This is a genomic window from Streptomyces sp. NPDC016459, assembly GCF_040632845.1.
Classification (GTDB): domain Bacteria; phylum Actinomycetota; class Actinomycetes; order Streptomycetales; family Streptomycetaceae; genus Streptomyces.
The window spans coordinates 1-96,694 of the sequence record NZ_JBEYCR010000017.1; the positions used below are offsets into that span (position 1 = coordinate 1).

Annotated in this window: 66 protein-coding genes and 5 pseudogenes; 37 read left to right on the top strand and 34 right to left on the bottom strand. The window is 66.9% G+C overall.

The genetic code is table 11. The features are described from left to right. Positions 1 to 2,015: 2,015 nt before the first annotated feature. From ABZ567_RS28215 to ABZ567_RS28225, 3 genes are all read right to left on the bottom strand, one after another. Complete coding sequence (locus tag ABZ567_RS28215; RefSeq protein ID WP_360794882.1) at positions 2,016 to 4,439, bottom strand: Helicase associated domain protein; 2,424 nt, start codon at positions 4,437 to 4,439, stop codon at positions 2,016 to 2,018. 335 nt (positions 4,440 to 4,774) lie between these two features. Then, positions 4,775 to 5,965, bottom strand: coding sequence for a caspase family protein (locus tag ABZ567_RS28220; protein ID WP_360794885.1), 1,191 nt, complete (start codon positions 5,963 to 5,965; stop codon positions 4,775 to 4,777). Next, positions 5,962 to 6,495: a hypothetical protein gene (locus tag ABZ567_RS28225; RefSeq protein ID WP_360795061.1), complete on the bottom strand. Its 534-nt coding sequence runs from the start codon at positions 6,493 to 6,495 to the stop codon at positions 5,962 to 5,964. The genes ABZ567_RS28220 and ABZ567_RS28225 overlap by 4 nt, the downstream gene beginning before the upstream one ends. 329 nt (positions 6,496 to 6,824) lie before the next feature. Here ABZ567_RS28225 and ABZ567_RS28230 point away from each other — a divergent pair, with 329 nt between their 5' ends. The 3 genes from ABZ567_RS28230 to ABZ567_RS28240 are packed head-to-tail and all read left to right on the top strand — an operon-like array spanning position 6,825 to position 10,274. Further along, positions 6,825 to 7,952, top strand: a complete 1,128-nt coding sequence (locus tag ABZ567_RS28230; RefSeq protein ID WP_360794888.1) for an ABC-three component system protein — start codon at positions 6,825 to 6,827, stop codon at positions 7,950 to 7,952. Next, positions 7,949 to 8,425: an ABC-three component system middle component 2 gene (locus ABZ567_RS28235; RefSeq protein WP_360794891.1), complete on the top strand. Its 477-nt coding sequence runs from the start codon at positions 7,949 to 7,951 to the stop codon at positions 8,423 to 8,425. The genes ABZ567_RS28230 and ABZ567_RS28235 overlap by 4 nt, the downstream gene beginning before the upstream one ends. Beyond that, complete coding sequence (locus ABZ567_RS28240) at positions 8,418 to 10,274, top strand: hypothetical protein (protein WP_360794893.1); 1,857 nt, start codon at positions 8,418 to 8,420, stop codon at positions 10,272 to 10,274. The genes ABZ567_RS28235 and ABZ567_RS28240 overlap by 8 nt, the downstream gene beginning before the upstream one ends. A 179-nt stretch (positions 10,275 to 10,453) precedes the next feature. Here the strand turns inward: ABZ567_RS28240 and ABZ567_RS28245 are convergent. Further along, positions 10,454 to 10,774: pseudogene (locus ABZ567_RS28245) on the bottom strand (HNH endonuclease family protein); the annotation flags it as partial. A gap of 294 nt (positions 10,775 to 11,068) precedes the next feature. On the opposite strand from ABZ567_RS28245, the gene ABZ567_RS28250 reads away from it, so the two are divergent. Then, complete coding sequence (locus tag ABZ567_RS28250; RefSeq protein ID WP_360794896.1) at positions 11,069 to 12,010, top strand: SMI1/KNR4 family protein; 942 nt, start codon at positions 11,069 to 11,071, stop codon at positions 12,008 to 12,010. A 70-nt stretch (positions 12,011 to 12,080) separates the two neighbouring features. Here the strand turns inward: ABZ567_RS28250 and ABZ567_RS28255 are convergent, their stop codons facing one another. After that, complete coding sequence (locus ABZ567_RS28255) at positions 12,081 to 12,491, bottom strand: hypothetical protein (RefSeq protein WP_360794899.1); 411 nt, start codon at positions 12,489 to 12,491, stop codon at positions 12,081 to 12,083. A gap of 557 nt (positions 12,492 to 13,048) precedes the next feature. Here ABZ567_RS28255 and ABZ567_RS28260 point away from each other — a divergent pair. The 6 genes from ABZ567_RS28260 (at position 13,049) to ABZ567_RS28285 (ending at position 19,881) form a co-directional block, all read left to right on the top strand. Then, entirely contained in the window at positions 13,049 to 14,122 is a 1,074-nt protein-coding gene (locus ABZ567_RS28260; RefSeq protein ID WP_360794902.1) for a hypothetical protein, read from the top strand. 362 nt (positions 14,123 to 14,484) lie between these two features. Continuing rightward, on the top strand, positions 14,485 to 15,372 hold the full coding sequence (locus ABZ567_RS28265; protein WP_360794905.1) for an SUKH-4 family immunity protein: 888 nt from the start codon (positions 14,485 to 14,487) through the stop codon (positions 15,370 to 15,372). Between the two features lie 215 nt (positions 15,373 to 15,587). Then, positions 15,588 to 17,015: a hypothetical protein gene (locus tag ABZ567_RS28270; RefSeq protein WP_360794907.1), complete on the top strand. Its 1,428-nt coding sequence runs from the start codon at positions 15,588 to 15,590 to the stop codon at positions 17,013 to 17,015. 139 nt (positions 17,016 to 17,154) lie between these two features. Beyond that, the gene (locus ABZ567_RS28275; RefSeq protein ID WP_360794910.1) at positions 17,155 to 18,696 is read left to right on the top strand and encodes a nucleic acid/nucleotide deaminase domain-containing protein; all 1,542 of its coding nucleotides are present in this window, start codon (positions 17,155 to 17,157) and stop codon (positions 18,694 to 18,696) included. A gap of 13 nt (positions 18,697 to 18,709) precedes the next feature. Next, a complete protein-coding gene (locus ABZ567_RS28280) occupies positions 18,710 to 19,279 on the top strand; it encodes an SUKH-4 family immunity protein (RefSeq protein ID WP_360794913.1) in 570 nt (189 codons plus the stop codon). 329 nt (positions 19,280 to 19,608) lie between these two features. Then, complete coding sequence (locus tag ABZ567_RS28285; RefSeq protein ID WP_360794916.1) at positions 19,609 to 19,881, top strand: tyrosine-type recombinase/integrase; 273 nt, start codon at positions 19,609 to 19,611, stop codon at positions 19,879 to 19,881. A gap of 189 nt (positions 19,882 to 20,070) precedes the next feature. On the opposite strand, the gene ABZ567_RS28290 is transcribed toward ABZ567_RS28285, so the two are convergent. Next, complete coding sequence (locus tag ABZ567_RS28290; RefSeq protein ID WP_360794919.1) at positions 20,071 to 20,637, bottom strand: hypothetical protein; 567 nt, start codon at positions 20,635 to 20,637, stop codon at positions 20,071 to 20,073. A gap of 550 nt (positions 20,638 to 21,187) precedes the next feature. Further along, complete coding sequence (locus ABZ567_RS28295) at positions 21,188 to 21,523, bottom strand: hypothetical protein (RefSeq protein ID WP_360795064.1); 336 nt, start codon at positions 21,521 to 21,523, stop codon at positions 21,188 to 21,190. Between the two features lie 215 nt (positions 21,524 to 21,738). Between ABZ567_RS28295 and ABZ567_RS28300 the strand changes: the two are divergent. The 3 genes and pseudogenes from ABZ567_RS28300 to ABZ567_RS28310 all read left to right on the top strand — a co-directional run. After that, positions 21,739 to 22,371: pseudogene (locus ABZ567_RS28300) on the top strand (replication initiator); the annotation flags it as partial. After that, on the top strand, positions 22,371 to 22,595 hold the full coding sequence (locus ABZ567_RS28305) for a helix-turn-helix domain-containing protein (RefSeq protein WP_360794922.1): 225 nt from the start codon (positions 22,371 to 22,373) through the stop codon (positions 22,593 to 22,595). The pseudogene ABZ567_RS28300 and the gene ABZ567_RS28305, both read left to right, overlap by 1 nt. Beyond that, positions 22,595 to 23,907: pseudogene (locus ABZ567_RS28310) on the top strand (site-specific integrase). Before ABZ567_RS28305 ends, ABZ567_RS28310 begins: the two are co-directional and overlap by 1 nt. A gap of 334 nt (positions 23,908 to 24,241) precedes the next feature. On the opposite strand, the gene ABZ567_RS28315 reads toward ABZ567_RS28310, so the two are convergent. Continuing rightward, a complete protein-coding gene (locus ABZ567_RS28315; RefSeq protein ID WP_360794926.1) occupies positions 24,242 to 31,513 on the bottom strand; it encodes an RHS repeat-associated core domain-containing protein in 7,272 nt (2,423 codons plus the stop codon). Between the two features lie 635 nt (positions 31,514 to 32,148). On the opposite strand from ABZ567_RS28315, the gene ABZ567_RS28320 reads away from it, so the two are divergent. Beyond that, complete coding sequence (locus ABZ567_RS28320) at positions 32,149 to 35,604, top strand: DNRLRE domain-containing protein (RefSeq protein ID WP_360794929.1); 3,456 nt, start codon at positions 32,149 to 32,151, stop codon at positions 35,602 to 35,604. Positions 35,605 to 37,073: 1,469 nt separating this feature from the next. On the opposite strand, the gene ABZ567_RS28325 is transcribed toward ABZ567_RS28320, so the two are convergent. The 4 genes and pseudogenes from ABZ567_RS28325 to ABZ567_RS28340 form a co-directional block, all read right to left on the bottom strand. Further along, positions 37,074 to 38,489 (bottom strand): AAA family ATPase, encoded by a 1,416-nt coding sequence (locus ABZ567_RS28325; RefSeq protein ID WP_360795067.1) that lies wholly within the window; start codon positions 38,487 to 38,489, stop codon positions 37,074 to 37,076. A 643-nt stretch (positions 38,490 to 39,132) separates the two neighbouring features. After that, positions 39,133 to 39,342 (bottom strand): annotated as a pseudogene (locus tag ABZ567_RS28330) (hypothetical protein); the annotation flags it as partial. 102 nt (positions 39,343 to 39,444) lie between these two features. After that, entirely contained in the window at positions 39,445 to 39,708 is a 264-nt protein-coding gene (locus ABZ567_RS28335) for a helix-turn-helix transcriptional regulator (RefSeq protein WP_360794932.1), read from the bottom strand. Positions 39,709 to 41,037: 1,329 nt separating this feature from the next. Next, positions 41,038 to 41,571, bottom strand: a complete 534-nt coding sequence (locus tag ABZ567_RS28340) for an ATP-binding protein (protein WP_360794935.1) — start codon at positions 41,569 to 41,571, stop codon at positions 41,038 to 41,040. A 209-nt stretch (positions 41,572 to 41,780) separates the two neighbouring features. Between ABZ567_RS28340 and ABZ567_RS28345 the strand changes: the two genes are divergently transcribed. Together ABZ567_RS28345 and ABZ567_RS28350 are read left to right on the top strand one after the other, a co-directional pair. Then, the gene (locus ABZ567_RS28345; protein ID WP_360794938.1) at positions 41,781 to 42,017 is read left to right on the top strand and encodes a DUF397 domain-containing protein; all 237 of its coding nucleotides are present in this window, start codon (positions 41,781 to 41,783) and stop codon (positions 42,015 to 42,017) included. 157 nt (positions 42,018 to 42,174) lie between these two features. Then, positions 42,175 to 42,999, top strand: a complete 825-nt coding sequence (locus ABZ567_RS28350) for a helix-turn-helix transcriptional regulator (protein ID WP_360794941.1) — start codon at positions 42,175 to 42,177, stop codon at positions 42,997 to 42,999. On the opposite strand, the gene ABZ567_RS28355 is transcribed toward ABZ567_RS28350, so the two are convergent. The 8 genes and pseudogenes from ABZ567_RS28355 to ABZ567_RS28390 form a co-directional block, all read right to left on the bottom strand. Further along, complete coding sequence (locus tag ABZ567_RS28355; RefSeq protein WP_360794944.1) at positions 42,990 to 43,841, bottom strand: SAM-dependent methyltransferase; 852 nt, start codon at positions 43,839 to 43,841, stop codon at positions 42,990 to 42,992. The genes ABZ567_RS28350 and ABZ567_RS28355 overlap by 10 nt on opposite strands. Positions 43,842 to 43,990: 149 nt before the next feature. Continuing rightward, positions 43,991 to 44,398 (bottom strand): hypothetical protein, encoded by a 408-nt coding sequence (locus ABZ567_RS28360; RefSeq protein WP_360794947.1) that lies wholly within the window; start codon positions 44,396 to 44,398, stop codon positions 43,991 to 43,993. Positions 44,399 to 44,460: 62 nt separating this feature from the next. Next, a complete protein-coding gene (locus tag ABZ567_RS28365) occupies positions 44,461 to 45,372 on the bottom strand; it encodes a helix-turn-helix transcriptional regulator (RefSeq protein WP_360794950.1) in 912 nt (303 codons plus the stop codon). A 1,044-nt stretch (positions 45,373 to 46,416) separates the two neighbouring features. After that, positions 46,417 to 47,058: a hypothetical protein gene (locus ABZ567_RS28370; RefSeq protein ID WP_360794953.1), complete on the bottom strand. Its 642-nt coding sequence runs from the start codon at positions 47,056 to 47,058 to the stop codon at positions 46,417 to 46,419. Further along, complete coding sequence (locus tag ABZ567_RS28375; protein ID WP_360794956.1) at positions 47,055 to 48,317, bottom strand: hypothetical protein; 1,263 nt, start codon at positions 48,315 to 48,317, stop codon at positions 47,055 to 47,057. Before ABZ567_RS28375 ends, ABZ567_RS28370 begins: the two co-directional genes overlap by 4 nt. Continuing rightward, positions 48,314 to 48,814 carry an ATP-binding cassette domain-containing protein gene (locus ABZ567_RS28380; RefSeq protein WP_360795070.1) on the bottom strand — a complete coding sequence of 167 codons (501 nt, stop codon included), beginning with the start codon at positions 48,812 to 48,814 and terminating at the stop codon, positions 48,314 to 48,316. Before ABZ567_RS28380 ends, ABZ567_RS28375 begins: the two co-directional genes overlap by 4 nt. Then, positions 48,742 to 49,092: pseudogene (locus tag ABZ567_RS28385) on the bottom strand (ATP-binding cassette domain-containing protein); the annotation flags it as partial. The gene ABZ567_RS28380 and the pseudogene ABZ567_RS28385, both read right to left, overlap by 73 nt. 101 nt (positions 49,093 to 49,193) lie before the next feature. Next, the gene (locus tag ABZ567_RS28390) at positions 49,194 to 49,637 is read right to left on the bottom strand and encodes a hypothetical protein (RefSeq protein ID WP_360794959.1); all 444 of its coding nucleotides are present in this window, start codon (positions 49,635 to 49,637) and stop codon (positions 49,194 to 49,196) included. 852 nt (positions 49,638 to 50,489) lie between these two features. Between ABZ567_RS28390 and ABZ567_RS28395 the strand changes: the two genes are divergently transcribed. After that, positions 50,490 to 50,615 carry a hypothetical protein gene (locus tag ABZ567_RS28395; protein ID WP_360794962.1) on the top strand — a complete coding sequence of 42 codons (126 nt, stop codon included), beginning with the start codon at positions 50,490 to 50,492 and terminating at the stop codon, positions 50,613 to 50,615. Positions 50,616 to 50,676: 61 nt separating this feature from the next. Here the strand turns inward: ABZ567_RS28395 and ABZ567_RS28400 are convergent, their stop codons facing one another. From ABZ567_RS28400 to ABZ567_RS28415, 4 genes are read right to left on the bottom strand one after another with little or no spacing between them, the layout of a single operon-like run. Beyond that, a complete protein-coding gene (locus ABZ567_RS28400; RefSeq protein WP_360794965.1) occupies positions 50,677 to 52,038 on the bottom strand; it encodes an AAA domain-containing protein in 1,362 nt (453 codons plus the stop codon). Beyond that, entirely contained in the window at positions 52,035 to 53,528 is a 1,494-nt protein-coding gene (locus ABZ567_RS28405; RefSeq protein ID WP_360794967.1) for a hypothetical protein, read from the bottom strand. The genes ABZ567_RS28400 and ABZ567_RS28405 overlap by 4 nt, the downstream gene beginning before the upstream one ends. Further along, positions 53,525 to 54,667 carry a hypothetical protein gene (locus ABZ567_RS28410; RefSeq protein ID WP_360794970.1) on the bottom strand — a complete coding sequence of 381 codons (1,143 nt, stop codon included), beginning with the start codon at positions 54,665 to 54,667 and terminating at the stop codon, positions 53,525 to 53,527. The genes ABZ567_RS28405 and ABZ567_RS28410 overlap by 4 nt, the downstream gene beginning before the upstream one ends. 48 nt (positions 54,668 to 54,715) lie before the next feature. Further along, on the bottom strand, positions 54,716 to 55,537 hold the full coding sequence (locus tag ABZ567_RS28415; protein WP_360794973.1) for a hypothetical protein: 822 nt from the start codon (positions 55,535 to 55,537) through the stop codon (positions 54,716 to 54,718). A gap of 124 nt (positions 55,538 to 55,661) precedes the next feature. Between ABZ567_RS28415 and ABZ567_RS28420 the strand changes: the two genes are divergently transcribed. The 6 genes from ABZ567_RS28420 (at position 55,662) to ABZ567_RS28445 (ending at position 65,532) form a co-directional block, all read left to right on the top strand. Next, complete coding sequence (locus tag ABZ567_RS28420; protein WP_360794976.1) at positions 55,662 to 56,903, top strand: exonuclease SbcCD subunit D; 1,242 nt, start codon at positions 55,662 to 55,664, stop codon at positions 56,901 to 56,903. Further along, positions 56,900 to 60,118 (top strand): SMC family ATPase, encoded by a 3,219-nt coding sequence (locus ABZ567_RS28425; RefSeq protein WP_360794979.1) that lies wholly within the window; start codon positions 56,900 to 56,902, stop codon positions 60,116 to 60,118. The genes ABZ567_RS28420 and ABZ567_RS28425 overlap by 4 nt, the downstream gene beginning before the upstream one ends. 545 nt (positions 60,119 to 60,663) lie before the next feature. After that, positions 60,664 to 62,259, top strand: a complete 1,596-nt coding sequence (locus ABZ567_RS28430) for a Mu transposase C-terminal domain-containing protein (RefSeq protein ID WP_360794982.1) — start codon at positions 60,664 to 60,666, stop codon at positions 62,257 to 62,259. Continuing rightward, the gene (locus tag ABZ567_RS28435) at positions 62,256 to 63,032 is read left to right on the top strand and encodes an ATP-binding protein (RefSeq protein WP_360794985.1); all 777 of its coding nucleotides are present in this window, start codon (positions 62,256 to 62,258) and stop codon (positions 63,030 to 63,032) included. The genes ABZ567_RS28430 and ABZ567_RS28435 overlap by 4 nt, the downstream gene beginning before the upstream one ends. 80 nt (positions 63,033 to 63,112) lie before the next feature. Further along, positions 63,113 to 64,222, top strand: a complete 1,110-nt coding sequence (locus tag ABZ567_RS28440; protein ID WP_360794988.1) for a hypothetical protein — start codon at positions 63,113 to 63,115, stop codon at positions 64,220 to 64,222. 308 nt (positions 64,223 to 64,530) lie between these two features. Further along, positions 64,531 to 65,532 carry a hypothetical protein gene (locus ABZ567_RS28445; RefSeq protein WP_360794991.1) on the top strand — a complete coding sequence of 334 codons (1,002 nt, stop codon included), beginning with the start codon at positions 64,531 to 64,533 and terminating at the stop codon, positions 65,530 to 65,532. A gap of 46 nt (positions 65,533 to 65,578) precedes the next feature. Here the strand turns inward: ABZ567_RS28445 and ABZ567_RS28450 are convergent, their stop codons facing one another. Both ABZ567_RS28450 and ABZ567_RS28455 read right to left on the bottom strand, forming a co-directional pair. After that, positions 65,579 to 65,809 (bottom strand): hypothetical protein, encoded by a 231-nt coding sequence (locus tag ABZ567_RS28450; RefSeq protein ID WP_360794994.1) that lies wholly within the window; start codon positions 65,807 to 65,809, stop codon positions 65,579 to 65,581. 122 nt (positions 65,810 to 65,931) lie between these two features. Beyond that, positions 65,932 to 66,672, bottom strand: coding sequence for a hypothetical protein (locus ABZ567_RS28455; protein ID WP_360794997.1), 741 nt, complete (start codon positions 66,670 to 66,672; stop codon positions 65,932 to 65,934). A 514-nt stretch (positions 66,673 to 67,186) separates the two neighbouring features. Here ABZ567_RS28455 and ABZ567_RS28460 point away from each other — a divergent pair. Next, positions 67,187 to 68,212, top strand: a complete 1,026-nt coding sequence (locus tag ABZ567_RS28460; RefSeq protein ID WP_360795000.1) for a hypothetical protein — start codon at positions 67,187 to 67,189, stop codon at positions 68,210 to 68,212. A gap of 167 nt (positions 68,213 to 68,379) precedes the next feature. Then, complete coding sequence (locus tag ABZ567_RS28465) at positions 68,380 to 70,614, top strand: hypothetical protein (RefSeq protein ID WP_360795002.1); 2,235 nt, start codon at positions 68,380 to 68,382, stop codon at positions 70,612 to 70,614. A 261-nt stretch (positions 70,615 to 70,875) separates the two neighbouring features. Here ABZ567_RS28465 and ABZ567_RS28470 read toward each other — a convergent pair whose 3' ends face one another. Beyond that, on the bottom strand, positions 70,876 to 72,531 hold the full coding sequence (locus tag ABZ567_RS28470) for a hypothetical protein (protein WP_360795005.1): 1,656 nt from the start codon (positions 72,529 to 72,531) through the stop codon (positions 70,876 to 70,878). An 825-nt stretch (positions 72,532 to 73,356) separates the two neighbouring features. Here ABZ567_RS28470 and ABZ567_RS28475 point away from each other — a divergent pair. After that, positions 73,357 to 73,542 carry a hypothetical protein gene (locus ABZ567_RS28475; RefSeq protein WP_360795007.1) on the top strand — a complete coding sequence of 62 codons (186 nt, stop codon included), beginning with the start codon at positions 73,357 to 73,359 and terminating at the stop codon, positions 73,540 to 73,542. 167 nt (positions 73,543 to 73,709) lie between these two features. Next, complete coding sequence (locus ABZ567_RS28480; RefSeq protein ID WP_360795010.1) at positions 73,710 to 74,174, top strand: hypothetical protein; 465 nt, start codon at positions 73,710 to 73,712, stop codon at positions 74,172 to 74,174. 306 nt (positions 74,175 to 74,480) lie between these two features. Here ABZ567_RS28480 and ABZ567_RS28485 read toward each other — a convergent pair whose 3' ends face one another. Next, positions 74,481 to 75,215, bottom strand: coding sequence for a hypothetical protein (locus ABZ567_RS28485; RefSeq protein WP_360795013.1), 735 nt, complete (start codon positions 75,213 to 75,215; stop codon positions 74,481 to 74,483). A 10-nt stretch (positions 75,216 to 75,225) separates the two neighbouring features. Next, positions 75,226 to 75,579, bottom strand: a complete 354-nt coding sequence (locus ABZ567_RS28490) for a hypothetical protein (RefSeq protein WP_360795016.1) — start codon at positions 75,577 to 75,579, stop codon at positions 75,226 to 75,228. Positions 75,580 to 77,296: 1,717 nt separating this feature from the next. On the opposite strand from ABZ567_RS28490, the gene ABZ567_RS28495 reads away from it, so the two are divergent. Both ABZ567_RS28495 and ABZ567_RS28500 read left to right on the top strand, forming a co-directional pair. Then, complete coding sequence (locus tag ABZ567_RS28495; protein ID WP_360795019.1) at positions 77,297 to 78,025, top strand: hypothetical protein; 729 nt, start codon at positions 77,297 to 77,299, stop codon at positions 78,023 to 78,025. 3 nt (positions 78,026 to 78,028) lie between these two features. Continuing rightward, on the top strand, positions 78,029 to 79,255 hold the full coding sequence (locus tag ABZ567_RS28500; RefSeq protein WP_360795021.1) for a caspase family protein: 1,227 nt from the start codon (positions 78,029 to 78,031) through the stop codon (positions 79,253 to 79,255). Positions 79,256 to 79,634: 379 nt separating this feature from the next. On the opposite strand, the gene ABZ567_RS28505 is transcribed toward ABZ567_RS28500, so the two are convergent. After that, positions 79,635 to 79,826, bottom strand: coding sequence for a hypothetical protein (locus ABZ567_RS28505; protein WP_360795023.1), 192 nt, complete (start codon positions 79,824 to 79,826; stop codon positions 79,635 to 79,637). A 627-nt stretch (positions 79,827 to 80,453) separates the two neighbouring features. Here ABZ567_RS28505 and ABZ567_RS28510 point away from each other — a divergent pair. Together ABZ567_RS28510 and ABZ567_RS28515 are read left to right on the top strand one after the other, a co-directional pair. Further along, a complete protein-coding gene (locus tag ABZ567_RS28510; protein ID WP_360795025.1) occupies positions 80,454 to 82,973 on the top strand; it encodes a hypothetical protein in 2,520 nt (839 codons plus the stop codon). Positions 82,974 to 83,406: 433 nt separating this feature from the next. Then, positions 83,407 to 84,861: a DUF2971 domain-containing protein gene (locus ABZ567_RS28515; RefSeq protein WP_360795028.1), complete on the top strand. Its 1,455-nt coding sequence runs from the start codon at positions 83,407 to 83,409 to the stop codon at positions 84,859 to 84,861. Between the two features lie 119 nt (positions 84,862 to 84,980). Here the strand turns inward: ABZ567_RS28515 and ABZ567_RS28520 are convergent, their stop codons facing one another. After that, positions 84,981 to 86,534, bottom strand: coding sequence for a DUF4041 domain-containing protein (locus ABZ567_RS28520; protein WP_360795031.1), 1,554 nt, complete (start codon positions 86,532 to 86,534; stop codon positions 84,981 to 84,983). A gap of 411 nt (positions 86,535 to 86,945) precedes the next feature. Between ABZ567_RS28520 and ABZ567_RS28525 the strand changes: the two genes are divergently transcribed. The 6 genes from ABZ567_RS28525 to ABZ567_RS28550 all read left to right on the top strand — a co-directional run bounded on the left by ABZ567_RS28525 (position 86,946) and on the right by ABZ567_RS28550 (position 94,664). Continuing rightward, on the top strand, positions 86,946 to 87,623 hold the full coding sequence (locus tag ABZ567_RS28525) for a hypothetical protein (RefSeq protein ID WP_360795034.1): 678 nt from the start codon (positions 86,946 to 86,948) through the stop codon (positions 87,621 to 87,623). A gap of 528 nt (positions 87,624 to 88,151) precedes the next feature. Further along, positions 88,152 to 89,282 carry a hypothetical protein gene (locus ABZ567_RS28530; protein WP_360795037.1) on the top strand — a complete coding sequence of 377 codons (1,131 nt, stop codon included), beginning with the start codon at positions 88,152 to 88,154 and terminating at the stop codon, positions 89,280 to 89,282. 206 nt (positions 89,283 to 89,488) lie between these two features. Then, positions 89,489 to 90,292: a hypothetical protein gene (locus ABZ567_RS28535; protein WP_360795040.1), complete on the top strand. Its 804-nt coding sequence runs from the start codon at positions 89,489 to 89,491 to the stop codon at positions 90,290 to 90,292. 637 nt (positions 90,293 to 90,929) lie between these two features. Beyond that, complete coding sequence (locus ABZ567_RS28540) at positions 90,930 to 91,670, top strand: hypothetical protein (protein ID WP_360795043.1); 741 nt, start codon at positions 90,930 to 90,932, stop codon at positions 91,668 to 91,670. Positions 91,671 to 91,731: 61 nt separating this feature from the next. Beyond that, on the top strand, positions 91,732 to 92,145 hold the full coding sequence (locus tag ABZ567_RS28545) for a hypothetical protein (protein ID WP_360795046.1): 414 nt from the start codon (positions 91,732 to 91,734) through the stop codon (positions 92,143 to 92,145). A 269-nt stretch (positions 92,146 to 92,414) separates the two neighbouring features. After that, positions 92,415 to 94,664, top strand: a complete 2,250-nt coding sequence (locus tag ABZ567_RS28550) for a hypothetical protein (RefSeq protein WP_360795049.1) — start codon at positions 92,415 to 92,417, stop codon at positions 94,662 to 94,664. A gap of 34 nt (positions 94,665 to 94,698) precedes the next feature. On the opposite strand, the gene ABZ567_RS28555 is transcribed toward ABZ567_RS28550, so the two are convergent. From ABZ567_RS28555 to ABZ567_RS28565, 3 genes are all read right to left on the bottom strand, one after another. Continuing rightward, positions 94,699 to 95,337 (bottom strand): hypothetical protein, encoded by a 639-nt coding sequence (locus tag ABZ567_RS28555; RefSeq protein WP_360795052.1) that lies wholly within the window; start codon positions 95,335 to 95,337, stop codon positions 94,699 to 94,701. Further along, entirely contained in the window at positions 95,334 to 95,510 is a 177-nt protein-coding gene (locus tag ABZ567_RS28560) for a hypothetical protein (protein WP_360795055.1), read from the bottom strand. The genes ABZ567_RS28555 and ABZ567_RS28560 overlap by 4 nt, the downstream gene beginning before the upstream one ends. Before the next feature lie 571 nt (positions 95,511 to 96,081). Further along, complete coding sequence (locus ABZ567_RS28565) at positions 96,082 to 96,588, bottom strand: hypothetical protein (protein WP_360795058.1); 507 nt, start codon at positions 96,586 to 96,588, stop codon at positions 96,082 to 96,084. Between the last annotated feature and the right edge of the window lie 106 nt (positions 96,589 to 96,694).

Genomic DNA, 96,694 nt, shown 5'->3' on the forward strand with positions numbered 1-96,694 from the left:
ACTCTTTCCCTACCCCACGCTCTTCCTTTCTGCCCACGCCGCGTTGCGGCTTGCGCGAAAGCCAAGTCGCAAGCTTCGCTTGCGACTTGGGGGTTCCGCTGCGCTTCACCCCCCTTGGTCTGATCCGCGTTGCGGATCGGGGCTGGCTCGCTGCGCTCCCCTGCCCGCTCCTCGGCTTCGCCTCGAAGCATGTAACCCGCTTCGCGGGGCTGGCTACAGGGTGCGAGGGTCCGGCTGCTTCCTTCCTCTAGAACTTTGGGCGAATCCGGCTCTCGGGGTCATGCCTTCCCCTCGGTCGCTCCGGGGGGTCCGGTGCGTGGCATCAACTGTGCTGCCGGCCGCCGCGCTGGGTCTCGTATGCCACCGGCACAACTGAGCTCAATGATCCTCGACTGCCGAGGACTTGATAGCCCGTTCACTACGGTCCCGGACCGGGAAATTTCACCAGTTTGCCCGGCGGGCTGGTCAGCGGTGGAGGTGTTCCCTTCGTTGAAGACTTTAGGTGAATCCGAATTCTGAGGCCGTGGTCCCTCCTATAGATCAAATACTGGGTGCTCGTGGGCCGGTCGGATTTTGACCAGAAATCAACTCACCTTCCAAAACGTCCCGTGGGGAGAAACAATCTGCGCGAGGACCTGCGAGTTGGAGCTCCTGATGAAAGTGAGGGGTGAAAAGCTGGATCGGTCGCAGCTGAGTTCCTCGGAGGTCTGATTCGCCCCGGGTGAGATATCTCTATCTAAACTATTTCTAGCGGTCATAACCACGATCGCCACGTCGTAAGGAAGGACTACGCGGATGCGACCGCAGTCGCGGGTTGCGTTGCGCACCCACGGAGGTTCCAGGCCAGACTGCGCACTGCAGCAGTACCATTTGAGGTCCCAGCCCTGATCATCGGCGTGCGCAACTCGCTGTGAAGCGTCGAACGGCACAAATACCGTTACCTAGTTCCGACGTACTCGCCTCGTTGTCAGGCTGTCAGTAGTTGTGGGCACGCAACGCCTTCCCCCGAATATCGGCAGCTTCCATCAAGATGGCACGCACGATTTCCTCGTGGTCAATGGTGTGAGCCGAAGCGACGGCACTGCGGGCGAGGAATCGTGTCGTGAGTTTCCGGTTGAGGGACTGGAGTGTGCTGTGTGCTTCACTGAGCGCAATCAGCTGCGCACGAGACTCACTCTCCGGGGCATTGTGTTCTTCATCCTGAGGAGGAGCTGCCGCGGCAAGGCGCCTCTTGACACTTGAGAAATCGATCGGCCAGTGGCCTCGCATTCGAGGGCGCGGGGCGCGGTCATGGGTCGTTGCGGGCCTAGTCGGCTTCTCGGGACAGCGCTGACGGCGTGCGCTCCTCACGGCCAGCACCGCCTCTGCTTGTCGGCGCCCCTCACTCGTCAATGTGCAAAAGACACGTGGGGGGCGGCCCGGGTGCGGCCCTTGCTCGTCGCTAAGCACGACCCACGCCAGTGCAACAAGTCTGGCCAGGATCTGCGAGACCGTGCTCTTACCGAGGCCGGCCTGTTCGCTCATCCTCGTCGCCCACGGCGGATCGTCCGGCGATGCCTCCAGTAGCAGGCTCAGCACCTCAACTGTCGGGAGGGTCGCACGGATGGCGGGAGTCGTCACATGCCTATCCCACCGCACCTGAGAGTGTGAGTCAAGAATGAACTATGGTCAGGGCGACTATGAGCTTGGGTGTATCGACTCCGAGCGTTATGGACGGTGGGTAAGGGTGCGCCCTTCGGAGGTGTGAGCCCGCAGCGTCTTATGACGCTGTGGGCTTTTGAGTCCTCCGGGCGGGTGTCCGAGCTGTCTCTGCCGTGGCGGTGTTGTGGGGTGGACCGGGCGCGCCAAGTTGCCCCAGTGTTGCGACCGCACGAGCGGACCCCGGGGTGCGCGGCAGGTCCACAGCGAGTGTTGGCGGCAGCTGGCCGATCGGTCTGTGGGCGGTCACGCTGTGCTCGTGCGGCTGAGTGTGAGGCGTCGTCAGTGGCGGATCGCGGTGTCCGCGGAAGACCTTCTCAGTTGAAGGCGGGAACGGGGTTCTCGTCGGTCCATGCGCCTTCGAAGAGCGCGGCTACGAGCCGTTCGTGTTCGGCGTCGAGTTGGCCGGCGCGGTGCTTGGTGCGGGTTTTGGCGAACCAGGGGCCGATCTTAACGGTGTCTCCGTCGACGGTGATCGTCTCGCGGGCCGCGGGGGCGCGGCGTTCGCGGTGGAGGAAGTGTTCGAGGATCTGAACGGTCTGGGCGAAGGTCCGTCGGGTTGTGGGGCGGGGCGTGAGGGGGCTGGTGGCGGGGGTGAGGCCGAGGGCGGTAAGGAGGCGGTGCTGGCCTGGTTGGAGGTTTTTCCAGGTGGTGAGCTGTCGGGTGGTCCAGCTGCCGAGGTTGATACTGCCGGCGGTGGTGTCGGGGGAAAGGGGCTGGCCGGTTTCGAGGTGGCGGCGCAGTAGGTGGTATTTGCGGTGCCAGTCGGGGCCGTGGGGCAGCTGCCATTCGGGGTCGATGGCCGCCAGGTCGGCGGTGCGGGCGGGGGCGAGGCGGCCGTGTGCGGCAAGGTGGCGCTGTTCGGCCAGCCAGCTGCCGAGGGGGGTGGTGGTGGGTGCTGCGAGGTGGCCGTGTGTGTGGTGGTAGTCGGCGGCGGCGGTGAGGCGGGCGCGCCATGCGGCTTGGTGTTTGTCCCAGATCATGCCGAGCGCGTCGAGTTCGGCGATCCAGTCCGGCTCGAGGCGGCCGGCGGTTGCGGCGTCGCGCATGGTGGTGATGAAACGGCCGAGTTCGAAGCCGGCTGGGTCGGTGTGGTCGGCGGGGACGTCGAGGTGGCCGTAGGTGTCACGGTATGCCTGGGCGGAGGCGAGGCCTTCTCGGCGGGTGCGGTTAAGGGCGCCGCGGGGGTTGAAAGCGATGAGGTCCATGGCGCGGGCGATGCGTTCGGGGTGGATGGTGTAGTCGAAGTGCCAGCGGTGCTGGATGAGGCGGCTGGTCTCGGTGGTGAGGCGGTTGGTCTTGCTGGGGAGCCGTTCGAGGATGCGGTGGTCGTGGCTGGCCAGGGCGGTGGTGATGGCCCAGACGGGTTCGTAGGGGGTGCCGAGGATGTTCTCGGGGTCGTCGCTGGGCGGGATGTAGACGGGGACGATGAGGCTGGCGGTCTTGCCGGAGACGTCCAGGCGCAGGGCGCGGCCGAGGCCTTGGACGCAGCGGGTGACGCTGCTGGTGGGGTCGGCAAAGACGACGGCGTCGACGCTGGGGATGTCGATGCCTTCGGCGATCACTTTGGCGTTGGCCAGGATCGCGCGCGGTGAGGCGGCGAAGCGGGCGAAGATCTCGGAGCGTTCGTCAGCGGTGTGGTCGCCGTGGACGAAGGAGACGTCAGGGTCGAGGCCGGGGAAGCAGTCCGGGTCGGTTGTGCGGAGGCGGCGCAGGGTGTGGGGCAGCTCGCGGGTGAAGCGGATGGAGTCTTCGACGAGGTGGAAGAAGACCAGGACCCGGCGCATGGAGTGCTTGACCATGGCACCCAGGACGGCGAGGTGCAGTGCGGTGGTGCGCAGCGCGTCGTCAGGATCTGCGCCGGTTGAGGGTGTGCCGGGGGCGGGGAGGTTGAGGCGGGCGCGGAGCTCGGTGTCGGTGACGGCGGGGATCACGATGCGGTAGTCCGCGGCGACGCCGTCGGCGATGGCCTGTGCCAGGGGGTACTCGAAGACCTTTTTTCCGTAGACGGCCTCGTTGTCCATGCTGTTCGCCATCGCATCCGCGGCGGATTCGGTCACGGGGCGCGGCTGGCGGCGGGCGGTCGAGGCGGACTCTGCGAGGTCGGGGGCGGCGAAGCTGCGCGGGGTGGCGGTCATGTAGAGACGGCGGTCGGCGTCGATCCGTGCCGCGTCGTTGATCACGGCCCACTTCTTGTCCGCCCGGCCGGCGATCCGGTGGGCCTCGTCCATGATCGCGAGATCGAAGGGAGGCACGGTGTAGCGGGTGTGCTGTGTCGCCTCGATCTTGTCGAGCGAGTCGTAGGTGGAGATCACTGTCAGGGCGGGGAGCTGGTCGTCCCCCTCCCCCACGACCGACATAAGCGCGGCCAGCGCCAGGGGGCTGCTGGTAGAACCGACTCGGCGGGCGGCGAGTGTGTCGTGCGCGGTTGTGTCCATCGAGGAGACGATCACCATGTGCTCCAGGTGGCCGTCGCGGCGCCACGCGAGCGCGGTCTGCGCGGCCAGGTCCAGCGTCGGGACGACGACCAAAACCAGACGCGCGCCGAGCTCGTCCGCGGCCCGGATCGACACCAGCGTCTTGCCTGTCCCCGTCGCCGCTACGTACAGCGCACGCGAACCGGGGCGACGCAGATGCTTCACCACCGCCCCCAGTCCCCGTACCTGATCCGGACGCAGCGCAGGACGGCCGGCAGGGCGAGGAACGGCGGGCTCGACCGAGGTGACCATGCCGGACATCATCCCGCACTGACCCCGGTCAGTAGGAGCGTGTGCAGTGCTGCGAGGTGGCCTGTCCAGACGCCGGAATTCGGACAGACTTGGCTGTTCCGCACCGAAGTTGGAGTGTCATCGAAAGACTGCTAGGTCTGTCAGTCTGCCGCCAATTGGGGATGTGGAGCTGTGGCACAGCAGCGCAAGGGGTACTACAGGGCACGGCACTACGTGCAGCCGTCGTCAGCTTCTGCCAGCCGGTGGAAGAAGCCGTCCACCGGCGTCATCCTGGTAGCCGGTCTTCTGGCGATCGCCGGGTGGAACACGCTGGTCGGCAGCGACTCTAGCGACTCGGGGCAGAGCCCTCAGCCCCGTCCCTCCGGGGCCTCTGCTCCGGCTGCCCCCGGTCGGTGACCGCGGCCCCGCCATAGGGCGGAGAACCTCCGTCGTGTCTTCCCGTGCTCAGCAGTGCCGCCCTGGGGCGTGGCGACGGGCGCGTGGTGTATCTCGGTGGCCTTGTGGCGTAGTTCCTGCCAGGTTCCGTGCCATTGCTGGATCTGGTCGTCGGGGACACTGCATGCGGCCAGGTAGACGGCTGTGGTGTTCCAGGTGGCGGGGAGTGTGTCGCGGTTGGTCAGTCTGCTGATGGTGCCTGTGGAGATACGCCCGGCGGAGCGGCGACTGATTTCCTGCTGGGTCAGTCCGCTGACTTCCCGGACCGCCGCGAGGTGCGTGAGGAAGCCGGTGATCGTGCGGATCGAAGTCGGGTCGGGCCACAGTCGGTGCTCCGGCTCAAGGCCGGCTGCCGCGGTGACAGGTGCGGTGGGAAGGTCTGCGTGGTTGCGTCCCAGCGCCACTCGGGCCCCGGTGTTGCGATTCCTGGCCTGGGGAACAGGATGCGCCCGCGCTTCCAGGGTCAGGCGCAGGTTCCGGTAGATGGTCTCCAGATCGAGCAGTGGCGGCCCGCCGGGGATGCCGTGGCGCAGCGTTTCCAGAAGGGCTCCAGTGAAAGCTGTGTGAGGAGCGCCGACCGGGGCCAGAGCCGTGTGCGTCTCGGCGGAGGCGGCAAGGAGGAAAGTGCCTTCCACTGCGGCTTGGTCGGCGAGGTCCTGGGATGCGCTCATCCTGCCGAGGGCGCGGCCGCTGTAGCAGCAGTCGAGGAGGACGATGTGCCGCTGGGCTCGGGAGTCCAGGAGGATCTGGCGTAGCCAGTCGTAGGCGAGGCTGGTCTCGACCCGGCCCGGCTGTGTGTGCGGCAGAGCCAGGGCGAGGGCGTCGTGGGAGTCGATAATACCGTGGCCGGCGTAGTAGACGATCAGCGTGTCGGTGGCCTCTGCCGCTGCCTGGCGCAGTGGATCCATCACAGTGGCCGGGTCGGGCGGATTCTCGACAACGGTCACGTGAGTGGCGGGCATGCGCAGGGAGAGTGGGCCGCGCAAGAGGGCGGCGAGGGCGGTCAGGTTGTTCGAGACGGCTGGCAGCTGCTCGAGGTGGTCGTAACGGCTCGTACCGATGAGTACCGCGCGGGACGCACCCGGGTCGGGCAGAACGCTCACGTGTCGCATTCCTCGTCTCCGGCCGCGTCCAGCACTCTGGTTGCTCGCTCGATCTCATCGGCTGTGCAGTCGGTGAGGACAATGACCGTGTCGCCGCGGTGGATCTCTACCCGCGGTCGCTGCGGCCGGGTCTGCCGCCACGCCACCAAAGCCAGCACGAACGACGCCGCACTCCACCCGTTTCCCGTTACCAACTGCAGCACGTCAAGCGCGGAGCCCATCTCCCCCGGCCGAGGAGCGCTCCCCTGCACCTCGGCCGCAGTCGTCCTGCGCACGTCCGGGTCCGAACGAAGCCAGCCCTGCAACGAACGCAGTTCCCTCGCATCCGACTGCACCCGTACCTCTAACCGCACCCAAGCCTCCTGTGACTCAATTGCACGCCGCCTTGCTGACGGACCTGCCTCCATCGTCGTGCACCGGACCGTGCCTCGCGTCGCAATCCGCAAGATCGTCACCGATGCCGAGAATCTGCCCGACAACGTCGGTGCCCTGCCTAGTCCGTGGGCGCCTTCCACCTCGCCCGCCGACATCCGGATGCCGACGCAACATCCACGCGGGCGGGCGAAGCCGTGCACCACGGCGAGGACCTCGCCCGATGGGTGGGGGTGTCCCTCACGGCTGTAGTACTGCTAAGCGGTGGCGTAGTGCAGGTCACCGAGGCCTGCGCCCGCAAGGCCCCGTCCAAGGCCGCCTGAAGAGCGGGGGCGGAATCCTGCCTGGAGTGGCTGATAGCAGGCGGAGAGGGTGCGTAGGTGACATTGTCGGTGGTTGCTGGCTGAACTTCCTCTGTCCGTGGTGTACAGACGGGTGGTAGGAATGCCGGGGTTGGGGTTCCGTTTCATGTACGACCGGGGGGTCGATGAGCACGTCGGAGCGGTTCTCTACGTTCCATGCTGAGCCTCTGTTTTATGAGCTGCCCAAGCCTGCGCAGACGCCAGTGACAGTGGTCGCCCCCATGATGGCCATGCCGCCCACGCTGACGCCCAAGCAGATCCTGGTACACCACTCGGCCGACCAGTGGGAGGAGTTCATCTACGAGTGGGTGAGCGCGCTCAAGGAGGCCGAGTACGTGGACGTGGTAGGCATGGGGGGAGCCAACGACGGTGGTGCGGACATCGCCGCGTTCCTGACCAGAGACAAGACCGACGGGCCCTGGCACTGCTTCCAGTGCAAGCACTATGGCAAGGCCATCGGCGCCGCTACCGCGTACCCAGAGATCCTCAAGATCCACTCTGCGGTGGCCAAGCAGAAGTACAAGGTGCTGCCCGAGCGCTACGTCTTCGTCGCTCCGAAGGTCGGTGGGTCGTTCGCCCAGCTTCTTACGAAGCCGTCAGCTCTTCGGGCTGGGTTCTTCGAGTGGGTGGCGAAGAACATGGAGAAGCTGGGCAAGGAGTACGGCGAGGATCCTCTGCAACGGGCTCTGGACCTGGCAAGCCGGTCGGACTTTTCCCGGTTCGAGGCCGCCAACCTCGACAAGATCCTCGAGGTGCATTCCAGGACGCCACAGCATGTCAGGCGGTTCGGCACGCGCCTGCCCGACCGGCCCGCCATCCTTGCGGCGCCGCCCGAGCACGCACCGAAGGAGACCCGGTACATCCAGCAGCTTCTGGATGTCTACCACGAGAAGTGGGGATGCTCGCCGAGCTCTCCGGACGAGGCACATGCCCATCACAGAGCGGGGCCGAACCTTCGGCGGCAGCGGGAGGCGTTCTACTGCGCCGAGCAGCTGCGTATGTTCGCCCGTGACAGCGTGCCGGAGGGGACGTTCGAATCCCTCCAGAGTGATGTGTACAGCGGTGTCTCGGAGGTGGAGGAGGACGACTTCCCTACCGGATACGCACGGTTGAAGGCCGTGCTCGCCGCCGCGCGGGACATGCCGCTGGGGCCCAATGTGCTGATCCACTATGTGAAGCCCCAGGACCGTAAGGGGATCTGCCACCAGCTCGCCAATGAGGACCGTCTCACGTGGGTCCAGGAGGAGCTGTGAATCCTCTGAACAGTCCGCTCGAAGTCGGCATGCGTACCCTGGTCCTGCTCACGGCCAGATTCCCCGAGCCGCTGGACCTGGCCGAGCTGGTGTATCTGGATCACGTCATGCTGCACAGTGGTGAGCTGAACGGTCCGCCCAGTCTCCACCCCACGCTGCCGGCGGGCCCGGGCGAGCTGGCGATGCGGCGGCATCTGATCGAGCAGGGTCTGTGCGTGCTGATGCGGGCCGGGCTGGCCGACGTGGAGGCCGGCGAAGAAGGACTGCTGTACCGGGCGAGCGAAGAGGGGCCCGGGTTCGTCGATCTCCTCGAAGCTCCTTACGTCGCCGCTCTGAGGGACAGGGCCGCGTGGGTGATCGCCGCCCGGTCGTCCTCCGAACTGGATGTGAGTGCCGCGACGAGGGCCATCACCGACCGGTGGGTCCGAGATTTCGATTCACAACTGCCGCCTTCGGGAAGTGACCATGCCTAGCATCCGGCTCCTGCACCTGACGTTTGCCGGCTCCGGCCGGGAGAGGGCACAGGTCGTCTTCGACGAGAAGCTGACCGTGATCTACGGCGCCTCGGACACCGGCAAGTCTTTCGTCACCGAGGCGATCGACTACATGCTGGGGGCGCGCAAGCTCGACCTCATCCCCGAGGCCGAGGGGTACTCGCAGATTCTCCTCGGCCTTGCGCTGCCCGACGGCAGTGTCATCACGCTCATGCGCGGCCCTCAGGGAGGCCGAATCCATGTCTTCGACGAGGATGTTCGGGACCTGGTCTACCGGGCGCCGGACCTCGAGCTGACTGTGAGCGCCAGGGGCTCGAAGAACATCTCCCGTTATCTGTTGGAGAAGCTCGGGCTCGAGGGCACGCTGATCGCGACGAACGACACCGGCGGCACCAAACTGGTGGGGTTCCGTGACCTGCTGCACCTGTGTCTGATCAGCGAGACGCGGATGGTGTCGAAGGTGCCGCCGGTCCTGCGTTCGACCGGCACCAGCGGGCAGACCGCCCTCAAGTCGGTTCTGAAGCTGCTGTTGACCGGCCAGGGAGAGCCAGTGACCGACGCCCGGCCGAACGCGGCACAGCGCCGGCTGCAGAAGGGCAAGATCGGGCTGCTGGACGAACTGATCCTCGACCTGCAGCGCCAGCTCGATCCGCAGGGCGGCAACGAGGGCGATCTGGCGGCGCAGCTGCACCGGCTGCTCGCCCACCAGGACACCGTCGCGAATTCCCTGCGCGAGATCACCCTGCGGCACACGGCCGCTGCAGGACGCCGGGCGGACGTTGCCATCACGCTCGGCCAGTACGACCAGCGTCTGGCGGAGATCGACGACCTTCTCGGACGGTTCGGGCTCCTGCGCAGCCAGTACGAGTCCGACCTTGCTCGCCTGGCCATGGTCAGTGAGGCAGGCAATCTCCTGGGGTACTTCCGCACTGGGGCGTGTGTCTTCTGTGGTGCCGATCCAGAGCACCAGAAGGCAGAGCACGATCAGGAGACGACCGCACTGCATGCCGCGGTCGCAGCCGAGAACGGCAAGACCCGTCATCTGCTGTCCGACCTGCTCCTGACCATCGACGATCTCCAGGTCCAGCGCGAGGATGTCGCCGGACAGCGCGAGAACTGCGCCGCCCAGGCCGAGCAAGCCGATCTCGAGATTGCCCGCATCACAGAAGAACTGCTCCCCGTCGAGCACTTGGCGTCGGAAGCGATGGCCGCTCGTTCCCGCGTCGAGAAGGAGCTCGGCCTCCACCAACGGATCCAAGAGCTTCAGGAAGTCCGCGACCAGCTGGTCGCCGACGGCGCTGTTCCCGGCGGGCGCCCCACAGGCAGTATCCCCGCCGGCACCGTCGCGGCGTTCGACCGCGCCATCGAGCGAGCCCTTCAGGCCTGGCGCGTCCAGCTCCACAGCGTGTCCTACGACCAGTACACCGCGGAACTGTTCGTGGGCGACCGTGGCCGCGCCGGCCACGGCAAGGGCATGCGGGCGGTCCTTCACGCCGCCTTCGCCGTCGGTCTGGCCGACTACTGCCTCGGCGAGGAGCACCTCCATCCCGGGTTCATCATCCTCGACTCCCCTCTGGTCACCTACCGGCAGCCTGTCGCCGCGCGCCGCACCGACGACGAAAACTTGCCCGACCGGGTCAGCGACTACTTCTACCGTGACTTGTTCCACCGGTTCAGCGGCCAGGCGATCGTCGTGGAGAACACTGACCCGCCCGCCGACATCGCCGAGGAAGCGCAGGTGTACATGTTCAGTCGCGACCCCGAAGACCACCACTTCGGGTTCTTCCCTGTCGGGGCGGCTCGGGGCGGCGACGTGAACGAGAGCTGAGCCGGCTCGTCCGGCCGGTGACGCTGATGCCGATCTCGAATTTTCCTCGTTGTGTCGCTCTTCGCTCCACTCGGTTCACGAAGTGAGCCAACCGAGGAAAGTAGGGAGCGGAACGCAGAAGGACTCAGTCCGGGGTGAGCACGTCCCAATGAACGCGCTCACCCTGCACCGGCCCGTGGCTACGAGGCGAGAATGTAGTGGACGACGGTCATCTCGCACGGGCCGCCTGCGTAGACGTTGATGGCGTCGATCTCCCTCTGGTCGGCGGCAAGGCCCCAGCGGAGCTTGGTCGCGGTCCACTCGGCCAGGTAGCGGCAGGTCGCGTTCGGGGCCGGCGGCATCCAGGTGGCCGGGTCCTGGTCGGCCTTCTGGCGGTTCGTGCGCGCGGTCACCGCGACGAGGCTGGTGGCCGCGTCCTGGTCGTTCGCGTACGCCTCACGCCGCCCCGCGTCCCAGGCGGAGGCACCGGAGTCCCAGGCCTCGGCGAGGGGGACCATGTGTTATCCGTACCTGCTTCTTGTCGTCATTGACGTCAGCCACAGGCGCATCCAGGCCGGTCTCCTTGCTGTCGGCGTTGCGATATCCGGTACAGCAGTGTCTGCCGCTGGCATCGACGCCGGGCCTGTCGAAACGAGGCCGCACAGCTCCGGAAGGCGCTCGAAGTCGCGCAGGGCGAGCACCTGGAACCTCGTCGGCGACTGCCCCGATTCACTGCACAGCGACCGCCGGAGAAGGCTCCGGTCATGAGCTATGCTCACGGCGCCGAGTACCTTCTGACGCGAGAAGAAGAACCCGTGGACGACCAGATCGCCCGGATCCGAGCGAAGCTCACCGCACTACCGGCTGCAGAGAAGGCAACCCTTGGCGGCCCTGTCTCCGAGAAACGGATCACGGAATTCGAGAACGGGCACGGCATACGGCTGCCGGAGCAATTCCGACAGTTCCTCACCCGCATCGGTAACGGTGGATACGGTCCGACCTACGGGCTGCTGCCGATGGAAGAGTGGCACCCGGCTGCAGACCGCGAGGGCGAAGGGCATCTCTCCACTCCGTTCCCCGTGGTCCCCGACCTGGGCATCCCCGAAAGTCTCGCCTTGGACGACGGGCCCGTCGACTCCTACCCGGGCACGATTACGGTCGTCTACCGCGGATGCAGCGACCTCACACTGCTCGTCGTCACCGGCCCCGGGCGCGGCCGCCTGGTCGAGGTCAACACCGACGGATTCTTCTGTCCTCGTTTCCACGCCGACTCCGATTTTCTCGCCTGGTACGAGCGATGGCTGGACTTCGTACTCACCGGACATCGGGATCTGAACTGGTTCGCCGACCAGATGGCCGGCAGCGAGGAAGACCTCGTGGCCACGCTCCTCGGCGACACTCTCCCCGCCCGGCGGCGCGCAGCCGCATACACGTTCATCACACACCCGAAACCCAGCCCTTCCCTGCCCGAAATCCTGCTCCAGGCGTACGAGACGGAACCACACTCAGCCGTAAGAGAAACGATTCTCCGCGCCATGGCAGCTCAGGGAGAGCCCGGCCGCGACCTGCTGTCGGCCGCGCTTGCAGACCAGGCCGCCAACGTCCGATCACTCGCAGCCGTCCTGATGACGGTGCCCGTGACTCAGGGCCGGCAACTGAGCCCAACACGGCGTCAGGCACTCACCGACCGCATGACGATCGAGAACGACGCCTCGGTACTCGAGACGATCCAAAGGATGCTCGACCACCCGCACTGAGCGCGCCCACCACCTGCCCACCGTCCGTCAGCGCCATACCGCTCTCGATCTGACCAGGGGAGATAGCGGGTCAAGCTGTCGCAAGCACAGATACCATGTGGTCGATGTCGAGCTTCGCCGGGTCGGTGACCTCCTGCTCATCGTAATAGCTCAGCCACTCGCCCTCGCCGATCTTGCAGCCGGCCGCGACCGCGGGGGCCTCGGTCGCCTCGGCCAGGAGGACCTCGGCGCGGGTGTTGCAGCCGTCGGCGGGGGCGAGGCCGGTGTTCCAGTGCCGGAACTTGGTCCGGCTGTAGCCGGCCCGGCTCTCCTCGGCAACCGGGATCTGGCCGATCGCATAGGAGAGCGGAAACGTCTGCGCGGCCCCCAGAGCCACGGGGGTGGCCTGGGTGGTCGAGGCGGCTTGCGCGGCGGCGGGCAGCGTGAGCGGGGTCAGGGCGAGCGAGAGCGCGGCAAGGCCGCGAGCCATGTTCTTGATCACGAGAGCTGGCCTACCGGCTTATACCCATGGCTGGCCAGGACCTTCACGCCCGCGTCAGCCTGGTGGGTGAAAAGATTCACCAGGCGAAACGTTCAACTCCGACCAGGCCCGAAAAACCTCGCCATGAGGACGGCAAGTCTGTGTCCGGCGGTGGAACTGGCCGCGGCCTCGGGAGCCCTTGCCAGCAAGTCCTTGGCCCCTAGCTCGGCAAAATACGGGTGGGCAAGTGCAGATCGTCTATACGGCCGCAGGGGGCAGATTCCGATCGGCTTGCTGATGCTGCGGCTCCAGCACCAAGGGGTCTTCCACCACCTCGGCAATCCATCTCAACAGCGCCGCAGCAGCATCCCCGCATACCACCTGAAATCAGTAGGAAGCGGCGTCTTTAGTCCGGGATCGGGGCTTCGGCGTTGGCCTCGCACAGCCCTCGTTCTGAAAGCAACATTGTGCGACCAGGTCTGACACATGCCTTCGATTCCAAGACACCAGGCCGCGACCCCGCCTTCGACTGGATGTCATTTTCGGTGCATGGCCCTGTGGATGCCTGAATTGGCGCGTTGAGCAACCTCCTGCTGCGCAGCGTCGTTGGTTTAGTGATCGAGCAAGGGAGTGGGGACATGGTCATGGCCGAGGTCACGAGCCTCATCAGGCGTCGGTACCGTGAAGGCGTCAGCGTTCGTGCAGTGGCCAAGGAGCTGGGAGTCAGCAAGGACACTGTGCAGCGGCAGCTTTTGCCGGAAGAACGTCGAAGTGCGGTCGATGCAGCCCGGCAGCGCTACAAGAACCGGGCAGAGACTCAGGAGGAGCAGAAGCTCCGCCGGGAGGTCATTCGGCTGTACCGATCGGGTAAGTCCTGCGTCGAGGTTGCGTCCGACCTAGGGATCACACCGCCTATGGTGCGATTGCGGATCCCTCAGCAGCTGCGGCGTACACCACGAGACGCGGCATCGCTCATCGGCAAGCGCGTTGCTGCTCGCCTGCCCGAGCAGGAGATCATCCGACGCTACAGAAAGGGCGAGTCCCTCACCGCTCTCGGGAAGCGCTACAGCGTTCATCCTTCGACCATCCGGCGACGTATCCCTCAGAACGTGATCCGACCACGGGGGCCGGTGTCTCCTTCACAGCGCCGGGGGCCGCTGGATCTGCCGACGGAAGAGATCCGGCAGCGTTACCGCAAGGGCGAGAGTGCCTACAGCCTCGCCAAAGCCTTCGCGGTATCGCAGACGGTCATCCGTCGACGGATCCCGGATGACGAGTGGCGCGGACGCCCGCCCCGGCAGCAATCCGTACCGCAGCGGTCGAATCCCAAGCGCCGTCCATCAGTACGCCAGGCGAAGCTGCGTATCCCACCCACGGAGATCTTGCTGCGGTACCGCGCCGGCGAGTCAGCCTCCGCCCTCGCGCGTGCAGCAGGAGCGTCCTGCATGACGATCGTGCGCCTCATTCCTGAAGACGAGCGGCGCACCAGCCATCAGGCGAAGCAGGCGAAGCGGCGTGCTCCGGACTTCACGGGAGCTGAGATCCGGCGCCGCCGAGCTCGAGGCGAGACGGTGCGGGAGATCGCTGCTGCCGCGGGGCTGTCCGTGAAGACCGTGAGGAAGCGGCAGCAAGAGGGTGGTGAGGTGCAGTGACGACGGAACGAGCAGTGGATGACTGCCTTCAGGTCTTGTGGTTCTGACGTACTTCTGTGCTGGCAGCATGCTGAGTGGTGGCTGGGCCTCTTCACGTAGCGATGGCGGCATGCGGGCGGGCACGTTCCGCGCATCGGATGTCCGCGGGATCGCCCTGGCTCTGGAGGGCGGACGCCGAGGCGGGTCCTCGGCACGGGTCGGGTGGAAGGCCACCGCTGTCTTGTGTCAGGGAGTGCGGCGCCGTGCAAGGCTGCCGGCTGCTGGCAGCCGGCGGCTGTGAACCAGCTCTGAGATGGCGGACCGTCGGTCGCGGCTATGGTCGTGCGTGACGACCGGTTGCCTGTTTGTACTGCGAGGTTCCCATGCCGCCTTCCGTTCCGGAGCGCCACGACGAGTTGATTCAGCACTTCGGCCGTAAGGGTCTTCGCCGTTTCGAGCGGGCGAGCTTGCTCGGAGCACGACTGCCCGACACAGCTCAGGCCTTCCTGGAAGAGACCGGCGTGCCTCGAGGAGTGGGCTCCTATTTCAGGCCTCCGGGCGACCGGGATCCGTTGGCCCTTGGAGTTGTTGCTGTGCGCTCCTCGCTACCGAGGCCGCACGAGGCGATGGAGGACTGGCCCCGTATCGGCGGTGACGGCCTGGCGCACTTGTGTGTGCGTCCTGACGGAGCTGTTCAGGCGGTGTTCTTGCAGGACGTCACCGAGGACATGTTCGTCAGCACGGATGTGTCGAAGCTGAGTGCGGCTCTGCTGGCGCTGGATCGTGCGCTGCCGCTGATGGCGGTGGCCTCAGGGCTGACAGAGGCTGCGGCAGTCTTGCGTGACCTGAATGCGGAGCTGCGCCGGATCGACCCTGTCGCGTTCGAGGAGCGCGAATCGTGGTGGCCGCGGGTTTTGGACGACGTGCGGCACACGTTGAACTTCCCGTTCTCCGCGGCGTTCGAGTACGTCGATGCGGTGGGTTCGAAGCAGGTGGTCACGGATGTCACCGGGCCCGGCCGGGCGCATCCGGAAGAGATCATCTGGCGTGACTTGTCTGCTCAGGGTGTGAGGCCGGAGCAGGTGCTTCGCGTCCACTGTGAGCTGGAGCCGTGTCTCATGCCCGGTCACTACTGTGCCGTGTGGATGCAGGAGACGTTCCCTCGGGCGCGGTTCACTCACAGCTTCGGCTACGGAAGTTCCGCTGAGTCCCGTGAGGAGGGCATCAAGGAGCTGATCGTCCACGCTACCGGGCCGGCGGGGCGCGGTTGATGCGCTGGGAACGGCCTGCTGCGGGGAGAGAGCCGGCCGCGGCGGCGCTGTTGGGCTGGCTGGCCGACCCGCATGCTCCTCGTCTGTGCCTGGTGTCTGGATCACAAGGCTGTGGGAAGTCGGGGCTGCTGGCCTGGCTTGTGCGTCACGGCACGCAGGGCGGTACGGCGCCGGAGCGTGCCGTTCATGCTGTCGTTCCCTCGGCGGGAAGGAGCATGCGGGCAACGGTGTGGTCGCTTGCCGACCAGCTCGGTGTGGTGGCCCGGTCGTCGGCTGAGCTTGTGGCTGCCCTGGCCCGTGATCCGCGGCGTACGGTGGTTGTGCTGCCTGATCTTCACGAGGCGGAGGTGGCCGAGCTGGTTTTGGATCTGGCCCGTGTGGGGCATGTCCGGCTGATCGTGGAGTCCCGGACGACCAGCGGCGCGTATCAGCGTCTGGCCGGGAACGGTTATGCGGAGCTGAATCTGGACCTGGAGCAGTGGCGGGATCAGGAGCGCTTCGAGCGGTGGCGGGCGTCGACGTCCGCTGGGGTGGAGGTCACCACGTCCTCGGGGCAGGAGGTGGAGTTGTCCGACCCGGTGGCTGTCTGCCGGGCCGATCCGTGGCTGGTCACCGCCGCCTACGAGAAGGACGAGGCCGGTGAGCACGGCGGGCTGCGGGCGGCGTGGCTGAGGGCGGGACAGGCCTTGTGTAAGAAAACGTCGCCGGCGTCGCGGGCTTTGGTTCTGCTCAGTGTTCTGGGGGACCGTGCGGATCCGCGATATGCCCCCGCGTTGAGGGAGCTGGCCGGTGGTGCTGCTTGGGATCTGGAGTGGAGTCGTGTCTCCGGGGATATGGCACCGCCCTGGCCGGGGCCTGTCACCGCGCTGGCGACGGGCAGGGGCCCGCTGGCCGGCTGCCTCCTGGTGGCCGGAGTCGACGGCATGGTGCGGACGGTGCAGAGCGCGGATGCTGCGGCGCGTGGCCGTATGACCGTGTCGTGCGGCCAGCCTTGGGACTTGGCGGCCTTGGCGGACGGCACGATGGTGTACCTCGACAAGCACGGTCATCTGAAGCTGGAATCGGCCTGGGCTGTGCGACCCGAAAGGTCAGGGATTGCGGGGCTCCTCGACGACAGTCCCACCCGTGCCCAGCGTCTGTCAGAGATGCTGCGGGGGCACAGGAGCACGAGTCTTGCCCATGCCGAGAGCGCCGGGCTGGGGACTGTGGTTTTGGGGGACGCCGCGGGGGCGGTGCGGGCCTTCGGTGACATCACCGATTCGGTGTCCTTGCATGAGGGGGCGGTGACCGCCCTGGCTGCTGTCAGCCTCCCCATGGAAAACGAGGCGACAACTGTGCCGCTCGTCTACAGCGGCGGACAGGACGGCACTGTCCGGGCGTGGTCTCCCGGCAGCAAGCCCATGGCAGGAACGCTCAGGCGGCGGTCATGTCCGGTCGTGGCCATGGATGCCGCATGGACCGCGAGCGGGCCGGCGGCTGTGGTGGCGTGGGCCGACGGGCTGGTGGAGTGGATCAACTGGGCAACCGGTGCGCAGCAAACGTTCAGGCCGGGCCCGCCGGTTCGCGCAGTGGCCCTCGAGACGGGTGAACGGGTCTTCGTCGGCATGGACGAAGCTCTGACCTGCCTCGCCTTGAGGCAGTAGGTGTGCGGGGGGTCATTCGGCGTCATGGTGACGCGCAGCTGACCGGTTTGGCAGCCTCCTCACTTCAGCAAAGTTGACGACGATTCAACCGGCATGGAGGGTGGGAAGGTTGGCACGGGGATGGGGGTAACCGATGGGGATGACGCTGCCTGACGACCTGGTCGAGGTTCTCGACCTGGTGGGGGTCGACTGGCCACAGATCGACGAGGACGAGGTCAAGGCCTCGGCCAAGGACTTCCGCAAACTGGCCGAGGGCATCCGCGACGCGGTCAAGGAGGGCAACGACGCGTGCTCTCACATCGTTGCCGGCAAGAGCAAGGGCGACACGGTCAAGGCCATCGACCGTCGCTGGGGCAAGCTCACTACGAGAGACCTTTCGACCTTCGCCAAGGGCTGTGACGACCTGGGCGGCGCACTCGATGACTGTGCTGACCTCATCGTCACCTGCAAGGTCGCGATCATCGCGAAACTGACCGCGACGGCGGCGACCGCGACGGCCGGCGTCGTCGGCATGTTCTTCACCGTCGGACTCAGTGGCTTGCTGTCGGTCGCCGCGATCGCCGCCGCCAGGCTGGTCATCCAGGAAGCCATCGACTACGCCATCGAGCAGATCACCGCGGTCGTCACCGACAAGATCGAAGGCAAGATCCTCGCCGAGATCGAGAAGCTGTTCTCCGACCAGCTCGGTGGCGGCAGCACCTACGACGTGATGGCAGCAGGCAGCGCAGGCATGGCGCAGGACCTGGTCATCGAGTTCGCCGAGTTCGAGCTGGCGGCGGGCGACTACCAGAAGACGGCCACCAACTTCGACAAGAAGAAGGGTGAGTTCAAGGACGGCGGAGCGAGCCGCAAGTCCTCGGTGAAGAAGGACAGCAGGTTCCACAAGCTCGCCACCGTTATGGACAAGGCCGAGGATGCGGTCGACAAGAAGGCCGACGAGATGGTCAAGACTCTCGAGGACCATGGCGGCAAGATCGACAAGAGCAAGGGCAGCCACAAGGACCACGACGACGGCGTCAAGGACAAGTTCAAGAAGTGCGGCGACGATGACGACGCTGTCCCGATGTACCTTCTGAACGCCGACGGTTCAGTGAAGGTCCTGCACTACGACGGCACCACCAGCAGTGTCTACAAGACCGACAGTTCCGGCATCTGGGACATCATGGAGAAGGACGGCACCGTCTGGCGGCCCGCCCCTCGTGAGAAGCACGATTTCAACCTGCCCGCTGGCCGTAAGGGCCCTAGGGTCACCTCGACGAAGATCGACCCGGGAAGCACAGACCTGTCCCGCGCAACGGAGATCGCTCGCTACGCGAAGCAGGACTACACCGGCTCCAACTTCGCCGCCGGACGGTACATCGACCCCACGACCGGCAAAGAGATGATCCTCGTCGGTGACAGTGAAGGCCCCCACTCCGAACGTACCCTCGGCTACCCGCTGCTCAGGCACGGCAAGGAAGACAACCTCGCCGCCGTCTACACCGAACGCGAGCCCTGCCAGCTCTCCCCCAAGTGCGACCAGTGGCTAGACCTTCACTTCAAATCGAAGAACCCCGACCTGGAAGTCACGCACGCCAACACCTATGACCAGTCAGAGAAGAACCTCTACAAGCGCGACAAGGAGCATCGCGACTACATGGCAGACTTGGAGAAACGCCACAAAGCCCAAGGCCACCCGTAAGAAAGGCTGAACCGTGCTGACCGATATCCAGGCCGACCAGGTGCTGAGCACGTTCGGGCTCACCGGCGTCACCTACTTCCCCCGCCCCGCCAGCAGCCGCATGCACCCCGGCACAGCCAGGTTCCTGGCCACCGTGGGACTGCCATCGAGCAAGCTGTTCTCCACCAAGCTCGACCTCGACACCCCCCACCAGCTCGAGTGCCAGCCGTCCCTCAAGGCCGCCTTCGACGCCGACGGCGCCACTCTCCCCGAAGGGACCGAGCAGTGGGAGATCCTCGGGGAGTTCCAGTACGCCACCGTCGCTCTCGACCCCCAGACCGGACAGATCTACTCCTTCGCCGAAGGCGAGGAATTCTACGTCCCCATGCACCAGGACGTCTCCTCCCTCGTTCACACCCTCACCGCGGTCGAGACCGGTCTCACCGCACTCAAGAAGCTCCACCACGACGACGACCAAGCACGCGCAGTAGCCGTAGAAACGCTCCGCGAGCACATCACCCAGGTCGATCAGACACCGCTCGCCAGCGAGGACGGCGAATGGAGCAGGTTCTTCGAAGAGATCACCCTCGGCATGTGGGGCTGACGCGCGCGGACGAAGCCCGCCAGTTCCTCACAGTCGCACGCAAACACCGGATCCATGCCCTGTTCGAGCTTGCGCTCCACGCTGGACTCCGCAATGGCGAACTCCGGCCTCCGCTGGAACGATCTCGACCTCGACCGAAGCACGGCCGCCATCCGCCGCACCTTGAAGCGCACCAACACGAGCGGACTCACCACGTTGCCCACCAAACCCGGGCCTCCGAGCGCCGCATCGCCTCCCCGCCCGTTGCCTCCCGTTGCTGAAGCACCATCACGAGGAGATGCAGCGCGAACGGCAACCGGCGCAGACACCAGATGGCAACACAAGGGTACGTGTGCACCACGCCACAAGGCAGACCGATCGACCCGGCCAACCTGACCCGCACCTTCACCACGCTCCTCCGCAAGGCCGGCCTCCGCCGGACCCGCTTCTACGACCTCCGGCACTCCGCCGCAACCCTGCTCCTGGAGCTGGGCGTCGAACTCGTCGTGATCAAGGAACTCCTCGGCCACGCCCACATCAGCGTCACCGGCACCGTCTACGCCCACGTTCGACTCCGCCTCCAACGCGACGCCATCGACCTCCTCGGCACCACGCTCGACTGACGGAGATCACCGAGGCGGTCAGCACCGACGGCGATGAACCGCCGCCCTGCGCCGCCCTCGTCCGCTGACGTTGCCGTCAAACGCTAAAGATGTCCCACCGATTTCATCGGTGGGACATCTTTAGTTTCTATCAGTTTGGAGTTAGGCACCCTCTCCCGCGAGGAAGGACAGGGATGAAAAAACACCCAATTACACTGAAATCAGTTCAGTCAGTCTTGCGCGTGCAAATTCCCGTGCACGACCCCTCATCGACTGAATGAACTCGCGGTCATCAGGGTTGCCGGTCTGGGACAGCAAAGCGATGTCAGCCACTTGATTTTGAAGCTCGATTTCGTACCTATCCACCCCGTCGTCCAGCTCTTCCGAGATGTATTCAGCCGAGTTGAGTGCATGGTTTGAGCAGCCGGTCACATCCACCAGATTCCCAGCCGCTCTATACCTTGCCGCGTAATACAACGTGGCGGCTGCGTCGTAGGCGTACGCCAACAAGCCAGGCGGCTCCTCGTCACCCGCCAGCTCTGGCAACGAGCTAAGACTCTCGGCGATCTCATCCCAGGAGATTTGGGGCTGGGATTGCCAGAGTAGATCCATGCAGCGGATCGCCAACTCGACGTCCTGAGATCGCTCAGTGTTGGCGCCTACCAGGCCAGTGAAGAGTTGGGCCATTCGTTCTGCGCACGACGCGACAAAGATCCTCATCTGGCCTGAACTCGAAGTCTCCGAGAACTCAGGGATCGTCGACTCGATACTTACCACCCGAAAGTCCTAATCTTTGTGCCTGATTCGTTCTGGTAGACGCGGCCAGTTATGCGACCACCGCTCGCCCGAATGAGCGGCGCGCAGACTGTACTGCACACACTCCTTGAGGCGCCACCAGCAATCGGGGACCACCCCATTTCATTGATGAATAGGAGCGCATTCTGCTCCGCGTGGGTGCCTGGGATGTTTCGAGCGGGAAGCTCTACCCCGCCAAGCATGCCTTTCTGTGCCTTATTCAAGCCACGGCCACTGCCAGCAACCACGTGAACGACACCCTTCGGGGTTTGCGCACTGACTACGGCAACAGTTGACATATCCATTGCTATTTTACTACCCGCTTGACCGTGAATCTCGGATGCACGGTCGGCCAAGGCTTGAGCGCCACCGCAGTTATGAACAAGGACCGGTGTGGCGCCCGCCAGCACATAGTACGTGTGCTGGCAGCCCCTCCTCTAGCTGCTTTTATGCAGGTGGGGAGGGGTTTCGGGGTCCGCCGGAGTCCGTGGTTGTGCGCCTGAATCCGTGGTTGTTGCCGTCGCTACTGCCGTCAGGAGCCGAGGTTCTCGGGCAGGGCAGGGATGCGGTCGCCGCGTGATTCGGCGACCCGGAGTGCGTCGGTCAGGGCTTCGGTCAGCCGGCAGGCGAGCCACCGGTATTCGACGGCCGACAGCTCCTTGGCTCCGGGGGCCACGACCTGACGGGCGTACCCCAGGAGTTCCTCGCCCATGTCGAGTTGTACTTCTTCGATGCTGTCGGCGAGTGAGGAGAGGTAGCCCCTGCCGTCGGTGCTGAGGTAGCAGGGATTCCCGTCCTGAGTGGTCCATGGCAGTAAGCGAGGGCCGGTTACTCCTGCTGCCGCGTCGTGGAGATCTCTGCGGCGCATGCGGTCCGCGTCGGTCCTGGATGTGCTCACGGTGCACCCCCACCTGGGTAGCCGAATGGAATACGGCGACCGTAGGGGCCTACTGTCCGTCACTCCATCGATGAGGCATGCCAGTTGGCAACTGAGCGTGCCGGAAGTATCGCGTTGCGTGGTAGCTATCCGACGACGCCCAGGTAGTCGGCCATCTCGCGCATCTCTGTTGTGAGGGTGCGCTTGCGCTTGCCCAACGCGAACTCGCCTGGGGCGTTCAGCTCGACGTACGCGAGATCGGCGCCTTCGGCACCGACGCCGAATTCACCGACCAGGCCGTCGCCGCCTACGTGGCCAAGTACGCCACCAAGTCCGCCGACGCCTCCGGCACCCTCGACCGTGCCTTGGACTGCCGCCCCTGCCAGGGACGCGGCGCCACCCTCCTGCCCCCCGGAACCCCGCTTCCATGCACCGCCTGCAAGGGCACCGGACAGGCCCGGCCCCTGCCCCGGCTCGCGGTCGCCCGCCACGTACGGCAGATGATCCGCACCTGCTGGGAGCTGGGCAAGCTGCCGGAGTTCGCTGGCCTCAAGCTCTGGAAGTGGGCGCACATGCTCGGCTTCCGCGGCCACTTCTCCACCAAGTCCCGCTGCTACTCCGTCACCCTCGGCGCGCTCCGCGACGCCCGCCGCGCCTGGCACACCGAACAGGCCCGCGCCCACGCCGGCCTGCCCGAGTCCGACCCGACGACCACCCTCGTCGTCGGCCACTGGGCCTACCACGGCTCGGGTTACAGCCCCGGCGCCGGGCTCCTTGCTGCTGGCGAATGGCACCGCAGAGAACTGGAACGGCAGTTCATAGCGGAAGAGGGCTACTGATGACCTCGTACTCACCCACCGCGCCCCACCCGGCGCCGAGTACGTCTCAGGAACTGCTGACCGTCCCACAGGTCATGGCCCGCCTCCAACTCGGCCGGTCTCCTGTCTACGACCTGCTCCGCACTCGGCAGCTCGCCTCGATCACCCTCGGCCGCGCCCGACGCATCCCCTCCTACGCCCTCACCGACTTCATCCGTGCACGCCTCGACCAGGAAGCCGCCTGATGACCACGCCCCGCGACGCCGTCCCCTCCCGCCGCGTTCGTGCCAACGGTGATGGGACCGTCTACCAGCGCAAGGACGGCCGTTGGGAAGCCGCCGGCTACGTCCTCGCCCCGGGCAACACCCGAAAGCGCGTCCGTGTCTACGGCACCACCCGCACGGAAGCCTTGGCCAAGCTCACGGAGAAGATCGCCAACAGCAACCGCGGCGTCCCCGTACCCTCCGCACAGGGCAGTGTGGCTGCGTATCTGACGTACTGGCTGGAGGCTGTCGCCGTTCACCAGCTCCGCGAGAACACCCACACGCGATACACGGCCTGCGTCCTCCAGCACCTCGTCCCCGGCTTGGGCAAGAAGAAGCTCGCCAAGCTCACCGCCAAGGACGTCCGCACCTGGCTCAACCAGCTCCGCACCACCTGCCAGTGCTGCGCACGCGGCATCGACGCCAGCCGTACTCAGCCCCGGTGCTGCGCCGCCGGAGCGTGCTGCTCCAAGCGGCTTTCCCCGCTGACGCTGGCGTACATCCACTCCGTCCTCAAGTCCGCCCTGGAGCACGCCGTCCGAGAGGAAGAGATTCCTCGCAACGTGGCTCGCAACGTCCGCACGGGCACACCGCGCCCCCGACGCTTCGAACCACTCACGGCCGACGAAGCCCGCCAGTTCCTCGCTGCTGTCCGCAATGACCGCCTGCACGCACTTTACGAACTCGCACTCCACACCGGCCTCCGCAAGGGCGAACTCCTCGGCCTCCAGTGGGAAGACCTTGACCTCGACAGGGGCACCGCCTGCATCCGCCGCACCCTCCAGCGCACCCAGACCGGCGGGCTGACCTCCCTCCCTACCAAGACCCGTTGCATCCGAACGCCGCATAGCGCTCCCAGGCGAGTGCGTCCGCTCATTGAAGGAACGAACGTCTTGATGTGCAGGAAGGAGATCGTGAGGCGGCAGCGGAGGGCTGGAAGGACAACGGCCTCGTCTTCAGCACACCGGCAGGAGGGCCGATCGATCCCGCGAACCTCAATCGCCACTTCCGTGCCCTCCTCGACGGGGCAGGGCTCCGCCGCATCCGCTTCCACGACCTACGGCACTCCACCGCGACGCTACTTCTGGAGCAAGGTGTCGAACTCGTCGTGATCAAAGAACTCCTTGGCCACGCCCACATCGGCGTCACCGCCACCGTCTACGCCCACGTCCGGCTCCGCCTCCAGCGCGACGCCATCGACCTCCTCGGCAACGCCCTCCGCGGCCCTGCCCAGCCCATCGCCCGGCCCGACAACGGAGACGAACCACCACTTGATGCAGTTTCCGTCCGCTGACGTTGCCGTCAACTACTGCCGGTCAGAAACACCAGAGGCCCCGCCGGAATGAATTCCGGCGGGGCCTTCCCGTGAGTCTACGAATACAGCTCCAGCCATTCCCAATCACCGGGACACGTGCTCAGCTCTCGAAGGCAGTACTTCAGGCAATTCTGAAGAGTGGGCGCGTCTGTACGAATCAATTCGCGTTCACCCAGCCCCGGGCCTGACATCACCATCGTCCAAGGCTTGCGTCCTGTTTGCATACGTTCATGATCAACCTTTAGGAGGACGGTGACGCCAGCCCTTCCCAGCTGATCCATGAGTAGCTCAATATCCACCATCGACGCTCCCGTCAATACCCGCGCAACATCGAGGCGATCTCCCCGACATCCATGCTATGGCCTGCCCTTCTCGGAGTAGCGACTCTGGCTATAACACTCCAAAGCTCGTCCGATGTTGGCCCACTGGTGATGCCATTGCGATGCATTAGTTGAGATACGACAGTATGGGCAGTTCGCTTATTTCCATTGTCGAACATGTGACCACCGGCAATGTCTCGAATCACCACCGCCGACTTCTCCCAGAAGCTACTGTAGCGACTTGCGTTGAGCATTGTGTTCGCAGGAGATCCACGCTCCGCGACCATCCCACCAAATCCGCGATTCATCTCCGTTATCTCATCTGGAGAAACGGGATTCTTGAATCCGCCGCCACCGCAATTATGGACGAGGACTGGTGTGGCCCCCGCCAGCACATAGTACGCGTGGATGTCCTCGATGGTGAGGTCATGCGTGCGCTGACGCTTCGCGTAGTGGTCAAGCGTGATGATCTGGACCAGCGTGCCAGCACTGGTACGGAGCCATTGCCCGGTCTTCAGGTTGCCAGCCGGGACCCATTCCTTGAGCGCAGGGACCCAGAAGGGGTGGGTATCGGTAGCGACGATGCTCGGCAGGGCTTCACCTGTCGCAACGGTGATCTCGGTGAAGTCTTTATCGTCCTCGGTCTGGATGGTTTCGAGAACTTTTTTCTTCGCGCCCTTACCCGTGTCAACATCTGTCGTTGCAACGCTATCTCCGACTACTACATCCTCGATCTTCTTACGAGTGCCGTCGGCCATGAGGACTTCGGTACCCGGGAGGAACGAGTGACAAAGCTTCTTCGCCGCAGCCTTTGCTGCTCCCTTAGCGGCACCGATTCCGCCAAATAGCAGGCTGGCCCCATCCACCAGCATCTCGCCGTCTTCGTAGCCCGGATCTTTAGTGTCTACACCGATCTTGTCCATGGCACTGTCGTACATGGCCGTCGGGGAGTAGCCGGGCACCAGCAAGAGAGGGGGAGCCGCAAGGTAACCCGCAAGGGCACGTCCCATTCCGGGGATGGTGTTCTTGTTGAGCACCAGTCCGCGGGGCTTCAGGTCGATGACGGTTCCGAAGTTCACGCCGCCGAACTGAGTATGCCAGCGCTTGCCGTTACGTTCCTCGTAGGCGGAGTACTTCCACCCCTTGCCCATCGGCTGCCACGTCTCGTGGTACGTGACCGACATCTCGTTACCCTGATAATCCGGGCGGCATGTACTGGAGTTTCCTCCGCAGATGCCTTCAGGGCGGAGTCCTGTCGGGTCGCTCTTCGAGACTGGATTGCCGTTGGCGTAGGTGTACCCGTTCATCTGGAGGGGGTCGGTGATGTCGATGAGGGGGTCGGCGGAGAGGAAGCGGCCGGTGTGCTGGTCGTATTCGCGGGCGCCGATGTGGGTGAGGCCGGTGGTGGTGTCGTCGATGCCGACGCCGAGGTAGCTGCGCCTGTTGGGCCAGGTGCCCGGCTTGGTGCCGCGGAGTTCGCCGTAGGGCTTGAAGTGTCGGCGGGTGACGGCTTGGGCCTGTGTTCCGGTTCCCGAGAGTTCGACTGCGGTGTTGGCGGTTCCGTGGTGATCTGCGATCAGGACGGTGAGTCCGTGTCCTGTACTGGATCCGTTGGTGGTGCGGACGACGGTGGGTGCGCCGGCCTGGCCGTAGGAGCGGGAGGCTCGGGTGATGGCGGTGCCGTTTGTGGTGAGTTCGGTTTCGCCGAGGTACAGGGTGCTGCCGGTGGGTGAGTGCTCGAGGATGCGGTTGCCTGCGGCGTCGTAGACGTAGGTGATCTTGTTGTTGCCTATGGTGTTCGACTCGAGTTTCTGCTCGGTCGTCCACTGCAGGTTCTGTGTCTGGGTGCCGCCGAGGAGGGTGCGGGTCTTGGTCGTGCCGGTCGGGTTGGGCGTGTAGGTGCTGCTCGTGCCTGGGGTGGGGGAGGTGGCGGAGGTCAGCACGTGGGGCTGGGTGGTGCTGTAGGTGTAGGTGTAGTTGGTGTTCTTGGTGGTGTCGCCGGCCGGGTCGTGTTCGGTGAGCGTGGCGCGGTTGCCGATCCAGTCGTAGGTGAAGGACTGGCGGTAGGCGGCGGCACCGGTGACGGCCGCTCCGGCGGCGACGCTGCCCGCGGCGGGTGCCGTGTTGCCGAGGCCGGCCGGCGTTACCCCTGCTTGGTGGGCGGCGTCGGCGACGGGGCCGGTGGAGGTGGCTGCGTCGGTGCGGTGTCCCCAGATGGCCCCTGAGGCCGACTTGCAGCCGGTTCCCTTGCCGTCGGGCTTGATGTTCGAGGTCCAGGCGTTAACCAGTTCGCCCATGGCGTCATAGGTGAAGCACTGGTTGTCCCAGGTGGTGAGGGTGGGCGTCTCGGCGTTCTGCCGAGCGCTGGCGGTGATCATGCCGGAGGCGTCATAGGCGTATCCGGTGTCCGCGATGCGGTGGGGGCCGGCGGTCTCCCGGTCGGTCACGGTGCGCTGGATGCGGCCGGTGTGCTCGTCGACGAAGTTGGTCGTCCAGACACGGTAGGGCTGTGCGCTGGAGACCGTGCGCAGGGCTTCGCCGTAGGGGGAATAGGTGACGTCGGAGGTGTACCAGTCGGTGCCTGAGGTGGACTCGGGCAGGCCGTCTTCGTTGTAGCGGGTGATGACCTTCTCGGCGGCAAGACCGCCCTTGGCGGGCAGCGTGACGGAGAGCGGTTTGCCGGTGAGGGTGTAGGAGTAGCTGTAGGAGTACGTCCCGGACAGGCTGGTGGTCATGCTGCTGGTCGGGATGACCACCTGGCGGCCGGTGGGCCGGTACTCGGTGTCGTAGCCGGTGACCTTGGTGATGTAGTCGCCGTTGGCGGTGTGCCGCGTGGCCTGTGCCTGCAGGCCGATCCAGCCGACTTTGTTTTCGGTGTCGTCGTCGTTCGTGTCGTAGGTGAATTCTTTGGTCGGCGTTCCTGTTGCCGATCCCTCGTGTACGGCGGTGATCCGTCCCAGGACGTCGTACGTCGTGTAGGTCGACTTCACAAGGGCGTCGGTGACGATCTTGGGGCGGTCCGCGTCGTCGTACTCGGTCCGTGTGGTGCCCGTGTCGGGGTCCTTGACCGAAGTGACGCGGCCTCGGGCGTCGTGGATGTAGGTCCAGGAGTTGCCTGCGGGGTCGGTGACCCTGTTTCGGTTGCCGCGCTTGTCGTAGCCGTATGTGGTGGAGCGGTACTTGCCGGATCCGGTGTGGTGCCTGATCTCGGTGACGCGGCCCAGGGCGTCGGTGACTGTGGTGGTGGCGGGAACGGTTGAGCCGGCGGGAACGACTGTGACGGTGGTGTCGGGGTTGTAGGCAGTAGTCGTCGTGGTCGGTGTACGGCCGGTCTTCCCGTAGGTGACTGTCTGCTTGAGCGGGCGTTCCAGGCCGTCGTAGAGAGTCGCGGTAGAGCTTGGAACACGCGAGGCGGACGTGACGGTGAACAGTTCGGTGCTCGGTTCACCCTTGGCTAGGTAACTGCTGCTCTGCTCGTTGACCAGGCCGTGGTCGTTGTAGTGGGTGTCGCTGATGATGCGGCCTGGGCCGTGGGCTTCGGACTGGGTCTGGACCTGACGCATGAAGCCGTCGGAGATCGTGACCTGGCGGGAGTAGGTGCCGTCGTCCTTGAGTGTTTCGGCGGTCACCGCCGACGGGGTGGCCAGTTCGCCGGGTACGGCGGCTGCGTTCTGGTAAGTGAACTTGACGCTGGGGGTCTGGGTGCCGGAGGAACGGGAGGCGGACCAGGCGCTGGTGAGGCGGCCGAGGTCGTCGTACTGGTTCCGGGTGACACGCAGGTTGGGATCGGTGACCGTCAGGGGAAGGGCTCGACCGGGTTCGAAGGTCGTGATGGTGGCGTGGCCCTTGGCGTTGATCGTCGTGGTGGAGGTGACCGGGCCTCCACCCGGGGGGGTGTACTGGGTCTCGGTGGTGGTGCGGGGGGCGGTGGCGTCGGCTCCGGGCTTGGTGATCTTGAGGATGCGGCCGAGGCCGTCGTAAGTGGTGGTCGTCGTGATGGAGTGGGTGGTGGCGGTGCCGTCGATCTCGCTGAGCGAGGTGACCAGGCCCTTGGTGGGCTTGGTGGTGGCCCCGGAGGAGAGGTAGTCGTACTGGATCTCGACTGAGCTCTTGAGTTCGGTGGCGGGATCGGCGGTGGCGTTTTCGGTGCAGGTGGTGGCAGTGGAGCGGACGGTCCTGGGCAGCCCGATCAGCCCGACGGCGGGGTTGTCGACGTAGGACGTCTTGGTGCAGCTGGGTTCGGAGAGGGTTTCTCCGGTGCCGGCGCTGTCGGGGGTGACGACCCATGTTTCGGCTGCGATGGGCAGGCCGTTTTCATCGTGCTCGGTGGTGGTGCGGACGCCTCGCCACTTGTCGCCGACCTTCTGGATGCTGTCGGCCTTCATGACGGTCGTGCGGTAGGCACGCAGGGCGGCGAGGGGCTTGCCGTCTTCGCTCGTCCGGGGGCGTTCGGCTGTCTTGGTGGCCTTGGCGGGGAAGGTGCGGGTGCGGGTGGTGAACTCGTTGTGTGGCTGGGAGGAGTTCAGGTAGGTGAGGGTCTCGGCGGTCATGCCTGCGTACTGCGGGGCATCGACTTCGTCGGCAGGGAGAAGTGAGATTTTGTCGACGGAGTCCACGACCGCGGCGCCGGTGCCCTGGAAGTAGCGCGTCTTGGAGTAGGTCTGGGTCTGCGTGGCCGCCGAACCGTATTTTGCGCCCTTGGCGACGGCGACCTGTCGAAAGCCGCGCCAGTCGCTGGCGGTGCGCAGTTTGGGGCGGAGGAATTCGTCGTCGCTCTGGGTCCAGGCGGGGCCGGTGTAGGTGTATTCGGTGCGGGTGGGCTTGGTGAAGAGGCCCTGGGTGACGAGGTCGGTCTCGGTGACCGAGGCGACGACGTATTTGTTGAACCAGAACTTGGGCGGGGTCTCCTCCTCGTCGTCGGGTGACCAGGGCAGCTGGTAGCAGAGGGCGTTGTCCTTCTCGGTCCACGTGGTGGTGGACTTGTTTCGGCAGCCTCCGGTGTACTGCACCTCGATCTCGCCGCCGGTCTCCGTGCGTACGACGCCGATGCGGGGGCGGGTGAAGGTGGGCTTCTGGTCGTCGGTGACCAGGTTGGGCAGGTGCTGGTCCTTGAGGTACGTCTTGAGGTGCTGAGGTGCTCTGCTTCCGACGACGTAGGGGGCGAAGCTGACGCCGTCCTTGGACTGGGGTGTCCCGCCGCCGTTAGTGGGGGTGTCGCCGGGGCCGTATCCCGTGCGGGTGATGGAGTTGAGCCACAGTCCGGGGGAGGTGTCGTACCAGTCTTCGGGGAAGGAGTGGTGGAGGGTGTAGCGGTCGACGTATCGAGCGGTCTTGGTCGTGACGGTCTCGAGGCGGATCTGGCTCCAGAAGGAGGGGAATCCGGGGCAGAGGTCCGAGGAGGCTTTGCAGTTGAGGGCGCCGGGAGTGTCCCACCAGGGGCGGTAGGCGCCCGGGTCGTTGGTCTTGTCGAAGTTCTCAGCCGCGCAGATGGCCGCGGACTTCGTGCAGCGCTGCTGCACGCCGAACTCGATGGTGGCGGACGGCGTTTTCAGGTCGTCGGCACGGAGGCCGTATTCGATGCTGGTGGGGTGGGCGGCGCGGTCGTAGGACTCGGGGGTGGCGCGCTTGCCGCGGACGGCGTAGTGGTTCGTCTCCTGCTTCCAGTTGATGATCATGACGTTGCCGTGGACGTCCTCGACTTTGTCGAGGCCCCAGCGCCATGCCTGCTTCATGTCGGCGCCGCAGCGGGAGGAGGCGAAGGTGCTGGCATAGCAGGGTTCGCCGTCATGGTTACCGAAGACAGGGACGGTGGAGACCGAGTTGGTGTCGGCGTGGCCGCCGCCCACCTTGTTCAGTCCGAAGTGGTACCTCGTGCCGTCGGCCTTGGTGACGGTCCAATACTCGCCGTTGTTGTCGCGGTTGGCGGTGCTGCCGGCAGCAGTGCGCGTGTGGTGCTCAATCAGGGTGCCGTCGTCCTGCTGGGGGCGGTAGGTCTCGGTTCCGGTTTCCGGGGAGGTGGTGGCGACGCGGACGAGTTCGGTGGTGCTGCCGCCCAGGGACATGACCGCGTTGTACGACGCCCAGCACAGGTCGCCGGTCTTGTCGGACTTCGCGGTGTTGTTGGGGGTGCCGAGATCGAATTTGTGGGCGTCGTTCTTGCAGTTTCGGTAGCGGCGTTCGATAAAGCCCGGGCTGTAGTCCCAGCCTTCGCCGATCCAGGATGCCTGGGGAGAGGAGACCGAGGTTTTACCGTCGACGGTCTGAGAATTGTAGGAAAGCGTCACGTTCGGCATGGGGCCCGCTGGGGCGGGTGGCAGGACCATGGGATAGGTCCAGGTGAACGCACCGGAGGACCCTCCAGCGGCCCACTTGCCGCTGGAAGGCAGCGACGAAGCTTTGAAGGATCCACGGGGGCCGGAGCCGGAGTCGACAGCTCCGAGGACGGCTGTGTCGCCGCCCGTGGCCGCAGGGGTGGCGGTGGTGTAGGAGGCCTGCATGATCGCGGGGCCGGACGGGGCAGTGGCGGTGGCAAGGGCGGGAGTCGTGGTGCCATCGGCCGCAGTGTCGACCGTCGCCTTCAGAGTGCGGCTGACGGGGTCGTTGACCGTCTCGAGTTCCTCGTACTCCTGGCACGCCTCCACGTTTGGCGTGGTGAGGTAGCACTCGGGGAACTGGACCAGACGCAGGCGGGAGGCCCAGTCCGCTCCGTGCAGGTTTTCGAACGCCCCGTACCTGATGCCCACGGAGATGGGCACGGAGCCGGTGGCGGGTGCCTGGACCGTGACGAGGGCACCGACCTTGAGTGTGTCCTGGACACCTGCTCCGGCCTCGCGGTTCCGGTCGGCGACGCTGAACTGCCAGGTACCGGTGGGGGCGGGGTGGCCCGTGGCCTGTCCGGCGAGGACGGGCAGGTCGGATATCGGGGAGAGCGGGGGTTCTGTGGCCTCTGTCGTGGCAGAGGTCGTCATCGAGGCGGGGCTGACGGCGGAGCCGAAAGTGAAGGAGCCTGTGGCAGGGGACGGGGCCGTCGTCGTACCGGTGGGTGCCTGCTGCAGGTCGGCGGGAACGTCGACCTTGAGGGTTTCGAGCTCGTTCCCGGTTACTTCGCCTTCGAAGGGCTTGTCGGGCTCGATGGCTTCGAGGTCGAGGGTGCCGACGCTGGTCTCTCGACCGGTCTCGACATTCGCCGGGTCGGGCGGCATGGCCAGGGACTGGGCGGGCAGCAGGCCCACCAGCAATGCGGCGCCGAGGGCGGGTATGACCATGCGGCGGGACCGGCGGCGGGCGCGGCGATGACGAGCGAACAAGGCGAGGTCCCTCCGGACCACTTGGAGCGGCAGCCGGAGACGGACCGCAGGTGATTGCACTTCAGATCCCGCAGAGTCTGCGGGCACCTGTGAAGGATTTCCAGAGGTTGTGCACCTTGCGTGAGTATTGTCACGGGACGTAGCCGATCAGGCACGGGCAGACAGGCTCACTATCAGGCATCACTCAATATTCACGCAGGTCAGGGCGCAAATGGCCCAGGAGATCGCGATTCGTGCATCACGCTGCGAAGTAGCCAATTGTAGTGATCCTTTGTCACTTTTCGTGTGCTCTGTCCGGCAGGAATCGAAGGTGCCGCCGCGCAGGTCCCCTCTGCGCGGTTGCGTGGCAGGTAGCCCCGGGAGCGGCTGGGAGGACCGCGGGACGGTGGACTCGGGGTGACGTTCCAGGGTTGATGGGTCATCATCGGCTCGCCCAGCCATGCCTGCGCGGAAAGGTGTTCCGCCCCCGGATCACTCGCTCATGACGTCATGGCCGGCTTCGTGGTTTCAGCCGGTGCTGTGAGAGCCCGGACGCTGGGAAAAGGGGTCCTCACCCAATGAGACAGTCATGGCAGCGGCCCGTGGTCCGGCGCGTGAGCGCTCTGGCGGTCGCGGCTGCCCTCACCGCGGGCGGCATCACCTACGCGGGCTTCCGGGGCGGCTCTGCCGACCGGGCCGCGAACCCTCCGGCCGCCGACGCCGACGGTCACAGCAAGCCCCCGACGCGGTTGGTGAGCCAGGCCTCGGCGGCCTCGCTGGCCCGCAAGTCCGGCAAGCCCGTCGAGGTCACGGAGCTGCGGACCGTCCGCTCGACGACGTGGGCCCGCCCGGACGGGCTGATGACGAGGAAGTTGTACTCCTCCCCCATCTGGGCCAAGGTCGGCCAGCAGTGGAAGGCAATCGACACCACCCTGAAGCGGACGAATGAGGGTTGGATACCGTCGGCCACGAACACCCGCATGGTGTTCTCGGCCGGCAGCACCGCCCGCGGCGAGCGTGCATCACGCGGGCATGTGGGGCGGATCTCGCTCGTGCAAGGGTTCAAGGCCGAGACCGAGCCCGGCAGCCCGCTCGTCACACTCACCGTTGGCGGCACGGCTGAGACCACTGATCTCCACGAGATCCGGCTCACCTGGCCCGGCCCCGTGCCCGCCCCGATCGTCGAGGGTTCCCGCGCGCTGTACCCGGAGATCTTCCCGGGAGCCGACCTGGTTCTGACGGCCGAGGACAACGGCTTCGCGCAGCTCCTCGTGCTGAAAAACCGCCAGGCCGCCGCGGACCCACGTGTCGCACAGTTGTCATACGGTCTGGCGTCGCCCACCCTCAGGTTCCGTCTCGATGCCGGTACCGGCATCGTCGCGGCCGAGGACGCAGACGGACAGGAAGTTGCCCTGTCACCGACTCCCCTCATGTGGGACAGCAGCGGTGCACCGGCCGTCACCGACGGGGAGCTCGGCGCCTCGTCCCAGCCGACCGCCTCGGAGTCCCCCAACACACCGGTGAGCACAAGCACAGCCCCGGCACCGAGCTCCAGCTCGAGCACCGAGGAACTCGCCAACGACAACGTCGACCCGGAAGCCGAGGTGCTGCCCTCTGCCACGGACGAAGCCGCCCCCACCGTCACCGACGCGCCCCTCCCGCCGGCCCCGGCCGAACCGACACCCGCGCCCTCGCACACCGGCAATGCGGCGACACTGAGCCTGCCGCTGCTCAACGGCCCCTCCCCCGAGTCCCACGGCGACATCGTCGAGACCGACCTCGGAGACGGCACCTGGCTGCTTCACCCCAGCCTCGAATTCCTCAACGACCCTGCCACCGTCTACCCGGTCTTCATCGACCCCACCGTCACGAAACACACCCAGGACTGGACCACCGCCTACAGCCGCCACCCCAACGCCACGTTCTTCAACGGAAAGGACTTCAACCAGGGTGGCTCACACGAGGCGCGCGTGGGATTCGAGTCGGACACCTGGGGCACCTCCCGCTCATACTTCAATATCGCCTTCGACAAGACTCTCCAGGGCGCCAGAATCCAGAAGGCCACCCTGCGACTGCTCGAGACCTACTCCTGGTCGTGCAGCCCCCGTTCCATGAGCGTCCACCACACCACCTCGGTGAACGGGCGTACCAACTGGAAGAACGCCCCCGCGCTGACCGACGGCAACCTGGCCGCACCGGCCAGGAGCTTCGCGCACGGTTACAAGTCGGGCTGCAAAGACGCCTACGAGGCCTTCGACGTGACCTCGGTCGCGCAGATCACAGCGAATAAGGGCAAGAGCACCATCACGTTCGGGCTGCGTGCGCGGGACGAGAAGTCCCAGTTCGCCTGGAAGAAGTTCCAGGCGAATGGTGAGGACGCCCCCGTCCTCACCCTGACCTACAACCGGCCGCCGAGCACGCCGACCAACCTCGACCTCGGTCCCGACTTCAAATGCACCACCACTACCCCCTACGTCAGGGTCGGTTCCTCCAGCATCACCTTCACCGCCAAGTCCACGGACAAGGACGCCAACCTCGACTACCTCGACTTCACTATGTGGCCGACCGGCAAATGGGCCACCACCGGTGACATGCTGAAATCGACCGGCACCGTCTCCGTCGGCAGCGACACCAGCGTCGCCATGCGCACCACACCTGCCTTCCCCACCGGCGGCAACCTGGTGAACAACACCGTCTACTCGTGGTCGGTCCGCGCCGTCGACGCCGCCGGCAGCACCTCGGTGTACGCGCCGAGCGTGCCGTGCCGATTCGTCTATGACAGCCTCGCCCCCAAGATCCCCCGGGTCACCTCCACCGACTTCCCCAACGCCGACGGCGGTGACAACGCCTTCGGCAACGAGCCCGAGGACTCGAACTGGTCGAAGATCAAGTTCGGCACCGCAGGAACCTTCAAATTCCAGGCCCAGAACACCGACGTCATCCGGTTCGAGTACGGATACAACGCCAACACCTACCCGCACTACATCTCCCGGGCCGCTGGCGCCCCGATTTCCACCATCACCACCGTCTCAGGGGCCAAGCCGCCCGCCGCCGGGCCCAACGTTCTGTATGTCCGGGCTGTCGACGGCGCTGGTCACGTCTCGGATCCGACGAAGTACCTCTTCTACGTGACCCCCCGCGATCAGGAGGACGCCGCGGGTGATGTCACCGGCGACGGACTGCCCGACCTGTTCAGCATCACGTCCGGCAAGAACCTGCGTTTGTTCCCCTCCCACGCGGACCCCGGCAACCCGCTCAAGGGCACAGGCAAATTCGACTACTCGATGTCCGGCGCCTACCGCCTCAACCCCGACAGGGACCCCAACGGCGGCGACAGTCTGCCCCTTTTCAGCGCACCACCCGCCGCGCACTTCAACGGCGCCCTGATCACCCACAACGGTGACTTCTACGGCGGCGACGGCCTGCAAGACCTCATCGTCCGCATCGGCGACAAACTGTGGATGTATCCCGGTGACGGATACGGCGCGGTCAACATCACCAAGCGCCGCGAAATCCTGCTCCCCGCCAACGCCCCCGCACCCTCCTCGCTCACCCAGATCCTCGCCACCGCAGACGTCACCGGAGACAAGCTCCCCGACCTTTTCGCCACCTCCGGCGACCAGCTGTGGGCCTTCATCGGCTACACCGGCGCCTCCTTCGCCGAAGCCCGTATGCTCACCAGCGCCCCCTGGGCCGCACGAGACATAGTCTCCGTCGCCGACATCAGTGGCGACGGCACCCCCGACCTGCTCTACCGCAGCGACACAGCCGGCCTCGGACTCCTCCTGCGGCACGGCAAACCCGCCGGGGCAGGAGTTGACCTCAACTCGCTCGCAGCCGCTGCCAACTCCAAGACGGGGAAGGACGAGGTGTACGGATCCACCGGGTGGAACAGCGTGTCCATGCCCTTTGTCATCGGCACCCCCGACGTCAACGGCGACAGCATCTCCGACATCTGGGCCGTCGACAGCAACGGAACCATGTACTTCTACCCAGGCACACGCACCGCCCACGGCGCCCGCACCGTCGCCAGCTGGGTCAACTGGGCAACCAGCCCCGCCATCGGCTAACCACACACCAACAGAAGCACGTAGGGCCACGACCCAGCAGCGGTCGTGGCCCTACCCCGTCTGCACCCCGACAAGGACCAGTCGGTCACTGTCATCGAGCCCAGGCCCCACGCTCATCTTGAGCCGAGACGGGTAGAACAGCACCTAGGCGTCGAAGCGAGCGTCACCGCGGTACGGAGCGCGGCCCGCCCCCGTACCGCGAAGCCCGCCTCACTACGCAGAGGGCAGGATGAGAGGCGGAGAGCGGGCCCGTGTGAGCGTCTTTACGCTGACGGCAGTTGCGGACCTGCACCTCAACGACGTGGACGGTGAACGTCGTGTCGCGGGTCTCGGTCAGCGTGTCCGCTTCGCCCAGGGCGGGCACCTGTCCTTCCACGGTCCATGTCGCGTTGGTGCGGCATTTGTAGCGCTCGGCTTGTCGGCCGACGGGCTCTCATAGCGGTGTGGCCCAGTTCGAGTACGAGTCTTGCCCTGAGCCGGGGGGCAAAGCGGGCGCAGGGGCCGACGTAGCCCGAACATGTTCGGCGAAGGGGTGACCCACATCCACATCCCGACATAACGTTCCAGCCGAACGCTGAGAGGCGACTGCCAGGCCCGACCAAGCGCACAGAGTCCACCATCCGCGGGTCACAATCTCCGGGCCGACCCTCGACATTGGGGCGCGCCGCCGGGCGCGATGTGGGCGACGCCGACGCAGCCGCAGTCGGGTCTCGATCTACATCCGGAGGTGCAGGTGCTCATGCCCGAGGCGATCACGGCATCCACGACTTTCCCCGAAGATCACATGTGCGACTTGTGGCTCCCAGGGGCTGTGACCGCCCGGCGCTGAACGGTGCCGGACGTACGACGGCCCCGGCACTCAGAAGATCGGGAGCCGGGGCCGTCGTGCCGTGGCCACCGAGAGCAAGCGAAAGCGCTGTCCGGCAGACAACCCAGGCAGCCCGGGGGTGCATGGGGCGGCGGACGCACCCGAACCAGTACTCAAGGAGTGTCGGCACGGCAGTCGCGCAACCGACAGCGCGGAGACCCGGCCGAAGCGCCTCGTGTACCTTCGCGTCCCCCTTGACCCCGAACGCGTGGCGGCCGCGCTAGAGGAGTCCAGGGGTTCGCCAGGCGAGAAAGGTCAAGGGCTGAGGAACAGCGACGTCAAACGTGCGCCAAGCTCTTCCACGCCGGCTGCCGCAGCTCACGGTGACTCGTATGAGTAGTCGGATGGCATCCACGGTGGCCGTCACGCAACGTGCAAATGCCGAGTTCCACTCCGAGGTTCCTGTGTCGTCGTGTCGGACTGCTCCGGCCCGGCCTCTCCGCGGCGGGAAGTCGGCTGGTGCCCGTCAGCCCGCGCGCGAGAACGACGCGAGGACGCAGTGATCGAACCGCGACACCCCAGGGCACGGGGAGGGGCCGTGGGGTGGCCGCTCCGGCGAGTTCGCTGATCGCAGCGTTCAGGTTGGTGGCTTGCGTGGTCACTAACCCCCGGGCGTCGGGGTTCCTGCGGGGTGTGTGTCGATCCAGGCGAGGCCGCCGATGTCGAGGTGTGTGCGGGCGCGCGTTACGGCGACGTAGGCGAGGCGTGCTTCACTGTCGTCGATGGGTCCTGGGACGGGCCGGCCTTGGCTGTCCTGCTCGTCGGTGTCCTTGGGCGGGGGGAAGTCGTCGGCGACTTGTACGCGTGCCCATTCTCGGCCTTTGGCTTTGTGGGCGGTGGAGACGGTGATCTGGGCGTGTTCTTCTGCGGTCAGGTGGCTGACGGCGTTGAGGATGGCGTCGGTTCCGTGGGTGTCGACGAGGTCGACCAACGGTTGGAGGTCTCGTCCGGATGGGTCGTGGGCGGCGTAGTCCTGGACGGTGTCCCAGGTGGGGAAGAGGACGAGTTCGGGGTGGCTGGTGCGGCGTCCGTCTTTGAGGTCACGGGCGGCCAGGGCGAGGGCGCGAAGGCTGGCTCCGCCACCGACGAGGGCGACGCGGGTGCCAGTGGCGAGGTGGTGCATGACGTGTTTCATGGCGCCGACATTGGTGCGGCACAGGATGGCGTCGGGGTGGGTGAGAGGGACGAGTTCGGTGCGCATGGTGTCGGTGCCGGTGAGGCGGATGGGTGCCTGGGCGATGGTGAGCCATCGGTTTGCTTCCGTGGCCAGGCGCGGGCCGAAGCGGAAGGAGCGGGACAGGGTGAGGTGGGTGCCGTCGAAGCCGGTCATGACGTCTTTGGCGCCGCGCCAGTGGTAGATGGCCTGGGCTGAGTCGCCGACGAGAACGAGCTGGGCGTGGTCACGTTGGGCGTTGAAGATGTGCTCGATGACGGGGTTGGTGTCTTGTGCTTCGTCGAGGAGGAGGAAGTCGGCGGAGATCTTGGGGTTGGTGAGGGACCAGATCTTGAGGAAGTGGTCGGGGTCGAATCGGACGACGCCGCCGTCTTCACGTTGAAGGTCGTCCCAGGCTTTGCGGGCGTACGGGAGGACGACGGCGGCGAGCTGGCTGCGTGCGGTGGGGCTGTCGAGGCCGCGCAGGGGCGGGACGTGGTGGTCGGTGATGTTGGGGTCTGCTGAGTGGCAGAAGCGGGTCACGGCCCGTAGGACGGTGTTGGACAGGGTGGTCGGCATGAGGGTGTGGTCTTCGACGCGGACGGGCTTGGTGATGCCGAGGTCCTGTCCGGTGCGCCAGGCGGGGCGGCGGGGTGCGTCGAGGCGGCGTGCGTAGCGGTGGCCGATGGCCGCATAGGCGAGGGCGTGGGCGGTCTTGCAGGTGACGGTGGTGGGGAAGCGGGCGGCGGCTTCTTGGGCGATGGCGCGGTTGTAGGCGATGTAGCGGCCGCGGCGGCTGGTGCTTTGGGCGAGCAGGGCCAGGGTGGAGGTCTTGCCCGTGCCGGCGCCGGCTTGAAGCGCCATGTGGTCGCCAGCGCGAAAGTGGTCGCCTGCTCGGGTCTGTTCGTCGGTGGGGGTGAACAACGGGGTCTGCTCCGGATCGGACGATGGGTCGGGTGGGCGAGAGTTCGATGCCGAGGGCTGGCCGTGGCGGACATGTGAGCAGTGGAGGGCGCACCGCTCTACCGGTGCTGGCCGCTTCCTGGCAGGCGGGTGGCTAGGAAGGCGTGGTGGTGCAGCGGGTCGAAGGGTTCCCATTCGGCGAGGGCCAGGTCGGGGGCGCCCGGGGCTGCGGCGTGGGCGGGGCAGCATTGGGTGCGCCAGCGCAGTTGCTCGCGGTAGGGCAGGTGCCCCAGGTCGTAGAGGGCGATGTCGGCTGCGGGCAGGAATAGCTGTCGGCGGGCGCGGTGCAGTGCGGCGGGGGTGAGAGCCCACCTTCCGGGGGTGAGGACGGGGTGAGGGCATCGGGTACGGCGGAAGGAGTGCCTGAGGCGTGATGTGCGCGGGGCACAGGGCGGGATGGGTGATGCGGCACCAGGGGGTTCCGTCGTCTGCGTGGTGCGCCATGCCGGAGGCGACGTGCCAGCGGTCCGGCGCGGGAACAAATCGCGGTCGGCAGTTCAGCCGGGTGGAGGGAGACGGGCCGCTGGGTGATGGTGGCGTGCCACTCGGCCCGGTTGCCGCAGTCAGGGCATTGGCCGCACTGCGCCGTGCGCAGCCGGCGGGTCGGGCTGCAGCAGCTACGCGCAAAGCGCGGCGGCGGCCTGGCGTAGGCGGGCTGCCGTCCCGGTGACGGTCGCGGGGGGTGTGGATGGGGCGCATGGCCGCAAAGTTTCCAGGCGACGCGCCGTGGCGATGCCGCCCACGCCCCGGTCATCCCTCGATTGACCTAGTGGAGCACTACTGGTGCCCGACGAGTCGCTCTCCTGTTCCCACCCGGTAGCCAGTTCAGGTGATCCGCCCAGGTTCCAGCATGGAGCTACTTCGACGTCTCTCCGGGGGGCGTGTGACCTTCACAGAGGGCGGCGAAGAGCCCTCCGAGCGGGACGTCGAAGGCATGGCCGAGGGCGTGCCAGGTGGTGAGGGATCCGATGGTGCGGCCCTGCTCGATTTCGATGAGGGTGCGCCTGGACAGGGCGGTTCTTTCGGCGAGCTCGTCGTAGGTCCAGCCGCGGTCGCCTCTGAGGCGCGCGAGCTGCTGGCGCAGCGCGTCGAGGTTCGGTTCGGGCGGCAAGATCGTCACCCGTCCATCCGATGGTGCAGACCCCTGCCCTGTCAGTGCAGAGGTCTGCCCTATTTGTGCAGGTGGCGGCTCCGAGCCGGAGGGCAGAGGTCTGCACTACGGTGTGCCGCCATCACACACTCCCCCGCCGCGGGCCCCGGGCCCGAGCCAGGCGGACAGCAGAGAAGGGCCCTCGGTCGATGAGGCTGTGCACCACACGTCCGCCAGCGCCTCGCACCTGGACCGTCGAGCTACGACCCCACCCTCAAGGCCCTCTGCTCGTCTGCCCTCAGTGCAGCTCCGTTCCCGAAAACCTTCACGGCCGGTCCGCACGCTCGGCCGCCCTCGCACACCTCGCGCGCCACGCCCGCCGCTCACTCCTCCCTCCGCACCTGCGGACCTGCCAGTGCCATGAACGCGGCTGCCGCTGGCACCCACGCCACCGCGGCTGCACCGGCCCCCTCCTGCTTGTCCTCTCCCGTGAACACGGCGGGCGGCTGTGGCGGCTCACCGATGCCTGCACGGCATGCGCGTATGCCATGACGAACGCATCGGTAGTACCGGAAACCCAACTGTCGCCTTCATCTCCAGGGGCTGTGCACGCCCTGGCGGCCTGCCCACCCCGGCGGCGCAATATCGATCTCGCCGCTCGCAGACTGGTCGGCGAGATGCTCAGCTACCTGGCCTCATCCCTGCCGGGACACGCCGCCCCCGGGGTACGGCTTGTCGCACTCCAAGCCATCCTGCGCGCGAATGCCTCCAGCAGGGTCCGATTGCCCGGAGGGCTGCTTCGCAGCATCCTTCAGGGCCCCGCAGAGTGCTGCTGGAACGATCTCGTCGCCACTCGGCTCATCACCCCGTACGCCGCCCCGGACACGCTCTACGAAGGATGGTTCACAGATCCAGTGGTCGGCATGCCCGGCCGGGCCACACGGCGGCGCGCTGCCGACTGGGCTCTGCGCACCGCCCAAGACGGACGCACTCGCGGCCTTGGACCAGCGGGACAGCTCCTGACGGTGTACCTCCGCACGTCCTTCTTCGCTCCTCAGCGCGAAGGCAGCGCCGAGATGGCACAGCTGGCGCGTCTGTGCGGGCTGTCTGCATCCGCCCTGCATCTCGAGCTCGGCATTCTGGTGGAGTTGGGAGTCCTCGCTTGCTGGAGCTCGGCTCCTGCGGGAGAGGAGATTGCGTGGCGGCTGCCGTAGCGCGCCTGCGCCGGACAAGGCCCGTGCCTTGGTCCAGGCTTACGGGAGGTCATCTGGGCTCCACGTGGGGAGGTCCTCCCGGTCGAAGGCCGGGGCCCCGCCCGCCTTCCCGCGTCGCCTGCGGTTGACGGTCCGATCGGGGCGGTCACCACGCCGCTGGCACCCTGGCCCAGACGGTCTTGGTGCCACTGGAGGATTGAGACCATCCCCAGTGCGAACTGAGCCGGTCCACCAGGTAGAGCCCTCTGCCGTGGCCGCTCATCGGCTCGAGTGTCCGCGGGATCGGCGGTAAGGGGCTGCAGTCGGTCACAGCACAGACCACCGCCTCATCCCTGCGTACCAGGCCAAGCCATGCACGACCGGGCAGGGCAGGGTCTTCCTGTCCACGCAGCACGTGCTGGATGGCGTTGGCGGCAAGCTCCCAGGCCACGGCGACCACTGTCTCCTCCCCGGTCGCCACACCCCACTGATCTATCACCGTGCGAGTGAACCCCCGCACCCGCACGCCGGAACTCTCCTCTGCCTTCAGGCTTTTCGCGGCGAACCCTGCGGCACTCACCCCCAGGGCAAGACCCCAGTCCGGGGGGTTTGAGAGGGTGAGGTTACCGATTTCGTGTGGGATCAATCCGGCCAGGTCGGCGAGTTTCTCTCCGCTCGGCTCGTCGCTGTGTGTAATCACTCCTGGTGTCCACACCATCCGCCCCCCAGATAGTTGATCGATGGCCCCGCACCGCTGTCGGGCCGCATGGCTAGTATCCAGGCCATCCTCCCGCCTGTGCAATTGCATCGGGAATTGCATGACGGAATGAGAGGCACCGGGAGTTGAGGCGGAGCGCGATGACCGCGAGGTGTTGCGCCCGAGAGACAAGGGCGAAGGAGTACAGGGCTATGGACATGTATCACAACGGAATCCCTGCCGATTCACTCGAAGGTGTCATCTGGGTGAAGAGCCGGCACAGTGGACCCACGGGCAACTGCGTAGAGTTGGCCGCACTTTCAAACGGCGCCATCGCCCTGCGGAACTCCCGCTACCCGCAGGGTCCGGCGTTGGTCTACAGCCGTGCCGAGATCGCGGCGTTTGTATCCGGTGCCGCGGACGGTGAGTTCACGTCGTTCACCGCCTGACGATTATCGGGACATAGCGCTTTCTCGGCGTTGAGGGGCTCCTGCATGGGACAATCCAGCTCCACCTTGTCCTGCAGGAGCCCCGATGTCCGCATTTCAGAGCCCCGGTCTCCCTTCCTTCGACCGGATGCTCTCCGATCCCGCTTCGAGTCCCACCGTGCTGCGTATCGCGATCGGCGCCCGGCTTCGGAAGCTGCGCGAAGAGGCCGGATACTTGCCCGTTGCTGCGGCCGAGCACATCCGCTGCACCGAGTCCAAGATCAGTCGGCTCGAGTGCGCGAAGGTCCCCCTGAAGGAACGTGACGTCCTTGATCTGCTCCGGCTCTACGGCGCGGTCCCCTTGGAGCGGGACGCAGCAGCAGAGTTGGTGGCTCTGTCCAACCAGCCGGGCTGGTGGGAGAGGTACGACAACTGCGTGGTCCCGAACTGGTTCGACAAGCTGATCGGCCTGCAGGAAGGCGCATCGGTCATCTGGACCTATGAGCTGCTGCTGGTCCCTGGGCTGCTGCAGACTCCCGAGTACGCGTTCGCCGTCACCGAGAAGGGGTTTCCGCTCGCGGACCGCGTCGACATCGAAGCGCGCGTCAACCTGCGGATGAAGAGGCAGGAGATCCTCCGCCGACAGGACGGCCCGCGCCTGTGGGCTCTGATCGACAGCAGCGTTCTGGACCGCCAGATCGGCACTGCGGAGGTCATGCACCGGCAGATGACGCACCTGCTCGGCCTAATGGGTCATCCGCGGATCACGCTGCAGATCGTCCCGGAGGACTTCGTCATCGTCGGCACGCCTGTCACGCTGATCCGTTTCCCGCTCGACGTACCCGATGTGGTCTACCTGGAGAACTCCCTGGGGGCCAACTACCTGGACCGCCCCAGGGAGACCGAGCACTTCCGGGCTCTGCTGGATCCGCTGGCGACGACCGCGTACAGCCCTGCGCGGACCAGGGAACTGCTTCTCGCCGCCGAGAAGCGCTACCGCTGAATCCTGCCCACTCCGCCGTACTCGACCACTCCCAGCGCATGCCCGGTGCTGCGTTCGGCACGTGTCCACGCCGATACGTCCCCCAGGCCGGGTTCCTCCAGCACGAGTTCGCCGAAGAATCCGTCGACCTCGGCACACCGGCGGACCTGCCCCCAGGCCCCCGCCGTCGAACGGCGCATGACCTGCCCCACTCGGTCCCGGATACCGGGATCCTCGCTCACCCACTGGCTGAGCACGAGGAAACTGCCGCTCGCGAGCCGGCTTAGAAGGCTTCGCAGCGCAGCGGCGGGCTGCTCGTCATCGCCGATGCAGTGGAGTACCGAGGTCATCATGACCGCGACGGGCTGTTCAAAGTCGATGAGCTCGGCGACCTGCGGGCGATCCAACAGGTCATCGCCTTCGAGCAGGTCGCCCTGCACGACCTCGGTGCGGCCGCCTCCGTCCAGCAGGGCCCTGCCGTGGGCAACGACCATCGGGTCCTTGTCGATGTAGACGACGCGGCTGGAGCGGGCCACCTGATGGGTGTTCACCCAGGCAGGCAGGCCACAGCCGAAGTCGAGGAACTGCCGTACTCCGTGATGCGAGGAAAGACGGTCCACGGCCGCGAGAGAGAAAACTTTCTGCGCCTCGACAAGGGCCACGGCATTGGGCATTACCTCGACAAGCGCCTGGCAAGCAGCTCGGTCGGCCGGATAGCTGTCCTTGCCCCGCAGGAGGTAGTCGTACATCCGGGCCACACTCGCCACCGTGACATCGACAGTCCTGGCCAGCGGTCTCGGCCCGAGCCCCATTGCGCACTCACCCACGTATCCCCCGCTACCGGCCCTGTCACCAGCGAGCATCCCACGCCGATCACAAGAATTGCAGCAAGACTGCTACATCATTCACACGATGTCGGGACCGCTGACCAGCACCATGTGACGGCTGCATATGACAGGCGAAACCGGCGTGCGCCGGGCCGCTTTCGCAGCAGCGGCGCACGCCGGGGTGCTCACGCGGGGGCAAGTAGTGCCGTGACACCCTTCCTGAGCGACACCGTCACCTCAGGTACCTCCAGCCCCATCAGATCGGCCGTCTCTGCCGGAGACAACGACAGCCGGTAGCGCAGTAGTACGACATCTGCCTCCAGTCCGGACAATGCCTGGTGCACCGTGTCGCGTCCTTGTCCGTTGCATTCGCGCCGGGCTTCCCGGGCCGCCACCGCAACGCGGCAGACGAGCACCTCCCACGCCTCGAAGGCCGGCCTGTCACTGCTCATGATCTGCGGCCACTGCATCACCAGCGCCTGGAGAGCCGACTCCACCACAGCCCTGGCACGGACCGGCTCCAGGGATCTGGCCCGGGCGTACTGGATATAGCGGTTCTCGTTACGCAGGCAGAAGGCCTTGTATCCCAGCATCAGCGGTCCTTCCGCGCCCCGGGCAAGGACACGCTCCCGGTGTGCCAGGCGAGTCATGTGCCTCACCGTCCCTCGGCCTGCTGCGGATCATCGTCCTGCGGCGACCGGCTCGTCTCCGTCACCTTCGGCGCGGGGTCGCACGCTCCGAGCAGCAGGCTGTAGGCCGCTTCCCACTGCGGGCGGATGTCGGCCGGGTGCCCGCCGACCGCGGTGACGAAGCGGCCCGTGTCCTCCCAGGTGGGCACCTCGGTTCCCTCGAGGAGTTCTTCCACCGCGGCCTCGTCCAGGGCGCCGTTGCTCTGGTCGCACACCGTCTTCACGACGGGGCGTCCTGCGGCCAGATACAGGCCGCGCAGCACGCCGTTGAGGCGCGTCGCCGCGTCGATGAAGTCCTGTGGCGCCGGCGGAAGGCCCTGCGCTATCTCCCACAGCACGCGCAGCTCCAGGGGGTCACCGCCGAACGTCTCCACCAGCTGGCGGACCACCGGCCAGCTGGGCGTGCGGTCCACGGACAAGATCCGCGACACGTACGACGGCGAGAGTTCCGTGCTCTCGGCGACCTCCCGGATCATCAGCCCCGAACCCTGATGCAACTGTGACAGCGCGGCTGCCAGCTGCCTCGAGGCCCGGCCCACGGCCTCCCGGCCTTCCTTCGGGCGGACATCCGGAACCGCGGCCGGGGACTGGCGCAGCGCCGCCCGTTCCACCGACCTCCTCTGAAGCTGGCGCATCACCTTCATCTCACCCCAGCGGACCCGTGCCGTCGCCGTACTCAGCGAGGCGGCCTTCGCCACCTCCTCCCAGCTCACGCTCCGCTGGCGCGCGTCACGTACGGCGGCGCCGACGTAGTAGTCCGTCTCCCTGGTCAGCGCACGGGCTCTGCCCAACAGCTCCCCGAGGTCAGCTCCCCCGTACTCCGCCTCCAGCAGATCGAACGCGAGGCTGTACAGCTCCTCCGCGATCAGGCGCCCCACGGGCAGCGCACTCTGCGGCGGGCGACGCCGCTGCCCGTCCCGCTGCCGCTGTGCGCGACGACGGCAGGCAAGGCTGCAGTAGTCCTTGCGCCGCCCCCGCCCCCCGTTCTGCGGAAAACGCCCCGCGCACTCCCGGCACATCCCGAACTCGCCGTTTTCTTCAGTCACTTCACTCACCCCCGCTTAGCGCGGTCATTTCTTCCGCGCCGCAGCGTCCATCCCCCGCATGCGAAGAGGAATTGCGCGCTCCGGCCGCGGACGCCATCGCCCACCATCACCGGCGTTCGGCCGGCCCGCCCCGCGGGGCGGGCCGGCCGAACGCGGTACCTCAGCAGCGGCGAAGACGCTGGTACCGGAAGGAGGAACGGCGTGCGGCCCGGAAGGCGAGCCACACAATCGCGGCGCTCGTCGGTGCCTCCCAGGCCCCGGTGATCAAAACCAGCGGGAGAATCACAAGACTGACGAACAGCCCCGCCTGGAGGGTGACATCCCAGGCACTCACGGATCGGGTTTCACCTACGGCGAGGGAAGGAATGTTAGCGTCGTGAAGCGCTGCAGAACGGAAACGTCCCGCAGCGATGATTCGGTCGAGCAAGGTAGGTCCTCAGCTTCCATGTCGAGGGCGTGCTTGATCCAGTCACACGAGGGGGCCCTTCGTTGGTTGGTAGCCCGCCTGGGGCCCCACTCGCGTCACGGAACGCTACCCCGCCATCGCTCCCGGTCGCCATTTGATGCGCTTCAATGCGCAAACACCACACACCACGCGAAGACAAATTCCACCCCGTCACGCCCTCGCGCCGCGACCCCACCCCAGAAACCGGTCAGTTTCGATCAGCCGTTTTCATATTCCGGCAGGGAATTCGACCGCCGCGGTCTTCGCGCAATTGCACGAAGCGGCGCGGTGAGCTGCGGCTATGTGACGCAGATCTCGGCGATTTGCGACGCGAAGGCGAGCAGCCGTCCGCGACCTGAACCTTCATTCCCCTGAGGCCCCTTCAGGCCTCGACCCTGTATGCGACTGCAAACTTCCCGTCCACTGCAAGTTCAGCGGGCCGACGCCGCGGTGAAGCTGCCGATGTGGCTGGTCGTCACAGGGTGCACGGTATGGAGGAGCGCGGCGACGAGGAAGGAAGCGGTCGCGCATGACCACTGGGCCGGGCTGGTGGCCTGTTCCATGATCGTTGCCCACCAGTGGTAGCCGGGTTGAGTGGTCCGGTAGCCGAAGAACATGGCGACGACCGTCAGTGTGACGGGTGGGAGCCAGGCCAGAGCCGGGCTGGCGAGGGTGGCAGTGGTGATGGTCAGGGAGGTGTAGAGGAGAAGGTTGCGGGTCGTCGGCTGCCAGTCGACGACCGGGTCGGCGAGTTGCCCGAGGTTGCTCGCGCAGGCTGCCAGGGCTGTCAGGGTAAGCAGCCACAGGAGGCGCGCGCAGGCGAGACGTGGCGGTTGCGGAAGGGGGAGGCGTGCGGTGTTGTCGCTTCCCATGGCGACGGCGACGGCGGCGAGGACGGGGACGAGCAGCAGGAGCGGCACGGGAGTGTCGAAGAGAAGGAACCCCAGGTTGTCGATCGCTGCTCTCGCTCCGGTCAGCGAGAGCAGGGTGGCGACGGCCAGGAGGATGAGGGCGGAACGCGTCGGGTGCACGCCGGCCCAGGCCCGCACGAGGGTCAGGCGGCCGCTTTTCATGCGGGTTTCTCTACCAGTCGGCAGGCTGCGTAGTCGTTCTTGATGCCCTGGACTTCTGTGGGGGTCAGAATCCGCGGGGCTGCAGGAAACTCGTGCGGGTCGACGCGGACACCGGCTGTGTGCAGGAGGGTGGCGTACAGGGAGAACTCGCGCTGCCAATAGGCGGGACCGGGGCCGGTGTCTGTGTAGAAGTCGGGGCAGTGCAGGGGGCGGGTGAGGGCGGAGGCAACTTCTTCGAGGCTGACCTCGTCGGTGGCGTAGGCGTCGGCTGAGATCTGCAGGCCGCTTACGTGCGGCGACCGTACGCAGTGGGTGCGGCTCAGTTCCTCGACCCGTTCGGGAATCAGGGCGGCATAGCCATGGGAGCGGGCGGCGGCGGTCAGGGTGGCCACATGGCGGTTGATCTGGCCGCGGAACCTTGCGTGTTCGGGGTAGAGGCACACTGCGGGGGCGGTGGTGGTGCAGTCGGTCGGCGGTGCCGCGTCCGTGACGAGGCGGCGGGCCGGCAGGGTGTGCTGGGCGGCGATGACGGTTGCGGCGAGGAGGACGAGGGTGAGTGTGGCCGCAGCGGTGAGGGTCCTGCGGCCGGATCGCAGCCGGATCGGCAGGAGGAGCAGCGCCGCGCCGGTGAGGGTGAAGAAGACGGTCTGGGCCATCAGGTAGCCGGGAGCGTACTGGTAGCCGAGGCGGGAGACGGTCGCTCCGCCGAGCGCGAGGGGTTCGAAGCGTCCCGAGCTGCCTGAGCCGAGCAGGTGCATGAGGGTGAAGGTGAACACTGCCGCCGTCGCGCCGGCCATGAGGGGGCCGGCCAGGCGGCCGATGGCCGAGCCGATCGCCACGTACCAGTAGACGGCCAGGCACTGGACGGCAACCGCTGCCGTGAGGGCCGGCCACGGCGGGTTGCCGGGGACGCCACCGATGATGAGAGCCGCGGCGATGGTGAGGAGGTGTACGACCAGTACGGGTCCGGCGCACCAGGCGGCCGCCCTGAGGTACGGACGGTACGGCCTGCGGGTTGCGAGGACGAGGTGGATGTTCCCGGCGCGGGACAGGCGGGAGGCGTCGACGGCGGCGGCGCCGGCGAGGAGTGGGCCGATGATGAACAGGGCGATGGCGAACCAGTCCACGGTCCACAGGGTCTCGCCGCGCCATGGCATGCCTCGCTGGAGGAAGTTCATGGCCTCGAGGACGGCGACGGGGAGGGTCATCCACGGGCCGATGAGCGTGTTGAGGGCGTAGAGGAGACGGGGGCTTGTCATTCGGGGCCTCCCATCAGGGTCGCGATGGCGCGTTCCAGGTGGGTGTCGCCGGGGGCGTGGGGGTCGGCCCGGTCTTCGAGGGCGGTGAGGTCGCCGTCGAAGGCGATGGTGCCGCCGTCGAGGATCAGGACGCGGTCGGCCAGGCCGCGGACGTCCTCCACGAGGTGGGTGGAGACGATGACGATCCGGCCGACGGCCACTGCCGCGATCGTTTCGCGCAGTGCGATGCGCTGGCGTGGGTCGAGGCCGGCGGTGGGTTCGTCGAGCAGCAGCGCCGGGTCGTGGATCAGTGCCTGGGCGATGCCGAGGCGGCGCGCCATGCCGCCGGAGAGCGTGCGGATTCGGCTGGTCCTGCGGTCGGTGAGGCCGGTGCGGCGAGGGCTTCGTCCACCGCTGAGGGGCGCCGCTTCGCGGGGATGGCATGGACCCAGGCAACGTAATGAAGGAACTCCTCGCAGGTCGCCCCTGGTGGGAGCTCGGGGTCCTGGGGGAGGTATCCGAGGGAGACGGCCGGGCTGGAGGAAGTGGCGGCTTCGAGCCTCAAGGTGCCGGACGTCTGTTTCTCCAGCCCCGCCGCGAGACGGAAGAACGTGGACTTGCCCGCGCCGTTCGGGCCGACCAGGCACGTCACTCCCCCGGTCACGTCCAGCGACAGCGGGCCCAGCCGGAACGCGTTCCCGTAGGTCTTCACGAGCTCGCGGCAAGTGAGGTGGAATCGGCTCACGTCTCTCGCTCTCCCCTGGTGGTCGATCACCGTGACAACGGCGTGCGCCACGCGTGCGTCACTGCCGGAGGGCCCGTCCCAGCAGACTCGGCCCGGCGGACGGGTTGCCGCGGCCGTCCGTGGTCGAGGAGAGACGGCCGCGGCGAGTGGGTTCAGTACTGGTCGCCACCGTCCGTGTACGACCAGCCGGTGAGCGGGTCCGGCCGCCAGGGGACGTCCAGGCCGGCGCGGACCTTGCCACGCGCGTAGTCGGCTTCGTCGTCGACGCCGGTCGAGGCGGTCTTGTAGACGTAGGAGCTGCTGTTGTGGTGGGCCGTCTCGGCGTTGGCGTGGTCCCAGTACTTCTTGGTGCAGGTCATGTACTTGCTGGCCTGGACGCAGTAGCCCGCGTTCACCTCCGTGCCGAGCTGGACGTACACCTTGTGGTCGTCGGCGTTCTTCAGCCGGGTGTAGCTCATCACGCGTGAGCGGGTGCCGTTGGAGGAGTTGTGCACCTTCCAGGTGCCGTAGGCGTATCCCTTGCTCCCGAAGCCGGACACCTCCAGAGGCGCGTTGCTCCCGTTCCAGACCCGGTCCACACCGGCGGCGGATGCCACGGCGGGCAGGGCGGTTGCAGCGATGATCGTGAGGACGCCGGCCTCGGCAAAGCGCCAAAGAACGGTGGAACGTCGTGGGCCGGCCACTACTCCCCCAATGGATCGGTCTTCCCTTGCGCACGCGGTGCGACCGGGCCGGCGATGCCGGTAGCGCATCGAAATCACAAAGCTACATTCGGTAGCGGAATTGGAGGGGAAGCGGAACGGTTCTCTGAGGAAGAACTGAGGTCAAGCCAGCGCCTGGAAATCGAGCACCAGCCCCAGCAAAGAACAGAATGGCGGGCAGCTCGGACCGATCCGCGGCTTCCGTCGCGAAGCGATGCCCTGCTCAGCGGCAGCGCCCCGCCCACTCACGCCGACCCGCCGTGGCGGGCCCTCGCATAAGGGCGGTCTGACTTCCGCTTCGGCTTCCGCTCGACGATCACCGTGCGGCGCATCGGGCACCTCGTCCTCAGAGGATGACTCGAAGAGTCCTGAGGCGCTCCTGTGCATCGCACCGTCTGGACGACGAGGCCGTCTGGCATGTCCCGCTGGCGTTGGATGAGGTGCCGAGACCCTGATGGTGTGGTGTGTGGGGCCGGGCAGGAGCTCTGGGAACCTTGGCTCCAGGGCTCTCGTCTGCATGGCGCGGCCGGGGAGTCTCCCCTCCTTGCAGTCCGCGGAGCAGCAGTCCCTGACCGTGGCGGGGATCGACGATCTCTCTGTGGAGAAACCTGGTTGTCACCGTCACGCTGGAATCCCACTCCCCCGTCAACAAAGTCACCGTGGTCCGCGGACGCGAGGGACCGCCGTTGACCGCAGCCGTGGTCGGCCCCGGGGATACAGCTGTGGGACTCTCGCACCCTTGAAAACGTGCACACGCTGCGCATGGCCGCGCCCGTGACGGACCTCGCCTGTCTGCGGCATCCCAGCAAGGAGCAGCTGTGGATCAACGGCCGGTTGGCATGGCTTCCGGTAAACAACCGCGCGTTGGTATGACAACGGGCCGGTGCGGCCTGTCCCAAGCACAAGGCTTTCGGTCCATGCATGGCGCAGTCGCTCATCCGTGGCGGTGAGAGGTCTGGGCCTGGACGGTGTGCTGGGCCAGATGGGCAAGGATGGTGTGGTGGGCTTCCCAGCCGTCGAGATTCCTGGCGTCGGATCCGGGATGTACGGGGTCGTTGGAGGGGTGGGCGTCGAGGAGTTCGGCGATGCCTCTGCGGGCGACGACGATGCAGGCGTGCCGGTGGCGGGAGGTAAGGACGCACAGACGTCCGGCGTCCAGGTGGAAAGCGGAGGCGTTGCTGCGGCCGGAGAGGGGGTGCAGGACGATGGTGACTCTGCGTTCGCAGCCTTGGAGGCGGTTGGCGGTGTCGATGGCAAGGCCGTGGAGCCTGGGGTAGTGGCGGGCCAGGAGGGCTCGGAGGTGGTCGACCTGGATGCGGTGGGTGGTGCCGATGGCAATGTCCTGAGGGTGCAGGACGTGTCCCTCCGGGTCTTGCTCGCAGGTGGCGGTGGCGCCCCGGATCAGCAGCCGTTCAGCGATGGCGAGGGCGGCGTGGAGGGCTTCGCTGTCGAAGTGGCGGGTGATGCGCGCCGGTAATTCGAACAGTGCCCATCCGGTGCGGGCGGCGTGCTCGATGACCCGGTCGGCAGGAGTGCGCATGCCGGTGTTGGAGAACGTCAGGGTTCTGTCGGACTCGCTGCTTCCGGCCTGGAAGGAGATGCGGGGGTAGAAGGCCTTGCTGATCAGTGGGACGGCTGAGGGCGGCAGGCGCCAGGACACTGGCAGGGAGTGGACGGGCAGGTCGGGGTTGTTGGCGAGTACGACGGAGACTGCGCTGCTCATGGGGTCATGGGCCATGCCTTCGAGGCGGTCGGGTTTGACTGTGGAGAAGGGGTCGAGCTGGCCGGGGTCTCCGACGAAGAGGGTCTGTCCGAAGAGGCGAGCGGTTCTCAAGAGGGTGTCGGAGCGCATCTGGTAGGCCTCGTCGACGACTCCCCATGGCCACTGGCGGTTGGTGACCGTAGCCCATTTCATGGCCGTGCCTACGATGACGTCTGCGGTTCGCTCGAGGTCCTCGATGCGGGTGCCGACGCGGACGTCGGCGTGTGCTCGCAGGTCGTCCGGGGCCGTGTGGTCGACTCCGGTGAACCGGGCGGTTCGAAGGTGCGGGTGGTCGTCGGCGAATCGGCGCACGAGATAGTCGACTTGGCTGTTGGTCTGGGCGATGACGGGGCAGGGTCCGCTGGACTGGGCGAGCGCGGCGGCGGCTTGGGCGACCAGAGTGGTCTTTCCGGCGCCGGGTGGGGCTTGCACGACGAGTCCGCGGTGAGTGAGTGCGGTCAGTTGATCCAGGACTACGCCGGTGGCCCTGTCCGTCTGCCGCTGTCGTACGGACAGTCGGCGGGGCGGTGTCACGGCTCGTCCCCGCTCTCGTTCTCGTCGCGGTCGTGTGGATGGTCGGGGGGAGGACCGCCATGGGTCCAGGGGGTCTGGTCCCGTGCGGGGAATTCCGGCATCCGGTAGTGGTCCGGTGCGAGGGTGAAGACGAGGAGAGCACCGGGTTCGGGCAGGACGGCATGGTTGGGTCGGGTCACGGGGCCCATGCCCGCGGTGATCTCGAGCTCGACGAGGGTGTCGCCGTCTGTGGGGTTGATCGTGCAGATCTTGTAGCGGGCGTTGGGGTGGGTGTGGCAGGCCAGGGGTTGGCCGGGTTCCAGGAGCACGGGATCCGTGGTGGACACCGTGAACCGGGGGCGCCATTGTGCTCGTCCGGTGGGTCCCCGAAGAGTGTGTTCCGGGTCGATCGTGGTGACGGGGCCGCCGAAGGCTTCACCGGTGGTGCGCAGTTCTGCCCTTACGAAGGGGTCGTCGGCGGCGCGTTCGGCGGCGAAGGTGGTGGCGGCGTGTTCCATGCGGGCCAGGCGGACGGCGGTGGCGATGGCTTGTTCGCGGGCGGGCCGGGGGCGTCCGTCCTGGTCCAGGTAGGTGCATTCGTCGGTGAATGCGGTGCGTTCGTGGCCCCATCGGCGTGCTGTGTTCTTGGCTTCGGGGAGGGCTTGCAGGAGTGTGTAGGCGTGCCACATGAGGTCCCAGGTGGGTTGCATGTAGGTGGTCAGCAGGCTGTTGAGCTCTTCCAGGCTGGGGGCCTGGTCCTGGCCGCGGGTCTGGGCGTATGCGTGAAACAGGGGCGCGAGCTGGTCGTTGTCGAAGGCCGCGTCGGTGACTGGTCCCGCGGTTCGGTGAGCGGCCAGGGCTGCTGCCTTGTCGGCGGCGTCGCATCCCGAGGCTGTGTGGCGGGGCGGGTCGATCCATGCCAGCAGGGTGGCGAGGTCCTCGTCCTCCAGAGGGCTTTGGCCGGTGATCCAGTGCATGCCGAGGAAGCCGGTCAGAGGGATGAGGGCGGCCGAACCGGGGATGTCGTGTGCGCGGTCGGTGAGATAGGTGAGCCAGTGTCCCAAACGCTGGACGGATCGGGAGCCGGGCGTCTGATCGTCAACGCGGCGGAGTCTCAGGTCGTCCCCGAGCGCTTTGAGGTGTTCCACGGTCTGGGGGTTGGGCACGAGAATCTGGGGGGCGTCGGTGTATCGCCGGCGCGCTGGTCTGCCGGAGGCGGCAGGCAGGTTCTCGCTGCGCTGCCGGCATGCATCGATGTAGGTGGTGACGGTGTCAGCCAGGGCGGCGAGCATGGACGCGGTGCTTCCTGAGGGAGGCGCGACCAGAAGCTCCGGCCGGTACGGATCGGTGCCCAGCATGAGGGCCAGTGGTCGTGCTGCGGGACCGGTTCGCTTCAGTGCCATCAGCATCAGAGGCTGGTCACTGAGGTGGAAATGGCGCAGCTGACTGGCACGTTGGGCGTTGCCGGTGGATGCGGCGCGCACCCTCAGGTATGAGGCCAGAAGGCTCATGTGCTGCCTTTCTGGAGGTCGATGCAGATGCGCTGTGCGTGGCGCAGGGCCTGGACAGTGTCCTTTTGGTCGTGCGAGGGGCTGATGTGTCCGTCGGCAAGGGCCAGGACTGTGGCGATGGTGTCGATTCCTGCCAGGTCGTCGCGGACCGCGGGCCCCAGGAAGTCGGTCCTGCCCTGGTTGCGGGCCTCGGTGCGGCAGTGGGGGGCCAGTTCGCAGTGGTGACCACAGCGGGGCATGTAGTGCGGCCGCATGGTGGCGAGTGCGGCGACGAGTTCGCCGGGAGGGCGGGTCGCTCTGCCGTCGGAGCTGGGCGCCAGGTCGAACGTCGTGCCCTCAGGGAGGTCGTCCAGCAGTGCGGGCAGGCGCTCAAGTCTGCCGAGGTGGCGGCTGAGGTGCCTGATCTGCTTGGCGGCGTTGTAGGGCGTGGCGATGGGTTGGCGGGTGAAGTTGCGCGGGTTGACCAGGATCACGGTGTCGGAGACGCGGTCTGCTGGAAGGCCGTCACCGGTGAGGAGTTCGCGCAGGGCCAGGACGTAGGCGGCGGCCTGGGACAGTGCTGCGGCGGTCTTTATGGGGTCGGGCTGTCCGTGGATGACGGGGAAGGATTTGACCTCGACGACGTGGAAGACGCCTTCGTGGTGGAAGGCGATGACATCGGGCTCGAGGTATGTCTGGCGGCCGGCGACGGTCAGACTAAGCACGGGGTGGTCGAGCAGGGTGTAGGGCTTGGATCTGCGGTGGGCTGTGCTGAGGATGAGCGAGCTGGTGTGGGTGTGGCGCAGCCTCAGGGGGGATTTATCGTTGTCGCTGCCGACGCTGTTGACGTCCTTGTAAGTCGCCTCGGGCAGGGTCAGGCCCAGGGCTTGGCGGAGTAGCGGCACCAGGGCAGCTCCGGCCTGGTCGGTGACCTGGCGTTCGAAGGCGATGCCGTAGTCGAGGGCGAGCTGGGATTTCCTCAGCGGTCGGGAGAGACCCAGATGGGTGGCGAGGGCGTCTTTGTCGATGCCGGCCGCGTCCAGGACGGAGCGGCGGTCGCAGCTGGGATTGGCGGTCAGGGCGGCCAGGGTTCGTGCATTGTGCGGGAGGGGCGGGGCTGGTCCGCGTAAAGCGCCCAGCTGTGTGTCGAGCGAACTCACTGATTTCCTTGAGCGGGCAGGGCACAAGTCGTGCGTCGTAGGGGTGGTTTACGAGGCGCGGTGCTGGCGGTTGACGTCGCGCAGGGTGTTGCCGAAGTGCTGTTCCACGTCGCCGAGCTGCTGGCGGGCTCGTCGGGCCGCTTCGGTGCGGGTGTCGGCGTCGTCGTCTTGGTGGATCTGCAGTTCGGCTGCTGCGGCCTGGCGCAGTGCATCCAGGTCGAGCGGCCGGCGGCTGCTGTGGGTGTGGAGATTGCGGCTGTATGGCAGGAGGAGGAGCTGTACGGGTTGCGGCAGTTCTGCGTCGTCGGCGAGGTCTTTGGCTGCGTCCGCGAGCCGTATGGCCGAGGTGAGGAAGTGGACTCGCTGGGTGAGGGGTCCCACGATGCGCTGTTCGAGCGGCCAGGTGCTCAGGGCGAGCAGGGCTCGCGCCGGTGAGAGTAGGTCGGACGTCAGAGCGGAGCAGACGTAGTAGGGGCGCGCGTAGGGGGCGGAGCGGAAGGAACGTTCCTCGTCGCGGCGCAGGGTGGTCAGTCGTGCGGTGTTCAACGGGCTGGAGAAGAACGCCTGGTGGACCTGGCTGAGCAGTCTGGGCGAAGCGGGGACGGTGAGAAGGGTCAGCGCCTCGCGAACCTGGTCGCGAGCGGGCCGGCCCTCCCAGCTGTGTTCGGGGGCCGTCAGTGAGGCGGGCTCCGTCGGGGCATTGTCCGCGGCGTCATCCGGACCGCACAGCACGTCCCAGGCCTGCTGGGTTCGCTTCAACTCCGCGCGTAGAGCGCCTGCTTGGGCGGGGTCGTGTTGCGCGAGCGCCTGCCGGATCGCCTGCTGCAGTTGCTGCATGCGTTCTTCGAGTGCGACCAGGTGCTCGTGCATGGCCGCATGCTAGCAGCTACTCGGGTTGCCTCATTTTGCCCTGTGTTTTTGGTGTACAGTCCCGGGCTCATAAGGGCACCACCGGTGCCCTCCTACGCCTCGCTCCGAAAGGGCGCATGAAGGCATGAGCAGACTGCTCCACACCTCCGATTGGCATCTGGGCCATACCTTGCACGGGCATCCACGCAGCGAGGACTTCGACGCCGTCTTAGCCGAGATCGTGGCGATCGCCCAGGAAAGCCGGCCAGACTTGATCGTCCACAGTGGCGACCTGTTCCATTCCTCCCGTCCCACTCCCCGGGACCTGATGCGCGCCATGCGGATCCTGGCTGAACTCGCTGCTGTCGCCCCCACCGTGGTCGTGGCCGGCAACCATGACTCCCCCACGTGGTTCGAGTTCTTCGATCTCATGGCCGGCCCATCCGTGGGACGGGGCCTGTTCTTCGTCGGCCGATACCGCCCGGCGCACGAAGGAGGCGTCTTCACTTTCGATGCCTGCGGTGGCGAGGAGCGGATCCGCCTGGCTGCGCTGCCGTTCGTGCATCCGAACCGATTCTGGCAGCGGTCCGCGTCCGACACGTCGTACGGCGAGTACGCCGAGGGAATGCGTGAGCTGCAGGCGGGGCTGGTGGGGGCCATGCGGGAGGGGTACGACCCCGACCGGGACGTCCTCTTCTTCACGGCCCACGTGTACGTCACGGGCGCCACGCGCTCCAGGAGCGAACGGGCCATGGGCGAGTCCTTCGAGATCGCCGTCGAGGATCTTCCGGAGGTGTCGTACACCGCCCTCGGGCACATCCACCTCCCGCAAGCCGTACGGAGCTCCACACTCACCGCCCGCTACGCGGGCAGTCCGCTTGCCATGGACTTCAGCGAAGCCAACGATCCCAAGGGCGTCGTCATCGTCGACGCGGAGCCCGGGCGGCCGGTCCGGGTGCGGACCCGCCGACTCTCCAGCGGCCGGCGGCTGGCCAAATTTGAGGGAACTCTCGACCAACTGAGGGCCGAGGCCGCCGAGTACGACGGAACCTTCCTCAAGCCGTTGATCACCGGTGAGGAGCCCGACGTACCGCTCCGCCAGAAGATCGCCGAGATCGTGCCGCGCGCGCTCATCATCAAGCCGGCACTGGCCCGGGAAGCGGCCACCAACGCCGTCCTCGACTTCAATCCAGGTGACGAGCCGGATCTGCCCGACGCGTTCCACGCCTACCTGGCCCGTGAGGGCCTCAGCGGTGCCGCTGCGGAGTCTGCAGTCACCGCATTCAGCCAGCTGCTCAACGAAGCCGACGAGGAGACGCCGCCGCCGGTCCCAGCCGAGGAACTGCTGCGCGCTGCGCTGGAAGACACCTGGACGGAGGCATCATGAAGCTCCGGCAACTCACCCTCACGGGAGTGCGCAGTTACTCCGGCACCTGCACCATCGACTTCACCGGCAAGCGGCTGTTCGCCATCCTCGGCGAAACCGGCGTGGGCAAGTCCACCATCCTCGAGGCGATCATCTTCGTCCTGTATGGGACGTGCTCGTGGTCGAAGGCACCCCAGACCGCCTACGAACTGATCAGCCGGGGATCCCCCAGCATGCACGTGACGCTGGAGTTCGAGGCGAACGGCCGCACGTGGAGCGTGCGCCGCATCCTGTATGCGGACCGCTCGAAAAGGCCGAAGGCCGTGCTCGAGCCCCTGTCCGGGAACGCCCCCGACATGCGGGTCGACAACAAGGACGCGGTGACGAAAGCCGTCACCGAGATCGTCGGGATGGACCGGGATGGTTTTGTCCACACGATCATGCCGCGTCAGGGAGAGTTCGACACCCTCCTCAAAGCACCCGCAGCCATTCGTACCGGCATCCTGCGGCACGTCTTCGGCATCAGCGAGCTCGAACGGGTCCGCAAGAACGCCGGCGTACGGCTGAAGCACCTGGAAGAGCAGATCACCCAGGCCACCAGGGCCCGTCACCTTCTGGGCCCGGATCCCCGCGCTGCCGCAGCCCGTGGGGTCCTGGACGTGGAGCGCACCCGTGGCGTCGCGCTCCGTCGAGGCCACCGGCTGCAAGCCCTGCGCGCGGGCCAGAACCGGGCCGTCGAGCACCAGCACTGCAAGACCGATGTGGACAAGGCCGCACGGCTACTGCGGGAACGTGCTGTCCCGGATGCGGGTGTCATGCTGGCCGCGCTGGCACAAAAGGAGGAGGAACTCGATGCCGAGGCGGCAGCCCAGGCGGCAGTCGGGCGTGACCTGAGCCTGAAACTGCACACGGCGCAGGCGGCACTGGATGCGTGCGCGCAGGCTGGCGACACAGCCCAGTCCCTGCACGGCGCTTTCGCCGTCCTGTCTCACTTGCCCGACCGTGCGGCTGGCCTGGACGCTGTGCTGCAGCGGCTGAAGCACGACCAGCTTCAGTACGACGCGCACGAGCGGGAGCACGCGCAGGCACAGCAGGAACTGGCCGAACGTGAACAGGGCAAGACCGCTCTCATCGCAGCCGCCATCCGGGCCGAGCAGACCGTAGCCGAGGCGCGCGCGCAGACCGAGCAGGTACAGGAGGCCGTCCGGGCGGCGCTGCAGGAAGCCACTGCCGCAGCCTCGCATGTGCAGTCGCACCACACAGCGCTCAAGACGGTGGAGGAACACCGGGGCCGCAGCACCGGCCTGGAGGACATGCTGGAGGAGGCGAACGGCGCACTGGAAGCAGCCCAGGACACCCTCGTTGCACTGCAGCGCGAAGACGCGGCCCACACGGCAGGTTCCGGTCTGGTCTCTGGTGACGCCTGCACCGTCTGCAGCCAGCCCCTCCCGCACGACTTCACTCCCCCCTCACCGCGGGACGGCAAGGCGCGCGGCCAGGCCCAGCGCGAGGTCACCAAGCGCAAGAAGGCCGTCGAGAAGGCCATGGAGGCCAAAGCGGAGGCAACCGCTCAGTTGAAGGAGATGGAGCGGACGGCCGAGAAGCACCGCCGCGCGCACCTGGCTGCCGGCGAGCGTATGGAGGCGGCCTTGCTCCAGGTGCGGGAGCTGGTGGACGCGGCGCGGCTGGCCTGTTCTTCTGTCACGGCCACCGCGCTGGAAGCCCTGCCCGGGCAAGCGATCACACAGGCACGTGTCCTCGCCGAAGGTGAACCGGGAGGCCGGACGCAGATCACCCGTGCGGTCAAGTCGCTCGTCCAGCCGCTGCGCAACGCGGAAGGGCAAGCCCTCACGGCTCACACCAACGCGCAGGCGGGTCTGGCGGCGGCGCAGGCCGAATACGATGCCGCCCAGGCTGAGGCAAAGCGCCAGCGCGGCCGCCTGCAGCGTGAACGCAAACGGCTGGACAAGACCCGGGAGCAGTACGACACGGACCTGCAGGCATTGCTGACGGAGGTCTCCGCGCTCCCGGATTCGCTCCGCCCCGCCCAGTCCTGCCCGCAGCGGCTCCCCTTGCCGCAGGCCATCGTCTCCGCACAGAACGCGGCCGGCCGGCGGCTCGAGCAGCTGGAGCGGACGACACAGGACCGCGACGAGACCAGGCAGGCCCTCACCGAGCACACCGAGAGCCTGCATGCCCTGGACGCACTCCGGCGACGCAGCCTCGAAACACCCACACACAGCCTCATCAAGAAGCTGGAGCGCTGGGCAGACGCGGCCACCGATGCCGCGGGGCTTCTCGGCGACGGGACACCGGCCGAACTGCCGCCCACCCCGGACGGGACGGACCTGGCCGTCATCGACACCTACAGCCTGGCCCTCACCTCACTGGATCAACAGCTCACCGAAGCACTCAGGCAGAGCGCGCAGCAAGCCCTCGACGAGATCCGGGCGTTCAAGGCGGAACTCGCGCTCCAAGCCGGTGCCACCGGCGACGACACCGACGACAGTCCCGGGTTCTGGCTGCCGCCGAAGGGCGATCTCCTCACTCCTTCCGTTCTCGATCCGCTCAGCCGCAAGACAAGCCACGCCGAGGCCGCCCACGACAAAGCCAAGGCCGACCTGCGTACCGCGCAGTCCCAAATCCCGTACGCAGACGCCTTGACTGTCGCCCTCGAAGCCGGAGAGCGGCAGGCCGCAGTGTGGCGGAGCGTGATCGAACAGCTGACGGACGGGAAGTTCCTCACGTATCTGACCGAGCAGCGCACCCATTCACTGCTCAGCCACGGCAGCAGAATCCTCCAGCAGATCTCCGCGGGTGAGTACGTATTCACCGAGGAGTTCAAGATCATGGACTGCGCCACGAATCTTGCCCGTGACCCGGAGACCCTTTCCGGCGGCGAGACTTTCCAGGCGTCCCTCGCCCTGGCGCTAGCGCTCGTCGAGCTCCACAGCCGCAGTCGCGGCCACAGCAAGCTGGAGAGCCTGTTCCTGGATGAAGGGTTCGGATCGCTGGACTTCGACCGCCTGGAAGAGACTCTCTCCGCTCTGCGCGGGAGCGTGACCGGGGACAAGACGGTCGGAGTCATCAGCCACCTCTATCCGGTAGCCGATGCGGTCGACGATGTCCTGTACGTCGATAAGAACGCCCAGGGCTCTACGGCCATATGGCTCACGCCAGAGCAACGCACCAGCATCATCCACGACGGAATCCAGAGAATGCTGGAGCACACCTGAGCGGTGACAGGGCGCGGCCGTCAGCGTCACAAGGCGGCCCGCGCCCGGGCGCGGGAAGGGAACATCGGTCACTGCGGCGTTCCTTCCTGTGGACTTCTCATCCCGCGCTTCCTTCGCCATGCCTTGCGCGCCCACTTGGAGTATCTGCGACCTGGTGCTGACGAGCTGTTCCGGCGCGGTGCCGGTCGTAGGCCTTCCGCGCGCCGACACCGCGGCAGGGCATCGGCGGCCGAGCCTGCCTCGGCCCCGCGCTGCGCCCGACGGGACTTCTCCGCTGTCCGGCACCGCGTCGGCAGCACCCTCAGTGTTCTGGCACCGAACGCTTCAACAGACAGCCAGCCCATCCACGAGCCCCTTCCGCCAAGGGAGTTCCCTTGGGACTCGCGGGCCTGAACGGCTGAGTCCGGCCCGGGGCCCGGGTTCAGGCTTGATTCACGGCCATCACCGGCACAACGCCGTCCCGCCCTGGCGAGGGTCATAAAGCTGCCGTGCCGCCTCAGGCACCACTACTCCCCCCATTCTCCATGTCTGAAGGAAACAGAACTGTGAGTGATTCCCCGGACGGAACGCACGGTGCCGTCACACCGGTCTTCACCGCGAAAACGGGACGGCAGGCCGCGATGCCCCGGCTGATGGCACTGGACCAGCACGGCCTGCTGACCAGCGCGCACGTGCGGCTGGTCGCCACCAACGTGGGCCGCTCCGAGCGGACGGTGTGGAATTGGCTGGCCAAGGCGCGGGCCACCGGCCGCACCGACGCTGTGTCCCGGCCACGGTTCACCGTCACGGCCGAGATCCGGCGGCTTCTTGCCCTATGGGGAGGCAATGCCTCCGCCATGCACCGCGAGTTGAAACAACGGGCCCAGGCCGATCCGGACCTGCCCAAGGTCCCTTCGCTGGCGACGCTGCACCGGGCGCTGCGGCGGGACCTGACGGCCGGAGACCGGGCCGGACTCGCCCGAGGGGAGGCTGCCCGGCGGGCCTTCGACGTGTTCGGCCAACGCCCGCCCGGACACCGCAACGAAGCGTGGGAGGGCGACCACAAGTGCATGCCCGTCAAGGTGTGGGTCGAGGGCGAACTCGTCCAGCCGTGGCTGACCTGGTTCATCGACTGCGCCAGGAAAGTCATCATGGGCTGGGCCGTGACACCCCACGCACCCAGCAGGGACGCGGTGCTGGCGGCCCTGCGCACAGCACTGGACCGCAGCGAGCCGTTCGGCCCGGCCGGCGGACTGCCCGGCCTCATCCGTGTGGACCGCGGCAAGGAATTCCTGTGCGCCGCCGTGGCCTCGGCCGTAGGCGCCTTCGCCGTGCCGGTCGTCGACCTGCCCGGCTACAGCCCGTATCTGAAGGGCACCATCGAAGCGCTCAACGACTCGGTCGAGCAGATGCTGTTCGTGTCCATGCCGCACTACACCGGCCAGCAGAAACTCACCGGCGGGCGCACAGCGGATCCCGACGAGCCCGCCCTCACCTTTGAGGCGTTTGTGGAGCTGCTGCAGGAGTGGGTGCGGTGGTGGAACTACGAGCACAAGCCCCAGAAGCTGGGGGGCCTCACCCCGATGGAGGCCTGGCGGGCCGACCCCACTCCCCTGTACGACGTCCCCGCCCAGCAGCTGGCCCACTTCGGGCTCGAGGACGACGGAAGCACCCGCGTCATCACCACACGCGGTGTGCAGTGGCGCAGGCACAACTACATCGGCCCTTGGATGGTCGGCATGGGCGGCACCCGCATCGCGGTACGCCACCTGCCCCACCACGACGCGTCCATCGAAGTCTTCGGTCTTGACGGCACCTACCTGGGCAACGCTGTCCTGGCCGAGCAGGCCAGCCAGGAGCAGATCCGTGCCGTGCGCAATGCCCGCAAGGCCAAGGAACGGCGGCTTCGTGCGGATCTGAAGGCCGCCGCCCGGCTGCGGCGTGACCGGTTCAAGGCCGTCACCTCGGCCACCCCGCCCCAGCGCCTTGGTTCGCTGACCGAGGCGGAAGCCGAAGCAGAACTGTCCGGAGCAGACACCACGGCCCTGCGGCACGCCGATCCCGGCTACATCCCGCACACCGCGGTCCCCGACGGCTGGGCCCGGCCAATCCCCGCAGACACGCCCCCGCCCAGGGACAGCACCCTTACGGAGGACGAATGATCGACAGCCTGGACTACTACGGAACCCTCCCCTCGGAAAAAGAAGATCACTTCCACCGGCTGGACGCGCACCTGGTGGCCACCGACGCGCTCATGACGACCCTGGACGACGTCAAGGCGACGATCGAGGACAAAGGCATGATGGTCGCCTACGGAGCGGCCGGCTGCGGCAAAACGATGTCGGTGAACTCCGCCCTGCGACAGGTGGCCCCCGACATCACCTACCGTCTCGAACTGCGCTCGGGCCCCACCCCCCGTGACATCCGGCACGGTCTGTTCCACGCCCTGGGGCTGCCCGGTGAACCGCCCACCCGACCCATCGAGTTCGACACTCTCCTCAAAGACGCGCTGTCGCAGAAATTCCGGGTACTGGTGTGTGACGAGGCCCAGTGGATGGGGCGCAGTTCGTTCGAGTACTGGCGTCACCTGTGGGACGACCGGCGCACCGACATGGCATTGATCTTCGCCGGCGGGGACAACTGCTACAAGGTCCTCAAGCGTGAACCGATGCTGGCGTCGCGGATCTACATCTGGCAGAAGTTCACGCGCATGCCCGAGGACGAAGTCGTCGCCACGCTCCCGGCGTTCCACTCCCTGTGGGAGGGGGCCGACCGGAAAACAATCCTGGGCATCGACCGCGCAGCGGCTCATGGCAACTTCCGCAACTGGGCCACCATCACCAAGCACCTGGTGCGGGGCATGCGGCAGAAGGGACTGGCCGAGATCAACCAGGACCTCGTCAACTGGGTCTACAGCAAGCTCGGCGGCATGTAGTACCGGGCGGCTGCCGGTGCCGGTCCGCCGCATGTGGCGGACCGGCACCGGCAGCCATACGGGACGCTGCGCGTGGAGCGATGAGCGGCCTCGTGGCCGGCGGACGTGATGGCGTGATGGGCAGGGACGGGAGCAGGGTGATCGCAGCGGGCTACGGCGAGGTGACCGTGGTGGTGGACGAGCAGGACGACCCGTTCTACACGCAGGCGGCGCTCGAGGCGCACTGCCCCGGCGAGGGCCGCATCGCGGTGCATCCGACACCGGCCAGCGGCCATCCGGCCGCGCTGGCGCACGACGTGCTGTATGCGCTGGGCAAGCGGCTGGCCCCGGGGCCTTGCTCCCCCGATGTGTGGCTGGACTCGCTGGACGCGGCATGGCTGGCCGCGGCCTCGTGGGCGCAGGCAACCGGGGTGCGGCATGCGGTGATCGCGCGGGCCCATTTGCTGACGCCCCGGCGGATCGACCAGCTCCTTACCTGGCGCACGGTGACGGGGGTGCAGCTGACGCTGCTGTGGCAGACGGAGGCACGCGCGCTGCCACCGGTACTGGCCCAGGTGGAGCGCCGTCTCGGCGGCAAGGACAGCTTCGGGGCACTGCTTGCCGAACCGGGACCGATTCCCGCGCGCCCGTCCTTCCCTCCTGGGTCACCTCTACCGTCTGTGCCTGGCGCCGAGGCAGTGGCAGGGATTTCCCGGCAGTCATCCGCGGGGCCGCCGCGAGAGCCGGGGCCGACGTCGGCACGGCCAGGTCGGCAGGCTGTTGCCTGCACCGGCGCGATGGCAACGGCGCGCCTGGGGCCTGTCGCGCCTGCGGTCGGTGTCGCAGCGCAGAGCACGGCTGTTCTGTTGGCTCTCGCGCATCCGCTCGCCGCCGGGGCACTGAGCGTGCTGGCCTTCACCCGGGCCGGCCTCGGCAGTCTGCGCTGGACACGCGACCTTGACATCACCGGCGACGTGTCCGTCATCAAAGTCCACGGCGTCGCGCACCGGTCGTGTGTCCTGTACGCGGTTTCGGACTGGGCCCGGCCGCTGCTGGCTGCCGCCCGCGCCTACCACCGGCTGGGGTCCGGTCCCCTCCATGGCAGTGTGTTCGCTCCGGTGATGCGCTGTGAAGCGCGGCATCTGCGTGCGCATGCCGGACGGCACCCCTGCCTCAGCCTCTCCCTGCCTGCCTGCGCCCTTCTGCCTTGAAGCGGGATGTACAAGGCCGCCCGCCGTGCTCTCTGCGGACATGGCGACATTCCATGTCTGACATCGCCCGCCCGGTGCAACGTGCGACGGCTTCCCGGGCGGGCTGTGGCCCATGATCCGCGAAGAGGCCCCGTGGCGCACGCCGAGCGTGAGCCGGTGGAGAGCTGCTCTTCCGCCGCTTCTGGCGCCTTCTGCAAGGATGTATGCGGCTGGCTGGGATGGGGTGAGGTGCGGTGTTGCCGCACTCGCGGCCGGCGGACCCACGGGGACCCGTCTTTTCGGCCTGCGTCCCGGTGGAGGCGGCTGATGTGCGCGATGAGAAGCTGGTGGGCATGTCGCCTCTGCAGCCCTTTGCCTCTGACTGGAATCGCGCTGCTGTGCCTGAGTCTGAGCAGTGGAACTGGCTGGCGGTGGAGATCGCGGAGGTCCAGCGCTGTGCTGCGGTGGGTGATCAGGCGCACGACCGGCTCGCTCTCATCCTCCTCGATCACCTCGTGGAAGTGATCATCGGCCGTGAGGTGAACGTCCGGCTGACCCTCCAGATAGCCGACAAGGTCATCGAGGAGATGCGGGAGTTCCGTGAGGCCGGGGGCGAGCTGGAGGATTCGTTGAGCCTGCTTGTCGATAAGCATGTGGGCCCGGAACGCCGCAAGAAGCTGGACGACCATCTGCCGGAGCGGACCAAGTACCTCGTGCAGATGGGAGTGCTGTCGGCGGCGGAGCGAGACGTCCTCGACCGGCTGCATGAGTACCGGAACGCGGCCTACCACCGTGACACGCTGGAAGGCGACCTGATCAGTGATCTCGTTCTGGCCTACAGAGTTTTGGCCAACGAGCTGCTGGCTCGGCACAAGCCGCTGGCGTGGACCATGGCGGCATCCGGCGGGCAGAAGATCGTCACGCCGCAGCAGCTTCGCGGCAGGCTCGTCGAGGGTGTGGAGGTGGATCTCAGGGCGATGGCCGGCCGGTTCCACTCTCACATGGTCGAACGGGTGCAAGCGATCGCGAGTGCTGTCGGCGAAGCCGGAAACCTGCTGGGTGCCGGTGGTGACGAGGAACCGCAGGTGCCTGCGGCGGATGATGAGATGGGCCGCATGCTGACGGAGCTGCGGGCGGTGTCGAAGCAGCTGCCGTCCTGGACGAAACGAGCTGAGGGTCTGAGGTCGAAGGCGTCCTCGCTGGCGGGCCTGATGGCCCCTTTCATCAACCTGGACCGGGAGCTGCGTCGTATCGAACCGTCGGTCAAGCGCCTTGAGATGATCACCGATTACTGGGTGCAGCAGCAGATCGATGAGATCCGCGGCAAGTAGGAGCTGGCGGCGGATCTCATCGACCCGCCGCCGCAGTACTGCGGCCTCAGGAACCGGTGGCTTCGTCCTCCGCGCTCATTTCGTGCGGTGAGCAGTCCAGGTCGGCGTGGACGACGGCCCGGAAGTTCTGCCCGGGCGCCGGTCTGGTCGGGGCGGAACTGCTGAGCCACAGTTCCGAGATACGGGCCGCTGCCACTTCGGCTGTCCGCCGGTCTTCGGCGGTGATCTCAATCCTGATCAGCCCTGGCGGGTGCGGGTAAAGCTGTACATGACCCATCAACCGGTTGTACCGATCGCCAGTGGCTACCCCTTCAGGTCAAATCGTGGCTCGAAGCAGCATGTCGCGTGCCGGGCCGCTGCGACGACGATGCACTGGCCCACCCCTGTGCGTGGGCGGCGTCAGCCGGCGCTTGTCGGTCGGGAAGTCTCTTTGTGACGTGCTGCGCGCTGACGCGCGGCGTGGAGTGTGTGTCGCTCGGTGAAGGCGCCGTCTGCCTGCCGCGGCAACGGGGCGTACCGGTCGGTGGCGATCTGGTCGACCCGGGCGCTGTACCGGCTTGCCGCGGCTTTGAGTGCTTCAGCCGGCGGCAGAAGGTCTTCTGCGGTGCGCAGAGAACGCAGCACGTCTTGGGTCATTTGCATGAGCCGGGCCAGCTCGTCTTCGGCCGTGCTGCTGCCCACTTCCGCGTGGCCCTTCCGGGCAGCGGCGCTGCGGGCTTGCTCCTCCATGGCCAGGATCACTGCCTGGCGTCGGCGCTCGAGGGTGCGGAAGGTGTGGTGTGCCGGGTCGGCCGCTACCGATTCGGCGGCCTGGACAGCCTTGGACAGTTTCGTGGAGAAGCGGGTGGCGGCCAGCGCGGCAGCCTCCTGTTCCTTCCTCGCGGTTTCTCGGCGCTGCTGCTGCAGACCGGGCCATGCAGGGAACTCCTCCCTGCCGGAAAGCTGGGCTCTGGTCCGCGGGCTCGCCTTCTCGGCCTTCGTCAGGCGGCTGTCCCAGTCACCGTGCAGGGTGAAGCTATAGGCGCTGCATCCAACAGTCCCCCATCCGCCGTACCCATGGCGACCGTGCGACCAGCGGCCGTCGAAGCGGGTGATCGCCTCCCCGCAGTTACGGCACAGCTCGGATTCCTGACTCGCCAAAATCCACCCCCACGGTGTATCTACCGGCCGACACGGGCTTCGTACGAGGGCCGGGCCCTCCATCCTTGCATCGCGTACTGACAGCGGCGCATGGGTGGCCGGCGATCCGGCTTCGTGGGACTGTCCGGGGAAGGTGACGAATGATGTTGAACGCTCGGCCAGCACCTGCGTCTGGCCAACTCCTCGGGGCGGCTCTTCTCTGACTGAAGCCTTCTGTGTTGAGAGACGGATTGCGTGCCGGTCGGCTGTCCTGGGACCGCACGGCGGATCCGGTCCCGAGGCCAGGTTCACCAGCCGTGATCTACTCCGCGACGGCACGTCACTCAGGCCCACGGCGCCGTACGGTGGTACGGTCGATGACCGGTCTGCGAAGGACTGAACTGTGTGGCAGAGCTGGCCCGGACGCTCACCGTCACCAATAGAGGGTGTGGGGCACCCACTTCGCGCTTGGACGTCTTCCCTGACACGCACCGCGTGGTGATCCAGTCGGCCGGGCGACAACGAAGGACTCACCGTGCCCGCCTCTCTTCGCCGCCAGACCGCTCGTCTCCGTGCGTCCTACACCCGGGAAACTGCCTCACTCGCCGCTCCCGGAATCCCTCGCCGTGACAGCAATGCCCTTCCGCTGCACAGCGGTCTGGGGCTCGACGCCTGCTCGGCGCCACAGCGACGGCTGCGTGCGCTGCTGGCTCTCGGCATGTTCAACAACGGCCCCACCAGCTGGTGGCCACGCCTCGTCACGCTGGCCGATGTGACCCGCTACACCTTTGTCGTCTCCGCCCGACACGACGATCTGGTGATCACGGCCCGAGCGCCCTACAACGTGGCCTGCTGGCTGGTCGGCCGTGAGAGGCTTCCGCAGATCGGCCTGCCGGGGCTGCGCGTGGACAGCTCCTACGAAGACGGCTGGCGCCTGCGCCATCTGCCCACCGGTGCCACGATGTCCGTGACCGGTGACCGTCACGGCCGCCTGCGGGGTCCTCTGAAGCCCGACAGCAACTACGCCCGTCTGTGGACCACCGATGTTCTGGTCAGCGACGAGGAGCACGCCGTACTGAACAGGCTCCCCCGCCTCAGCGCCGACACGGAAACCATGCTCGCCGCTCTGACCGTAAGGCTGTGCGCCCACGCCCCGGACGGTAGCTGGGACATCGGCATGTGGTTCAACGACCTCACCGACCGGCCCGGCCGCGGGCACGCCCACCACCGCCGGCTGTCCGTCGAAGGCGACCGGTGCACCCTTCACTGGGACTCCGAGCCCTACCCGGAAGACCTCCGCGCCGCCCTCACCGGACCCGTCATCGGGCTTGCCGGCACCCGCATCCAACCGACCGGCGACGGATGGAATCTGCGCTACGGACGTGCCCGTCTCCTGCTCGTCCCGTGGCGTTCAGGTCCTGAAGATACGGATCCGGCACAGGGAGGGAACCGGCGTGTAGGGCAGCCCTTGGCTCTTGACTGCCCTGCAGGAGCCGCCCGCGGCCTCTGTAGCCGCTCCACAAGGCTGCGTACCGGACTCTTGGATCTTTCCCTTTCGTGATCCTTTCCGCAGTCTCGTCTTCTCCCTGGTGGCCGCCCGGAGAAGACCTCGGCGGAGGTCTTGCGCGCTCACTCTCCACCAGGGGAGGAGAGACGGCGAAGGCCGGCGGCAGCACCTCGGTGTCGGTGACTGTCGCTATGCTCACGCCACCGCTAAGGGAGGTCCCAATGTCGTACGGTCTGCTGACGCCGGACGTACCGCTCGGTCCGTTCGAGGGCGCTGTCGTCACTCTGTGGTCGACGCAGGCGAGGGATGCGAAGCTGCACTCCAAATCCTCTTGTTCTTACGTGCGTTCCGCTCGTGTCACCGAGCGGAAGGTGCAGCTGGACGCTTCAGCTCTCGGCCGGCTGTGCACCCAGTGCGCGTCGTACGCATCCTGGGCACGTCCCGGGACGGGGCTGGCCGTCTTCCTGAGCGCGCTCACAGGCATGGGCCTGTTGTATGAACTGGACCGCTGCTGCGATGCCGACGAAAACAGCTTCGATGACGTGGAGCTGGACGAGGCTGTCTCGCTGCTCTTGCCGGCCTCTGCGAACGGCAAGGAGAACGCGCAGACCGACGTCGAGGAAGATGACGACGATCGCTGGGAGGAGGTGCAGGAAGCCCGGCAGATGCGTGAATCCGTCGTGGCCGAGTGGTTCGACGCACTGGTCAGTCTGCACCGTGTCCACCGTGTCTTGGCTATGTTTCCCTGGATGCGGTCCTGGGCTGAGCCGCGGGTACAGCGGAAGCTGGACCGCCTTCAGGTTTTGCGCACTCGGGCCAGCCGGCTGATCACCCCGGATGCGCTGGCCTTGGCGGCAGCGGTGTCGGGCATGAAGGAACCGGACCTTCCTGTCGATGATCCCGCTTTCGCCGTGCTGGGTGCACGCAGCGAGGCGACAGACTCATTGAAGTCCCTGTGGCGGCAGTGGCGCAGCACGGTGGAGGACAGCTGGGATCATCCGCATGAGCAGGACTATCTCGCCTATCGGCTGACCCGTGGGATGAGCAGTCGGCGGAAGGGGCGGGATCAGGCACTGGAGAGGGCCCAGGCGCTGCTGGGGGCTTGGGCGGAGGAAGCTGCCGTGTCGGTCACGGCCGGCTGTGGAGAGCGGGTGCTGTCCGTAGGTCTTGGCGGCGGTCTGGTGGCATCCGGCCGGAGCACGTCTGCGTTCGACCGGCTCAGTCAGTGGGAACGGGGTGTGCTCGCCTCGTACACGGCCTCGGTGGACTGGGCGGGGGCTGAGCCGGTCATCTCGCTGCGGGTGCCGGAAGCGATCGCGGCCCGCCTGCTCTCGCAGGCTTCCCCACTCGTGTACGAATCCCGGGCCGAGCAGAAGCCTCCAGCCGGAGACAAGGCGTCGGCTCTAGAGGCGGGCCCTTGTCTTGGGCCCGGGGTGTTCGACGACACCCCGGTGCATGGCCGCCAACTGCTGCGGCAGGAGCACCTGCGGGCCTTGCGCAACACAACGGGCGGCGCGGAGCAGCTGTACGCAGTCCTGGGCGTGAACGCCGGTGTGGAAGTCGTGACGCTGGGCGCTCTGGAACAGCGCTGTGCGACCGGCTGGCAGGGTGTGATCCTCGCCGCCGCCAGTGACCTTCCTGACGCCCTGATCGATTCCGCCTTGCAGCTGTACGCCGGAGACCCGGCCGAGAACGACGACGTGTGGGTCCGTCCTGTGTACGACCCGGAGGAGGACGCGTTCGGCCGGAGTCTGAGCGCAGCGGAGGGCGAGCGAGTCGTGGTGCGGCTGTGCAGGGAGAAGCGGGATGCCCGTCAGGCTCTGAAATCTCTGGCCCTGGCGCGTTCGTTGCCGGATCTGCGGGACCTCGAGGCCGTCGCGGAAGACGAGCAGGGCTATCCGCTCAGGCCGTTCGCTGCGGCTGTGTGGAACGGACTGCTGGCGATGGAACAGCTGGACCTTGAACCCTTCGCATCCGAGGAAGACGAGTACTGGGCCGACGGCTCCGGGCTTCCGCTGGGAGTACTCGCCTGCGTGCAGGCGTACACCACGGATGCGTCAGGTCGCTTCCAGGGCCGGGCCCACTCCCCCGGCTGCTCGCACCGGCGCCCCTACGCCGGGGTCGACCGCCAGGACGAGAAGGTGACCATCGCGGTACTGCTGCACAACAAGAGCTTCGATCCGTGCAGCAAGTGCGGCGGGTACGCAGTACGCCGGCTCAGTGATACCCAGGTCGCCTACTACCGGGCAGCACACCGGCTGCACCACCTCATCCAGATCTCGGCTTCTGGCTCCGGTACGGCTGATGTGGAGAGGTACTTGAGTCGCCTCGACGAGCTCAGCAGCCTGGATGCTCAGACTGAGCGGGCGTGGTTTCCCGCACCGGGGCAGGCCCGCCGTTGGCGGCAGACCGTCGTCCGTCTGGGGGCCGAACTGCGGGCCCGCGCCTGCCGGTGAGTCAGGTGCCGTCGCGGTCCTGCCTCAGTGTTGCGCGGTGATCGCTGCGTGATGCGATGTTGCGGCGGCCCGGCCCACTGGGCCGGGCACGGGGTGCGGACGCCGGGACGCCGGCCCTGGTCCGGGGGACCTCATGAGCCAGAGCAGGACCCGCACCTACTCGGCAGGCCAGGACAGTGGCTGGTCTGCCGCGGCGAGCACTGCGGTCCTCCTTCCCTGGCTTGGATGTCCCTTCGCGGATAGTGAGGCGGCCGGACGAGGTCAGGCCCCGGTATCGGGGAGCCAGAAGGGGTCCCAGCAGTGCCGGAGCGGCCGGGTGATGCTATTCATGCGCAGGCCGCGAGGTCCTTTAATTCCGGCGTCCGGCAGGTCGATGAACCAGTCGAGGATGGTGTCGGGGAGACGGTCGGGGTTCTGGAGGTCGGCCAGGAAGACATCGGGGCCTTCCCGGTCGTAGGGGGCAGGCAGGGCCAGGTCTGCGGCGATGGCTTCGTCGAGGATGTGACGGCAGATGCTGTGCCAGCGTCCCTGCCCCCACCAGGAGTCTGTGTAGCCGGTGGATCCGCCGATGGTCATCAGGATCAGTGTGGTCTGAGGACCGAGCCGTTCATGGTCGAGTCGGCGCCAGCGGTCGAGTTCCGTGCAGACGGTGGCCGCCACTTCCGTCCATCCCTCACCGAACAGGGAACGGATGGGGGTGGCATCGGGAAGGGCCCACTCGGGGTCCATCAGCGCGTCCTTGATGCCGTCCCAGTCGATGCCTTCGACGGGGCAGATGCGCGGCCGAGTCAGGCGGGTGACGGCGATGCTGACGCGCGCCATTAGCACGTCCGTCTCCATATGGTGGTCTTCCACCGCGGTGTTGTTGCGCCAGCACCAGGCGGCCACGCCCCGTGCGGCCGCGTCCGGAACGATGTCGGGTGCGACATCCTGCCCGGTCATGCCGACCACCCAGTCCAGGTAGCTGCTCAGCCACTGGTCCTCGGTGACCTCACGCAGCACTTCGGCCAGCGGCAGCCGGCGGAACTCGGCGGCTGGCTGGAAGATGCGGCGGACTCTACGCAGAGCGAAGTCCTGCTTGGCTTCCGCGGGGGCCGATTCGGCGACGTATACGTGCGCGGCGTCCAGCAGCCCGGCCTGGCCCGCCGCGGCTTCGACGGCGGCAGCAGCCTGTCGGCCGGGCCCGGGCACCAGGATCTCCAGACTGTCCTCCAGCAAGGAGTAGGAGTAAAGCCACTCTCCTGTGACGTCCTCGAAGGGCTCCAGCACCACTTTGTCCTCGTGCGGGTGGTAGCTGACGTCCACACCGCCGTCACCGCGCCACAGCGTCTCGAAGAGCAGTGCGCCGTGGTGGCGGTCGAAATCAGCGTCCCAATCGTCCGGGAGGTCGAACCCCGCCCATTCCAGCGGAGCGAGCATCTCGTGCAACCGTGTCGCGTACTTGTTCCACTCCTGCGAAGAAGGCACGTCCGTCTCGGAGCGCCCTGCGCTCCTCGTCCCCGCCGGACCAGGCCTGGCCACCGGGGTGGACGGCGCGGCCGCCATGCCGGGTATGGTGCGCAGTTGCTCTGCTCGTTCGGCAATAACGCTTCGTTCCGTGGCCCGGCACCGAGCACACAGGTAGCGGTAGTCGTCACCGTAACGCCCTGAAAAACGGGTCAGCGCACGAGACTTGCCGCAGTCGCGGCAAGGGCCGCGCCCGTTCTTGGGCCACCACAGGTACCAGCGGCCCTCATAGTCGCTGCTCTTGGGCACCACTCCCCTGCCGACGAGCACCTCGGCCAGGCGGCGCAGACTGCTCTCACCGAGTGCGAAAGGCACCTGCTCGTACAGCAGAACATGAGCAGCCAGCAGCACCTCGCCGGAAAGCATCTGCCCTTCATCGGTACGGCGCAGCACTCCCAGGGCTGCAGCCAAGTGCGGCACACCATTGCTTTGAGCGTCTGCGGGCTGGCCGCTGCGTGAAGCACAGGCTATCGCTGCGTCGATGTCGGCGGGAGAGGGAGCTGGAATCGTCACACACGGAGCCAAGCCCCAGCCAGTGACACCAGGCCTCGGCACGCGTGCGCGAGGAGGGCGTGCTAAAGGCCCTCGCAGGTAAACGAGTTCGGCGGGAACAGCAGGGGGTTGCCGTAGGTCCATGAGGGCCCGGATGGAACGGGGGTGGGGTCTGCGGGCTCCGAGGACGTGTCCGGCACCGGGCCGTATACGGCTGGCGGCAGGAACTCTCACATGCGAACGGGAAGGGCGAGGAGTGCGCAGGACCCCAGGCATAGAATGGCGCATCACCCGTGGCTGCGACGGGGTGTTGCAATACAGTCGGCCGCCCTTTCGCAGTGGGAGGTGCTGGACGTGAGTTCCCGAGGCCGTAGACGCGGATGGCATGTTCTGCGGCCTGGTTCTTGCTCTACTGAGCCTCCGCCAACCTGAAAGTCCCAGGTCGGCAGGGCTGGTGTGACCGTATTCCGGGGTACTCGTGCCTGTCGTGGGCGACAGTCTGCGCCGTAGATCGTCCGTCACGGGGCGGCTTGCCGGTCTGACGCTCGCGGCAGGCGAGCGGCCTTCTACGATCCGGTGTATGGATCTGGCGGAGGCCCAGGCCGAGCGCGACGAACTCGCCGTTGCTGAGAAAGCCCTGGAGCGGATGAGCGAGCAGCTCGCCGAGGAGCGGGCCGCGTTCGCGTCGGCGCCTAGACAGGTGGGAGGTCCGGCAGTGACGATGACCCGCACCGCGAGCCGGACGTGGAGGAGACGGCCCTCCCGCTGGATTACCAGCGGATCCTGGCCGTCGTGCGGCAGGCCGCCGGTCCGGTCATGGCCCGGCAGGTTGGCGAGGTGCTGGGGGTGGACGTCGGCATAAGGAGCAAGCTGGAGCCGCTGCGCGGGAAACTGGTCAGATCGGTCGCTCGTGGCTGGCTCCGGAAGTAGCCCGACGGCCGGTTCGCCACCCGGCTGTGACCTGAAGCGCCGCTGAGCGATGGCGACAGCGTTCGCGATCGGGTTCTGTCATCGGTGAGCAGAGCCGTCTCGCCCGGTGAGCGCAAAGTCTAAATTACGGCTGGCCTGAATTCAGGCCAGCCGATAGGGTTTGCCTCATGGACATCAGGGCCGAACTCGACAATTTCCTCGGCGAGAAGCGCGCGCTGGTCGATGCGATTGCGTGGGAGTTCCGTGCCGGCACACCGGCCAAGGAGATCGCCCGCATGGTCGCACCGGCCTTCAGCCGGGACCAGGTGACCCAGTACTTGTCTGCCGTCGCCCTGGCGGACAAGGCCCGAAAGGCCCTGGAGGAGGCTGGGCTTACCTTCGCCGCCGATGTGTCGGTGAGCGGCATCGACGCGCCGCGCGAGGCGCGGCTGATTCCCGCAGCGGATCCCGACGAGACCCCCGACTACCCCTCCCTGCCGACACGGATCCGAGACGCGCTGCGCGACTTCCACATCACCCTGGGCCTGCTGCAGACCGGCGAGCACGACGAGGACACCAGCGACACCGAGATCGACGAGTTCTTCCTCGACGGCCAGCCCGTCCGCCTGATCAAACTGAAGCCGCGCACCTGACGGACCCGTATGCGGGAAACATCGACCGGCATGGTGCGGTTTTGGGGTCGGCTTCTGGATGCCGCCAGGCGTGAGCACGAGGCTGGAGCGTCACCTGTGGAGCGCGATTCCGCCCGACCGGCCGCCGTGTCTGAGTGGTCTTGGGCCTTGGTGAGCTCCAGGTTCCACCAGTCGGGCTGCGCCCACGGTGTGCGGGGCGGGCGCCGTTCTGGTGGCAGCCGGTCAGTGAGACGACGCTCATCACAGCACTGGTCTGAAGGTCGTGGTCTCACACATGCGGGGGCTTGAACGGCTACGGTCCGCCCGTCACGCGGCGGTCTCGGCTCCCGCCCCCTTCAAGTAGACGACGTTGCCGCTGGCGGAGTTGTCGGAAGGGCCCTGTGCGCTGGCGGCAGTGATCGCGTCAACAGCGGAGCGATGGGCCCTGACCCAGTGCAGGTTGTAGTCGTGTGCCCGGACTGCGGCGTGAAGCCAGGGCTCCAGGTCCGCGAGTTCGAGTACGTAGCAGGCTCTCAGGAACGCTGCGGTCTGGTGGGGGTCGACGGGAAGGGTGTCGCCCGCGATGATGCGGCGGGCGGTGCTGGTAGGCAGTGACCATGAGCCCGCGATTCGTTGCATCTCCCCGGGCGTGGGGTAGCCGGCCCAGATGTGTTGCCGGCGCAGGGCACGGCTCAGATCTGCCCGGGAGTAGATCAGGGTGGAGTCGGGGGCTTTGTGGACGTCGTACGGCGCGCGGGTTGCGCGGCGAGCCCGGATCCACAGTTCCAGGCCTTGGTGGAGGCCGGTGGTGAGTCCGCCGCCGAATTCCTCGTCCTGGGTGAGGGTCATCAGGACGAACTCCTCGACGGTTTCCCAGGAAGGGACCGTGTCACCGGAGGCGGCGCGCTTGAGCGTCGCCGCGGACGGGGCGCCCTTGGTCTGCGGCAGCCGCGCCATCTGCTCGTAGGTGAGCCCGGCGACGGTCTTACGGCTGCGCAGGAAGTCCGCGAGCTTCGCGCGTGCCGGAACAGCTCGGTTGACCGGCTTTTCGGGACGGCCCATGGCGGTCACCTCAGTTGCCCGAATTGAGGTAGGCGCGCACGAAGCGGCTGGCACGGCCGGCGCTTCGGGGCCTGCCGGCAACGACGACAGCGACGATCGCGGCGCCGATCCCGCCGGCTCCGCCGATGAGAAGCAGGACGTCCTGAACGATCATGCCGAGGCTGGCGAGGATCGCGGCCGTGACGATGCAGGCAATGATCACGAGTGCATGTGGCATGCCGAACCGGCCCGGGCTCCCCGCGAAAGCGACTGTGTCGCCGTCGGTCGTGCGTGCGTCTGAAGTGTTCGCTGGTGCGGTGTCCGTGCCGGACGCCGTCACCTTAGTGGCCGCGGCATTCACCGCGGCGGAGGACTTTCCGCCCATGAGAGATCCCCTGACTGCCGTCCGGCGACCGCAAGGTCGCCGGACGGTGCTGATTCGGCTCCAACCGATGTCGTGGCTCTTCCGGCGCTGTGCGGGGAGTTGGCGCTCCCAGCGTGCACGGAGGAACCTGCTGGCGCTCAGGATTCCAGCGTCTAGAGCACAAACGACAGTCCGCCAGAACGTTGGCTCATCAGCGTTCCAATGCACTCTCGATGTGCTTCGAGTCATGCGTGGGCGCGGGTATGAGACTCGCGCGGCTCGGCATCAGCCGTATTTGCACAGGTCGTAGGGGCGTGTGTGGCCCTAGCACGAACGGATGATGCTCCAGACCGGCGTTCTGGAGCAGCCGAGCTTCGCCCGATACCCAGAAGCGCAGGTCAGGCGCCTACAGGAAGCCAGCAGAGCCCAATCAGCCTGAGTGGGCGGCGCCTCGCCCTCTACCAACTTCGCGGAAACCTCAACGCCGCTGACCTGCATTGGCTCACTAGCGCACCGCTTCACCATTAACGATCTTGGAGTGACTAGCCGATGCTCGTAACCACGACGCGCGACCAGCACCCCCGGTTGTGCTCGCCCTGATTGCTCTGGCTCCAACCGGCACACAGGGAACCCGGCAGGTGTTGGCGCACCTGCCTCGTGAGGCCGATGGCCTGCCCTGACGGCAGGCCATCGGCCTCACCTGTATATGAGGCAAGGGCTCTTCGCCTCGAGGACCTCGTGGAGCGCCTCGGTGTGCTGGTCGGTGGCCAGTAGGCCGCGATCAGCACGGCCCCTGACCTCCAGTGGTCTCTGTCGGTCACCGGCAGTACCTGGCGGTTCGGGACCTCAAGGCTGCCCGGCGCCTGGTCTGTACGGATGCCCACTACGCAGGGCCGGCCCCACTGCCGCTCACGGCGCCGCCGCCTGCACCGGCGCCGTACCGGACCCGCATTGCCCCCCGCTGCCTCCGCGCTCTCCGCCACGGGTCGGGATCAGATGCGGGCTCAGCGATGTCGGCCGGGACGGCCCTTGCTCCGCGCAGGGGCCGTCCCGGCCTGCGGAGAATGCGATGACGTCAACTGACCGTCAATCAAACGCTGTTAGCGGTGTGAGAGGTAGATCCACAGTGCGGTTACCAGCAGTCCGCCAGCTGAGGACACAGCGCCCTTGGCTGCATGGACCGCGATGAAGGTGCAGACGCGCCGCAGGCGGCCCGGTGCCGGAGTGGCACCGGTAGGGGCCTCGTGCTGGCCAACGGTGTCGTCGGACGGGGGCACTTGCAGCGGGTCGGCTGTGGCCAGTGACGTCATTTCCCCGGTGCCGGCGCGGGGAGATGCGGGAGGGCTGGTGTCATGGGCAGCCTCAGCCTGAACGGGCAGGTGGACGTGCTTGCGGGCCATCGGTCGCTCCCTTGGTCGGGCCGGCTGTCGGACGATGCCGGTCGGCACCCTCATAAGGACGTGACCCGCCTGGAACCCACGCCAGGAAAAAACTTCGCGAGTTTTGGTGGAGGCCGTGGGGTAGGCCCGTGAGAAGCCCTAAGAAGGGGAGCGAGAACCGATCCATGCCACTGGCCTGCCGGGCAGAGGCGCCCTGTCCAACCGAAGTTCCTGAAGGGATCCGCCGATGTCCTGCAGCCGCGCATTCTCTCCGTCCCCGACGACCTTCGTCGTCACCGTCTCAGCCTGAATCCGCCGAGGTCACGACACGCTGAAGCCCCCCCGAGACTGGCAGCCCCATGCTGCCCCACACCGCGACCGGCCCGAGCGCCGAGCAGCCGACAGCAGTCCCTTCCACGTCCCAAGGCCAGCGACACGCTGATGACCTGGCCCTCGTCGAGTATCTGGAGCAGCTCGGATTCGAAGGACCCGAGTTCGACACCTTCGCCGGACGCATGATCGAACACGGTCTACGTGTCACTCATGCCTGGATGATCAGCCGCAAGATCTTCTCCGAGTGCGCGCGGCGCGGCATCAAGCTCGGGGATCCGCCCTTGGACTGGTCCGAGGACGAACGCCACGACATCGTCCAGGACACGGTCCTCAGGGCGTTCAACCGGTTCAAGCGAACGGCGCTGCACGCCCGTAAATGGAGACCCGAAGGAGGCGCCAGCCTACGGACCTACTTCATCGGGACGTGCCTGTACGCCTTCGCCGACGAGTACCGGGCCTGGTTGGACCGCCGCAACGCACGACGCATGGAGATCCGTAATCTGGCGCTCCAGCTGGGTGCGTCCGCACCCATTCCGACGCACCACCGGGTCGGAGCCCTCGCCTTGGACAGGGCCGCGGCACGGACGGCCCTCAAGGCCCTGCACGACCGCGATCCACGACTAGCCAAGATCATCGCCCTGGAAGCCGAAGGCTACTCCCATGACGAGATCGCCGCGCTCCTCGACGACGGGACAAGCCCTCGAGCTGTCGAAGGAGCCCTCTACCGCCACAGGTGCCGCATCGAGAAAGGATGAGCGTTGACCGGCCTGCGGTACGAAACCGAAGGGGCGAAGGAGCAGGACGTCTTCCGCGCATTGCTCGCCCGATCATCCCTCGGTGCGGTCGGCACGACACCTGGCCGACCGCAGCCGACTACAACTAATCGAACACCGCCGCAGCCCGCGCCTGCTGACGCCCGCGAAGTCGACGTCGCTCTGCTCAAGCGCCAGTTCGACATGATGGTGCACCGCTACCTGTACTCGCGCCTACCCGACAACAGCATCTGTGCGGACCTTGCCGAAGCCGTCTTCGCTTCGGCCGTGCGCCAGATCCGCCGTACCAGCACGGCAGAGGATGGGTGGGCCGAACTCCTCCTGCGCCTGTCACGAAGAGCAGCCAACCGTCACCAGCGACAGGCGACGCCAGCCGCGGCGGATGCCGCGCGCGAACAGCCCCGCTCCCCTGCCGTAGGTGCATCCAGCTGCGGGACGCCGGCACAGCCCACCTGTCCAGACCCGGAGCAGTCGCGGGCGGTCGTGGTCGGCGCCAGCAGCCGAGGCGCACCGCTGCCAGGCGTCGAAGCATCCGCCCTCGAGCTGGCGGAACAGTTCTCCCATCTGGGAGTACCCCACACCGTCGCTCTGACCGGAGACGAGGCCACACCGCAGGCGACGATCGCCGCCCTCAGGACAGCAGCCACCCAGGCCACCGACACGTTGATCTTCTACTTTGCCGGCCACGGAACCACCGACCACCGTGGCGACCTGTACCTGGGAGGCACTGGTGAGGCTGCAGGCTTGCACGAGGGGCTGCCCTACTCACGCATCAGCGACCTGCTGCGCCAGAGCTGTGCGAGCCGGACACTGGTGATCCTCGACGCATGCGCCAGCGGCAGCGCACTCCCCGACTTCACCGACGTACCGGATGCGGAGCAGACGCCTTCCCGAGGTCCGAAGGAGGAGTACATCCTGACGGCGACAGGCCCCGGCGGATGGGCGTTGGACCGCGATCTGGCCAACCCGGGCAGTCCCTACACGGCCTTCGCCACCGCGCTGCTCCACGTCCTGAACGACAGGGGCGATGACACATCCCTGTGCCTGGATGTTCCCACGCTGCACAGGTCACTTGCCCATCGCCTCGCGCAGGAAGCTCTGCCGAAACCACATCTGTTCGCACGCAACAGCAGTCCGCAGCCGTTCACCCTCGTCTTCCCGTGCAAGTCCACCGACCACTTCCCTTCCGACAATCCGGGGCTGGATCCGTGAACTGGCGACTCCGGCAGACTGGCGCCGCTCCCGGGCCAGGCTCCCCGCACGGGGGTTTCACGGCTGTCGCCAGTCCCCCAACATCCACCGGGTGGGGCCCGACGCCCTCCGGTTGAGGGTCCAAAGCTGTACAGGTGGGCGTGCGGGCCTTCTCGGTGCTGCCAAGCTCGGCGGCGATCCGCCGTCGGTGTGCTTCCGTCTCGGCGCATGTGATGCGTCGGTCTCGATGACGGTGTCCAGCGCGCCGATGATCCGCAGCGGTCGGCTGATCGGTGTCCTCAACCTCGCACAGGGCGGGCCACTACGCGGTGAATCTTGGCCGCCTGAGGCAGGTGCCGCCGACGTCAGCCGTTGAGCATCAACGGACACCCGCTCGACGTCACCGGTCGTTTCGGTCGCGGCCGAGCAGCACGGCCAGGACCATGCGGGCCTCCTTCCGGCGCTGGGCGGACGGATCGAGAACGGCGGTCAGTGCGATGGTGGTGACGGTCAGGCCGTGGGTGGCGATGACGGTGGTGGCGATGGGCTCATTGATCAGTTCGAGCAGGGTGAGCACGGTTCGTCTCCTCACGAGTTGACCCTGCCGTTCGCGGCGGGGTGTGGTGAGGTGATTCGGCCTCGTCCGGGGAGTTTCCGGCGACGTGTGCCCGCGCTGCCGGTGAGCGTCTACGCTGGTCAAGGTCCACATGACAGGTTTTCCGGCAGCGTGTGGGACCGGACGGGGTGGTGGTGGATGGAGGGGCGGACTGCGGCCCAGGAGCTCGCGGGCGTGCTTGGTGATCTCCGCCTGAAGGCGGGCAAGCCGACTCTCGATGCGCTGGTCCGCGCTGGGCGGCAGCGGGTTCCGGCTGTTCCGCTGAGCACATCTTCGCTGGGTGACTGGCTGAAGGGGGAGAGTGTTCCTTCGAACCGGGCAGCCGTGGGGTTCCTCTTCGGACATCTCACGGCACTGGCCCGCAGGAGAGGTGAGCCGGTTCTTGATGTCTCGTGGGTAAAGCTGTGGGAGGAGGCTCGCACGGAGAAGCGGGCTTTGCGCGGCGGTCGTCCGCCTCGCCCCCGTGTGGTGACAGCCGAGTCCCTGGCCGCCCCTGCGGGACGGGGAATGCTCGTCTCGGCACTTCAGGCTCCCGATGCCTGCACCGAGTGGGAAGTACATCCCTCGGCCGTGGCGGCCTCTGGCAACGAAGGAGCACTGCCGTTGTACGTGCGCAGGGCGCACGACGCCGCGGTACGGCAGGTGGTGGCGCAGGCTGGGGCCGGGGCGAGCGGGATGGTGGTTCTGGTCGGGGGTTCGTCGTCGGGCAAGACCCGGGCATGCTGGGAGGCGGTGCGGGAGCTTCCGGCAGGGTGGCGGTTGTGGCACCCGCTCGACCCGACTCCTGCCAAGGCGCTGGCCGGTGCCTTGGCAGAAGGCGTTGCGCCGCGCACCGCGATCTGGCTCAACGAGCTTCAGCGGTATGTCGGGGAAAGCGCCGGCGAGGAGGCGGAGCGGGTGGCAGCGGGGCTGCGCGCGCTGCTTCAGGATCCAGAGCGTGGTCCTGTCCTCATCCTGGCGACGGTCTGGCCGGAGTACTGGACCGCGATGGCCGACCGTCCCTCCTTGGGCGCTGACCGCTATCCGCAGGCGCGTGAGCTGCTTGCGGGCCGGGCCGTTCACGTGCCTTCCTCCTTCGACGAGGCCGTAAGTGACGACATGCGTGCGGTCGGTGCCCACGATCCGCGGCTGGCTGAGGCGATGGAGCGGGCGGCGGACGGCCAGATCACGCAGTATCTGGCCGGTGCTCCTGCTTTGGCCGACCGGTATCGCACGGCTCCGCCTGGCGCGGCCGCGCTGGTTCGGGCCGCCATGGACCTCTCCCGCCTCGGCGGGGTTCCCCGGATACCGCAGGACTTCCTGGAGGCCGCCGCGGACGGCTACCTGAGCGACAGCGCATACGAGGCCCTGGGCGAGGACTGGTTCGAGCAGGCCCTTGCCTACGTGGCGACGCCGTTTCGTGGCGTGCGGGGCATGCTCAGCCCGGTCCGCGCCCGACCGGGTGCCTCCGACGGCACGGCCCGGTTCCTGCTGGCCGACTACCTGGACCAGACGGGTCGCCAGGAACGCCGCTACACCGCTCCCCCGGCATCGTTCTGGCAGGCGGCGCGCCGGCACCTGGTCGATCCCCAGGCACTGACGTCGCTGGCCAGGGCCGCTCAGGCACGATGGCGTGACCAGGACGCGGCGCTGTTCTACCAGCAGGTCCTCGACAGCGGTGACACGCGTTCCGCTCTGAGCCTGGCGTGGCTGTGGCAAGAGCGCGCCAGACCCGAGGAAGCTACCCGCGTGCGCCGGCAGGCAGCTCTCGCAGGGCATGTGGAGGCTCTCGAGGAACATCTGCGGGAGCTGGTGGACGCAGCGGACCTGGCAGGTGCCGAGCAGGTGCTGCGAGAGGCAGCGAACAAGGGTATGCCGGCCGCTCGGCTCATTCTGGCCAGGGCGTTGGCGGAGGACGGGCAGCTTGATGAGGCTGCCCGCTGGTATGACGAGGTGGCCCGGTGCGGTGACGCCGAGGTGCTGCACGCGTATGCGAGTGACCTTCGGTCCAGCGGTGACCTTGACCGCGCCCGTCGCATCCTGCAGGCAGCCAGCGACGGCAAAGCAGCACGCGAACTTGCTTTTCTTGCCGCCGAGTCCGGTACAGCGGCGGAAGCCGAGAAGGCCGCTATGGAGGCATTCGCCTGCGGTGAGACGCGGCCGCTGCAGCTGCTTGCTCAGAAGGCGGCTGCCGAGGCACGTCCTGCGGACGGAGTCCGGTACTACCGTCATGCCGTCGCCGTGCTGGAACGCCGGCGCCGGCTCCGTTCCCCGCGGAGCGGCCTCATCGATCTCCTGGCCCGTTTGCAGGGCCTGACGGATCTCATCAGCCCCAGCAGGCTGCCGATGCCGGCGGGTGAGACATGGGCTCTGCGTGAACTGGTGGCTCTCCTGGACGAGATCGAGGGCGAGCAGGCGGGTGACAGCGAACTGCGCAGCGCCGCTGACAGCGGGAACCGGTGGGCCCTGGAAATGCTCATCCGCCGCCTACACAAGCGGGGAGCAGGAAGCGACGGTGAGGCGCTGGTCAGGGAAAAGGCGGCCGAGGGCGAGCTGTGGGCTCTGTGGACGCTGGCCCACCGCGCCCACCACGATGCGACCGCCGACAGGGCCCAGGCGCAGGCCCTGCTGAAGAACACGGCTGCCGCGGGCATCGCGCAGGCGTATGCGGCCATGGTTGAGGACGCGGAAAGCGCCGGCCTTACGGAGGAAGCCGACCAGTGGGCCCTGCGCGCCGCCGCCGGCGCCTACACACAGCCCCTGTGGAACTTGATCAGGGAGCGGGAGAAGACCGGCAGCTTCGACACGGCCGAACGGCTGGCCTGGCAGGCGGCCGCTTCCCTCGGGACCTCGGTCGTACGGCAGCTGGCAGAAAGACGTAGCGACGAGGTGGCACTGCCGCTGCTGTGGCGCGCCTACGAAGCGGGCATGCCCTGGGCTCCCGGGATGCTCGCCATGCGTCTGGAAGCCGCCGGAGAACACACGCAGGCCGAATCCCTCGCCCGGATCGCGGCTGACACAGGCGACAGAGAACCCCTTGAAGTTCTGGCCGGGAAACGGGCGTGTGACGATCCCGACGGCAACTGGAGGGTACTGCTGGCCAACGGCCTGACAGCGCAGGGGACAACCGCACCCCCGTGGTGAGATGAGAGGACCGGCAGCCGCGGGCTCGTGCACGCCGCCAGCCTGCCGCGCCTCGCTGTGGACCTTCCAGTTCGACCGACGGGACGGGCTGGTTCGAGTTCTGATGCCCGCAGGTCGAGGACGCATCGGCCGAGTGACAGGGAGCCGGGTCGGTGGGACGCGGCCCACAGGGCGACGTGGTCGTGCCACTGGGGCAGCGGCTCCTCCAGAGCGATGAAGTCCGTGATCTTCACGATGCAGGCCTTGACCGCCCCCGGGTGGGCGTGGTGACGCCATTCCCAGCACTGTTTCATGCAGGTCTGCCATCTATACGGCGGCGGTGTGCCTTGTCAGCCCCGCCCGCAGACATCACCCTACCCCTGTTCTCGTCACCATGACGAGAACAGGGGTAGGGTGATGTCTCCCAGATCCGATGATGAGGAAAGGAGCTGTCATGTCTGCGGACCACGCCCTGGCCACGACGTTTCCATTCGAGTCCTTTGATGAACTGGAGATGGCAACGGCTCATTGGAGCCCCACCGAGAGCCTCTTCCACTACACGAACGCGCAGGCTGCATCTGTCATTCTGGCCGGCGGCAAGCTGCGCCTTTCGCCCTATCCCAGGACCAACGATCTGTGGGAGGCGGAGCCATTGCCTCCGCCGCTCAGCGGCCCTGGTGGGGATGACGTCAGCGCAAGCTTCGCCCTGTGGGAGGAACTCGATCGGCACCTTCGCCTGAACGCCAAAGTCGGATGCTTGACAAGGGACTTCATCACCTCTGCGGACATCGGCAACCCTGACGCACGCCGCGGGTGGGCCCTTCTCGCGCTGTGGTCACACTACGGCGGCGGATACAAGGGCGTCTGCCTCAGATTGGACCACGGCAGGCTCGTCGAGTCCTTTCTGCGCCACGCAGGCCCGGCAGCCCTCGCCTTCCACGCCCCGGTCCAGTACCTGAACGGCCAAACCGGACCCTCCACCACCAGCGACATCGACCGCGGACAGGTTGCGGAGTTCGGTGCGGACGCCGTGGCGCTGGCCTACGCCGAGGCAAACAAGGGCCCGCTGTACTTCCGCAAGCACAGCGCCTGGTCCTACGAAGCCGAGTACCGCCTCATCCTGCTCAACCAGTCCGGCGATTACGACTTCGTCGACATCCGCGATGCCGTCACCGGCGTCATCCTGGGGCCCTGGTTCTCCGAGGAAGACATGCCGGCCCTCAAAGCGGCTCTTGAGAGCTACCCCGGGGCTGAAGTGCGGCAACTGCGCTACCACCACCGCAGACTCTTCCTCACCCCCTTCGAGGGTTTCCCTCCCGACTCCCGGCCGAGCCATGGCCAGATGCCTCCCGGCCGACGAGAAGGCTCACTGGCCGAGCGCTTCCTCGCCCTGCAAAAAGCAGAGAGTGAAGCTGCGGCACAGCACCGAGATGCCGAGGTACTCGCCCGCGCGCCGCTGGAGCAGCTCCAGGAAGGCCTCTCGGCGCTGGAAGCCGAGCTGAGACTGTGGCCCGGAACGCAGGCCGGCCCCGTCTGGCCGGGCGTCGCGGCCATTCCCGAGGACGAGCGAGCGCGCCGGCCCGGTGTACCGGGAGAGACCATCCACTACCAGCGCGGCTTCCACTGCGGGGTAAAGCCCCCTTCGCTGCACCGGCCCACCTTGACCGCGTCGGCAGCCGTCCAGGTCCTCGACGGTGAGCGCCTGCGTCTCTACGGCCTGGTCACCCTCGAGGACGATCACCCCTACGAAGTCTGGTGCGACCGGAAAGAGGTGGACGCCTCCGGTGCCTCTGCCGCGGTGGAGGCTCTCCTGGGTGCGCTGAGCGCTGCTACGCGCGACGCCCGCCCCTTGTTCGACCAGGCCCGGGACGGCAACACGGTGCAAGGACCTGGCGAGGACGCACATTGAGGCATGCCTCCCAGGACGGCATCTGGAAAGACCGACGTCACGTGGCTGCCGTGGGGACGGCCCATGGATCACCGTCGTGATCTCGGGTGCTGTCTCAGCCATGAAGCGTCCCGTCCGGGTCAGCCTGTCTTGCTGGCACGCCATTCGAGGGCTTGCGGGGTTTCGGTGAACTCCACCAGGTGCTCGCCCGCGAAGCGTTCCAGTGCGGTGCGTACCTCGATGGGGGTGACGTAGAAGAACTCTTTCCTGCTGTTGACGCGGTTGACGCGGCGGTCGGCGAACTCCTGGTGGAGGCGGGTTTCGAGGCCGACGGCGTCCTTGCTGAAGATCAGTGCGTGGACGTCGAAGCGGAAGGGGACTGCTGCTCCGCTGAGTTCGTAGACGCGATCGAGGGGTTCGAGGCGCCGGGTCATGCCGATCTTGACGATGCTGTCCCCGAAGGCGCCGATATTGGAGACGACGTAGACGTATCCGGTGCGGACGTTCGCGGCGCGTGCGTCGACGTCCTGGAGCGCCTGCTGGATCTCGGCGAGCTTGGCTTCCATGTCACGTACGGCTTCGTGATCGCCCTGGGCACGCATGCGTTCGAGGGCGGCTTCGTAGTGGTTGAGTTCCTTGTTCAGCTTCTCCCGTTCGCGATCCAGCTCGCGCTGGGCGGCTGCTTCCTCGCGCTCACGGGCTCGTGCCTCGCGCTGTGCTTCCTTCTCCTCATCCTTCTTCTGCAGGAAGTCGGCGGTCAGCTGCAGTTCGCGTACCCGGGCGTCGTGGTAGGCGTCGGAGATGCGGATGTGCATGGTGGCGCCGAGCCTGGCGATGGTCTCCCGGCTCTTGTAGAGGCGGTCGACGAGTGAGGTGAGGCGGTGGGGGCGCATGGCGCGTACGGCGTAGTCGGCTTCGGCGTTGTAGGCGCGGAGCATCAGTTTGGAGAAGTCCCGGATCATCTTGCGGCCTTCGCGGGCGGAGCCGTTGACGGTCCAGTCCGTGGCCGCCAGGACGGCCTGATTGTTGCGGGCGAAGTTCTTGATCTCCGCCTTGAGGGAGTCAAGGCGGCTGCGGTAGGCGACCGCGTCGTGGAGCTGGTGGTGGTAGGCGTAGATGCCGGCCTGCTGCAGCAGGACCGTCTCGTCGGTGGTGACGATCTGCGCACGCAGCTCGGTCAGGCGGCTCTCGGCCTGGTAGATCTCTGCGCGGTACTGCTCGACCTCCTTGCGGATCCGTTCGGTGTCCTTCGCGGCCTGCTTGGCGTCAGCCTTGATGTCCTTGGCGGTCTGGCGGGCCTGTGCCACGAAGGATTCGGCCTCGGCCTGTGCCTGCGCATGCAGCGCGGCTGCCTCCTGGCGTGTCCGCTGCATGAGGCCGGCGACCTGGGCGGCGTCGGCGCCTTGCGTATGCGCGATCCACTGCCTGAGTTCCTCCACCTCACTCGCCTCATCGCGCCGCCAACGGCCGAACAAGCCTCTCTTGCGCCCGGCGGGAACGCCGGGCGCAGGTGTGTACTGCTGGGGCACGGCGGCCGTCGACGGCGCGCCTTGGGGTGTGTCGGGCAGCCACATCTGCCAGCCGGGAGGGGGCGGCGGCCAGGACTGGTCGGGCTGCCAGCCCGCCGGAGGGACCCAGCCCTGGACCAGGGGCCAGTTCGGCGGCGGATTGAACCGGAACCCGTTCACACTCACCCGTGCACTCCCCTCCCCCGGCACCATCCGGTGCCCCGCCCTCGATTTCCCGCGCGATCATGCCGTGCAGGCTGCCGGGAGGAAGGCCGATCACGAGGATCGACGCAAAAGGCACCCTGGCTGCCACCGAAGGCCTGCGGGAGGGGCGTCGTCGCGCTCCGGCTTCGAAAGAGCCATACTCGGCGCGTGTTGCCGCCGGTTTGGGCGACGTTTGTCAGGCTCCCGCGGACGGGATGGCGTGACGCTGCCGCACCGAGCAGCCGTTCTGCGCGGCCCTGTGTCCCGGGCGGGACCGTGCCTGCCGAGAGGGCCGGCATTCCGCCCAGGGCCAGTCAGTGTGTCTCGGCCACGCGGGGGGATATCGCACATACCACTCGTGTGCTGCCCAAGACCCCTTACCCTGCACATCAGATGGCCGGTTTCTATGCCTCCGGTCCCCCCACTTCCAAGGAGTTGTTCGTGTCTGCTTCCCTTACGCCCGTCCAAAGCATCGACGCCACGACCGCGGCACTCCAGGAAGAGCTTCCTCGCCTGGAGCAGCTTCAGCAGGAACTCGAGAAGGAGCTGGCCGCGGTCTCGGAGCGCGTCCTGTCGGTCCGTACGGCGCTGACGGCCCTGCTGGCCCTGGCCGAGACCCCTGCTCCTCGGGCGGCGGTGCCGCCCATGCCTGAACCGGCTGTGGCAAAGGGCGAGACGGCGGTCGAGGCGGCGCCTATGCAGGAAGCGGGTCCGGTTCCCGCGCCCCGCAAGGCCGCCACCACACGCGCGGCCAGCGAGCGTAAGACGACGCCGGCCAAGGCCAACGGGCGGAAGGAACGTTCCTCTGCGAAGAAGCCTCGCGTCGCGACCGCGTCGCGGAAGGCCGCTCCTGCCGCGAAGGACCCTGCCGGCTTCACCGAGCAGGTGATCGGCATTCTCGCCCGTTCACCGGAGACTGCGATGCGCGCGCGGGACGTCGCCCAGGCACTCGGCCGTGATTCCTCGACGGGCGCCGTGAACTCCGTCCGCAGCACGCTCGACCGCCTCGTGGCCACCTCGCGGGCCGCTCGGGCCGGCCGAGGCCTCTACCAGGCCACTGCCACCAGCTAATCCAGCGCAGGGAATCGCCGTTGGCACCACAGCGCCGGGCCTGGCGGATGGCGGCAACTCGCGCTGTGGTCCGTGCCCTCACACTGATCCGCTGAGGCCCAGCTGCGCATCGTTGCGGGCCAATCCGACGAGGGCTGCGGCGTCGTGTGCGAGTTCGTCGGCTGCTCAGAGCCGCACCTCACCCAGGCCGCCGCAGCATCTCGTCGCCACCCGTTTCAACAGTCGGCACCACGATTGACCGCGCTCCCCCGCCTCTTTCCATAGGGCGCGCGAACTACCGGGACTGAAACCACCAGATGCCCCCAGTCACGGCAGCACTGCCGGCTGCGTACGCAGCGCCTCGGATCACGGCGAACCCTGCGGCCCGAAGCAGGTGCCGAGGTCCTTTGCGGAAACGGCTCGTCATTTCGTCTCTCCTCTGAGCTGGCTGCCGTGCGCACGTTGCGCGGCAGGCGTATGGCTCAGTAGGCCAACCCGTCCCCGAGTGAGGCCCTGCGTGAATCGCGGGGTTCTAACTAGACTCGCCCCGTGGCATGGAAGGAACCCAGCGAAGCCGAGCAGCGACTGCGTGAGCAGCTTGCGGCGCACGGGCTCTCAGTGAGCTGGGCGAAGATTCGTCGATGGCGCGAGTTCGGTGCTCTGCCGTGGAAGAAGCAGGAAGGCCTGGGGCGTGGGGCTGGGTCGAGCTCGGGGCTCCTACCGGAGACTTTCGCTGTTGCTGAAGCCCTGGCTCTGGCCACGGCGAAGAAGCGGCCCCTGGAGCAGGCCGTGCTCGAGGTGTTCACCACGGGCACTCGGCTCGATCAAGTCCTCGCGGCCGCGACGGTCCCGCTACCCGAACGCGCAGTTCGACGCGCTCTGGCCTGGTACATGGCGCGGGACCGCTCCCATCCCCTTGCCGCCATCGAGATGGCCGCCAGATCCGCAGGCGGCTGCCCCGATAAGGCCATGGACGCCGCTATGGAGGCGGCTCACCGCTATTTTCCCAAGCTGTACCGCCAGGCGAAACAGAAGGGACAACCGCCGGGTATGACGGTGCCCGACAGCCTCGCCGACGCCGACGCACTCGCGACCATCGCCGTGGCAACGGTGCTCGGCTTCGAGGACTTCGGAGCCGACGCCGTTGTGGAGGCAGTGAGCCAGTCGCTGCCCGAACTCGCTGACGAGTACGGCGACCAGGTCTTCGCCCAACTGCGCAGCGCTCTGCAAGGGGCGGAATGTGACGGTGCGAGCCCGTGGTCCCGCCGTACTCGCTGGCCCTCGCTTCAGGACCGGATCCAAAAAATGGAAGAGGTCGAATACGCACAGCTCTGCAGGATCCGCGATGCGCTGACCCTGCTCGTGGAAGCTTCCCCCACGCTGGCGCTGGCACGGAGAGCAGGGGTCGTAGATCCGGCTGTACGGCACATTGAGGCAGTTCGGGCGGTGAACCGGCGCACAGATGAGTACCTGCGACGGGCCGAGAACATCAGCAGCTACCCCACGGAACGAGCCTGGAAGGACTTCACCGGTCTTCTCCTGAACGTCTGCATTTCGCCGCGGCGCCTCAGTACATTCCAGGACGATGTCACTGTTCTGGATCCTGCCTTGAACGACGTCCCGGGTCTTGGCCGTCGGGTGCTCGCGAGCTGTATCGCCGCCTCGGCCGGCGAAGCATAGGGGTCTCGCTCACTGCAAGAACACCATGCACCGGATGCCAAGCCGAAGCGAAGCCGTTGCGGCTGAGTCTTCAACGGGGTGCAGGAGGTACCGATCCCTGGCACGCAGCGGGACAGGTCGGCATCAACCCTCTACGGCCTCATAGCGCCTAGGTGTGCCATCGTTTCAATGTGAGTTCTGAAGACACAGCTGCCTACGCGTCACTGATGGCAGGCATCGCTGCCCTGGTCATGGTCGCTTTCGGACTGCGCCAGTTACGCTTGCTACGGGAGCAGAACCGGAGCAGTCAAAGGGCGAGTGCTGCTGCTGTCGAAGCTGCAGATGCTGCTCGGGCTGCCGTCACTGAAACGGCTCGGACGCGCGCTGATACTTTCGCGCCAAGGATCACGGTGCTGCCTGAGAAGCCCCAGTGGCCTCCGCTCATCAGCCGGCACGCGTCCAGGGGAGATCGTCTGTTTTCCTCGGGCATCGTGCATGGCGCCGAGCAGCTGGGGCTGGAAGAGTTGATCTTCCCCGAGAGTGCGGGACACCTGATGTGGTTCGTCGTCCGTAGTGTTCTTACGAACGAGGGTGCCTCGACAGCGCGTGTCCGGATCATGGGAGACGGCGAGTTCATCGAAGGTGAAACACACCTGTTGCCTGCTGAGCGGCTGTCTGTCCCTCCGCGAAGTGCTGCAGGCTCCAGCTTTGGAGAGGACTACTTGTACCGGATGCACATCCTGCGTCCCGGACAGTCAGCCCTCATTCAGTGGGCCGCTCCCATGAAAGTTTCCGAGTGGACCGTCAACCATGATCTAGGAGCTCCACCAGAGGCGAGCGTGACAATCGAGGCCTTCGACCACGCTGCCCATGGTGTCATCGACCGCACCAAGGTGAGCGTCATCGCGCGGGTGCTTCGTCCGGTCCGCGGGCGTGATGCCCACTGGGCTCTGACCACCGCCGAACCCCCAGAAGTCCAAGTCGTCGTCTGGGATACCGAGCGCGAGTACCGCAGCGAGCAGCGCAACTGACATGCGACCGTAGCCGCAGAACGGCATCTGAGCCGATTGACGACATGTGTCCGTCGGAAGCCCGGGTAAGTTCCGAGCTACGGTGCCGAGCTAGTGATCTGAGTCGGAGATTCATCGTTGGTGAGTACGGGTCGTCCGGTCCCGGGGATTCCGCCGTTGTCGGTCACTAATGTCCAGCGGGCGGTGCGGGAGGACTGGTTGCATCGCCGGACGACGGCCCGGGCCTTGGCTCGGCGGTGGTGGATCGTGCTGAAATGCGCCGAGGGCCACTCGATCACGGAGGTGTCCCGCCGGCTGCGGATCACTTCGGGCACGGTCCGCACCTGCCGGGTTGGCGTCCCGGTCGACGGCTGCGAGCAGGACACCTTACGGGGTGCGGCCGGCATACACCAGGAGCGGCCTCACATTCTGGATCGTCCTTCGGCGGTACCCCTACGACGCCCCGGGGTATGTCCGAGGCTGGCCCTAGGCTAATCACGTCTTGACCCGATGAGGCTTCGTCCCGGTCGCTGTGCATGGGGATGGAAGCGGAAACAGAGGTCCCGTGTCGGAGACGTCTATCGGCCCGCAGGAACGCTCGTCGACAACGGCCGCCGGTGAAAGGTCCGTCGCGGCCGCCGGCAGTATCACCACAGCTGTGACCGGCGACGAGAACGTCGTCATAGCTGGCGACGTGAACGTCATCAACTGTTACATGATCTTCGGCAACACCAAAGACTCGGTAACTGGGTTGGCCGGGGTGGCGGCGGTGAATCAACCTCCGGCCACGAACAGGGAGAAGGTATTCGTTCCCGTACTTGCAGGCATCGTGAACTGGGTGGGGCAGGGCATCTCATTGCATCCTGGCCCACGCCTGGTGCGCGCTTATGTCGAACACGCCCTGCGCCAGGTAGGTACCGACGGGGTGGCCGCCTACGGCCAGGAGCTCGACAACGGCGACACACTGCTGTTGTTCACGGGTGCCGAGGATGTACGCGTGCTCGGCGCGCTCCTGCTGCGCGAGCTGGATCAGCTGATGGCGACAGACTGGCAGCGAGCCTCACGCAAGGAGGGCTACCTACTGCCGCAGGTACGACTGATGCTGCATGCCGGGTTCGGGGAGTTCGACGGCTCCAGCATCTCCAGTCCGTCACTTGTCGATGCTCTGCAGTCGCACTCCAGGACCACGGCGATGAACGACGCAGGTGCCGGGGACGCGGTCGGTGTGGTGGCATTGGTCGCGCGTGACGCCTTCGATGCCGAGGTCTACAGCTTGCACTGCAGCGGGGCCCAGCTCTGGCTTTCGTTCACACACACGGTGCCTGGTGCTGCCAGTCTGGACTTCTGGTTCCGCGGCGCGCTGGGCGTGGAACGTCGCGAGCCTCCTGCCGACACATGATGCGGTCGGATCCAGGATTCGCAACTAGGTTGTTTGGAAGCAGAGATGAGCAGGAGTGGTAATGCTGACGGGTTGGCGCAGGGGTGTGTTGTGGGCGGTGGCGACGGCTGCTGGTCTGGTCGTTGTGGGTTTGACACTGCTGCTGTGGCTGAAGGATCTCGGAACCGCGGGAACGGTAGCGGGTTTCGTCGCTGATACCGCCGCAGTCATCATGGTCGTCCTGGCCGTACGGGCTCTGTTGCTTCAGCCCGGTCAGCAGCCGAATCACACGACGGCCTCGGGCCCGGGGGCGGTCGCGGCCGGTCACAACATCGGCAGGGCCGTAACGGGCGACGGCAATCAGATGTCCGGGCCAGCCCCGGCCGTTACGGCGGGTGGTTCAGCGCCGGGTGGAGCGGTGGAGGCGTCAGGATCGAAGGCGGTCGCGGCGGGCGATTCGATCGGCGAAGCCGTGACAGGCGACAACAACAGATGAGAGGCCGGCCGGGTGAGCGTGGGGGGCGGTGTCAGCGCGTGAAGTCCTGGCTGAGCCTCTTCGGCAACGGACGGGAGAACAGGCAGCCCCGTGCCTCCCGGCAAGGTTCGGCTGAACCACGTGCGGTGTCGGCGTCGGGTGACGGAGCTGTCGCAGTGGGCGGAGATGCCTACGTTGTCGTGAATGGGCACGGCAACAACCTGTTCATGGATCCGGCGTACGGGGGGCCAAGAACACTAGATGACCTGGCTGCCGCAGGTCGGGCCCGTATGGTGCAGCGCTGGCATGCGGCCGGCGTTCCTCTAGATATGGCCTGCACGTTCGCCGATACCCCATATGTGAGATCTCTTCCTTCTGCGATGGCGCCCTCGTCCGAAGAGCGTGTAGTGGTCCTGGAGGGTGGCTTCGGGGTGGGTAAGTCGCTGGCGGCGGAGCGGCAGCACCAGCAGGACATCGCTGCGGTCCGCGGCGATGGGCGGGCCCCTATTCCTGTTTACCTCCATGCCAAGCACATTCAGGGTGATGTGGTCGACGCGGCGATCCGGTCGGCACGTCCCTTCGGTGATCCGGCAACCCGTGGTGTCGCTCTGGTGGTGGACGGACTGGATGAGCCCGGCCCGATCCGTGGCAAGGAATTGCTGGATCAAGGTCTCAGCTGGGTCGCGACTCCGGCAGGGCAGTGCTGGCGCATCCTGTTCACGGCCCGTGCCGGTCTGGGGATGGACGAGTCGGTTCGCCGAACCATGCCGGAGCTGGAGGAGGATGAGGCAGCGGCGTTGATCGACCGGCTCGGCGGGAAAGGATCTGCTGTGGGCGGTCAGCCGGGCATGGTGCGCCATGTGCTGCGCCGGCCGCTGTTCGCCATTATCGCAGCCGGGCTACAGCGCGATCAAAGTCCTCTGCCGCACAGCCCGGTGTCCTACCTGCAGGCGCTGGTGACCCCGGCACTGCGCGATGCGGAGGAGGTCAAAGAGGAACGCGCTGAGCGGTTGCTGCAGCGGCTGGCCACGGAATGTGTGAGCACTGGTGGTCTGGCAGCAGCCGCTGACGTGGGCAGTCCTGGCGACGTGCACGCGCTGCTGGATACCCGGCTGGTGGTACGTGTCGGCGAGCGGCATCTGGCGTTCGCTCTACCCGTGCTTGAGCAGTACTTCGCTGGCCAGGCTCTGCTGACCGGCGAAGTACCGGCCGAGGTGACGCAGAACGTGGAGCTGCTGGACCGCTGGCGCTACGGGCTGGCCATGGCGGTCGCCTCGGCAGGCTGGGAGGGAGCACGAACGGTGCTTGAACCTCTGCTGCGCACCCAGCCGGGCATCGCGGCTTGGGCCGTCCACGAGGCCATCCCTCGCACTGTGCCTGAGGGGGAAGGTCCGTGGCCGGATATGCCTGCCAGTCTGGTCAGCCAGCGCCTGCAGACGACACTCGAGGCCTGGCAGCAAGGTCTCAGCCCGGCAAGTGACCTGATCTCCCTCTACACAAGATGGTCTGGTCCCGTCACCGTCGATGCCCGCCTGGAGGGCAACAGACTGGGGCTGCACATCCTGCGCCGCGAAGCCGGCCACACTCCGGGGCTCGCTGTCCCCGTTCTCCATCGCTGGGCGGAGCCACGCGGAGTACGTCCCCTGGCGGTATCAGCCGGGCCGGTCGCCGCGGACTACGCCGCCTGGCCCTGGCACACGACCCTGGGTATCTTCACCTCACACCTGCACGCGCTTTGTGAGCACAGAGACTTCGACCTGACCGACTGCGACGCCTACACCAAAGAGCGGCTATGGCTGGCGAGCGCAGACCTACTGGGGCGCGCTCCTCAAAACTTCACACCGCTGCGGGCAGACGAAGCGCACAAGATCTTGCGCCAGAAGCTCTACTCCAAGGAAAGCCTGCCTGTCCGATCGAGCTACGGTCACCGGTTCAGCGGTCGGCAGGCGGAGCTGCTTCGGATAGACGAGCAACTCGGCAGTGGTCGATGGGCTGACTCCAGTGGCATGATCCACCACCCCTACGCTGTGCCCGACCAGGAACATACCTCCCCCATGCACGGGGACATCTACAGTCCCTCACAGCTCAGGCTGCGCACCGAACGGGTCCTCACCGCCGCCGTGGAGATCTACACCGCGCTTGTCGACACCTGGTTCCCTCATCTCAGGCAGGTTCTCGGCCTGGCAAGCGCCTGCCCCGCCGCATTGGTCGCCGACCTGTACGTAGCCCCGCCCCAGGACAATGACTCCTATGAACCGCCCCTCATGCGGCTCTCCCTCCGCCCCTCGACAGGCAGCTCGGCCAGCGTCCGTCTCGTGCCGTCAGAGGATGACCTCTACGTTCCGGTCCCGCCTCTCCCACCCGGAAACGAGCCGACGAGGTCCCCGTGGGCACGCCCGAGCACACCGGTCGTCAGCGAACCCGAAGTCTTCGACGACGCTCCCGCGATCGGCTATGCCTACACCTGGCTCCACGAAGACCTGCACCGCCTGCATCTCACCGCACACGGACCACGAAGAACAAACTCTGGCCTGCCATAGCGCTCTTACGCGCGGCGCACGGCAGAGCTGCCTGTTATGGCACGCGGCGCTCGGGTAGCAGGCCCAGTTCACGTGCAGCGGCCAGGTCCTCGTACGCCGTGGTCCGTCCCACATGCATGCCGGGGCAGACGAGGGTGTCGATCACCTGACGCGTGGAGAGATCGGCTGGTGCGTCCCAGATGATCTGCGCGGTCTTCTCGATACGCGGCAGGTAGGTGCCCCACCATCGTGGCCCCGTACGGCGCCGGAGCTCTTTCACGAGGGCGATCTGCGGATCAGGCATGACATCGCAGAGTCGCCTGATACGTGGTCCCCATCCGTCAGCGAGCCATTCCCAGCCCTCTTCGGTGGCTTTGAAGGGGCCGTAGGGAATCACGGACAGGGCCAGTGGCAGAGCGAGCTTCCGGGCGGCAGCGCGGATCCGGTCCTTCTCCTGGTCCGAAGGCACGCCGCCGATGGTGGTGGCGTTCACCTGCTCGACGAACCCTCCACGGTCGACCTCGAGCGCGATGCACATGTCCACGCCGGTGGCGTTGCAGCTCAGCCAGATACGGAAGCGGGGTGGGAAGAGATGGCCGGCCACCTGGGCCGGACGGTCCTTGAACCAGGCCTCGTCTCCGTCATGAAGACTGGAAGGCTCGACGATCAGACCCTCCGCCCAGTAACGGTTCACTCGGCTCCCTCTCCATGGGTGCTGCGGAGCGCACCGATCAGCAACAGACCGAGGGTTGTCGTCCCGCCGAACGCCACGGCGGCGTCCCGTATGGCCTTCGTGGCCGGTTCGGAGTCGGCCTGGGCAAGGATCACGGCTGCGGCAGCTGCGAGCAGCCCGACAAGGACAGCCACCAGTACGCGGTAGTTAGTAGGTCGCACCGCTCCACTCTCGGGGCAACGATCCCGGCAATCCAGCGTTCCTCGGTCCGCAGAACACGAGACGGAAAAGCGGACAACCTCTGACCTGCAAAGATGACCCTCCAACGTTGCACCTGCCCGGACGTCCGGGAGCTGCCGTACAGGCTGCGGGGCTCGTTGGGGGTCCAGCGGGGCGGCGTATGAGCCCGCCGCCCTTCCTCGGCTGGCGCCGGTGCCTGGGCATTCCCCGCGTGAGGCCTGGGCCTCCGGTTGACGGTCCGCCGCGTCCAGGTGGCGAGAAGGCCTTTTCGGTGCTGCCCAGCTCGGGGGTGATCTCGCTGTCGGTGTGCCTTCTCGCCTCGGCGCACGTGATGCGCCGGTCTCGGTGAAGACGTCGAGCACGCCGATGAACTACCAGCGGTCAACTGATCGGTGTCCTCAACCTCACAGGGGCGGATCACCACCGCTCGCGCCGCCGGTGAGCGTCTACGCTGGTCGGAGCCCGGATGACAGGTGACGGTCGACAGATTCTGTCAGGGCCTATGACGTCTCCCCCCGGCAGGGATTACCTGGTGTGGGAGGGCGTGGCGCGGCCGATGGGCAGCACTCCGATGATGATGAGGCGTGGGAGCTCGGTGGGGCTGCGGGCATGCAGGGTCGTCCATACGCGGTCTTTGACGTGGGAGGAGCCGCCGCTGTGTCTGCTGTGGTCGCCGACGAGCAGCAGGGCGAAGGGCACGCTGGTTGCGGTGTAGGTGGCGGTTTGAGCGAGATAGGCGGTCTGCACGTCGCTGTGTGTGAAGGGGGTGGTGCGGCGTTTGACTTCGATGGGGAAGCGCATGCCGGGCCGAGGTTCGTACTCCAGGTCGCTGCGTCCGCCGCCGCGGTCGGGCTGTTCGCGATGGATGGTGCCGTGGGGGAAGGCGGCGACGAGGTCGCGGTGGTAGTCGTCTTGCAGTGCTTTCTCGGGCCAGAATCGCGTGGGGTGGCCTGATGGGGGCGGTCCGAGGTAGGCGGTGCTGTCGCCGTAGAGGTTGGGCGTGGCATCGAAACGCAGGTAGAGGAACTTCAAGAAGTGCTCGACTAGAGCGTGTCCCTTTGATCAGTTGGTCAGTTGATCGGATGTGGCTGTCCGCTTAGTAATCACCGATGCGATGTGGGACCGGATCGAGCCGCTG

Bases quoted from the DNA above. Each gene is read 5' to 3' on its own strand.
- ABZ567_RS28215 (WP_360794882.1), bottom strand. From the start codon at position 4,439: ATGATGTCCGGCATGGTCACCTCGGTCGAGCCCGCCGTTCCTCGCCCT.
- ABZ567_RS28225 (WP_360795061.1), bottom strand. From the start codon at position 6,495: ATGTCGGCGGGCGAGGTGGAAGGCGCCCACGGACTAGGCAGGGCACCG.
- ABZ567_RS28230 (WP_360794888.1), top strand. From the start codon at position 6,825: ATGAGCACGTCGGAGCGGTTCTCTACGTTCCATGCTGAGCCTCTGTTT.
- ABZ567_RS28240 (WP_360794893.1), top strand. From the start codon at position 8,418: ATGCCTAGCATCCGGCTCCTGCACCTGACGTTTGCCGGCTCCGGCCGG.
- ABZ567_RS28265 (WP_360794905.1), top strand. From the start codon at position 14,485: ATGCCGCCTTCCGTTCCGGAGCGCCACGACGAGTTGATTCAGCACTTC.
- ABZ567_RS28270 (WP_360794907.1), top strand. From the start codon at position 15,588: ATGCGGGCAACGGTGTGGTCGCTTGCCGACCAGCTCGGTGTGGTGGCC.
- ABZ567_RS28275 (WP_360794910.1), top strand. From the start codon at position 17,155: ATGACGCTGCCTGACGACCTGGTCGAGGTTCTCGACCTGGTGGGGGTC.
- ABZ567_RS28295 (WP_360795064.1), bottom strand. From the start codon at position 21,523: ATGCGCCGCAGAGATCTCCACGACGCGGCAGCAGGAGTAACCGGCCCT.
- ABZ567_RS28305 (WP_360794922.1), top strand. From the start codon at position 22,371: ATGACCTCGTACTCACCCACCGCGCCCCACCCGGCGCCGAGTACGTCT.
- ABZ567_RS28315 (WP_360794926.1), bottom strand. From the start codon at position 31,513: ATGGTCATACCCGCCCTCGGCGCCGCATTGCTGGTGGGCCTGCTGCCC.
- ABZ567_RS28325 (WP_360795067.1), bottom strand. From the start codon at position 38,489: ATGGCGCTTCAAGCCGGCGCCGGCACGGGCAAGACCTCCACCCTGGCC.
- ABZ567_RS28345 (WP_360794938.1), top strand. From the start codon at position 41,781: ATGGACATGTATCACAACGGAATCCCTGCCGATTCACTCGAAGGTGTC.
- ABZ567_RS28355 (WP_360794944.1), bottom strand. From the start codon at position 43,841: ATGCTCGCTGGTGACAGGGCCGGTAGCGGGGGATACGTGGGTGAGTGC.
- ABZ567_RS28360 (WP_360794947.1), bottom strand. From the start codon at position 44,398: ATGCTGGGATACAAGGCCTTCTGCCTGCGTAACGAGAACCGCTATATC.
- ABZ567_RS28370 (WP_360794953.1), bottom strand. From the start codon at position 47,058: ATGAAAAGCGGCCGCCTGACCCTCGTGCGGGCCTGGGCCGGCGTGCAC.
- ABZ567_RS28375 (WP_360794956.1), bottom strand. From the start codon at position 48,317: ATGACAAGCCCCCGTCTCCTCTACGCCCTCAACACGCTCATCGGCCCG.
- ABZ567_RS28405 (WP_360794967.1), bottom strand. From the start codon at position 53,528: ATGAGCCTTCTGGCCTCATACCTGAGGGTGCGCGCCGCATCCACCGGC.
- ABZ567_RS28415 (WP_360794973.1), bottom strand. From the start codon at position 55,537: ATGCACGAGCACCTGGTCGCACTCGAAGAACGCATGCAGCAACTGCAG.
- ABZ567_RS28420 (WP_360794976.1), top strand. From the start codon at position 55,662: ATGAGCAGACTGCTCCACACCTCCGATTGGCATCTGGGCCATACCTTG.
- ABZ567_RS28425 (WP_360794979.1), top strand. From the start codon at position 56,900: ATGAAGCTCCGGCAACTCACCCTCACGGGAGTGCGCAGTTACTCCGGC.
- ABZ567_RS28435 (WP_360794985.1), top strand. From the start codon at position 62,256: ATGATCGACAGCCTGGACTACTACGGAACCCTCCCCTCGGAAAAAGAA.
- ABZ567_RS28440 (WP_360794988.1), top strand. From the start codon at position 63,113: ATGAGCGGCCTCGTGGCCGGCGGACGTGATGGCGTGATGGGCAGGGAC.
- ABZ567_RS28450 (WP_360794994.1), bottom strand. From the start codon at position 65,809: ATGGGTCATGTACAGCTTTACCCGCACCCGCCAGGGCTGATCAGGATT.
- ABZ567_RS28465 (WP_360795002.1), top strand. From the start codon at position 68,380: ATGTCGTACGGTCTGCTGACGCCGGACGTACCGCTCGGTCCGTTCGAG.
- ABZ567_RS28480 (WP_360795010.1), top strand. From the start codon at position 73,710: ATGGACATCAGGGCCGAACTCGACAATTTCCTCGGCGAGAAGCGCGCG.
- ABZ567_RS28485 (WP_360795013.1), bottom strand. From the start codon at position 75,215: ATGGGCCGTCCCGAAAAGCCGGTCAACCGAGCTGTTCCGGCACGCGCG.
- ABZ567_RS28490 (WP_360795016.1), bottom strand. From the start codon at position 75,579: ATGGGCGGAAAGTCCTCCGCCGCGGTGAATGCCGCGGCCACTAAGGTG.
- ABZ567_RS28495 (WP_360795019.1), top strand. From the start codon at position 77,297: ATGCTGCCCCACACCGCGACCGGCCCGAGCGCCGAGCAGCCGACAGCA.
- ABZ567_RS28515 (WP_360795028.1), top strand. From the start codon at position 83,407: ATGTCTGCGGACCACGCCCTGGCCACGACGTTTCCATTCGAGTCCTTT.
- ABZ567_RS28525 (WP_360795034.1), top strand. From the start codon at position 86,946: ATGGCCGGTTTCTATGCCTCCGGTCCCCCCACTTCCAAGGAGTTGTTC.
- ABZ567_RS28535 (WP_360795040.1), top strand. From the start codon at position 89,489: ATGGCAGGCATCGCTGCCCTGGTCATGGTCGCTTTCGGACTGCGCCAG.
- ABZ567_RS28545 (WP_360795046.1), top strand. From the start codon at position 91,732: ATGCTGACGGGTTGGCGCAGGGGTGTGTTGTGGGCGGTGGCGACGGCT.
- ABZ567_RS28550 (WP_360795049.1), top strand. From the start codon at position 92,415: ATGGTGCAGCGCTGGCATGCGGCCGGCGTTCCTCTAGATATGGCCTGC.